The 115,343-nt window shown below is 72.3% G+C and carries 97 protein-coding genes, 2 pseudogenes and 1 riboswitch (2 of these 100 running past the window's edge); of the genes and pseudogenes, 31 read left to right on the top strand and 68 right to left on the bottom strand.

The window, feature by feature from the left end:
• Nucleotides 1-186: the 5' portion of a transcription termination factor NusA gene (gene nusA / locus AB0D49_RS19875; RefSeq protein WP_362758828.1), read on the bottom strand. The gene continues 825 nt to the left of window position 1, outside the view; the window shows 186 of its 1,011 coding nt (coding positions 1-186); it begins with the start codon at nt 184-186; its stop codon lies beyond the left edge, outside the window.
• 2 nt (nt 187-188) lie between these two features.
• Entirely contained in the window at nt 189-701 is a 513-nt protein-coding gene (gene rimP / locus AB0D49_RS19870) for a ribosome maturation factor RimP (protein ID WP_362758826.1), read from the bottom strand.
• 322 nt (nt 702-1,023) lie between these two features.
• On the opposite strand from rimP, the gene AB0D49_RS19865 reads away from it, so the two are divergent.
• From AB0D49_RS19865 to AB0D49_RS19855, 3 genes are read left to right on the top strand one after another with little or no spacing between them, the layout of a single operon-like run.
• The gene (locus tag AB0D49_RS19865) at nt 1,024-1,560 is read left to right on the top strand and encodes a hypothetical protein (RefSeq protein WP_362758824.1); all 537 of its coding nucleotides are present in this window, start codon (nt 1,024-1,026) and stop codon (nt 1,558-1,560) included.
• Nucleotides 1,557-2,036 carry a ferritin-like domain-containing protein gene (locus tag AB0D49_RS19860; RefSeq protein WP_362758823.1) on the top strand — a complete coding sequence of 160 codons (480 nt, stop codon included), beginning with the start codon at nt 1,557-1,559 and terminating at the stop codon, nt 2,034-2,036. Before AB0D49_RS19865 ends, AB0D49_RS19860 begins: the two co-directional genes overlap by 4 nt.
• A 27-nt stretch (nt 2,037-2,063) precedes the next feature.
• Nucleotides 2,064-2,963: an aminoglycoside phosphotransferase family protein gene (locus AB0D49_RS19855; RefSeq protein ID WP_362758821.1), complete on the top strand. Its 900-nt coding sequence runs from the start codon at nt 2,064-2,066 to the stop codon at nt 2,961-2,963.
• Nucleotides 2,964-3,004: 41 nt separating this feature from the next.
• Here AB0D49_RS19855 and AB0D49_RS19850 read toward each other — a convergent pair whose 3' ends face one another.
• The 6 genes from AB0D49_RS19850 to dxr all read right to left on the bottom strand — a co-directional run bounded on the left by AB0D49_RS19850 (nt 3,005) and on the right by dxr (nt 10,708).
• Nucleotides 3,005-4,705, bottom strand: a complete 1,701-nt coding sequence (locus AB0D49_RS19850; RefSeq protein WP_362758820.1) for a proline--tRNA ligase — start codon at nt 4,703-4,705, stop codon at nt 3,005-3,007.
• A gap of 73 nt (nt 4,706-4,778) precedes the next feature.
• Nucleotides 4,779-5,306 (bottom strand): GNAT family N-acetyltransferase, encoded by a 528-nt coding sequence (locus AB0D49_RS19845; protein ID WP_362758818.1) that lies wholly within the window; start codon nt 5,304-5,306, stop codon nt 4,779-4,781.
• Between the two features lie 100 nt (nt 5,307-5,406).
• Nucleotides 5,407-6,255, bottom strand: a complete 849-nt coding sequence (locus tag AB0D49_RS19840) for a GNAT family N-acetyltransferase (protein ID WP_362758816.1) — start codon at nt 6,253-6,255, stop codon at nt 5,407-5,409.
• A 532-nt stretch (nt 6,256-6,787) separates the two neighbouring features.
• Nucleotides 6,788-7,945, bottom strand: a complete 1,158-nt coding sequence (ispG, locus tag AB0D49_RS19835; RefSeq protein WP_362758814.1) for a flavodoxin-dependent (E)-4-hydroxy-3-methylbut-2-enyl-diphosphate synthase — start codon at nt 7,943-7,945, stop codon at nt 6,788-6,790.
• Nucleotides 7,946-8,141: 196 nt separating this feature from the next.
• Entirely contained in the window at nt 8,142-9,434 is a 1,293-nt protein-coding gene (locus AB0D49_RS19830) for a site-2 protease family protein (RefSeq protein ID WP_362758913.1), read from the bottom strand.
• 8 nt (nt 9,435-9,442) lie between these two features.
• Nucleotides 9,443-10,708, bottom strand: coding sequence for a 1-deoxy-D-xylulose-5-phosphate reductoisomerase (dxr, locus tag AB0D49_RS19825; protein WP_362758812.1), 1,266 nt, complete (start codon nt 10,706-10,708; stop codon nt 9,443-9,445).
• Nucleotides 10,709-10,928: 220 nt separating this feature from the next.
• Here dxr and AB0D49_RS19820 point away from each other — a divergent pair, with 220 nt between their 5' ends.
• Nucleotides 10,929-11,390 carry a lamin tail domain-containing protein gene (locus tag AB0D49_RS19820; RefSeq protein WP_362758810.1) on the top strand — a complete coding sequence of 154 codons (462 nt, stop codon included), beginning with the start codon at nt 10,929-10,931 and terminating at the stop codon, nt 11,388-11,390.
• Nucleotides 11,391-11,420: 30 nt separating this feature from the next.
• Here the strand turns inward: AB0D49_RS19820 and AB0D49_RS19815 are convergent, their stop codons facing one another.
• From AB0D49_RS19815 to AB0D49_RS19800, 4 genes are all read right to left on the bottom strand, one after another.
• On the bottom strand, nt 11,421-13,364 hold the full coding sequence (locus AB0D49_RS19815; RefSeq protein ID WP_362758808.1) for an acyl-CoA dehydrogenase family protein: 1,944 nt from the start codon (nt 13,362-13,364) through the stop codon (nt 11,421-11,423).
• 343 nt (nt 13,365-13,707) lie between these two features.
• Entirely contained in the window at nt 13,708-15,153 is a 1,446-nt protein-coding gene (locus AB0D49_RS19810; RefSeq protein ID WP_362758806.1) for an aldehyde dehydrogenase family protein, read from the bottom strand.
• Between the two features lie 570 nt (nt 15,154-15,723).
• A complete protein-coding gene (locus tag AB0D49_RS19805; protein WP_362758804.1) occupies nt 15,724-17,265 on the bottom strand; it encodes a PucR family transcriptional regulator ligand-binding domain-containing protein in 1,542 nt (513 codons plus the stop codon).
• Nucleotides 17,266-17,418: 153 nt separating this feature from the next.
• A complete protein-coding gene (locus AB0D49_RS19800) occupies nt 17,419-20,064 on the bottom strand; it encodes an ATP/GTP-binding protein (RefSeq protein WP_362758802.1) in 2,646 nt (881 codons plus the stop codon).
• A gap of 327 nt (nt 20,065-20,391) precedes the next feature.
• On the opposite strand from AB0D49_RS19800, the gene gabT reads away from it, so the two are divergent.
• The 3 genes from gabT (at nt 20,392) to AB0D49_RS19785 (ending at nt 24,102) form a co-directional block, all read left to right on the top strand.
• The gene (gabT, locus tag AB0D49_RS19795; protein WP_362758800.1) at nt 20,392-21,726 is read left to right on the top strand and encodes a 4-aminobutyrate--2-oxoglutarate transaminase; all 1,335 of its coding nucleotides are present in this window, start codon (nt 20,392-20,394) and stop codon (nt 21,724-21,726) included.
• Between the two features lie 684 nt (nt 21,727-22,410).
• Nucleotides 22,411-23,367: a hypothetical protein gene (locus tag AB0D49_RS19790; protein WP_362758799.1), complete on the top strand. Its 957-nt coding sequence runs from the start codon at nt 22,411-22,413 to the stop codon at nt 23,365-23,367.
• A 273-nt stretch (nt 23,368-23,640) separates the two neighbouring features.
• Nucleotides 23,641-24,102, top strand: a complete 462-nt coding sequence (locus tag AB0D49_RS19785) for a Fur family transcriptional regulator (protein ID WP_362758797.1) — start codon at nt 23,641-23,643, stop codon at nt 24,100-24,102.
• A 31-nt stretch (nt 24,103-24,133) separates the two neighbouring features.
• Here the strand turns inward: AB0D49_RS19785 and AB0D49_RS19780 are convergent, their stop codons facing one another.
• Entirely contained in the window at nt 24,134-24,343 is a 210-nt protein-coding gene (locus AB0D49_RS19780; protein WP_362758795.1) for a DUF2180 family protein, read from the bottom strand.
• A gap of 212 nt (nt 24,344-24,555) precedes the next feature.
• Here AB0D49_RS19780 and AB0D49_RS19775 point away from each other — a divergent pair, with 212 nt between their 5' ends.
• Nucleotides 24,556-25,221, top strand: a complete 666-nt coding sequence (locus tag AB0D49_RS19775) for a phosphatase PAP2 family protein (protein ID WP_362758793.1) — start codon at nt 24,556-24,558, stop codon at nt 25,219-25,221.
• On the opposite strand, the gene AB0D49_RS19770 is transcribed toward AB0D49_RS19775, so the two are convergent.
• From AB0D49_RS19770 to AB0D49_RS19735, 8 genes and pseudogenes are all read right to left on the bottom strand, one after another.
• Entirely contained in the window at nt 25,160-26,929 is a 1,770-nt protein-coding gene (locus AB0D49_RS19770) for a glycoside hydrolase family 18 protein (protein WP_362758912.1), read from the bottom strand. The two genes, AB0D49_RS19775 and AB0D49_RS19770, sit on opposite strands and share 62 nt — an antisense overlap.
• A 582-nt stretch (nt 26,930-27,511) precedes the next feature.
• Nucleotides 27,512-27,946: pseudogene (locus AB0D49_RS19765) on the bottom strand (hypothetical protein); the annotation flags it as partial.
• A gap of 148 nt (nt 27,947-28,094) precedes the next feature.
• Entirely contained in the window at nt 28,095-29,522 is a 1,428-nt protein-coding gene (locus AB0D49_RS19760) for an FAD-dependent oxidoreductase (RefSeq protein ID WP_362758791.1), read from the bottom strand.
• A 66-nt stretch (nt 29,523-29,588) separates the two neighbouring features.
• A complete protein-coding gene (locus AB0D49_RS19755) occupies nt 29,589-30,389 on the bottom strand; it encodes an ABC transporter permease (protein WP_362758789.1) in 801 nt (266 codons plus the stop codon).
• Entirely contained in the window at nt 30,390-31,319 is a 930-nt protein-coding gene (locus AB0D49_RS19750) for an ABC transporter permease (protein ID WP_362758787.1), read from the bottom strand. It lies immediately after the preceding gene.
• Nucleotides 31,319-32,470, bottom strand: coding sequence for an ABC transporter ATP-binding protein (locus tag AB0D49_RS19745; RefSeq protein ID WP_362758785.1), 1,152 nt, complete (start codon nt 32,468-32,470; stop codon nt 31,319-31,321). Before AB0D49_RS19745 ends, AB0D49_RS19750 begins: the two co-directional genes overlap by 1 nt.
• A gap of 7 nt (nt 32,471-32,477) precedes the next feature.
• Nucleotides 32,478-33,722, bottom strand: coding sequence for a spermidine/putrescine ABC transporter substrate-binding protein (locus tag AB0D49_RS19740; RefSeq protein ID WP_362758783.1), 1,245 nt, complete (start codon nt 33,720-33,722; stop codon nt 32,478-32,480).
• A 52-nt stretch (nt 33,723-33,774) separates the two neighbouring features.
• Nucleotides 33,775-35,310, bottom strand: coding sequence for a gamma-aminobutyraldehyde dehydrogenase (locus AB0D49_RS19735; RefSeq protein WP_362758781.1), 1,536 nt, complete (start codon nt 35,308-35,310; stop codon nt 33,775-33,777).
• A 211-nt stretch (nt 35,311-35,521) separates the two neighbouring features.
• Between AB0D49_RS19735 and AB0D49_RS19730 the strand changes: the two genes are divergently transcribed.
• A complete protein-coding gene (locus AB0D49_RS19730) occupies nt 35,522-36,091 on the top strand; it encodes an NADAR family protein (protein ID WP_362758779.1) in 570 nt (189 codons plus the stop codon).
• 173 nt (nt 36,092-36,264) lie between these two features.
• On the opposite strand, the gene AB0D49_RS19725 is transcribed toward AB0D49_RS19730, so the two are convergent.
• On the bottom strand, nt 36,265-36,732 hold the full coding sequence (locus AB0D49_RS19725) for a DUF4190 domain-containing protein (RefSeq protein ID WP_362758777.1): 468 nt from the start codon (nt 36,730-36,732) through the stop codon (nt 36,265-36,267).
• Between the two features lie 103 nt (nt 36,733-36,835).
• The gene (locus AB0D49_RS19720) at nt 36,836-37,540 is read right to left on the bottom strand and encodes a DUF4190 domain-containing protein (RefSeq protein WP_362758775.1); all 705 of its coding nucleotides are present in this window, start codon (nt 37,538-37,540) and stop codon (nt 36,836-36,838) included.
• 210 nt (nt 37,541-37,750) lie between these two features.
• Between AB0D49_RS19720 and AB0D49_RS19715 the strand changes: the two genes are divergently transcribed.
• The 3 genes from AB0D49_RS19715 to AB0D49_RS19705 all read left to right on the top strand — a co-directional run bounded on the left by AB0D49_RS19715 (nt 37,751) and on the right by AB0D49_RS19705 (nt 40,915).
• Nucleotides 37,751-38,827 (top strand): adenosine deaminase, encoded by a 1,077-nt coding sequence (locus tag AB0D49_RS19715; RefSeq protein ID WP_362758773.1) that lies wholly within the window; start codon nt 37,751-37,753, stop codon nt 38,825-38,827.
• 46 nt (nt 38,828-38,873) lie between these two features.
• Nucleotides 38,874-39,575 (top strand): glycerophosphodiester phosphodiesterase, encoded by a 702-nt coding sequence (locus AB0D49_RS19710; protein WP_362758771.1) that lies wholly within the window; start codon nt 38,874-38,876, stop codon nt 39,573-39,575.
• A 173-nt stretch (nt 39,576-39,748) separates the two neighbouring features.
• Entirely contained in the window at nt 39,749-40,915 is a 1,167-nt protein-coding gene (locus AB0D49_RS19705) for a serine hydrolase domain-containing protein (protein WP_362758769.1), read from the top strand.
• Nucleotides 40,916-41,034: 119 nt separating this feature from the next.
• Here AB0D49_RS19705 and AB0D49_RS19700 read toward each other — a convergent pair whose 3' ends face one another.
• Entirely contained in the window at nt 41,035-43,296 is a 2,262-nt protein-coding gene (locus AB0D49_RS19700) for a heavy metal translocating P-type ATPase (RefSeq protein WP_362758767.1), read from the bottom strand.
• Between the two features lie 130 nt (nt 43,297-43,426).
• Between AB0D49_RS19700 and AB0D49_RS19695 the strand changes: the two genes are divergently transcribed.
• The gene (locus AB0D49_RS19695) at nt 43,427-44,446 is read left to right on the top strand and encodes a hypothetical protein (RefSeq protein ID WP_362758765.1); all 1,020 of its coding nucleotides are present in this window, start codon (nt 43,427-43,429) and stop codon (nt 44,444-44,446) included.
• 197 nt (nt 44,447-44,643) lie between these two features.
• A complete protein-coding gene (locus AB0D49_RS19690) occupies nt 44,644-45,594 on the top strand; it encodes an NAD(P)-dependent oxidoreductase (protein WP_362758763.1) in 951 nt (316 codons plus the stop codon).
• A 14-nt stretch (nt 45,595-45,608) separates the two neighbouring features.
• On the opposite strand, the gene AB0D49_RS19685 is transcribed toward AB0D49_RS19690, so the two are convergent.
• The gene (locus tag AB0D49_RS19685; protein ID WP_362758761.1) at nt 45,609-47,906 is read right to left on the bottom strand and encodes a SpoIIE family protein phosphatase; all 2,298 of its coding nucleotides are present in this window, start codon (nt 47,904-47,906) and stop codon (nt 45,609-45,611) included.
• Nucleotides 47,907-48,058: 152 nt separating this feature from the next.
• Nucleotides 48,059-48,451, bottom strand: coding sequence for a dihydroxyacetone kinase phosphoryl donor subunit DhaM (gene dhaM / locus AB0D49_RS19680; protein ID WP_362758759.1), 393 nt, complete (start codon nt 48,449-48,451; stop codon nt 48,059-48,061).
• A 96-nt stretch (nt 48,452-48,547) separates the two neighbouring features.
• Between dhaM and AB0D49_RS19675 the strand changes: the two genes are divergently transcribed.
• From AB0D49_RS19675 to AB0D49_RS19635, 9 genes are all read left to right on the top strand, one after another.
• On the top strand, nt 48,548-49,354 hold the full coding sequence (locus tag AB0D49_RS19675) for an IclR family transcriptional regulator (RefSeq protein WP_362758757.1): 807 nt from the start codon (nt 48,548-48,550) through the stop codon (nt 49,352-49,354).
• A gap of 475 nt (nt 49,355-49,829) precedes the next feature.
• Nucleotides 49,830-50,456: a dihydroxyacetone kinase subunit DhaL gene (dhaL, locus tag AB0D49_RS19670; RefSeq protein ID WP_362758755.1), complete on the top strand. Its 627-nt coding sequence runs from the start codon at nt 49,830-49,832 to the stop codon at nt 50,454-50,456.
• A 184-nt stretch (nt 50,457-50,640) separates the two neighbouring features.
• Nucleotides 50,641-52,374 carry a dihydroxyacetone kinase family protein gene (locus AB0D49_RS19665; RefSeq protein WP_362758753.1) on the top strand — a complete coding sequence of 578 codons (1,734 nt, stop codon included), beginning with the start codon at nt 50,641-50,643 and terminating at the stop codon, nt 52,372-52,374.
• A complete protein-coding gene (locus AB0D49_RS19660; RefSeq protein ID WP_362758751.1) occupies nt 52,371-53,558 on the top strand; it encodes an alpha/beta fold hydrolase in 1,188 nt (395 codons plus the stop codon). Before AB0D49_RS19665 ends, AB0D49_RS19660 begins: the two co-directional genes overlap by 4 nt.
• The gene (locus AB0D49_RS19655) at nt 53,555-54,613 is read left to right on the top strand and encodes a phosphotransferase (RefSeq protein ID WP_362758749.1); all 1,059 of its coding nucleotides are present in this window, start codon (nt 53,555-53,557) and stop codon (nt 54,611-54,613) included. Before AB0D49_RS19660 ends, AB0D49_RS19655 begins: the two co-directional genes overlap by 4 nt.
• 60 nt (nt 54,614-54,673) lie before the next feature.
• Nucleotides 54,674-55,357, top strand: coding sequence for a rhomboid-like protein (locus AB0D49_RS19650; protein ID WP_362758747.1), 684 nt, complete (start codon nt 54,674-54,676; stop codon nt 55,355-55,357).
• Between the two features lie 27 nt (nt 55,358-55,384).
• Nucleotides 55,385-55,957 (top strand): TetR/AcrR family transcriptional regulator, encoded by a 573-nt coding sequence (locus AB0D49_RS19645; RefSeq protein ID WP_362758745.1) that lies wholly within the window; start codon nt 55,385-55,387, stop codon nt 55,955-55,957.
• 205 nt (nt 55,958-56,162) lie between these two features.
• Nucleotides 56,163-57,344, top strand: coding sequence for an acyl-CoA dehydrogenase family protein (locus AB0D49_RS19640; protein ID WP_362758743.1), 1,182 nt, complete (start codon nt 56,163-56,165; stop codon nt 57,342-57,344).
• A complete protein-coding gene (locus AB0D49_RS19635; protein ID WP_362758741.1) occupies nt 57,344-58,114 on the top strand; it encodes an SDR family NAD(P)-dependent oxidoreductase in 771 nt (256 codons plus the stop codon). The genes AB0D49_RS19640 and AB0D49_RS19635 overlap by 1 nt, the downstream gene beginning before the upstream one ends.
• A gap of 45 nt (nt 58,115-58,159) precedes the next feature.
• Here the strand turns inward: AB0D49_RS19635 and AB0D49_RS19630 are convergent, their stop codons facing one another.
• Entirely contained in the window at nt 58,160-59,350 is a 1,191-nt protein-coding gene (locus tag AB0D49_RS19630; RefSeq protein ID WP_362758739.1) for a spermidine/putrescine ABC transporter substrate-binding protein, read from the bottom strand.
• Between the two features lie 205 nt (nt 59,351-59,555).
• Complete coding sequence (locus tag AB0D49_RS19625; protein WP_362758737.1) at nt 59,556-60,992, bottom strand: gamma-aminobutyraldehyde dehydrogenase; 1,437 nt, start codon at nt 60,990-60,992, stop codon at nt 59,556-59,558.
• 223 nt (nt 60,993-61,215) lie between these two features.
• On the opposite strand from AB0D49_RS19625, the gene AB0D49_RS19620 reads away from it, so the two are divergent.
• From AB0D49_RS19620 to AB0D49_RS19595, 6 genes are all read left to right on the top strand, one after another.
• The gene (locus AB0D49_RS19620; protein ID WP_362758735.1) at nt 61,216-61,722 is read left to right on the top strand and encodes an Lrp/AsnC family transcriptional regulator; all 507 of its coding nucleotides are present in this window, start codon (nt 61,216-61,218) and stop codon (nt 61,720-61,722) included.
• A gap of 20 nt (nt 61,723-61,742) precedes the next feature.
• Complete coding sequence (locus tag AB0D49_RS19615; protein WP_362758733.1) at nt 61,743-63,107, top strand: aspartate aminotransferase family protein; 1,365 nt, start codon at nt 61,743-61,745, stop codon at nt 63,105-63,107.
• Nucleotides 63,108-63,336: 229 nt separating this feature from the next.
• Nucleotides 63,337-64,107, top strand: a complete 771-nt coding sequence (locus tag AB0D49_RS19610; protein WP_362758730.1) for an ATP-binding cassette domain-containing protein — start codon at nt 63,337-63,339, stop codon at nt 64,105-64,107.
• Nucleotides 64,089-65,663, top strand: a complete 1,575-nt coding sequence (locus AB0D49_RS19605; protein ID WP_362758728.1) for a hypothetical protein — start codon at nt 64,089-64,091, stop codon at nt 65,661-65,663. The genes AB0D49_RS19610 and AB0D49_RS19605 overlap by 19 nt, the downstream gene beginning before the upstream one ends.
• Before the next feature lie 162 nt (nt 65,664-65,825).
• Nucleotides 65,826-66,242, top strand: coding sequence for a VOC family protein (locus AB0D49_RS19600; protein ID WP_362758726.1), 417 nt, complete (start codon nt 65,826-65,828; stop codon nt 66,240-66,242).
• A gap of 184 nt (nt 66,243-66,426) precedes the next feature.
• On the top strand, nt 66,427-67,128 hold the full coding sequence (locus AB0D49_RS19595) for an LAETG motif-containing sortase-dependent surface protein (protein WP_362758724.1): 702 nt from the start codon (nt 66,427-66,429) through the stop codon (nt 67,126-67,128).
• A 68-nt stretch (nt 67,129-67,196) separates the two neighbouring features.
• Here the strand turns inward: AB0D49_RS19595 and AB0D49_RS19590 are convergent, their stop codons facing one another.
• The 12 genes from AB0D49_RS19590 to rpsB all read right to left on the bottom strand — a co-directional run bounded on the left by AB0D49_RS19590 (nt 67,197) and on the right by rpsB (nt 80,114).
• Complete coding sequence (locus AB0D49_RS19590) at nt 67,197-67,943, bottom strand: GNAT family N-acetyltransferase (protein WP_362758722.1); 747 nt, start codon at nt 67,941-67,943, stop codon at nt 67,197-67,199.
• Between the two features lie 330 nt (nt 67,944-68,273).
• Nucleotides 68,274-69,095, bottom strand: a complete 822-nt coding sequence (locus AB0D49_RS19585; protein ID WP_362758720.1) for a maleylpyruvate isomerase family mycothiol-dependent enzyme — start codon at nt 69,093-69,095, stop codon at nt 68,274-68,276.
• 24 nt (nt 69,096-69,119) lie between these two features.
• Complete coding sequence (locus AB0D49_RS19580; RefSeq protein ID WP_362758910.1) at nt 69,120-70,181, bottom strand: ABC transporter ATP-binding protein; 1,062 nt, start codon at nt 70,179-70,181, stop codon at nt 69,120-69,122.
• A gap of 14 nt (nt 70,182-70,195) precedes the next feature.
• Nucleotides 70,196-71,872: an iron ABC transporter permease gene (locus AB0D49_RS19575; RefSeq protein ID WP_362758718.1), complete on the bottom strand. Its 1,677-nt coding sequence runs from the start codon at nt 71,870-71,872 to the stop codon at nt 70,196-70,198.
• The gene (locus tag AB0D49_RS19570; protein WP_362758908.1) at nt 71,848-72,933 is read right to left on the bottom strand and encodes a thiamine ABC transporter substrate-binding protein; all 1,086 of its coding nucleotides are present in this window, start codon (nt 72,931-72,933) and stop codon (nt 71,848-71,850) included. The genes AB0D49_RS19575 and AB0D49_RS19570 overlap by 25 nt, the downstream gene beginning before the upstream one ends.
• Before the next feature lie 94 nt (nt 72,934-73,027).
• Nucleotides 73,028-73,146, bottom strand: a riboswitch (TPP riboswitch).
• 113 nt (nt 73,147-73,259) lie between these two features.
• Complete coding sequence (gene rlmN, locus AB0D49_RS19565; RefSeq protein WP_362758716.1) at nt 73,260-74,366, bottom strand: 23S rRNA (adenine(2503)-C(2))-methyltransferase RlmN; 1,107 nt, start codon at nt 74,364-74,366, stop codon at nt 73,260-73,262.
• 78 nt (nt 74,367-74,444) lie between these two features.
• Nucleotides 74,445-75,143 carry a hypothetical protein gene (locus AB0D49_RS19560; RefSeq protein WP_362758714.1) on the bottom strand — a complete coding sequence of 233 codons (699 nt, stop codon included), beginning with the start codon at nt 75,141-75,143 and terminating at the stop codon, nt 74,445-74,447.
• A 116-nt stretch (nt 75,144-75,259) separates the two neighbouring features.
• Entirely contained in the window at nt 75,260-76,408 is a 1,149-nt protein-coding gene (locus AB0D49_RS19555; RefSeq protein WP_362758712.1) for a phosphatidate cytidylyltransferase, read from the bottom strand.
• A complete protein-coding gene (gene frr / locus AB0D49_RS19550) occupies nt 76,408-76,965 on the bottom strand; it encodes a ribosome recycling factor (RefSeq protein WP_362758710.1) in 558 nt (185 codons plus the stop codon). The genes AB0D49_RS19555 and frr overlap by 1 nt, the downstream gene beginning before the upstream one ends.
• Before the next feature lie 149 nt (nt 76,966-77,114).
• Nucleotides 77,115-77,873 (bottom strand): UMP kinase, encoded by a 759-nt coding sequence (gene pyrH / locus AB0D49_RS19545; protein ID WP_362758708.1) that lies wholly within the window; start codon nt 77,871-77,873, stop codon nt 77,115-77,117.
• Between the two features lie 222 nt (nt 77,874-78,095).
• Nucleotides 78,096-78,932: a translation elongation factor Ts gene (gene tsf / locus AB0D49_RS19540; RefSeq protein WP_362758706.1), complete on the bottom strand. Its 837-nt coding sequence runs from the start codon at nt 78,930-78,932 to the stop codon at nt 78,096-78,098.
• 216 nt (nt 78,933-79,148) lie between these two features.
• Nucleotides 79,149-80,114 (bottom strand): 30S ribosomal protein S2, encoded by a 966-nt coding sequence (rpsB, locus tag AB0D49_RS19535; RefSeq protein ID WP_362758704.1) that lies wholly within the window; start codon nt 80,112-80,114, stop codon nt 79,149-79,151.
• 274 nt (nt 80,115-80,388) lie between these two features.
• On the opposite strand from rpsB, the pseudogene AB0D49_RS19530 reads away from it, so the two are divergent.
• A pseudogene (locus AB0D49_RS19530) lies at nt 80,389-80,802 on the top strand (M23 family metallopeptidase); the annotation flags it as partial.
• A 273-nt stretch (nt 80,803-81,075) separates the two neighbouring features.
• Here the strand turns inward: AB0D49_RS19530 and AB0D49_RS19525 are convergent.
• From AB0D49_RS19525 to AB0D49_RS19415, 23 genes are all read right to left on the bottom strand, one after another.
• Nucleotides 81,076-83,844 carry an alpha-mannosidase gene (locus tag AB0D49_RS19525; protein ID WP_362758702.1) on the bottom strand — a complete coding sequence of 923 codons (2,769 nt, stop codon included), beginning with the start codon at nt 83,842-83,844 and terminating at the stop codon, nt 81,076-81,078.
• A complete protein-coding gene (locus tag AB0D49_RS19520) occupies nt 83,841-86,759 on the bottom strand; it encodes a glycoside hydrolase family 2 TIM barrel-domain containing protein (RefSeq protein ID WP_362758906.1) in 2,919 nt (972 codons plus the stop codon). The genes AB0D49_RS19525 and AB0D49_RS19520 overlap by 4 nt, the downstream gene beginning before the upstream one ends.
• Nucleotides 86,760-86,970: 211 nt before the next feature.
• Nucleotides 86,971-87,792, bottom strand: coding sequence for a carbohydrate ABC transporter permease (locus AB0D49_RS19515; RefSeq protein ID WP_362758700.1), 822 nt, complete (start codon nt 87,790-87,792; stop codon nt 86,971-86,973).
• The gene (locus tag AB0D49_RS19510) at nt 87,789-88,766 is read right to left on the bottom strand and encodes a sugar ABC transporter permease (protein WP_362758698.1); all 978 of its coding nucleotides are present in this window, start codon (nt 88,764-88,766) and stop codon (nt 87,789-87,791) included. Before AB0D49_RS19510 ends, AB0D49_RS19515 begins: the two co-directional genes overlap by 4 nt.
• The gene (locus AB0D49_RS19505) at nt 88,763-90,052 is read right to left on the bottom strand and encodes an extracellular solute-binding protein (protein ID WP_362758696.1); all 1,290 of its coding nucleotides are present in this window, start codon (nt 90,050-90,052) and stop codon (nt 88,763-88,765) included. The genes AB0D49_RS19510 and AB0D49_RS19505 overlap by 4 nt, the downstream gene beginning before the upstream one ends.
• Nucleotides 90,053-90,508: 456 nt before the next feature.
• Nucleotides 90,509-91,510: a LacI family DNA-binding transcriptional regulator gene (locus AB0D49_RS19500; RefSeq protein WP_362758694.1), complete on the bottom strand. Its 1,002-nt coding sequence runs from the start codon at nt 91,508-91,510 to the stop codon at nt 90,509-90,511.
• 439 nt (nt 91,511-91,949) lie between these two features.
• A complete protein-coding gene (locus AB0D49_RS19495; protein ID WP_362758904.1) occupies nt 91,950-92,516 on the bottom strand; it encodes a helix-turn-helix domain-containing protein in 567 nt (188 codons plus the stop codon).
• 295 nt (nt 92,517-92,811) lie between these two features.
• A complete protein-coding gene (gene whiG, locus AB0D49_RS19490) occupies nt 92,812-93,657 on the bottom strand; it encodes an RNA polymerase sigma factor WhiG (protein WP_362758692.1) in 846 nt (281 codons plus the stop codon).
• Between the two features lie 271 nt (nt 93,658-93,928).
• Nucleotides 93,929-95,068 (bottom strand): DNA-processing protein DprA, encoded by a 1,140-nt coding sequence (gene dprA, locus AB0D49_RS19485; RefSeq protein WP_362758690.1) that lies wholly within the window; start codon nt 95,066-95,068, stop codon nt 93,929-93,931.
• Nucleotides 95,069-95,274: 206 nt separating this feature from the next.
• A complete protein-coding gene (locus AB0D49_RS19480; protein WP_362758688.1) occupies nt 95,275-96,900 on the bottom strand; it encodes a YifB family Mg chelatase-like AAA ATPase in 1,626 nt (541 codons plus the stop codon).
• 1 nt (nt 96,901) lies between these two features.
• The gene (locus AB0D49_RS19475) at nt 96,902-97,264 is read right to left on the bottom strand and encodes a YraN family protein (protein ID WP_362758686.1); all 363 of its coding nucleotides are present in this window, start codon (nt 97,262-97,264) and stop codon (nt 96,902-96,904) included.
• Between the two features lie 184 nt (nt 97,265-97,448).
• Nucleotides 97,449-97,757, bottom strand: coding sequence for a DUF2469 domain-containing protein (locus tag AB0D49_RS19470; RefSeq protein ID WP_003965949.1), 309 nt, complete (start codon nt 97,755-97,757; stop codon nt 97,449-97,451).
• A gap of 56 nt (nt 97,758-97,813) precedes the next feature.
• Nucleotides 97,814-98,344, bottom strand: a complete 531-nt coding sequence (locus AB0D49_RS19465; RefSeq protein ID WP_362758684.1) for an NUDIX hydrolase — start codon at nt 98,342-98,344, stop codon at nt 97,814-97,816.
• 67 nt (nt 98,345-98,411) lie between these two features.
• The gene (gene lepB, locus AB0D49_RS19460) at nt 98,412-99,155 is read right to left on the bottom strand and encodes a signal peptidase I (RefSeq protein ID WP_362758682.1); all 744 of its coding nucleotides are present in this window, start codon (nt 99,153-99,155) and stop codon (nt 98,412-98,414) included.
• Between the two features lie 120 nt (nt 99,156-99,275).
• Nucleotides 99,276-100,274, bottom strand: a complete 999-nt coding sequence (gene lepB, locus AB0D49_RS19455; RefSeq protein WP_362758680.1) for a signal peptidase I — start codon at nt 100,272-100,274, stop codon at nt 99,276-99,278.
• Complete coding sequence (gene lepB, locus AB0D49_RS19450; RefSeq protein WP_362758678.1) at nt 100,162-101,253, bottom strand: signal peptidase I; 1,092 nt, start codon at nt 101,251-101,253, stop codon at nt 100,162-100,164. The genes lepB (AB0D49_RS19455) and lepB (AB0D49_RS19450) overlap by 113 nt, the downstream gene beginning before the upstream one ends.
• Nucleotides 101,246-102,013, bottom strand: coding sequence for a signal peptidase I (lepB, locus tag AB0D49_RS19445; RefSeq protein ID WP_362758676.1), 768 nt, complete (start codon nt 102,011-102,013; stop codon nt 101,246-101,248). The genes lepB (AB0D49_RS19450) and lepB (AB0D49_RS19445) overlap by 8 nt, the downstream gene beginning before the upstream one ends.
• Before the next feature lie 45 nt (nt 102,014-102,058).
• Nucleotides 102,059-102,409, bottom strand: a complete 351-nt coding sequence (rplS, locus tag AB0D49_RS19440; RefSeq protein WP_121890862.1) for a 50S ribosomal protein L19 — start codon at nt 102,407-102,409, stop codon at nt 102,059-102,061.
• 134 nt (nt 102,410-102,543) lie between these two features.
• Entirely contained in the window at nt 102,544-103,377 is an 834-nt protein-coding gene (gene trmD / locus AB0D49_RS19435; RefSeq protein WP_362758673.1) for a tRNA (guanosine(37)-N1)-methyltransferase TrmD, read from the bottom strand.
• A complete protein-coding gene (rimM, locus tag AB0D49_RS19430; protein ID WP_362758671.1) occupies nt 103,377-103,952 on the bottom strand; it encodes a ribosome maturation factor RimM in 576 nt (191 codons plus the stop codon). The genes trmD and rimM overlap by 1 nt, the downstream gene beginning before the upstream one ends.
• A gap of 123 nt (nt 103,953-104,075) precedes the next feature.
• Nucleotides 104,076-104,315: an RNA-binding protein gene (locus tag AB0D49_RS19425; RefSeq protein WP_003973401.1), complete on the bottom strand. Its 240-nt coding sequence runs from the start codon at nt 104,313-104,315 to the stop codon at nt 104,076-104,078.
• 5 nt (nt 104,316-104,320) lie between these two features.
• Complete coding sequence (gene rpsP / locus AB0D49_RS19420) at nt 104,321-104,740, bottom strand: 30S ribosomal protein S16 (protein WP_362758669.1); 420 nt, start codon at nt 104,738-104,740, stop codon at nt 104,321-104,323.
• Nucleotides 104,741-105,100: 360 nt separating this feature from the next.
• Nucleotides 105,101-105,700 carry a hypothetical protein gene (locus tag AB0D49_RS19415; protein WP_362758667.1) on the bottom strand — a complete coding sequence of 200 codons (600 nt, stop codon included), beginning with the start codon at nt 105,698-105,700 and terminating at the stop codon, nt 105,101-105,103.
• Nucleotides 105,701-106,678: 978 nt separating this feature from the next.
• Between AB0D49_RS19415 and AB0D49_RS19410 the strand changes: the two genes are divergently transcribed.
• Nucleotides 106,679-107,521, top strand: coding sequence for an SAM-dependent methyltransferase (locus AB0D49_RS19410; RefSeq protein ID WP_362758665.1), 843 nt, complete (start codon nt 106,679-106,681; stop codon nt 107,519-107,521).
• Between the two features lie 109 nt (nt 107,522-107,630).
• Here AB0D49_RS19410 and ftsH read toward each other — a convergent pair whose 3' ends face one another.
• The 5 genes from ftsH to AB0D49_RS19385 all read right to left on the bottom strand — a co-directional run.
• Entirely contained in the window at nt 107,631-109,577 is a 1,947-nt protein-coding gene (gene ftsH, locus AB0D49_RS19405) for an ATP-dependent zinc metalloprotease FtsH (RefSeq protein ID WP_362758663.1), read from the bottom strand.
• Nucleotides 109,578-109,801: 224 nt separating this feature from the next.
• Complete coding sequence (gene ffh / locus AB0D49_RS19400; protein ID WP_362758661.1) at nt 109,802-111,355, bottom strand: signal recognition particle protein; 1,554 nt, start codon at nt 111,353-111,355, stop codon at nt 109,802-109,804.
• A 122-nt stretch (nt 111,356-111,477) separates the two neighbouring features.
• Nucleotides 111,478-113,931, bottom strand: a complete 2,454-nt coding sequence (locus AB0D49_RS19395) for a [protein-PII] uridylyltransferase (RefSeq protein ID WP_362758659.1) — start codon at nt 113,929-113,931, stop codon at nt 111,478-111,480.
• A gap of 38 nt (nt 113,932-113,969) precedes the next feature.
• Nucleotides 113,970-114,308 (bottom strand): P-II family nitrogen regulator, encoded by a 339-nt coding sequence (locus AB0D49_RS19390; RefSeq protein ID WP_030990174.1) that lies wholly within the window; start codon nt 114,306-114,308, stop codon nt 113,970-113,972.
• On the bottom strand, nt 114,305-115,343 hold the 3' portion of the coding sequence (locus AB0D49_RS19385) for an ammonium transporter (protein ID WP_362758657.1). The gene runs 278 nt beyond the window's last position; 1,039 of the gene's 1,317 nt are visible here — the last part of the coding sequence; its start codon lies off the right edge, out of view — the gene reads right to left on this strand; the stop codon is at nt 114,305-114,307. Before AB0D49_RS19385 ends, AB0D49_RS19390 begins: the two co-directional genes overlap by 4 nt.

Genomic DNA, 115,343 nt, shown 5'->3' with positions numbered 1-115,343 from the left:
GTCCTCCTTCGCCCACACGGTGACATGGCCGGTCTCCCGGTCCAGCACCACGCGGGCGTGGCGGCGGCTGCCGTCGGTGCGGTGGTAGGCGATGAGGAGGGCCGCCTCGATCGCCTCGACCAGCAGGTCGAAGGAGATCTCCTTCTCCCGTACCAAGCCCCGCAGGGCGCTCATGTCGATGTCCACGGCTACGCCTCCTCTTCCGTTTCCGTCATGTCCTTGGTGTCCTTGCGGCCGAACTCGACCTGGACGCGCGCCTTGTCGATCTCCGTGAAGCGGAGCCTGCGCGCACTGGGCTTGCGTCCCTTGACCCCGGGCACCTCGGTGTCGAGGCCGTCCTCGTCCACGGCGAGGACGCGCGCCACGACCTCTGTGTCCCCGGCGAGCTGGAATCTGACCAGCCGGCCGGTGGCGCGCACGTAGTGGCGCGGCTCGGAGAGGGGGCGCTCGGCGCCGGGGGTACCGACCTCCAGGGTGTACTCGCCGTCGCCCATGGCGTCGGTCTCGTCCAGCTTCGCCGAGAGCGCGCGGCTCACATCGGCGACCTGGTCGAGGTCCGCGCCGGTGTCGGAGTCGACGACGACCCGCAGCACACGCTTGCGGCCGACCGAGTCCACGGCGATCTCTTCGAGATCGAGTCCCTGGGAGGTGACGAGCGGCTCCAGCAGCTCTCGCAGCCGCTCGCTCTGGGTGGTGCTCATCCGGGTGACTCCTCGGCCGCGTGTGCTGTTGTGGGAAGGTCGCGTGTCTGGTCAAAGGGTATCCGGTCGGGGGACGTGTTGCCGTCCACCCGGGTGGGGGCGGACGGGGGCGCGCGGGGGCGGGCCGCGGTGGTGCCGCTGACGGCTCCGGAGCGCGGGCGCGGGTACGGTGATCACGGGCGGGCCGTCCGATCCGACCACCCGTTCGTTTCCCACCCCTTCCGGAACAGACCACTCCGTTTCCCTTTCTCACTCTTTCTCTCGCCTTCTCTCGCCTTCTCTCCCTTCTCTCCCTCCTACGAGATCGCCGAGGACGTCTGCCGTGTCGTTGTCCCTGTCGTCGCGGGCCCCCTCCGGGCCGCGCAGAAGAACCCTGCTCGTGTCGGCCGCGGGCACCCTGCTGCTGACGGGCTGCTCCGGCGACGGTGACGGCGACGGCGGCACCGGGGACGCCCCGGCCGCCGCCGACCGGGCTCGCGCGCGGGCGGCCCGGGAGAGCCTGGCCCTCGCCGGGCGCTACGACGCCGTCATCGCCGCGCATCCGCCGCTCGCCGGGCGGCTGGGTCCGCTGCGGGCGGAGGTCGTCCAGCACGCGCGGGCGTTCGGCGGCGCACCGGCGCCGAGCGGATCGCCCTCCACCGCCCCGGTCCCGGCCGACCAGAGGGCCGCGCTGACCGCGCTGGCGGCGGCGGAGCGGACACTGGCCGACCGGCGGACGCGGGAGCTGCTGGACCTGCCCGGCGAGCTGGCCCGGCTGCTGGCCTCGGTGGCGGCGGCCGGCGCGGCCCACGCGTTCGTACTGGGGGAAGGACTGGCGGAAGCGGTAGTAGAGGAAGTAGAGGAAGGGGACGGCGGATGAGTGACGACACGGCGAAGGCGGCCGAGGAGGGCGCGCTGACCGCCCTCCAGGCGGCTCTGTCGGCCGAACACGCGGCCGTGTACGGGTACGGGGTCGTCGGCGCCCGGATCGACGCGGCCAGGCGTACGGAGGCCAGGGCGGCCTACGACGCCCACCGTGCCCGGCGGGACGCGCTGGCCCGGGAGGTGCACGACCGGGGCGGCAAGCCGGTGGCCGCGGCGGCGGGGTACGCGCTGCCGTTCACGGTGCCGGACTCCCCGGCGGCGCTGCGGCTGGCGGCGGAGCTGGAGGACCGGGTGGCCGGGGTGTACTCCGACCTGGTGCGGGCCGCGGAGGGCGGTCTGCGGGCCACGGCGGCCGAGGGGCTGCGCGAGGCGGCGGTGCGGGCGGTGAGCTGGCGGGGCGGCAGCGTAGCCTTCCCTGGTCTCGCCGAGCGGGCCGAGGCCGCCTCGGCGTCACCCGCGCCCTCGGCGTGAGAGGTACGGGAAGGGAACGACTCACGTATGGCATTCGCACCGCCGGGGCGACTGATCAGGGCGCTGGGCGAGACGGCACCGCAGGGTGACGACTGGCTGGCGAAGCTGCCGGAGACCGCCCAGGAGGCCGTCGAGCTGCGCGAGTTGGGCGTGGAGCGGGTCCAGGTGCCGGGCGGGCGCAGCAGCCTGGTGGTGCTGGTGCGGTACGCCGACGGCTTCCCCGCCGTACTGAAGCTGGCCCCGCCGCGGGCCCGGCCGGAAGGCGAGCGGGCGGCGCTGGCGCACTGGGCCGGGCGGGGTGCCGTGCTGCCGCTGCCGGACTCGGTGCGGGACGGGGCGCTGCTGCTGGAGCGGCTGCATCAGGATGTCTCGCTGCGGTCGCTGCCGGAGGCGAAGGCGCTGCTGGAGGCGGCGGGTGTGCTGCGCAGGCTGTGGGTGGAGCCGCCGCCCGGGGTGACCTTCGAGACGGTCGGTGAGCGCACCGGGCGGCAGGCGGCGGCGATGCGGGCCAGCGCCGACGCGGACGCCGGGCTGGTGCCGTTGGTGGACGCGGCGCTGGACGCCCGGACCGGGCTGCTGGCGGAGCCGCCCGAGCGGCGGCTGCTGCACGGCACGTTCCGGCAGAGCAAGGTGCTGTCGGGCGAGCGGACGCCGTGGCTGGCGGTGGGTCCTGACCCGGTGGTCGGCGAGTGCGCGTTCGATCTGGCGCGGCTGGTGCGGGACCGGGTGGAGGATCTGATCGCCAGCCCGTCCGGGGCGGCGACGACCCGCCGCCGGATCAAGCGGCTCGCGGAGTCCCTGGAGGTCGACCAGGACCGGCTGCGCGGCTGGACCCTGTTCCGTACGGTGGAGTCGGGCGTACGGGCGCTGCGGGTGGGCCGTCCCGGGGACGCGGAACTGCTGCTGGAGTTCGCGGGCTGGCTGTAGCGGATCACCCCGCCCGGGGCTGCTCCCGGGCGGGGGGCCGGTCAGCGGGTCAGGAGCGCGACGGCTTCGGCGACCGGGAGTTCCTCGCGTTCGCCGGTGCGGCGGTCCTTGAGTTCGACGACGCCCTCGGCGGAGCGGCGGCCCGCGACCAGGATCTTGGGCACACCGATCAGTTCGGAGTCGGTGAACTTGACGCCCGGGGAGACGCCCGCGCGGTCGTCGACCAGGACCCGGACGCCCGCCTCGGCCAGCTTTCCGGCGATGTCCAGGGCCAGTTCGGTCTGGAGGGCCTTGCCCGCGGCGACCACGTGGACATCGGCCGGGGCGACCTCGGCGGGCCAGCACAGGCCCTTGTCGTCGGCGGTCTGCTCGGCGAGGGCGGCGACCGCGCGGGAGACGCCGATGCCGTAGGAGCCCATGGTCACGCGGACCGGCTTGCCGGTCTGGCCGAGGACGTCGAGCTTGAGGGCGTCGGCGTACTTGCGGCCGAGCTGGAAGATGTGGCCGATCTCGATGGCGCGGTCGAGGGTGAGGCCGGTGCCGCAGTTGGGGCACGGGTCGCCGTCCTGGACGACCACGACGTCGACGTACGTGTCGACCTCGAAGTCGCGGCCCGCGACGACGTTCTTGGCGTGGACGTGCTCCTGGTTGGCGCCGGTGATCCAGGCCGTGCCGGGGGCGATCCGGGGGTCGGCGAGGTACGTCACCTTCGCCAGGCCCTGCGGTCCGACATAGCCGCGGACCAGGTCGGGGCGGCCGGTGAAGTCCTCGGCGGTGACCAGTTCGACCTGGGCGGGGGCGAAGTGCGCCTCGACCTTGCCGAGGTCCACCTCGCGGTCGCCGGGCACGCCCACGGCGACGATCTCGCCGTCCACCTTGACCAGCAGGTTCTTCAGGGTGGCGGAGGCAGGGACGCCCAGGGAGGCGGCCAGGGTCTCGATGGTCGGGGTGTCGGGGGTGTCGATGTTCTCGGCGGGCGGGACGGCCGAGCCGTCCACCGGCTTCAGCTCGTAGGTGATCGCCTCGGTGTTCGCGGCGAAGGAGCAGTTCGGGCAGTCCGCGAAGGTGTCCTCGCCGGCCTCGGCGGGAGCGAGGAACTCCTCCGACTTCGAACCGCCCATCGCGCCCGCGGTCGCCGCGCAGATCCGGTAGTCGAGACCCAGCCGCTCGAACACCTTCTGGTAGGCGACCCGGTGCAGCCCGTAGGACTCCGTCAGTCCCTCGTCGGTGAGGTCGAAGGAGTACGAGTCCTTCATCAGGAACTCACGGCCGCGCAGGATGCCCGCCCGGGGACGGGCCTCGTCCCGGAACTTGGTCTGGATCTGGTACAGGATCACCGGCAGATCCTTGTACGAGGTCGCCTGGTCCTTCACCAGCAGGGTGAAGATCTCCTCATGGGTGGGGCCGAGGAGGTAGTCGCCGCCGCGGCGGTCCTTGAGGCGGAACAGTTCGGCGCCGTACTCGTCCCAGCGGCCCGTCGCCTCGTACGGCTCGCGCGGGAGGAGGGCGGGGAGCAGGACCTCCTGGGCGCCGATCGCGTCCATCTCCTCGCGGACGATCCGCTCGACGTTGGCCAGCACCTTCTTGCCGAGCGGCAGCCAGGACCAGACACCGGCGGCGGTGCGGCGGACGTATCCGGCGCGGACCAGGAGCTTGTGGCTGAGGACTTCGGCGTCCGCCGGGTCGTCGCGCAGCGTCTTCGCCAACAACTGGGACATGCGCTGGACCGGTGCGTTCGCCATGGTTCTCGTACTCCTGCCGGATAAGGGTGGTGGCATGGAGGTTAGCCGGGGGGTGCGGGGCGGTGGAAATCCGTCACCGCGGCAGGGGCAGCGGGGCGCCCATGACGGCGTAGGGCTTGGGGGCGCTGGGGAAGTGGACCCGGCGGGCCAGGTCGACATAGCCGAGGGAGTGGTACAGGCCGCGGGCCGGGCTGTCGGTGTCGATGGCGGAGAGGATCGACTGGGTCTCGGCGGCGGTGTCGGTGATGGTGGTGATCAGGGCGCGGCCGATGCCGTGGTTCTGGTGGGCCGGGTGGACGTGCAGCTCGGTGATCACGAAGGAGCCGTCCAGCCAGCCGGTGTTGTCCTGGGCGCGCAGATAGGGCTCGACGACGGTGGACCACCAGTGGGCGCGGTCGTTGGGCATCCCGTACACGAATCCGGCGAGGGCGCCGCCGACGGTGGCGCCGAAGGCGCGGGCGCCGGGGTAGGTCATGTGGCGCAGCACGATCTGGCGGCGGACCGCGACTTCCTCGGGGCTCAGTCCGAAGGCCAGGGCCTGGACGGCGAGCGCCTCGTCCACGTGGGCGGACATGTCCAAGGGGCCGATGACGGGGTCCATGGCGGGAGCGTACAGGGGGGCGTGTGGTGGGGGTGAGGCCCGGTTCGCGCGGTGGGGGCGGCCGGTGGGGGCGGGGTCCTCGGAACAGGACGCTCCTGGATCAGAACAGGACGCTCATGAACGCGCCGACTTCCCTGAAGCCGACCCGGGCGTAGGCGCGGCGGGCGGCGGTGTTGTAGTCGTTGACATAGAGGCTGACCACGGGGGCCACGTCCGACAGGGCGTACTGGAGGACCGCCGCCATGCCGGGGGCGGCGACTCCCCGGCCGCGGTACTCGGGGGCCACCCACACGCCCTGGATCTGGCAGGCGCGGTCGGTGGCGGCGCCGATCTCCGCCTTGAAGACGACCCGGCCGCTCTCGTCGATCCGGGCGAAGGAGCGGCCCGCGCCGACGAGTTCGGCGACCCGTGCCTGGTAGAGCAGCCCGCCGTCACCGGCCAGCGGGGAGACGCCGACCTCCTCGGTGAACATGGCCACGCAGGCCGGCATGATCGTCTCCATCTCGTCCTTGCGGACCCGGCGGACGTACGGGTCCGGGGCGATGTCGGCGGGCATGTGGTCGGTGACCATGAGGGGCTGGTGGGCGCGGACCTCGCGGGGCGGGCCCCAGTGGGGTTCGAGCAGCCGCCACAGGGCGGCGGTGGGTCCGGCGGGGCCGACGATCGAGGAGCAGCGGCGGCCCGCCCGGCGGGCCCGGTCGGCGAAGGCGCGGACTGCGCGGGGGGTGGCGCAGAGGGGGACGAGGTTGGCGCCCGCGTAGCACAGGGACGTCAGCATGCCGTCCTCGTACCAGCCCCACATCTCGCCGCCCAGGCGCCACGGGTCCAGACCGGCGATCTGGACCCGGGACGTGACGAAGGCGTTGGCGACGGGCTCGCGGTGCAGGATCGCGAGCGCGGCGTCCAGGTCGCTCGGTTCGAGGACCCGGGAGGTGGTCTGGGTCAACACGTGCGGGGCCTCACGGTGGGGTTTGCCGATCTCCGCACTGTACCTGCGGTGGCTGAGCAGTGCCGACCCTTGGTGGGGGTGGGGGGTTGTCGGCGGGTGCGGGTGCGTCGTGGTTGATCGCGCAGTTCCCCGCGCCCCTGGGGGGGGTGGGTATGGCCGGGGGTTTCAAGGGGTCCGGCAGGGTGCTGGGGAGTGGGTGCGGGTGCGTCGTGGCTGATCGCGCAGTTCCCCGCGCCCCTGGGGGGGGTGGGTATGGCCGGGGAATCCAGGGAGCCGGCAGGGTGCTGGGGGGTGGGTGCGGGTGCGTCGTGGCTGATCGCGCAGTTCCCCGCGCCCCTGGGGGGTGGGTATGGCCGGGGAATCCAGGGGGCCGGCAGGGTGCTGGGGGGTGGGTGCGGGTGTGTCGTGGTTGATCGCGCAGTTCCCCGCGCCCCCAGGCATGCCCGGACCTCCCGGGGTTTTCAGGGCTTCCCGGGGTTTTCAGGGGGAGGACCGGGGGGCGTGTCCGGGGGGTGGGGATCGTGGGTGGGGGTCAGCCTGCTACTGAGACTGTGGGCTCGCCGGATTCCGTGCCTGACTGCTCCATCTGTTCGGCCAGTTTCATGGCCTCCTCGATGAGGGTTTCCACGATCTTGGACTCCGGGACCGTCTTGATGACCTCGCCCTTGACGAAGATCTGGCCCTTGCCGTTGCCGGAGGCGACGCCGAGGTCGGCCTCGCGGGCCTCGCCGGGGCCGTTGACGACACAGCCCATGACGGCGACGCGGAGCGGGACGTCCATGCCGGTCAGACCGGCGGTGACCTCTTCGGCGAGCTTGTAGACGTCGACCTGGGCGCGTCCGCAGGACGGGCAGGAGACGATCTCCAGGCCGCGCTGCTTGAGGTTGAGGGACTCCAGGATCTGGTTGCCGACCTTGACCTCTTCCACCGGCGGGGCCGACAGGGAGACTCGGATGGTGTCGCCGATGCCCTGGGAGAGCAGGGCGCCGAAGGCGACGGCGGACTTGATGGTGCCCTGGAAGGCGGGTCCGGCTTCGGTGACGCCGAGGTGGAGGGGGTAGTCGCACTGGGCGGCGAGCTGCCGGTACGCCTCGACCATGACCACCGGGTCGTTGTGCTTGACCGAGATCTTGATGTCCCGGAAGTCGTGCTCCTCGAAGAGGGACGCCTCCCAGAGGGCGGATTCGACCAGGGCCTCGGGGGTGGCCTTGCCGTACTTCTGGAGGAGGCGGCGGTCCAGGGAGCCCGCGTTCACGCCGATGCGGATGGGCGTGCCGTGGTCGTTGGCGGCGCGCGCGATCTCGCGCACCTTGTCGTCGAACTGCTTGATGTTGCCCGGGTTGACCCGGACCGCCGCGCAGCCCGCCTCGATCGCGGCGAACACGTACTTCGGCTGGAAGTGGATGTCCGCGATCACCGGGATCTGCGACTTGCGGGCGATCGTGGCCAGCGCGTCCGCGTCGTCCTGGGTCGGACACGCGACCCGGACGATCTGGCAGCCGGACGCGGTCAGCTCGGCGATCTGCTGGAGCGTGGCACCGATGTCCGACGTACGGGTCGTCGTCATGGACTGCACGGAGACCGGGGCGTCGCCGCCGACGGGCACCGATCCGACCTGGATCTGGCGGCTCACGCGGCGCTCGGCGATCTTGAGCGGTACGGACGGCATGCCGAGAGAAATCGCAGTCATCTGCTGTGCAACCCCATGTCGTGGATCAAGGTGCGGCCCCGAGAAGCGGCGGGCTCCGGGCTTCGACATTACGGCACCGTGCCCTGCCCCAGCACATCCCGGCGCTAAACCCGCTCATGGGAGGGCAGCCGGACACCCGTACGCATCCGACCGCCCTCCCCCAAGGGGTTTGGCCACGAGATTCCGGTGGGTCCGGCTAGGAGATTCTGACCGGGTTGACCACGTCCGCGATGAGGACCAGGACCGTGAAGCAGATGAAGATCCCGGCCACCACATAGGCCACCGGCATCAGCTTCGCCACATCGAACGGACCGGGGTCCGGGCGGCGCAGCACCTTGGCCACATTGCGGCGCAGCGACTCCCACAGGGCGCCCGCGATGTGCCCGCCGTCGAGGGGGAGCAGCGGGAGCATGTTGAACAGGAACAGGGAGAGGTTGAAGCCCGCGACCAGCATCAGGGCCATGGCGAGCTGCTGGGTGGGCGGGATGTCCAGGGTGAAGATCTCGCCGCCGACGCGGGCCGCGCCGACCACGCCCATCGGGGAGTCCGGCTCGCGCGGGCCGTCGCCGAAGGCGGCGTCCCACAGGGCCGGGATCTTGGACGGGAGGGCGGCGAGGGAGTCGACGGCGTCCCCGACGCGGTCGCCCATCCAGGTCACCGACGAGCCGAGGTCCTGGCGCACGATGCCGGTGGCGGCGCTGAAGCCGAGGAATCCGGCGCTGACGTACTCGCCCGGGACGATCTGGCCGCCGGAGTCCTTCTTGGCGACCTGGTTGGTGGCGATGGTGGCGTGCAGCGTGACGTCCTGGCCGTCGCGGTCGACGACGATCGGGACCTCCTTGCCGGGGTTGGCGCGGATCAGGTCCGACAGCTCGTTCCAGTCGTCGGTGCGGACGCCGGCGAAGGAGACGATCTTGTCGCCCGCCTTCAGTCCGGCGGCGGCGGCCGGGGCGGTCGCGTCACCGCTGCGGCAGGTGTCGCGGTTCTCGCTCTGCGCGATGACGCACTGGGAGACCGTGGAGACGGTGGTGGTCTGCTGGGAGATGCCGAAGCCCATCAGGACGGTGAGGAACAGCGCCACCGCCAGGATCAGGTTCATGAAGGGGCCCGCGAACATCACGATGACCCGCTTCCACGGCTTGCGCGTGTAGAAGAGGCGGGTCTCGTCGCCCGGCTTCAGCTCCTCGAAGGCGGCCGAGCGGGCGTCCTCGATCATGCCGCGCCACGGGGAGGTGGAGCGGGCCTCGATCCGGCCGTCCGGACCGGGCGGGAACATGCCGATCATGCGGATGTAGCCGCCGAGCGGGATGGCCTTGATGCCGTACTCGGTCTCGCCCCGGTGGCGGGAGAAGATCGTCGGGCCGAAGCCGACCATGTACTGCGGCACCCGGATGCCGAAGAGCTTGGCCGTGGACAGATGCCCCAGCTCGTGCCAGGCGATCGAGATCAGCAGGCCGACCGCGAACACGACTATGCCGAGGATCATCATCAGGGTCGTCATGCACGGGCCTCCGCGGTGGCTTTCAGTGCCGTCAGTTCCCGGGCCCGAGCGCGTGCCCAGGTCTCCGCTTCGAGGACGTCCGACACGGTCAGCGAAGTTCCCGGCACCGGGGTGCCGTGTTCCTCGACGACCCGGGTGACGGTGTCCATGATGCCGTTGAAGGGCAGCGCGCCCTGGCGGAACGCCTCGACGCACTCCTCGTTGGCGGCATTGAACACCGCCGGGGCGGTGCCCGCGAGCGTACCGACGTGCCGGGCGAGGTCCACGGAGGGGAACGCCTCGGTGTCCAGCGGGTGGAACTCCCAGGTGGACGCCTTGCTCCAGTCGAAGGCGGGGGCCGCGTCCGGGACCCGTTCGGGCCAGCCGAGGCCGATGGCGATCGGGCCGCGCATGTCGGGGGGCGTCGCCTGGGCGAGGGTGGACCCGTCGGTGAACTCGACCATGGAGTGGACGTACGACTGCGGGTGCACGACCACCTCGATGCGGTCGAACGGGATGTCGTACAGCAGATGCGCCTCGATGACCTCCAGGCCCTTGTTGACCAGGGTCGCGGAGTTGATGGTGATCACCGGTCCCATGGCCCAGGTGGGGTGGGCGAGGGCGTCGGCGACGGTGACGTCGGCCAGCTCGGCGCGGGTCCGGCCGCGGAACGGGCCGCCGGAGGCGGTCACCACCAGCTTGCGGACGTCGGCGCGGGTGCCGGCGGCGAGCGCCTGGAAGAGGGCCGCGTGCTCGGAGTCCACCGGGATGATCTGGCCGGGCCGGGCCAGCGCCTTGACCAGCGGGCCGCCGACGATGAGCGACTCCTTGTTGGCGAGCGCGAGGGTACGGCCCGCCTTCAGGGCGGCGAGGGTCGGGGCGAGTCCGATGGAGCCGGTGATGCCGTTCAGTACGGTGTGGCAGTCGGAGGCGGCCAGCTCGGTGGCCGCGTCGGGCCCGGCGAGGATCTCGGGCTGCGGCTGGCCGGGGCCGTAGCGGGCGCTGAGCGCGGCGCGCAGCGCGGGTACGGCGTCCGGGAGGGCGACCGCGACGGTCCGGGCGCCGACCTGGTGGGCCTGCTCGGCGAGCAGGTCGGCGCGGGTGCCGTTGGCGGAGAGCGCGGTGACCTGGAAGCGGTCGGGGTTGCGCCGTACGAGATCGATGGCCTGGGTGCCGATCGAGCCGGTGGAGCCGAGGATCGCCACGTCCTTGGGGCCGGTTCCCGCGACGGGGTCGTAGACGAGGTGCGGGTCGGCGAGGGGGCGGGCTGGACTGTCGCTCATCCCCCCATTCTTGCCGCATCGGCGGCTCGCCCGGACAGGGTGTCCCCCAGGAGGGGACGCGCCGCGGGTGTCTGCCCGGAAATCACGCATTGTGAAGTACGAGTGAAGATCATGTGATACGACTGCTGTCCCGCGGGCCGGTGGAGCACCGGTCGCCGCGGATTCCTGGACGTCCATCCTCGACGTCCATCCTGGACGACATCCTTGGGGGGATCTCTCCATGCGCCTTCGCGCCGCCCTGACCCTGCCCGCGCTCTCCGTCGCGGGCGCGGTCGCCCTCACCGGCACCCTGCTCGTCACCCCGGCCCAGGCGGCCGGCGGGGTCGTGCTGCACCACGTCTGGTTCGACAGCCCCGGTTCCGACAACCGCTCCAACGCCAGCCTGAACGGCGAGTGGGTGGAGATCAAGAACACCAGCCGCTCGGCGATCTCGCTGAAGGGCTGGGTGCTCAAGGACACCTCGAACCACAAGTACGTCTTCCCCAACGTGAAGATCGCCGCGGGCAAGACCATGAAGATCCGGACCGGGTCCGGGAACGACACGACGACGAACAAGTACCAGGACCGCCGGGCGTACGTCTGGAACAACACCAGTGACACGGCGACGCTGACGAAGTCGAACGGTTCGCGGGTGGACACCTGCTCCTGGACCACGCGGGACCCCAGCGACAAGTGGTGCTAGCGCGCTGACGGGGGGACGGGGATACGGGGCTCAGGGGATCTTGCGGTGGACGTCCTGTGCGGCCGACGGGCCCGGGGTCGCGTCCGCGATCCAGGGGCCGTCCCCGGACGGGTCCACGATCCCCGCCTCCAGCCACTCGTACCGGCCGGCCAGGACCGCCTTCACCACCTTGCGGTCCTGGTCGTCGGTGTTGGTCCACAGGCGGCTGAAGAGTTCCTCGACCCGGATGCGGGACTGGCGGCAGAAGGTGTCGGCCAGTTGGTACGCCTCGGGGCCGTGGTCGCCCCGGGCGCGCAGGTGTTCGGCGCGTACACAGGCCGCGCTCATCGCGAAGAGTTCGGCGCCGATGTCCACGATCCGGCCCAGGAAGCCCTGCCGGGTCTCCAGCCTGCCCTGCCAGCGGGACATGGCGTAGAAGGTGGAGCGGGCCAGCTTGCGGGCGGTGCGCTCGACGAAGCGCAGATGCGTGGCGAGATCGATGCCGTGCTTGAACTCCCCGTACGACGTGGGGAGTTGGCCGGGTCCGGCGACGAGCTTCGGCAGCCACTTGGCGTAGAAGACGCCCGCGTGGGCGCCCGCCCTCGCCTTGTCCTGGAGGGACTTGTCGGGGTCGATGAGGTCGCCCGCGACGGAGAGATGGGCGTCGACCGCCTCCCGGGCGATGAGCAGATGCATGATCTCCGTCGAGCCCTCGAAGATGCGGTTGATCCGCAGATCGCGCAGGAGTTGTTCGGCGGGGACCGCGCGTTCGCCGCGGGCCTTCAGCGACTCGGCGGTCTCGAAGCCCCGGCCGCCGCGGATCTGGACCAGTTCGTCGGCCATCAGACAGGCCATCTCGGAGCCGTAGAGCTTGGCGAGGGCGGCCTCGATCCGGATGTCGTTGCGGTTCTCGTCGGCCAGCTGGGAGGAGAGGTCGAGGACGGCTTCGAGGGCGAAGGTGGTCGCCGCGATAAAGCTGACCTTGGCGCCGACGGCCTCGTGCAGGGCGACCGGCTTGCCCCACTGCTCCCGTACGCCGGACCATTCACGGGCGATTTTCAGACACCATTTGCCCGCGCCCACGCACATCGCCGGGAGCGAGAGGCGGCCGGTGTTGAGGGTGGTCAGGGCGATCTTGAGACCGGCGCCCTCGGGGCCGATGCGGTGGGCGGCGGGGACCTTGACCTGGTGGAAGCGGGTGACGCCGTTCTCGATGCCGCGCAGGCCCATGAAGGCGTTGCGGTGCTCGACGGTGATGCCGGGCGAGTCGGCCTCCACGACGAACGCCGTGATGCCGCCCTTGTGGCCCTCCGAGCGCGGGACGCGGGCCATGACCACGAGGAGGTCGGCGACGACGCCGTTGGTGGTCCAGAGCTTGACCCCGTCCAGGAGGTAGCCCCGCTCGTCACCTTCGCCGTAGGGGACGGCGGTGGTGGCCAGCCGGGCCGGGTCGGAGCCGACGTCGGGCTCGGTGAGCAGGAACGCCGAGAGGTCGGTACGGGCGCAGCGGGGCAGGAAGGTGTCCTTCTGCTGCTGGGTGCCGAAGAGCTTCAGCGGCTGCGGTACGCCGATCGACTGATGGGCGGAGAGCAGCGCGCCGAGCGCGGGGCTGACCGAGCCGACCAGGGCGAGGGCCTTGTTGTAGTACACCTGGGTGAGGCCCAGACCGCCGTACTCCGGGTCGATCTTCATGCCGAGGGCGCCGAGTTCCTTGAGGCCGGTGACGACCTCGTCGGGGATACGGGCCTCGCGTTCGATGCGGGCCGGGTCGATCCGGTGTTCGCAGAAGTCGCGCAGCTCGGCGAGGAAGCGCTCGCCCTTGGCGGTGTCCTCGGGGGCGGGGAGGGGATGGGGGTGGATCAGATCGAGGCGGAGACGGCCGAGGAAGAGTTCCTTGGCGAAGCTCGGCCGGTTCCAGTCCCGCTCACGAGCGGCCTCCGCCACTCGGCGGGCCTCGCGCTCGGAGACGGAGGGCTGGGTGGGGGGTGCGGACATGACGCTCACCTCGCCGCGGATCGGGATCTGAATGCCCTGCGGAATGTCCTGCGGAACGCGCTGTGGGGTGTGCGGGGGAGTGTGCTGGGGAACGCGCTGCGGACATGGCCTGCGGTTACCGACGGGTGCTACCCGTTCGTATGTACCGGAATCCTGGGGAGGCGACCACCCCACGCGCGGCGGTTCGGCCGTGTGGGGTGCGGCGGTAGGGGGTGTTGGGGGGGCGTGTGGGGCGCGTTGGCCACGGGGTGGCGGGGGTACGGGAGCGGCCGGAGCCCCCGCACAGTGGGCTCCGGCCGTGGTCGTGCTCCGACGTGCTCCGACGTGCTCCGACGTGCTTCGGTCAGAGGGCCAGGCCGGTGAGGACGAGGACCCGCTCGTAGGTGTAGTCGTCCATCGCGTAGCGGACGCCCTCGCGGCCGACGCCGGAGAGCTTGGCACCGCCGTACGGCATCTGGTCGGCGCGGTAGGACGGGACGTCGCCGACGATCACGCCGCCGACCTCCAGGGCGCGGTGGGCGCGGAACGCGGTCTGGAGGTCGTGGGTGAAGACGCCCGCCTGGAGGCCGTACTTGGAGGAGTTGACGGCCTCGAACGCCTCGGTCTCGCCGTTCACCTTCTGGACCGTGAGGACCGGGCCGAAGATCTCCTCGCAGGCGAGGGTGGCGTCCGCGGGGACGTCGGTGAGGACGGTCGGGGCGTAGGAGGCGCCGTCGCGCTTGCCGCCGGTCAGCAGGGCCGCGCCCTTCTGTACGGCCTCGTCGACCCAGGACTCGACGCGCTTCGCGGCGTCCTCGCTGACCAGCGGGCCGACGTCGGTGGTGGCGTCGGCGGGGTCGCCGGTGACCTGGGCCTCGACGGCGGCGACGATCCTCGGCAGCAGGCGGTCGTAGACGGCCGCGTCGGCGATCACGCGCTGTACGGAGATGCAGGACTGGCCGCCCTGGTAGTTGGAGAAGGTCGCGATGCGGGTGGCGGCCCAGTCGAGGTCGGCGTCGGAGGCGTAGTCGGCGAGGACGACGGCGGCGCCGTTGCCGCCCAGCTCCAGCGTGCAGTGCTTGCGGGGCACGCTGTCCATGATCGCGTAGCCGACCTTCTCGGAGCCGGTGAAGGAGATCACCGGGAGGCGCTCGTCCTGGACCAGGGCGGGCATCTGGTCGTTGGGGACCGGGAGGATGCTCCAGGAGCCGGCCGGGAGGTCGGTCTCGGCGAGGAGTTCGCCGAGGATCAGGCCGGACAGGGGGGTGGCCGGGGCGGGCTTGAGGATGATCGGGACGCCGGCCGCGATCGCCGGGGCGATCTTGTGGGCGCAGAGGTTGAGGGGGAAGTTGAAGGGCGCGATGCCGAGGACGACGCCCTTGGGGAAGCGGCGGGTCACGGCGAGGCGGCCCTGACCGCCGGGGTCGGTGTCCAGGCGCTGGGCGTCTCCGCCGTTGAAGCGGCGGGCCTCTTCGGCGGCGAAGCGGAAGACGGAGACGGCGCGGCCCACTTCGCCTCGGGCCCACTTGATGGGCTTGCCGTTCTCGGCGGAGATGAGCTGGGCGATCTCCTCCGTGCGGGCTGCCAGGCGGCGGCTCACGTGGTCGAGGGCCGTGGCGCGGAGGTGGGCGGGGGTGGCGGCGAAGTCCTCGCGGACGGCGTGCGCGGCTGTTACGGCCTCTTCGATCTGGGGGGCGGTGGGGATGCTGACGGTGGCGACCGTGCGGTTGTCCCACGGGGAGGTGACGGTGAAGGTGTCGTCGCCGGTGGCCTCGCGGCCGGCCAGCCAGAAGGTGGTGGTGGCGGTCATGGTGATCTGGCCCTTCCGTGGGTGTGCGGTCGGTTCCACGGTAGGGGTGGGGGCGGGGGTGGGGGGTTGGCCGATGTGTAGTGGTGGGGGGTGGGGGTTTGCCGGATTGTCGTACGGGGGGGTGGCCGGGGGGTGGGGGTGGGGGGCGGTGGTTGGGTGCGGGTGCGTCGTGGTTGGTCGCGCAGTTCCCCGCGCCCCTGGGGGGTGGGGTGGCCGTCGTGGGTGCGTGCGGGTGCGTGGTCGCTTTTCGCGCAGTTCCCCGCGCCCCTGGCATAGCCGTGGGCAGTCGTGCCGCTGGGGCGGCACGGGTGGGCACGGCGGCACCCCGTTAGCGCGGGTTCGCGTGATGCCGTGGGCTTGGGATAAATGCCAGGGGCTCGCCATGTGGGTGCCTGCGGGTGCGTCGTGGCTGGTCGCGCAGTTCCCCGCGCCCCTGGGGGGGTGGGGTGGCCGTCGTGGGTGGGTGCGGGTGCGTGGGCGCTTTTCGCGCAGTTCCCCGCGCCCCTGTCGAGGCGGGTGCGGGTGCGTTGTGGCTGGTCGCGCAGTTCCCCGCGTCCCTGACGGGGGGTCTCAGGGGTGTGGGGGTTCCGGTGGGGGGGATTTCAGGGCTAGCCAGAGTTCCATGCGGACGTCTGGGTCGTCCAAGGAGCGGGTGAGGATTTCTTCTACTCGGCGCATTCGGTAGCGGAGCGTGTGGCGGTGGACGCCCAGGTCGGCCGCGGCGGCGTCCCACTGGCCGTGGTGGGAGAGCCAGGCCCGCAGGGAGGCGACCAGGTCGCCGCGGCCGGTCGCGTCATGCTCGCGCAGGGCACGCAGCAGGCCGTCGGAGAAGGCGCGGACGGCGTCGTCGGCGAGGAGCGGGACGATCGAGCCGGCCGCGAGGTGGTCGTGCTCGACCAGGGGGCGGCCTCGGCGGCGGGCCACCGTCAGGGCCTGCTCGGCCTGTGTGTGGGCGGTCGGGACCGTGTTCGGGTCCGCCGGGGCCGAGACGCCGATCGCGGTCGGCGTGTCCTCGTCCGCGCGCGGCTCGCGGTCCGCGCACGCGGCCATCGCCGCCCCGCCCTCCGTGGCCAGGACGACCAGGCGGTCGCCGTCGGGCACCACCAGGATCGACTCGCCCGCGCGGGCCGCCGCCGACTCCAGCAGTTCGGGGAGGCTGTCGCGGGCCGCCGGGCCCTCCGCGAGGAGCAGCCGGAAGGGGGCGTCGAGCAGCGGGCCGTACAGGTCGCCCGCGACCGTGCGGGCGTGGTCCGGTTCGCCGGCCAGCAGCATCCGCAGCACCGCCGTCCCGATGCGCTGTTCCGCGGCGCGCAGCGAGCGGGAGCGTTCCGTGGTGAGGGTGAGCAGGGCGATCGCGGAGTGCACGGCGTAGCGTTCGGCGGTGCCGAGCGGGCCCGCCGTGCCCACGGCCAGGGCGGAGCGGGGGCGGCGGCCGGTGCCCAGGGAGTGGAGTTCGACCCGGTCCTCGTGCTCGGGTCCGCCGACGACCGCGCTGGCGGGCGGCGGGCGGTCGCGCAGCCGCCGTACGTCGGCGGTCAGGCGGGCGGCACGGCGGCCCGCCCACGGAGGGGCCACGGCGACGACCGCGCCGGAGGCGTCGTAGAGCGCCGCCCACCCGTCCAGCTGGGCGGCGAGCGCGCCGAGCAGGCCCTCGGGGCCGTCGGACAGGGTCTGCCGGGTCAGTTCGCGCTGGGCGGCGAAGCCCGCGGTGACCGCGCGGTACTGGTCGGCGGCGATGGCCGCGGAGACGGCCTTGGTGATCGCCAGGAAGGGGGTGCGGCGGGGCACCTCCAGCAGGGGCAGGCCCTCGCGCTCGGCCGCGTCGAGCAGGGCCCCGGGTATCTCGTCGTAGTTGACGCCGACCGCGAAGCCCAGGCCGACCACGCCCGCGCCGACCAGTCGCCGGACGTACCGGGTCATCGCCTCCGGGTCCTCCGCGTCCAGGGTGAGGGCGGTGATCAGCAGCAGTTCCCCGCCCTCCATGTACGGCACGGGGTCGGCCAGCTCGCTGACATGGGCCCAGCGCACCGGTGCCTCCAGCCGGTCCTGGCCCGCCCGCACGGTCAGCCGGAGCGCGGAGTGGTGGACGAGGGAGGCGAGTGTGGGCGGCATGGGGCGGGCCTTCGGTCGGGGCAGGAGGCGAGCCGGACCGCCCCGGGGGGGCGTCGGCTCCCGCCTGCTCATCGATTGGCCGTCTTGTATGAACGGTCGTTCTTAATTCTGCCGCATTGTCCGATCGGATGGAGAGGTGGCAAGGGGTCAGTCTCAGGTCGTCAGGTTCACCAGTGACGGTGGGGTGTGGTCGCCGTCCGTGTCCGTCAGGGACAGGACCGCGTGGCCGGGGGGGATGTCGTGGGCCAGTTGCGAGGCGGACCAGCGTTCGCGTTCGACCTGGCGGACGGTGACCGCGTCCGTGGTGACCGCCTTGCCGGTGACCAGCTTGCGCAGGGCGTGGATGGCCCGGGTCATGGGCTGGTCGGCGAAGACGGTGTGCTGCGCGACCTCCCGGGTCTCCACCCACTCGGTGCCCCACGCCTGCGCGAACCGGCCGCCGTCCCAGGTGCTCACCCCGCAGAACGCCATCCGGCAGCCGACGGCCGCGAACAGCGGGCCGTGCAGCGGTTCCGGTACGTCGCCGATGGTGCGGAGGGCGAGCACCACACCGGCGTTCTGGGAGCGCAGGCGCTGGACGCGGCGCAGTGACTCGGCGGTGATGGTGCCGGTGGCGTCGTCCAGGACCAGCGCGGCGAAGTGCGGGCGGCGTCCGCCGTCCCGGACGACGGTGCTGAACTGGGCCAGCAGGAGGCGGGTGAGCAGCCGGGACGCCTCCTCGTGGCCGTGCGCGGGGAGGTCGACGCGGACGCGGAGCGGGTGGTGGGCGATGGATCGGAGGGAGAACGGGCGGGGGCCCTTGGCGGTGCCGGTGAAGAAGTCGGCGAACGCCGGGCGGTCCAGCAGGGCGAGCCGGTCGGCGAGGGCGGGGCCCAGGTCGGCGGCGGTGCCGTGCTGGCGGAGCCGGGCCTCCAGTTCGCGCCGCATCACGGTGTGCCCCTCGCCGGTCAGGGCGTCCCGCAGGGCGGTCAGCGCGGCCGGGTCGCCCGCGAGCAGTTCGCGCAGTACCGGCAGCGGCGGGAAGCGGCCGTGCACCGCCCGGTAGGGGCCGAGGAGCTGGGCGAGGGCGGTGGCGGCGCTCTGGGTGCCGAGCGTGTCGACATCCCCGGCGAGCGCCTCGGCGAGCATCGCGGCGGCCTCGTCGGGGTCGTCGGCCTCGGCGTAGGGGTCGAGGTCGTGCACGGAGGCGGGGTCGCCGATCCGGACGACGACGTCGTAGGCGCCGTCCGGGCCAAGCGGGGTGCCCGCGGCGGCGACCGCGACGACCGAGGCGGCGCCGGTGAGGGCGGTCAGGGCGAGGGACTCGACGACCGGTTCGATCAGCCGCCGGGTCTTGCCCGCGCCCGACGGGCCGATCGCCAGCAGGGAGGTGGCCAGCACCTCGGGGCCGAGGGCGGCGCCCGCGCCCTGGTGGGCGGCCGGGACCCGGTCGCCGGTGCCCCAGCGGCCGATGCGGACCTGACCGGCGAGCGGATCGTGGCGGGCGGTGCGCACGGGCAGGTCGCGGGCGCCGGAGGGGTGGGCCCAGGCGGCGGCGCCGTGGCGCAGCACGGTGTCGGTGAAGGCAGCGAGCCGGGACCGGTCGTGCCCGGTGTCGCGCCAGACGCGGTCGACGCGGGCGCAGTCCACGTCGTTCATCCGGCCGGTGAGGGTCTCGGCGGTGAGCAGGTCGGCGGCCTCGGTGAGGCCCTCGGCGCGCGGCGCGGGCCACTGCGAGCGGGGCCGCTCGACGGGCGCGGCGACCGGGCGGCGGCGCCGTTCGCCGCGGGCGGCGAGCAGGGCGCGGGCGTAGGGCAGCCAGCCGCCGAGCCGGGCGAAGGGGATGACGACGAGCAGGGTGATCAGGCCGTACACGGTGTCGACGAAGAGCTGGGAGGCGAACAGGTCGTAGCCGCCGGAGACCAGCGCGATCAGCGAGAACAGGGGGGCGACGACGGGCAGCGGGTCCCAGCCGACGCCGGGGAAGGCGGCCGGGAAGACCAGGCTGAGCGCGGCGAGCGCGGCCAGCAGCGCGAGCAGGGCGCGGGCGGGCTGGGGGCGGCGGCCGAGGTAGTGGCGGACCACGTCGGGCCAGCTGCCGAGCCGGCTCATCGCGTAGGCGAGGGCGGCGAAGAAGACCCCGTCGTAGACCACCCTGGCCTCGGCGCCCTCCATGCCCTGCGGGGAGGCGAGGGTGCCGCCCCACCACCAGTCGTCCGGGGTGACCAGGCGCAGCGGGGCGAACTGGTAGGGGATGCCGCCCTGGCGCCACAGCGACCACAGGAGCAGTCCGACGACCAGCGGGACGAGCAGTCCGACGACGGTGATCGGCGCGAGCCGCGCGGGTGCCGTGTCCGGCTGCGGCGGCCGGTACCCGAACCGCCAGATGCCGGGCCGGGCGGTGGGCCGGGGGGTGTCCAGCCAGCCGACGACCGGTGCGGGACCGGCCGGGGTGCCGGGCCGGGGCGGGGTGCCGTGCGGGGCGGTCGGGGCGGCGGGCGGGAGCTGGTGGGAGGCGGCGGGCGGGAGCTGGTGGGAGGCGGCGGGCGGGAGCTGGTGGGAGGCGGCGGGCGGGAGCTGGTGGGAGGCGGCGGGCGGCCGGGGCGGCACGGCCGGTCCCGGGGGCCCGGGGGCCTGCTCCGGGCGGGGCGGCGGCGCCACGGCGCCCGGAGCGGAGGTCGCCGGACCGGGAGGCGCGGCGTACGGTCGGGGCGGAAGGCCAGGTCGGGGCGGTGGCCCCTGGGTGTCGGGGGGTGCCGCCGGGCGCGGTACGGGGTCGGCGTGAGTGCCCCGCGCGTCCTGCGTCCCGTCGCTGTCCATCGTCCTGCCCCCTGACCAGCCGTTCCGTCCACCGTCGGCGAGTCAATCTAACCCGCCCGCAAGGGGAGTTCAGCGCATACACGGCCGGGTCCGGCCACGCCGCCCGGACGGCTCCCGGCGGCGGGTATGTCCACGGCGGACAACGCGGGCCGCCGAAAACGCCCACATGGAGCATGCCCAGCCCCACTCCCCCGTCCTAGCCTGCGAGAAACAGCCGAGAAACAGCCGAGAAGCGTCCGAAACGCAGCGCCGTCGATCCGGCCCGGCGACCGACAGAACCCGGCCGTCCGCCGACCCGCCCGAAACGCACGATCACAGGGAGCCCCCATGACCGCACTTCCGCAGGAGCGCCGCGTCGTCACCGCCATTCCCGGCCCGAAGTCGCAGGAGCTTCAGGCCCGCCGTACCGCCGTGGTCGCCCAGGGTGTGGGCTCCGTACTGCCGGTGTTCACCGCGCGCGCGGGCGGCGGCATCATCGAGGACGTCGACGGCAACCGGCTGATCGACTTCGGTTCCGGTATCGCCGTGACCTCGGTCGGCGCCTCCGCCGAGGCCGTCGTACGCCGGGCCTCCGCGCAGCTCGCCGACTTCACCCACACCTGTTTCATGGTGACGCCGTACGAGGGCTATGTGGCGGTCGCCGAGGCGCTCGCCGAGCTGACCCCGGGCGACCACGCCAAGAAGAGCGCGCTGTTCAACTCGGGCGCCGAGGCCGTGGAGAACGCCGTCAAGATCGCGCGGGCGTACACCAAGCGGCAGGCGGTCGTGGTGTTCGACCACGGCTACCACGGCCGTACCAACCTGACCATGGCGCTGACCGCGAAGAACATGCCGTACAAGCATGGCTTCGGGCCGTTCGCGCCCGAGGTGTACCGGGTGCCGGTGGCCTACGGCTACCGCTGGCCGACCGGGGCCGAGAACGCCGGGGCCGAGGCCGCCGCGCAGGCCATCGACGAGATGTCCAAGCAGGTCGGCGCGGACAACATCGCGGCCATCATCATCGAGCCGGTGCTCGGCGAGGGCGGCTTCATCGAGCCGGCCAAGGGCTTCCTCCCGGCGATCGTGCGGTACGCCAACGACAACGGGATCGTGTTCGTCGCGGACGAGATCCAGTCCGGGTTCTGCCGTACCGGCCAGTGGTTCGCGTGCGAGGACGAGGGGATCGTCCCGGACCTGATCACCACCGCCAAGGGCATCGCGGGCGGGCTGCCGCTGGCGGCCGTCACCGGGCGCGCGGAGATCATGGACGCCGCCCACGCGGGCGGACTCGGCGGCACCTACGGCGGCAACCCGGTGGCGTGCGCGGGTGCGCTCGGCGCCATCGAGACGATGAAGGAGCTGGACCTCAACGCGCGGGCCAAGCACATCGAGTCGGTGATGAAGGGCCGGCTGTCCGCCATGGCGGAGAAGTTCGACATCATCGGTGACATCCGGGGCCGGGGCGCGATGATCGCGATCGAGCTGGTCACGGACCGTACGACCAAGGAGCCGAACCCGGCGGCGACCGCCGCGCTCGCCAAGGCGTGCCACGCCGAGGGACTGCTGGTCCTGACCTGTGGCACCTACGGCAATGTGCTGCGCTTCCTGCCGCCGCTGGTCATCGGGGACGAGCTGCTCACCGAGGGCCTCGACATCATCGAGCAGGCGTTCGCCGGGATCTGAGGCCCCCGGTGCGGCCGGGGAGCGCGGCAGAGCGTGTGAAGAAGGTGTGCGAGGTGGATGGCGGGACGCCGATCGGGCTGTCCTGGCCGGAGCCCCTGCCGTAGGTTCTTCCCGGATGAGAGATACACCCGCCCACAGGGGACTGTGGACGGTTTCAGGCCGGGGCTTCCCCAGCTTCGACCTGGTCGTGCCTCGCGCACACACCCGGGGCCCTCCGGCTCCGGAAGCTCCTCAGGATCGGACGGTCGCCCGCCCCAGACCCCCCGGGGCGCGCGACGATCCGGTCCGGACGTCCGCCGCGGAACCACCGTCGGCGCCCGTGGGAACGGGTGACCGGGGGTCTCCCGGACGGTACGCCCCTGAAGGGCCGACGCACACCCCCCCTTGCGTCGGCCCTTTCGCGTGTCCGGGCTCCTGGGACCTGTCGTCGGCGGGGCGACCGCTGATGTCACGGCGATTTTCAGCCGTCAGAGGTCTGGACCAAGACTGCCGTCCGCCACCCGGGTCATGTCCGGCTCATGCCCGGGTCATGCCCCGGTCCCACCCCCTGTGCGCCGCCCGTCCGCCCCTTCCCCGGCGGGTGCCGCGCGCTCGATCCTGTGCGGTGGTGACCCCTGCGGGGTGGTGACCCCGTCAGGTGGTGGCTTTGTCGGGTGGTGGCTCTGTCGGGAGGGAGACCCTTCGATGTCCGCGATGGCTGCGAGTGGCCGCGTCGTCCTGCGCGAACTGGCGCACCAGGTGGGCGGCAGCTTCGGTGAGGCCGCCGACGCGATGTACGCCCGGCTCACCGACGGACCGCCGGGCGGGATCGGCTGGGGTCCGGCGGACACGGTCGCGGCGACCCCGGACGAGCACCGGGCGTGGCGGCTGGCGACCCGGCGCTTCCAGGAGACGGTGGTGGCGGCGGAGCGCAGGCGGGCCGCCGCGCAGTTCAGTCTGCGCAACCGGTTCCTGCCGGGGGGCGCCCGGCGGCGGGCGCTGGCCTCGGCCCACTGCCGTGCGGTGCTGGGGAACGCGGTCCGGATGTACCGGCCGGTGATCACCGAGATCGAGCGCCGCCGGGCCGCCGAGCAGGCCGAGCGGCGGCGCAGACAGCAGGAGCTGAACCGGCGCTGGCGGGAGCGGGCGGAGCGGGACCAGGAGCGGCGGCGGGAGCAGTCGCGGCGCCATCTGTCGGTGGCCGCGCAGGCGGTGTGGGGATGGACCCTGACCGAGCGCGGCGGCACGCGCGAGGTATGGGTGTTCCGGTACGACGTCGGACCGGGCCGCCGGTCGGTGGAGGTGGTCGACCGGTCGGCGGAGCCGCTGACGGCGGTGGGTCTGGAACGGCGGCTGAAGGCGCTGGCCCGGGAGAGCCGGCCGGGGCGGCTGCGCTGCCGGTGGGACGAGCGGGCGACCATGCGGGTGGCCCGGGAGTGCACGGTGGGCGAGCTGGTCGGTGACTTCGAGATCTGGTGGGCGGCGGTGACCCACTCGTACTGGGAGTCGCCGTACGAGGTCCCGGAGCGGCGGCGGGAACGGTCGGGGTCGGGAGGCGATCCGGGCGGGGGCGATCCCGACCCGGTGATACCCGACCCGGTGATACCGGGGTCCATGGGGCCGGGGCCGGGGGCGGGGGTGTCGCCGCAGCCGGGTGGGTAGGGCGGCCCGGCTCACCGGCCCGGCTCACCGGCCCGCATCACCAGCCCCGGTCACTGGCCCTGGTCACCGGCCCGGGTCACCCGCCCTGGTCACCGGCCCGGGTCACCCGCCCTGATCGCCGGCCCCGGTCACCCGCCCTGATCGCCGGCCCCGGTCGCCGGCCCCGATGATCGGCCCGGATCATCCGCCCGCCACATTTGACACAATCAAATGCGCGGGCATCCTTGACCATGAGTCCGCGACGATGAGTCCGCGGGAGAAGTGGGGCACATCATGGACACGGAGCTGAGGGACACCGAGCGGCTGGCGGGCGAGTTGCTCAAGGGCAAGGGGCTGCGCAGTACGTCCCAGCGCCGTGCCGTGCTGACCGCGCTGGTCGGCAACCCGCACTCCACCGCCTCGGAGATCGAGGGACGGATCGGGGTGGGCCGCGGCGCCCCGGGCGGGCTGTCCCGGCAGGGTCTCTACAACGTGCTGGAGGACCTCACCCGGGCGGAGCTGATCCGCTGTATCGAGCCCGCGGGCTCCCCCGCCCGCTATGAGCTGCGGGTCGGTGACAACCACCACCATCTGGTGTGCCGTAGCTGCGGCCGGATCGAGGACGTCGACTGCGCGGTCGGCCGGGCGCCGTGCCTGGACCTGGTCGAGAGCAAGGGCTTCGCCGTGGACGAGGCGGAGATCACCTGGTGGGGCCTGTGCGGGGACTGCCGCCGGTTCACCGGGGCGGGGGCGTAGCCCCGTACCGCCTGAGTCCCGTCCGACGGTGTCAGTACGCGCGCTCGGCGGTGTCGCAGGGGTGGCAGACGAAGCGGCGGGCCGCGATCGGGGCGGTGGACGGGCCCAGGCCGTGGGACTGGGACACCTGGGCGACCAGCACACGGGCGTGGTCCTGGCAGGCGGCGAGGCCGCAGCGGGCGCAGACGCCGACGGCGGGGGTTCCGGTGCGGTCCTGCTGGGTGCAGTCGTAACAGGTCATGGTTCAACTCCGGTGCGGGGGGCGGCACTTGGCCGGGCGGGGAAGGGCGCCGGTCGACGGTGAGCGCGGCGGGGGATTCTGCTGCGGGACGGGCGGCGGCGACAGCGGGCGCACCTCGATCCTGCTTCCACGCTAACGGTCAGATTTGAGTGAGTCAATTTAAGCCGCGTCGGTGTGCGGGGCGCCGGGCAGGGGGCTGCGAAGCTGGGGGCGTGCCCTTCCTCCTGCTTCCTCTCGTCCTGGTCGCCGCCTTCCTGCTGTTCACCTGGCAGGTGACGGCGGGCGGTCCGCTGATCCCGCTCGACGAGCGGCTGAGCCGGGCGCTGATCCACCCGAACCGGTTCTCGGAGCTGCTCTCCGACCTGGGCAATGTCGGGGTCGCGGTCCCGGTGCTGGCGCTGGCGGCGGGCTGTGCGGCCTGGCGGGCACGGGCGGCGGGCCTGGCCCGCTGGTGGCTTCCGGCCGCCGCAGCCGCTGCCCTCATGGCGCTGGTGCCGCTGCTGGTCGTCCCGGTCAAGCTGCTCACCGACCGGCCGGGCACCCCGGCCGTACCGCCCGCCACCGGCTACTTCCCGTCCGGTCACACGGTGACCGCGCTGGTCGCCTACGGCGCCGCGGTGCTGCTTGTGCTGCCCTGGACGCGCACGGACACCGCGCGCCGCGCACTGCTGGTGCTGTGCGCGGCGGCGGTGCTCGGGGTGTCGTACGGGCTGGTGCGCCGGGGGTACCACTGGCCGCTGGACGTGGTGGCCGGGTGGTGTCTCGGCGCGGTCCTGCTGCTGGGCTACGCCCGTGCGCTCAGGACCTGGGCGCCGGTCACGGGAAGTAGCCGTCGAAGGTCCGCTGGAACTCCCAGTTCGCGAACCGGTCCCAGTTGATCGACCAGGTCATCAGGCCGCGCAGGGCGGGCCAGGTGCCATGGGTGGTGTACGAGCCGCAGTTGGTCTTCTTGGTCAGGCAGTCCAGCGCCTTGGTGACCTCGCCGGGGGAGACATAGCCGTTGCCCGCGTTGACCGAGGCGGGCATACCGATGGCGACCTGTTCGGGGCGCAGCGGCGGGAAGACGTTGTTCTGGTTGCCCGCCACCGGGAAGCCGGTGAGCAGCATGTCGGTCATGGCGATGTGGAAGTCGGCGCCGCCCATGGAGTGGTACTGGTTGTCCAGGCCCATGATCGGGCCCGAGTTGTAGTCCTGGACATGCAGCAGGGTGAGGTCGTCGCGCAGGGCGTGGATGACCGGGAGGTAGGCGCCCGCGCGCGGGTCCTGGCCGCCCCAGGGGCCGGTGCCGTAGTACTGGTAGCCGAGCTGGACGAAGAACGTCTCCGGGGCCATGGTCAAAATGAAGTCGGCGCCGTACTTGGCCTTGAGGGTCTTCACCGCCGAGATGAGGTTGACGACCACCGGGGTGGTGGGGTTCTTGAAGTCGGTGTCGTTGGCGTTCAGGGACAGCGAGTGGCCCTCGAAGTCGATGTCGAGGCCGTCGAGCCCGTACTCGTCGATGATCTTCGAGACGGAGCTGACGAACATGTCCCGGGCGGCGGTGGTGGTGAGCTGCACCTGGCCGTTCTGTCCGCCGATGGAGATCAGCACCTTCTTGCCCGCCGCCTGCTTGGCCTGGATGGCGGCCTTGAAGTCGGCGTCGCTCTCCACGTTCGGGCAGGCGGTCACCGGGCAGCGCTGGAAGCGGATGTCTCCGGAGGTGACCGAGGTGGGCTCGCCGAAGGCGAGGTCGATGACGTCCCAGCTGTCGGGGACGTCCGCGAGCCGGGTGTAGCCGGAGCCGTTGGCGAAGCTGGCGTGGAGATAGCCGACCAGGGCGTGCGGGGGCAGTTGGCCCGGGTTGGTGCCGCCCCCGGCGGTGGTGGTGGCCGCGACCGCCGTCGAACGGGCCGACTCCCCGGCGTCGTTGACCGCGGTGACCTGGAAGGAGTACGCCGTGGAGGCGGTCAGTCCGCTGATAGTGGCGGAGGTCCCGGTGGCCGTCTGGACGCGGACGCCGTCGCGGTAGACCGCGTAGCTGGTGGCGCCGGTCACCGCGGTCCAGGACAGGGCGACGCTGGACGAGGTGATCGTCCCGGCCCTCAGCCCGGTCGGCACGGCGGGCGGCTGGCCGGGGTCCACTCCCGGGCCGACCAGGGTGATGTCGTCGGCGTGGTAGGCGGGGGTGCCGTACCAGCCGTGGGTGTAGACGGTGACCCGGGTGGTGGAGGGGCCGGTGCGGAAGGTGGTGGAGAGCTGCTGCCAGCTCGGCGCGTTCTGGGTCCAGGTGGACACATCGGTGGTGCCGGTGCCGCTGGCGCCGAGATAGACGTACGAGCCCTGGACATGGCCGGTCAGCGTGTACTGGGAGTTGGGCTGCACGTTCACGGTCTGCGAGCAGCGGGCGTTGTCGCTGCCCGCCGGAGTGGCGCGCAGGGCCGAACTGCCGCTGCGCACGGGGCTGTTGACCGTGGTCCCGTTGGTGCAGGTCCAGTTGGCGAGGCCGGACTCGAAGCCGCCGTTGCGGGCCAGGTCCACATCGGCGGCGACGGCGGCCGAGGTGATCCCGGAGGCGGCGAGCGCGGCGGTGGTGAGCAGGGCGAGCAGGGCGCGGCGGACGAGGGATCTGGGGCGGGCAGGGCGGGAGCCGCGTGACGCATGTGGTGTGTGTGGCGTGCATGGCGTGTGTGCTGTGTGTGCTGTGCGATCCACGAGTGCCTCCGAACGAGGGGAGAGCGCGGGGAGAGCGAGGGAGAGCGCGGGAAAGAGGGCAGGGCGGAGCGGAGGACCGGCGTGTGCGGCGCGGTCGGCGCGGGTGTGGTGCGTGGAGGGAGCGCACACAATTTGGTCCAGACCAATTGGGTTGTCAAGACCCCGCGGCTCCACCGGCATCGCGCGGCGCCGCTTTCCCGCCCCCGCGGTGGCCGTCCGGGCGCGGAGAAGCCCGGCCCCCTCGCGGGGACCGGGCTCGTCCTCGGGTGTCCGGCCCCTGGACCTGGACGGGACACCGTGGTCGACGGGTCCGATGGACCCGGCTCGACCGGCTCGACCGGCTCGACTGGCCCCCGCTCAGCCGTCCCGGTCCCGGTCGCGATCCCGGTCACGATCCCATCCGTGTTCCCGGTCCCGGTCCCGGTCGCGGTCCCATCCGTGTTCCCGGTCGCGATCCCGGTCGCGATCACGTTCCACCGCAAGGCCCGCCGCCGCCTCGTGCATCGCCAGTTCCAGCAGCGCCGGGTCGGTGAGCGTGCCGGAGCCGTCCGGCGTCACCAGCCAGCGCACCCCGCCGGTGGCCCGGCCGGGGTACGGGACCACGATCCAGGTCCCGGCGCCCGCCGTGCGGACACCGGTGCCGATCCAGCGGGCCGCGGTGCCGGGCGGCACCAGGAAACCCATCCGGGCGTCGCCGAAGTCGGCCAGCACCGGACCGGGCCGGTCCAGGATGCGGGAGAGCACATCCAGGGTCGGATAGCCCAGCTCGCCCGGCAGGATCAGGACGTCCCAGGCCCGGCCCGCCGGAAGCAGCGCCACCCCCAGGGGGTTGCGCTCCCACTCCCAGCGGCAGGACTCAGGATCGGGTGCGACGGATGCCAGCCATTCGACCGCCGTCTTGGCACCTGTCATGACAAAGACCTCCCTCTTGTCGTACGACGCGCTCGCGTCAGGGATAAGAGGGAGGTCCTGGCCTGGCATTACGCCGATTGGGCCGACTCGTTGGAGTGAGCCGGATCACATCAGCAAACGATGTGGCGCCGGGGTCGGCCGGCTTCCGTCAGCTGTCGAAGCCCAGCCCCAGCCGGTCCATCGTCTTCAGCCACAGATTGCGCCGCCCGCCCCGCTCGTCCGCGCGGGCCAGCGACCACTTGGTGAGCGCGATCCCGGTCCAGGCGAACGGCTCCGGCGGGAACGGCAGCGGCTTCTTGCGGACCATCTCCAGCTCGGTCCGCTCGGTCCGCTCCCCCGCCAGCAGATCCAGCATCACATCGGCGCCGAACCGGGTGGCCCCGACCCCGAGGCCGGTGTAGCCCGCCGCGTACGCCACCTTGCCCTGGTGGGCGGTGCCGAAGAACGCCGAGAAGCGCGAGCAGGTGTCGATCGCGCCGCCCCAGGCGTGGGTGAAGCGCACCCCCTCCAGCTGCGGGAAGCAGGTGAAGAAGTGCCCGGCGAGCTTGGCGTAGGTCTCCGGCCGGTCGTCGTACTCGGCGCGCACCTGCCCGCCGTAGGGATAGATGGCGTCGTAGCCGCCCCACAGGATGCGGTTGTCGGCGGAGAGCCGGAAGTAGTGGAACTGGTTGGCGGAGTCGCCGAGGCCCTGCCGGTTCTTCCAGCCGATCGCGCCGAGCTGCTCGGCGGTGAGCGGCTCGGTCATCAGGGCGTAGTCGTAGACCGGGACCGTGTACGCCCGGACCCGCTTGACCAGGTTGGGGAAGATGTTGGTGCCCAGCGCCACGTTGCGGGCCCGGATCGAGCCGTACGGGGTGCGCACGGCCATCCCGGCGCCGTACGGCTTCAGGTCGAGGGCGGGGGTGTGCTCGTAGATCCGGACGCCGAGTCCGGCGCAGGCCCGCTTGAGGCCCCAGGCCAGCTTGGCCGGATGGACCATGGCGACGCCCCGGCGGTCGTACAGCCCCGCCTGGAAGGTCGGGGAGTCGACCTGGGCCCGGACCTGGTCCGCGTCCAGCAGGTCGAGGCCGTCGGCGAGGCCCTCGCGCTCCAGCTCCTGGTACCAGTCGCGCAGCTCCCACGCCTGGTAGGTCTCGGTGGCGACATCGATCTCACCGGTGCGCTCGAACTCGCAGTCCAGGGAGTAGCGGGCGACCGCCGCCTCGATCTCGTCGAGGTTGCGGGCGCCCAGCTCCTCCAGCCGGTGGATCTCGTCGGGCCACCGGGTCAGCCCGTTGGACAGCCCGTGGGTGAGGGAGGCGGCGCAGAAACCGCCGTTGCGGCCCGAGGCGGCCCAGCCGATCTCCCGGCCCTCGACCAGGACGACATCCCGGCCGGGGTCGCGCTCCTTGGCGATCAGCGCGGTCCACAGTCCGCTGTACCCACCGCCGACGACCAGCAGATCGCAGGTCTCGGCGCCGGTGAGGGCGGGCTCGGGGCGCGGGCGGCCGGGGTCGTCCAGCCAGTACGGGACCGGCTGGACGTCCGCGAGGGATTTCGTCCAGGTGCTGCCACGGCTCATGGCTCCAGCGGCCATGATTTCAACTCCCTACAGGGCTTACGAGACGTAAGGACGTGATTCAGGAAAGGCCGCCGAAGAAGGTCACGCCTTCTGCTTCTTGCGGCGGTTGCCGATGACCATGGAGGCCACGACCAACAGTACGGCGATCAGGAACATGGCCGTACCGATGACATTGATCTGAACGGGCGTACCGCGCTGTGCCGAGCCCCAGACGAACATGGGGAAGGTGACGGTCGAGCCCGCGTTGAAATTGGTGATGATGAAATCGTCGAAGGACAGCGCGAAGGCCAGCAGCGCGCCCGCCGCGATACCCGGCGCCGCGATCGGCAGGGTGACCCGCAGAAAGGTCTGGACGGGACCGGCGTAAAGATCCTGCGCGGCCTGCTCCAATCGGGGGTCCATCGACATCACGCGCGCCTTGACCGCCGTCACCACAAAGCTCAGGCAGAACATGATGTGGGCGATGAGAATGGTCCAGAAGCCGAGCTGGATGCCCATGTTCAGGAACAGGGTGAGCAGCGAGGCGGCCATGACCACCTCGGGCATCGCCATCGGCAGGAAGATCAGCGAGCTGACCGCGCCGCGCGCCCGGAACCGGTAGCGGACCAGCGCGAAGGCGATCATCGCGCCGAGCACGGTGGCGCCGATGGTGGCCCACAGGGCGATCTGGAGGCTGAGCGAGAGCGAGCCGCACATGTCGGCGACCCCGCACGGGTCCTTCCAGGCGTCCAGCGAGAATTCCTGCCACTCGTAGTTGAAGCGGCCCTTCGGTTTGTTGAAGGAGAAGACCGTGACGATCACGTTCGGAAGAAGGAGATATCCGAGGGTGATCAGTCCCGCGATGACGACGAAACGGCGCTTGAGCCAGTTGACGAAGGCCATTTAAACCAGATCCTCCGTGCCGGACCTACGGATGTACAGCGTCACCATGAGCAGGATCGCGAACATCAGGACGAACGACAGCGCGGCGGCCGTCGGGTAATCCAGGATCCGCAGGAACTGGGTCTGGATGACATTGCCGATCATGCGGGTGTCGGTCGAGCCGAGCAGATCGGCGTTGACATAGTCGCCGGTGGCCGGGATGAAGGTCAGCAGGGTGCCGGAGACCACACCGGGCATGGACAGCGGGAAGGTGACCTTGCGGAAGGTGGTGAAGGGACGGGCGTAGAGATCCCCGGCCGCCTCGTGCAGCCGTCCGTCGATCCGCTCCAGCGAGGTGTAGAGGGGAAGGATCATGAACGGCAGGAAGTTGTAGGTCAGACCGCAGATCACCGCGAGCGGGGTGGCGAGCACCCGGTCCCCGGCGGTCATCCCGAGCCAGCTCGTCACATCGAGGATGTGCAGCGAGTTCAGCGCGCTGACCACCGGTCCGGTGTCGGCGAGGATGGTCTTCCAGGCCAGGGTGCGGATCAGGAAGCTGGTGAAGAACGGGGCGATCACCAGGATCATGATCAGGTTCCGCCAGCGGCCCGCCCGGAAGGCGATCAGATACGCCAGCGGATAGCCGAGCAGCAGACAGAGCACGGTCGCGGACCCGGCGTAGAGCACCGAGCGCAGGAACTGCGGCCAGTACTCGGAGACCGCGTCCCAGTAGGTCGCGAAGTGCCAGGTGACCTGGTAGCCGTCCTCCAGGGAGCCGGTCTGCACCGAGGTCGACGCCTGGTACACCATCGGCAGCGCGAAGAAGACGACCAGCCACAGCAGTCCGGGCAGCAGCAGAAGGTACGGCGTCCAGCGGCCCCGCTTGCGGGGCGGCCTGGCCGGGGTCTCGGGCGCCGCCGGTGCGGGCGCCTCGGCGAGGGTCGTCGCCATCAGACCTCTTCCTCGACCTTCTCGACGCCCGCATCGATGTCCTGCGCGGCGTCGAGGCCGAAGGTGTGCGCCGGGTTCCAGTGCAGGACGACCTCGGCGCCGGGCACCAGCCGGGGGTCGCGGTCGACGTTCTGGACGTAGACGGCGAGTTCCGGGCAGGCGGGGCTGTCCACCACGTACTGGGTGGAGACGCCGATGAAGCTGGCGTCGGCGATGGTGCCGGTGAGGCGGTTGCGGCCGGCCGGGATGTCGTCCGCGTCGGCGGCGTGGGCGAGGGAGATCTTCTCCGGGCGGACCCCGAGCAGCACTGTGCCGCCGGTGGTGGCGGGGGCGGAGTTCCGGGCGCCGGGCAGGGTGAGCCTGCCGCCGCCCGCCTTGAGCACGATGTCGTCGCCGGAGCGGCCGTCCACCTCGGCCTCGATGAGGTTGGAGGTGCCGAGGAAGTTGGCGACGAACGTGGTGCGCGGGTTCTCGTAGAGGTCGGCGGGGGCGCCGAGCTGCTCCACGCGGCCCGCGTTCATCACGGCGACCGTGTCGGCCATGGTCATGGCCTCCTCCTGGTCGTGTGTGACATGCACGAAGGTGATGCCGACCTCGGTCTGGATGCGCTTCAGCTCCAGCTGCATCTGGCGGCGCAGCTTGAGGTCGAGGGCGCCGAGCGGCTCGTCCAGGAGCAGCACCTTGGGGTGGTTGATCAGGGCGCGGGCGACCGCCACGCGCTGCTGCTGGCCACCGGAGAGCTGGTGCGGCTTCTTGCGGGCCTGCTCGCCGAGCTGGACCAGGTCGAGCATCTCCTCGACCTGCTTCTTCACGCTCTTGATGCCGCGCCGGCGCAACCCGAAGGCCACGTTCTCGAAGATGTCCAGGTGCGGGAAGAGCGCGTAGGACTGGAAGACCGTGTTGACCGGCCGCTTGTAGGGCGGCAGCCGGGTCACGTCCTGGTCCCCGAGGTGGACGGTGCCGCCGCTGGGCTCCTCCAGACCGGCGATCATGCGCAGGGTGGTGGTCTTGCCGCAGCCCGAGGCACCGAGCAGGGCGAAGAAGGAGCCCTGCGGCACGGTCAGGTCGAGCGGATGCACGGCGGTGAAGGAGCCGTACGTCTTGCTGATACCGGTGAGGCGGACGTCGCCGCTGCTGTCTGTCGTCGTCATCGTCTCGTCACGCCCCTGTGAGCTTCGCGAACTTCTCTTCGTACGCCGTCTCCTCGTCCTCGCTGAGCGAGCGGAACGAGCGGGACTTGGCGGCCATCTCCTGATCGGGAATGATCAGCGGGTTGTTCGCCGCGTCCTCGTCGATCTTGGCGAGTTCCGCCTTGACGCCGTCCACCGGGCACACGAAGTTGATGTACGCGGCGAGCTGGGCGGCCGGGCCGGGCTCGTAGTAGTAGTCGATGAGTTTCTCGGCGTTGGTCTTGTGCCGGGCCTTGTTGGGGACCAGCAGGTTGTCCGACGACGTCATATAGCCGCTGTCGGGGATGACGAAGTCCACGTCCGGGTTGTCCGCCTTGAGCTGGACGACGTCCCCGGCCCAGGCGACACACGCGGCGAGGTCGCCCTTGGTCAGGTCGGAGGTGTAGTCGTTGCCGGTGAAGCGGCGGATCTGGCTGTTGTCGACGGCCTTCTGGAGCCTGGCGATCGCGGCGTCGAAGTCGTCGTCGGTGAACTTCCCGGGGTCCTTGCCCAGGTCGAGCAGGGCCAGGCCCATGGTGTCGCGCATCTCGGAGAGCAGTCCGACCCGGCCCTTGAGCTTGGGGTTGTCCAGCAGGTCGGACAGCGAGGCGACCTCGATGCCGTCGAGCGCCTTGCGGTTGAAGGCGATGACGGTGGAGATGCCCTGCCAGGGGTACGAGTAGGCGCGGCCGGGGTCCCAGTCGGGGTTGCGGAACTGGGCGGACAGGTTGGTGTACGCGTGCGGCAGGTTCGCCGGGTCCAGCTTCTGCACCCAGCCGAACCGGATCAGCCGGGCGGCCAGCCAGTCGGTCACGCAGATCAGATCGCGGCCGGTGTCCTGACCGGCCGCGAGCTGCGGCTTGATCTTCCCGAAGAACTCGACGTTGTCGTTGACGTCCTCGGTGTACTTGACCGAGATCCCGGTGCGCTTCTTGAACGCTTCGAGCGTGGGACGGCCCTTGCCGCTCTCGTCGACATCCATGTACTCGGTCCAGTTGGAGAAGTTGACGGTCTTCTCCTTAGCCGAGTGGTCCTCGGACGACACCCCGGCGGTCTTGGCGGCCGGGGGGATGCCGCACCCGCTCAGCGCTCCGAGGCCGCCGAGCGCCAGCGCGCCACCGGTGGAGGCGCGCAGCAGCGAACGGCGGCTGAGGGACGCCCGGCCGCGGCCGAGGCCGCGCCGCATGGCGGCCACCCGGGCCGGTGACAGGCGGTCGGGCTCGTACTGCTCCATGCGCGTATTGCCCTTTCGGGAGGTGGGCGGCCGTGGTCGCCGGCCGGATTCGCTATCGGTCCCCGAAGATCGTGCGGTGCCAGTCCTTGCGGGCCACCGCGGTGTTGTCGAACATCACATGCTTGATCTGGGTGTACTCCTCGAAGGAGTACGCGGACATGTCCTTGCCGAAGCCGGACGCCTTGTAGCCGCCGTGCGGCATCTCGCTGATGATCGGGATGTGGTCGTTGACCCAGACGCAGCCCGCCTTGATCTCACGGGTGGCGCGGTTGGCGCGGAACACATCGCGGCTCCAGGCGGAGGCGGCGAGGCCGTACGGGGTGTCGTTGGCGAGCTGGATGCCCTCGTCGTCGGTGTCGAAGGGCAGCACGACGAGGACGGGCCCGAAGATCTCGGACTGGACGATCTCACTGTCCTGGGCCGCGTCGGCGACGAGCGTGGGCCGATAGTACGCGCCGCGCTCCAGATCGCCCAGGGGAGCTTCACCGCCGGTGACGACCCGGGCGTAGGACCGGGCCCGGTCGACGAATCCGGCCACCCGGTCGCGCTGGACACGCGAGATCAGCGGGCCGAGGTCGGTACCGGCGGCGAACGGGTCGCCGAGCCGTACGGAGGCCATCAGCTCGGCGGTGCGGGCGACGAACGCCTCGTACAGCGGGCGCTGGACGTAGGCGCGGGTGGCGGCGGTGCAGTCCTGGCCGGTGTTGATCAGGGCTCCGGCGACGGCTCCGTTGGCGGCGGCCTCCAGGTCGGCGTCGTCGAAGACCACGAAGGGGGCCTTGCCGCCCAGCTCCAGGTGGAGGCGCTTGACGGTGGCGGTGGCGACCTCGGCGACCCGCTTGCCGACGGCGGTGGAGCCGGTGAAGGAGGTCATGGCCACATCGGGGTGGCCGACCAGGTGCTCACCGGCCTCCTTGCCGGTGCCGGTGACGATATTGATCACCCCGTCGGGGATCCCGGCGTCGGTGGCGGCCTGCGCGAACAGCAGCGAGGTCAGCGGGGTCAGCTCGGCGGGCTTGAGCACGATGGTGTTGCCCGCGGCGATGGCCGGGAGGATCTTCCAGGCGGCCATCTGGAGCGGATAGTTCCAGGGCGCGATGGAGCCGACCACCCCGATCGCCTCACGGCGGACGTAGGAGGTGTGGTCGCCGGAGTACTCACCGGCGGACTGCCCCTGGAGATGGCGGGCGGCACCGGCGAAGAACGCGGTGTTGTCGACGGTGCCCGGCACATCGAACTCGCGGGTCAGCTTGAGCGGCTTGCCGCACTGGAGGGACTCCGCGCGGGCGAAGTCCTCGGCGCGCTCGGCGAGGACGGCGGCGAAGCGGTGCAGCGCGTCCGAACGCTCGCCCGGGGTGGCGCCGGACCAGCCCGGGAAGGCGGCTCTGGCGGCGGCGACGGCCGCGTCCACGTCGTCGGGACCGGCCAGGTCGTAGCGGTACACCTCCTCGCCGCTCGCGGGGTCCACGACCGCGAAGGTGCGGCCTGAGGTGCCCTTCGTGAGGCGGCCCGCGATGAACTGCGCGCCGTCCGCGAAGCGCTCCTGGGCGGGGAACCGTTCCGGGGTGGTCTTGCCCGGGTTGTGCATGTCGCTCTCCTCCGCCTTCGCCCCGCTTCGCTGCGGGGTGGGTGGCGTAGCTCCAGCTCGATTTGAGTGCCGATCCTGACAGAGGGACGGGAGGCCAACAAGTGATTCCGTTGTTGCCTTTTGGTTACGCAACGGAATCTGTCGACCAGGTGTCGAGTCCACCAGGAAAAGGCAGGACGGAGTGTCCGTGGTGCGTGCCAGACTCGCGTGCATGACGAGGATCATGGGAACGGCAGACGGGCGGGACGCCCTGGTCAGCGCGGTCCGGGCGGGGGCGAGGCCGCGCTATCTGGCCTTCTGGGGGAACCAGCCGCTGCCGGACGGACGGCTCGGCGCGAGCTGTCTCAGCCAGTGGTGGCCGTCACCGTTCGTGGTGGACGAGGTGCGGTACGCGACCGCGGAGCACTGGATGATGGCGGCGAAGGCACGGCTGTTCGCGGATTCCGAGGGGGAGCGGCGGGTCCTGGCGGCCGGGCATCCGGCGGAGGCCAAGAAGGCGGGGCGGCTGGTGCGCGGCTTCGACGAGAGCGTGTGGCTGCGCGAGCGGCTGCGGATCGTGACCGAGGGCAGTGTCCACAAGTTCGCCTCGGACCCGGCGCTGCGCGCGTATCTGCTGGGCACCGGGGACCGGGTGCTGGTGGAGGCCAGTCCGGTGGACCTGGTGTGGGGCGTCGGGTGGACCGCGAAGGACCCGGAGGCGGAGGACCCGGAGCGCTGGCGGGGGCTGAACCTGCTGGGCTTCGCACTGATGGCGGCGCGGCAGCGGCTGCGGGCCGCCTAGCGGTACGGGAAGCGGTACAGGGAGCTGAGCGGCCACGGGCCGCTGGCCGGTGATAGCGGTACGGGAGCGGCTGCCGGCCGCTGGCCGGTAATAGCGGGACGGGAGCCGCGCCCGGCGGTCCTGGGAGAAGGACAGCGGGCCCCGCGCGTCCGGTCGGCGGGGCCCGGCAGATGTCAGATCACGCTCATGAAGCTCGCGAACACCACGAAGCCCAGCACCGGCAGGATCACCGTCGCCACGATGCCGCAGACCAGCCCCGCGGTCGCCGCGCCCTTGTTGGTGGCCTCGCCCCGGATCGCCTTGCCGCGCCCGACGGCGCCGAAGATGATCGCCAGGATGCCGAGGACGACCCCGATGAACCACATGAAGAAGGTCAGGCTGCACACCACGCCGATGATGCCGAGCACCAGACCGGTGGTGCCCATGCCGTTGCTCGGCTGGACCTGCATCACATAGCCGGCCGCCTGCGGATAGCCGACGGGCGGGGCGGGCGGATAGGCGGCCGGCGGGTACGCGGCCTGCGGGTAGCCGTAGACCGGGGGGTTCTGGGGCTGCCCGTACGCCGGGGGCGGTGGAGGCTGCTGCGGAGGCTGCGGAGGTCCGAACTCACCTGGATGGGAACCGGGATTGGTATCGGACATGGAATCGTCTCCCCTCGTCGACCGACAAGGCATCGTAGTGGCCGCGCGGACCACCCGGGGTGCGGATGCCGTGACGGTTTCCGGCCGGTTCGACGGACCGGGCTCAGTGACCCCGGGTGATGTCCAGAGGTGCGCTGTAGGCCCCGTAGTACGGGTCGTCGTAGTACGGGTCCTCCTCCTCGAACTCGCTGATCGCGGTGGCGAAACCGACGATCAGCAGGACGATCGTGGCAACCCCGAGGATCAGGCCGATGATGCCGGTGATCAGTCCCGCCTGTGCCTGGCCGCGGTTGTCGGCGATGCCCTGCTCGGCCCGCTTCTTGCCCTTGATGCCGAAGACGATCGCGAGGATGCCGAGGATCACCGAGACCACGCCGTACACACAGAACAGACAGCAGGCCAGGATGCCGAGCACCATCGCGGCGGTGCCCATGCCGTTCTGCGGGGGCATCAGGGCGCCGGGGTAGCCGTAGCCGCGCAGCGGGTAGTCGCCCTGCGGGTAACCGGCGCCGGGGTAGCCGTAGCCCCCGGCGGCACCGGGCCCGGCGGGCGGCGGCGGTACGGCACCGGCGCCGGTGGTGTCGTACGGGGCGTGGCCCGCGGTGTCGTACGGCGACGGGCCACCCGGGGCGGCGGGCGGCGGGAAGCCGGCCGCGGGCATCGCGGCCATGGTCGCCTGGTCGTGCACGGAGGGCGGCGGAGGGCCGCTCGGGCGGTCCGCGTCGCCGGGCTGCCGGTGCTCCGGCGGCGCCCAGGGGTCGTAGCCGCCGTTCCCGTCGGTCCCGCCCGGCGTCTTCGGGTCCGTCATGTCCCGCCCCCCTGAGTCGTTCGTCCCGGCCATGCTACGGCCTCGTCCGGCGCGCCCCGCGGCCGGTCCCGAACGCGTGATCGCTCGCCCGGAACGACGGCAGGGACCCCTCGCGCGGTTCCGTCCTACGATGTCCCTGCCACATGATCAGCCGATCACCCGCGCCGCACCCCCACCGGGGTGCCCGGCGCCCTTCCCGGGGAGGCCCCGATGACCCAGCAGCACTCCGCTTTCGGCGCCGGTGACGCGCGCGACCCGCGCGCCTTCATCGCCGGACTGCCCAAGGCCGAACTCCATGTCCACCACGTGGGCTCCGCCTCCCCCCGGATCGTCTCCGAACTGGCCGCCCGGCACCCCGACTCCGCCGTCCCCACCGATGTCGAGGCGCTCGCCCGCTACTTCACCTTCACGGACTTCGCGCACTTCATCGACGTGTATCTGTCCGTCGTGGACCTGATCCGCACCCCGGAGGACGTCCGGCTGCTGACCTTCGAGGTGGCCCGTGAACTGGCCCGCCAGCAGGTGCGGTACGCGGAGCTGACCATCACCCCGTTCTCCTCCACCCGGCGCGGCATCGACGAGCGGGCGTTCATGGACGCCATCGAGGACGCCCGCAAGGCGGCCGAGGCGGAGTTCGGGACGGTGCTGCGCTGGTGCTTCGACATCCCCGGCGAGGCGGGTCTGGAGGCCGCCGAGGAGACCGTGCGCCTCGCCACCGACGACCGGCTGCGCCCGGAGGGCCTGGTCTCCTTCGGGCTCGGCGGGCCCGAGATCGGCGTACCGCGCCCGCAGTTCAAGCCGTACTTCGACCGCGCCATCGCGGCCGGGCTGCGGTCGGTGCCGCACGCGGGCGAGACGACCGGGCCGGAGACGGTGTGGGACGCCCTGACCCATCTGCGCGCCGAGCGCATCGGACACGGCACCAGCTCCGCGCAGGACGAGAAGCTGCTCGCGCATCTCGCCGAGCACCGGATCGCGCTGGAGGTCTGCCCGACCTCCAACATCGCCACCCGCGCGGTGGCCACGCTGGACGAGCACCCGGTCAAGGAGTTCACCCGGGCCGGAGTGCTGGTGACGATCAACTCCGACGACCCGCCGATGTTCGGCACGGACCTGAACACCGAGTACGCGGTCGCCGCCCGGCTGCTCGACCTGGACGAGCGCGGTATCGGCGACCTCGCGAAGAACGCGGTCGAGGCGTCCTTCCTGGACCGCGCGGGCAAGGACCGGATCACGGCGGAGATCGACACGTACGTGGCGAGCTGGACGCCCCGGCCCGCCGTCTGACGGCACCGGCGGCCGGGAGGCGCGGCCGGTGGTCACAATGGGGGGTATGCAGAACGTGACCGCCGTGGCCCACCGCGGTGACCCCTACCGTGCCCGCGAGAACACCCTCGACTCCCTGCGTTCCGCGCTCCGCCGGGGCGCGGACGCCGTGGAGGTCGATGTCCGGCTGACCCGGGACGGCGTGCCCGTGCTGCTGCACGACGCGACGCTGTCCCGGCTGTGGGAGCACGACCGCCCGCTGGCCGAACTGACCGCCGACCAGGTCGCGGAGGTGACGGCGGGCGGTGTCCCCACGCTCGCCGAGGCGCTGGCCGCGACCGGTGACGCCCGGCTGATGCTGGATCTGCCGGGGCTGGCGGACGTCCGGGCGGCCCGCCGGATCGTCGGTGCGGTACGGGAGGCGGGAGCCGCCGACCGGGTGTACTACACGGCGGACGCCCAGGCGATGCTGGCGGTCCGCGCCGCCGACGCGGGCGCGGAGATCGCACTGACCCGGACGACCCTGGCGCCGCCGAGGGCGGGACTGCTGGCGGCGATCCGGCCGCGCTGGCTCAACTACCGCTTCACCCTGCTCGATCACGATCTGGTGGCCCGGCTCCACCATGACGGGGTGCTGGTCTCGACCTGGACCCCGGACACCCGCCGCTCGATGCGCCGCCTGATCCGGATGGGCGTGGACTCGATCACGACCAACCGGGTGGATGTGCTGTGCGCGGTGCGGGGCGAGGGTCTTCCTGGGGCGCCTTGATCCTCAGGGGGTTGTGATCCCTAGGGGTGTTCCCTGCGGGGTGCGGTGAGCGGGGCCCGGTGCGGGTCAGGGGACCGTCAGGGGCGCGAGCCCTTCCCGGTGACGATCCGGGCCGTGCCGTACGCCCGGAGGATGATCGCGTCCCCTCCACCGCGATCCTCCGGAGCCGTCCCATGTCGAAGTCGCCCGTGGCGCGCCGCCGTTCGTCCGTGCTCGCCGTCACCGCCGCCGCGCTCGCCCTCACGCTGGGGGCGGGCGCGGGCGCGGTCGCCGTACCCGCCACTGCCGTGCAGCGCTGTTCCGCCGAGGCCGGGACGGGGCCGGACATCGCCGGTCTCACCCGGGAACTGGCCGCGCTGCCGGACGCGATGGCGACCGCCGCGACCGTACGGGTGGGCGGGAACTGCGCGTGGCGCGGGTCGGGCGGGGTGCGCGAGGTCCGCACCGGGTCCCCCGCGCTGGCGGACGGGCGCTTCCGGGCCGGGTCGGTCACCAAGGTGGTGACGGCGGCGCTGGTGCTGCGGCTGGTGGCGGAGGGCCGGATCAGTCTGGACGGCACGGTCCAGCGGTATCTGCCGGGGCTGCTGTCCGCGGAGTTCGGGCCGGTCACCGTACGGCAGTTGCTGAACTACACCAGTGGGCTGCGGCCGGGGGCCGCGCAGCCGGGCGGGACGGTGGACGAGAGCTATCCGCACCGGTTCGAGACGGTGACCCCCGAGGAGGTGGTGGCCGCGTCGGTCGCCGCGGGCCCGGAGGCCGCCCCGGGGCAGGTCCAGCGGTACGGGAACATCTCGTACACCGTGCTGGGGATGCTGGTCGAGAAGGTCACCGGGGACGCGTACGCGCGGCAGGCGCGGAAGCTGGTGTTCCGGCCGCTGGGGATGCGGCACAGCTCCTTCCCGGCCGGGACCGATCCGCGGGTACGGGGACCGCACAACCGGGGGTACGACGTGATCGGCGGGACGCTGACCGATGTCACCGAGTGGAACATGGCGGACCGCTGGGCGGCCGGTGACCTGATCTCGACGACGGCCGATCTGGAGCGGCTGGTCCAGGGGCTGTTCGGCGGGCGGCTGCTGCCGGAGCGGCTGGTGGACGAGATGCTCACCGTGCCCCGGGTGGAGCGGGGCACGGCCCGGTACGGGATGGCCTTCGAGCGGTTCCCGGCCGGGGGCGTGGAGTACTGGGTGAAGTCCGGGTCCCGGCCGGGGTACGCGACGGCCGTCGCCGCGACCCGGGATCTGACCCGGACGTTCGTGTACTCGGTCAACGCGACGGACGCCAAGGAGGAGTCGGGCGCGGTGCCCCAGCGCTTCGGCCTCCCTGCGCTGCGGCCCTGAGGGGGACATGTGCGGGGCCGCGCAGGCGGCGGCGCCCCGGTCCGCAGGGGACCGGGGCGCCGGAGGGCCAGGGCGGGTGGCCCGCCGTCAGCCGGTAGGCCGGGGCGGGCGAGCCGTCGTCAGCTCGTGGGCCGGAAGCCTCGCAGCCTGAGCGAGTTGCCGACCACGAAGACCGACGAGAAGGCCATCGCCGCGCCCGCGATCATCGGGTTGAGCAGCCCCGCCGCGGCCAGCGGCAGCGCGCCCACGTTGTAGGCGAACGCCCAGAACAGGTTGGTCCGGATGGTGCCCAGGGTCTTGCGGGCCAGCCGGATGGCGTCGGCGGCGGCCCGCAGATCGCCGCGGACCAGGGTCAGGTCACCGGCCTCGATGGCGGCGTCCGTGCCCGTGCCCATCGCCAGGCCCAGGTCGGCCTGGGCGAGCGCGGCGGCGTCGTTGACCCCGTCCCCGACCATGGCCACCGAACGGCCCTCGGCCTGGAGCCGCTTGACCACGTCGACCTTGTCCTCCGGCATCACCTCGGCGATCACCTCGTCGATGCCGACCTCCTTCGCGACCGACTCGGCGACGGCCTTGTTGTCGCCGGTCAGCAGCACCGGGCGCAGGCCCAGGGCGCGCAGCCGGGTGATGGCCTCGGCGCTGGTGTCCTTCACCGCGTCGGCGACCTCCAGGACGGCCCGTGCCTCACCGTCCCAGGCGACCGCGACGGCCGTCCGTCCGGCGGCCTCCGCCTGCTGCTTGGCGAGCTTCAGTTCGGCGGGCAGTTCCATCGCCCACTCGGCCAGCAGCTTCTCCCGGCCGACCAGCACCGCGTGGCCGTCGACCACGCCCTGGACGCCGAGTCCGGGCACATTGGCGAAGTCCTCCGGGACGGGGAGGGTGCCGGTGCGCTCGGCGGCGCCGGTGGCGACGGCCTGGGCGATGGGGTGCTCGGAGGCGTGCTCCAGGGCGCCCGCGAGCCGCAGCACGTCCTTCTCGTCGGTGCCCTCGGCGGTGCGGACGGCGAGCAGGGTCATCTTGCCGGTGGTGACCGTGCCGGTCTTGTCCAGGACGACGGTGTCGACCTTGCGGGTGGTCTCCAGCACCTCCGGGCCCTTGATCAGGATGCCGAGCTGGGCGCCGCGCCCGGTGCCGACCATCAGCGCGGTCGGTGTGGCGAGGCCCAGGGCGCAGGGGCAGGCGATGATCAGGACGGCGACGGCGGCGGTGAAGGCCGCGGCGGCACCGGCCCCGTTGCCGATCCAGAAGCCGAGGGTGGCCAGGGACAGCGCGATCACGATCGGGACGAAGACGGCCGAGATCCGGTCGGCGAGGCGCTGCGCGGCGGCCTTGCCGTTCTGCGCGTCCTCCACCAGCTTCGCCATCCGGGCGAGCTGGGTGTCGGCGCCGATCCGGGTGGCCTCGACCAGCAGCCGTCCGCCCGCGTTGACGGTCGCGCCGGTCACCCCGTCGCCGGGGCCGACCTCGACCGGCACGGACTCGCCGGTGAGCATGGAGGCGTCGACGGCCGAGGTGCCTTCGACGACCGTGCCGTCGGTGGCGATCTTCTCGCCGGGACGGACCACGAACCGGTCGCCGACCGCCAGCTCGGACACCGGGATACGGGTCTCCTGGCCGTCGCGCAGCACGGTGACGTCCTTGGCGCCCAGCTCCATCAGGGCGCGCAGCGCGGCTCCGGCCTTGCGCTTGGAGCGGGCCTCGAAGTAGCGCCCGGCCAGGATGAACGCGGTGACACCGGCCGCCGCCTCCAGATAGATGTTCCCGGCGCCGTCGCTTCGGGCGATGGTCAGCTCGAAGGGGTGGGTCATGCCGGGTGTCCCGGCGGTGCCGAAGAACAGCGCCCACAGGGACCAGATCATCGCGGCCGACGTACCGACCGAGATCAGGGTGTCCATGGTGGCGGCGCCGTGCCGGGCGTTGGTCCAGGCGGCCTTGTGGAACGGCCAGGCCGCGTAGACCACGACGGGGGCGGCCAGGGTGAGGGACAGCCACTGCCAGTACTCGAACTGGAGGGCCGGGACCATCGCCATGGCGATCACCGGGACGGACAGCACGACGGCGGTGATCAGCCGCTGGCGCAGCGGCAGCAGCTCGTCGGGCTCGTCGGCGTCCCCCGCGTCCGCGCCGCCCGTGCCGCCGGTGCGCGGGGGCTCGGGCTTGCGCGCGGTGTAGCCGGTGGCCTCGACGGTGGCGATCAGGTCGGCGACCTCGGTCCCGTCGGCGTAGCTGACCTTGGCTTTCTCGGTGGCATAGTTGACGGTCGCGGTGACGCCGTCCATGCGGTTGAGCTTCTTCTCGATGCGCGCCGCGCAGGAGGCACAGGTCATCCCGCCTATCGCGAGTTCGACCTCGGTGGCACCGGGTGCTGTGGTGGGGCTCACGGCGACTTCACTCCTCTTCGCTGCTCCTGGGGCGCTCTCTCTTCACTTTATACCCCTAGGGGGTATAAGCTGTTCTCATGTATACCCCCCATGGGTATAAAAGGCAAGGCTACGACCCCAGGAGTCCACGATGAGTCCCCTCCAGAAGATCGGCACCTTCGGCGCGGCCCTCGCCGTCTGCTTCGCCGCCGCCTACGGAGTCGGCACCGCGGTCTCCCCGATCAACGCCGACCCGGAACCGGCCGCGCACACCGGCACCGGGCACGGCGGCGATCCGGAGAAGGAGACGGAGAAGGAGAAGGAGAGCGGCACCGGAGCCGGGGAGAGCGGTGGCGACACCACGCCCGGCGGCCTCCAGATCTCCCAGGACGGCTACACCCTCGATCTGACGACCCCGCGTGTCGCCGCCGACCGGCCCACCGAGCTGCGCCTGGTCATCCGGGACGAGCAGGGCCGTCCGGTCACCGGCTTCGCCGAGGAGCACGAGAAGGAACTCCATCTGATCGTCGCCTCCCGCGATCTGACCACGTTCCGCCACCTCCACCCGGACCGCGCGGCCGACGGCACCTGGAGCACCCGCACCACGCTCCCCGAGCCCGGCGGCTACCGCGTCTTCGCCGACTTCCGCCCGGCCGCCGAGCAGGAGGGCCTCACCCTGGGCGCCGACCTCGCGGTCTCGGGCGCCTACGCACCGGCCGGGCTGCCCCCGGCGAAGGCGAAGGCGACCGTCGACGGCTACGAGGTGACCCTCGGCGGCGACCTCACGGCGGGCGCCGCGAGCGACCTGACCTTCACCGTCACCCGGGACGGCGAGCCGGTCACCGATCTGCAGCCCTACCTCGGCGCCTACGGCCATCTTGTCGCCCTGCGCTCCGGTGACCTGGCGTATCTCCATGTCCACCCGCACACCGAGGCGACCGGCGACACCCCGTCCGGCACCCCGGAGGTCGCCTTCACGGCCACCGCCCCGAGCGGCGGCGCCTACCGTCTGTTCCTCGACTTCAAGGTCGACGGCGAGGTCCGGACGGCGGCGTTCACGGTGCACGCGGACGAGGCGGCGGCCTCCGGCGACACGGCGGACTCGGGCGGCTCGGAGGCCCCCGCCGGCTCGGGCGCCCCCAGCGAAGAGGCCGCGCCGCACGGCCACTGACCCGGCACGCCCCCGAGGGCCCTCGCCACCCGGCGGGGGCCCTCGGTCGTGCCGCCCGCCGGACAGGTCCCCCGCTCCCTACACTGCCGAGCACCCGGCCGCCCCGCTCCGGCCCCCGTGCCGTCCCGTCCCTCCCCGTCCCGCCCCGTCCCTCCAGGCGCCCCCACGCACCGCCCGCCCCACAGTGAGGAAAGACCATGACCTACGTCGCCACCGACCGTCCCCGCATCGGCTGGATCGGCACCGGACGGATGGGGTTCCAGCTGGCCTCGCGGCTGCTGGACGCGGGCCATGACGTGGCCGTCCAGAACCGGACCCGGGCCAAGGCGGAGCCCCTCGCCGCGCGCGGCGCCACGGTCGTCGACCGGCCCGATCAGCTGGCCGACCGGGACGTGGTGTTCGTGACGGTGTCCGCCTCCGCCGACCTCCAGGCCGTCACCACCGGACCCGGCGGTGTCCTCACCGCCGACCGCGCGCCCGGCGTGCTGATCGACAGCTCGACGGTCTCGGCGGAGGTCTCGACGCTGGTCCGGCGGGCCGCCGCCGACCGCGGCGCCGACTTCCTCGCCGCCCCGGTCAGCGGCAACCCGCAGGTGATCGCCGCCGGGAAGCTCACCGTCGCCGTCTCCGGCGACCGTCCCGTGTACGACGCCGTCGCCCCGCTGCTGGCGCTGCTGGGCCGGGGCGTCACCTATGTGGGCGAGGCCGAGACCGCCCGGCTGGTGAAGCTCGCGCACAACGTGTTCCTGGGCGTGGTGACCCAGTCCCTCGCCGAGATCACCGTCCTCGCCGAGCGGGGCGGGGTGTCCCGGGCCGCGTTCCTGGAGTTCCTGAACGACTCGGTGATGGGGTCCGTCTTCACCCGGTACAAGTCCCCGGCGCTGGTCGGCCTGGACTTCACGCCCACCTTCACCAATGTCCTGCTGCGCAAGGACTTCGACCTCGGTCTGGCCGCCGCCCGGGAGCTGGAGGTGCCGATGCCGCTCGCCGCGGCCACGGCCCAGCTGGTGCAGTCCGCGGTGGGCGCCGGACTCACCGACGACGACTTCGCCACCCTGCTGCTGGAACAGGCCCGCCGCTCCGGTCTCGCACTGGAGCCGGAGGACACCCCGGTGGACGACGGCCTCTCGTCGGCCACGGCCCCCTGAGGGCACACGCGGGCTCAGCCGCGCTGCGGGACGCCCAGTTCGAACCAGGTCGTCTTGCCCCGTCCGGCCGGTGAGCTGCCCCACGACTGGGCCAGCGCGTCCACGATGAGCATGCCCCGGCCCGACTCGGCCTGGGCGTCCCCGGTGTCGCCGGGGCCCAGGTCGGCGACCAGCAGCGGCGGCCGGGGGTCGCTGTCACGCACCTCGACCCGCAGATGGTCCGGATACTCCCGCAGCCGGACGTCGACATCGCTGTCGGCGTGCACCAGGGCGTTGGTGACCACCTCGGTGAGCAGCAGTTCCAGTTCGTCCTGGAGCCCGTCCAGCCCCCAGCCGGGCAGCAGATCCTGCATGTAGTGCCGCAGCCGCCCCACATGGCGCAGGTCGCGGCGTTGCACGAAGACCTGGGCGACCCGGCCGTACGGGCTCTCGCCGTGGCCGTCGTAGCGGACCAGCAGCAGGGCGAGGTCGTCGTCGCGCAGTGTGGCGGAGCCGGTCTCGCCGACCAGCCGGTCGGCGAGGATCTCCAGGTCCTCGTCCCGGCCGCCGACGAGGGTGGAGCGCAGCTCGGCGAGACCGCTGTCCACGTCCCGGTGGCTGAGGTCGAGCAGTCCGTCGGTGAACAGGGCGACGACGGAGCCGGGGGTGAGCGCGCACTCGGTCTGGAGGTACGTGGACTCCGGGTCCACGCCGAGCGGTGGGCCGACCCGCACCTCGCAGGTGAGGCCCAGGCCGTCGGCGTCGGTGAGGACCGGCGCGGGATGGCCGGCGGAGGCCAGGGTCGCGGTGCCGGTCTCCAGGTCGAGCCAGAGACAGCAGCAGGTGGCGAAGTGGTTGGTGTCGAGCGCGCACAGCAGCCGGTTGCTGCGGGCCAGCACCTCGGCCGGGTCGTGGCCCTCGGTCGCGTAGGCGCGGACCGCGCTGCGCAGCTGGCCCATGGTGCCGCCCGCCTCCAGGCTGTGGCCCTCGACATCGCCGATGACCAGGCCGACCCGGTCGCCGGGCAGCCGGATCATGTCGTACCAGTCGCCGCCGACCTCGGCGCCCGTGTCGGCGGGCAGATAGCGGGCGGTGGAGACGATCTCGGCGAGGTGCGGCAGGGTGCGCGGCAGCAGTCCGTGCTGCATGCTGCGGGCGATCAGGTGCTCCCGCTCATAGGCGCGGGCCCGCTGGAGGGACTGCCCGACCTGGCCCAGCATGATCATGAGGACCGAGAGATCGGCGTCGCCGAGGGTGCTGGGGCGTTCGGCGGCCAGCACACAGCAGCCGACCGCGTGGCCGTCGGCGATCAGTGGCAGGAACAGCCAGGCGCAGGAGTCGTCGTCGTAGCGGTCGAGTCCGGGGTAGGCGCGGTGCAGCGCGGTGGCGGACGGCTCGAACAGCAGCCGCAGTCCCACGGTGGCGTCGGCCTCCGGGGAGCGGCCGGTGAGGACCAGTCCGTCGAGGCCGCGCAGCTCGGTGCGGGCGAATCCGGCGGACCCGGCGATCCGCAGCCTGCCCCGCTCGGTCAGACACAGCGCCATGGCCCGGCCGCCGAACGGCCGGACCACCTCCGACAGGGTGGTGGCGAGGACGTCCCGGACGCCCTTGGCCGCGGTGAGACCGGTGGCCAGCCGCTGGAAGCGGTACAGGAACCCGGTGCTGGAGGCGGGCCCCCAGGGGGCGTCGGGGGCCGCGGGGATGAAGACGGGCGCGGGGGGCGGCTCCAGCCGGGCGCCCTGTCCGGCGAGCGCCTCCAGCTCCATCGCGAGCCGGTCGGCGGCGGCGGTCAGGAACTCCACCGTCTCGTCGGTCACTTCACGCGGCGGTGCCCAGCGCAGGGTGAGCGCGCCGAAGCGGCGCCGCTGGGTGCGCACCGGCACCGAGGCGACGACCATCGCGTACGGCACGAACTGGATCATCGCGGGCTCGCCCCGGACGAGGCCGCGGATACGTTCGTCGTCCCAGATCACGGTGTGTCCGGTGCGGTAGGCGACGGCGGACGAGTAGCGCTTGTCGTCGGCGGGCATGGCGGGGGTCAGGGTGAACCCGAGGGGGGTGTCGACGGCCATGGCGGGCAGCAGCATCGGGGTGATGGCGCTCTCGCCGTCGCCGTTCCGGTCGCTGCCGTTCTGGCCGCTGCCGTTCTGGCCGCCGCCGTTCGGGCCGTCGCCGTTCGCCCGGTCGCCCTGGCCGGTGGCGAGATAGACGGTGCTGGTGGCGGGCGCCAGCCGGGCATGGACCGAGCGCAGGGCCGTGGCCAGACAGTCGTCCCGCCGTGCGTCCAGCAGTGCCCCGCGCCGTTCGTCCCCCCTGGTGGCATCGGCCTCCATGCCCTCCATGCTATGCCCGCACGGCGGTCTCAACCCGCTGGCCGGGCGGCACGGCCCGTGCGGTGAGGTCCGTACGGCCACGGCGTCTTCCCCGTGTCCGCGGCGGGCGTCCGGCCGTGGACGGCCACCCCGGAACGCGTCCCGCCGCGCGGTCAGAGCTTGCGGACATGGCGGGCCTCCTCCGCCGAGCGGGCGGTCGCCCGCAGATCCGCGCCGGACGCGGCGGCGGCCACGGCAGCGACGGCGCCCTCCACGAACGGGGCGTCGACGATCACCACATCGGGACGCTGACGCTCCGCCAGCACCGAACGGGTCGTCAGCACCGCGCTGCCGAGGTCGGGCAGCACCAGCACACCGGCGCCCCGGTCGGCGGCCTGGATGGCGGCGCGGACCAGATCGCTGCTGGTGCCGATCCGGCCGTCGCCGGTCCCGGCCGCGATGAGAACGGGGACGGCGTCCGTCCCGATCTCCCGCACCAGCAGCCGCAGCCCGGCCGCGAGCTGCGGACTGTGGGACACGAGTACGATGCCGACGGATGCGCTCATGAACAGTCACAGTAAATCCCGGAACAACGTTCAGCAATACCGAACGGCGAGTACCGGCCTCTGAATAGCGAATCGGAGATCTCGATGGTCCAGTCCGTGCAGAGGGCAGTGCAGATCCTGCGGGAACTAGCCGCCGGCGGACCCCGGCTGGGCGTGACCGAGCTGGCCGAGCGGCTGGGCGTGGCCAAGCCGACCGTGCACGCGCTGCTGCGGACCCTGGAGATCGAGGGGCTGGTCACCCAGGACCGGGACAGCTCCAAGTACCAGCTGGGCCCCGACCTGGTGCAGCTGGGCAATGCCTATCTGGACACCCAGGAACTGAGGACCCGCTCGCTGACCTGGGCGGACGCCCTGGCGCACCGGACCGGCGAGGCGGTGTGGGTGGGGGTCCTCACCGGCGACCACGTGCTGGTCGTGCATCACGCGTTCCGCCCCGAGGGGGCCGTGCAGATCCTGGAGGTGGGCGCGAGCATCCCATGGAGCACCTGCGCCCTGGGCAAGGCCATCGCCGCGTCCCTGCCGGACGCCGGGCGGGACCGGCTGCTGGCCGGGGACCTCGCGGTGCTGACCGGCGCCAGCGTCACCGACCCGGAGCGGCTGCGGCGCGATCTGGCGGACGTGGCCCGCACCGGGTACGCGATCGAGGACCAGGAGTCGGCGATCGGGGACGCGGGCATCGCCTCGCCGGTCTTCGACCGGTCCGGCGAGGTCGCGGGGGCGATCGGGATCGTGGGCCCGGTGGAGCGGGTCCTCGACGGCCCGGCGTCCCGCCAGGACCTCGCCGTGGCGGTCCGGGAGACCGCGCGGAACCTGTCCCGTGACCTGGGCGCGTCACGTCGGGCGGCGGCGTCGGCGACGGCGACTCCGGTGGCGGCTGAACCGGCCCCGGTGCCGGGGCGGTGAAGGGGCGGGGAAGGGGCGGGGAAGGAGCGGGGAAGGCCGACGTAGGGGCGGACACGTGGGCGGAGACGAGGGGCGACGCGTGGACACGGGGGACGCACGGACGTGAGGGACCCGGCATCCCCCGTCCCGACCCTTGACAGCCGTGAAACCCGGCCTTAACTTCCGGAACAACGTTCGCCATTGATGAACGCCCGGAGCCGGACCCGACGCCCCGCCCCGGTGCCCCGGGTGTCCATGGCACCCGCTTGAGAAGGAGCCAGCGCCGTGCAGCAGCCCAGCGACACCGCCGACCGGGCGGTGCTCGAAGCCTCCTCGCGGTCCGGTGGGCAACTATGAGACGAGCCCGGACAGGGCGGGCGTCTCCCGCGCGGTGTGCCGGGCCGGGGGACGGGAGGGTCGGCCCGGGGGACGGGACGCCCCGCCCACCGCCCCGGCCGACGGCGCCCTACGCACCGAACCAGCGAACGGAGACCCCATGGACACCGACCTCGCCCGCGCCTGGGTACGGGCCATCGCCGCGGCCGTGGGCCGGCACAAGGACCACCTGACCCAGCTCGACTCCGCGATAGGCGACGCCGACCACGGGACCAACATGGACCGCGGCTTCACCGCCGCGGCCGTCGCGGTGGCCGCCGCCCCCGCCGGTACGACCGTGGGCGGGGTGCTCACCCTCACCGGCACCACCCTGATCGCCAGTATCGGCGGCGCGGCGGGTCCGCTGTACGGCGGGGCGTTCCGGGCGGTCGGCAAGGAGCTGGCCGGGCCGGTCGCCGCGCCGGAGGCGTTCGCGGCGGCGCTGGCGGCGGGGCTGGAGAGCATCCAGCGCCTTGGCACGGCCGCACCGGGCGACAAGACGATGATCGACGCCTACGCCCCCGCCGTGACCGCCTTCACCGGGGCGGCCCGCGCCGGAGCGGACTTCGCCACGTCGGCCGGGGCCGCCGCCGACGCCGCGGAGGCGGGTATGCGGGCCACGATCCCGTTGCAGGCCCGCAAGGGACGCGCCTCCTACCTGGGCGTCCGCAGCACCGGCCACCAGGACCCCGGCGCGACCTCGACGGCCCTGATCTTCCGCGCGCTGTCCGAGGTGACGACGGGCTGACCCGCCCGCCCCTTCCCGCCCGCCCCTTCCCGACCGCTGACCGCCCCTCCCTGACCGCCCCGCACGCCCACCCGACCCCTCCCCCTCCCTCCCCCTCCCTCCCCCTCCCTCCCCGTCCCTCACCCACCCGCCTCCCCCACGCGCTCGCCCGCCCTTACTCCCACTCACCCTGGAGCCACCCCATATGACCTACTTCCTCCAGAATTCGGATGCCGTACTGACCGCCGCGCGGGGCCTCGCGCTGGCGCATCCGGGGCTGATCGAGGTCCACGGCGACCCGCTCTTCCTGCGCTCCCGGGTCGCCCGGCCGGGCCGCAGCGTCGCCCTGGTCTCGGGCGGCGGCTCCGGGCACGAGCCGCTGCACACCGGGCTGCTCGGCCCCGGCGGGCTGGACGCCGTATGCCCCGGTGAGATCTTCGCGTCGCCGCACAACCGGCAGATCTACGCGGCCGGACGGTCCGTCGCACGGCCCGGCGGGGTGCTGTTCGTCGTGAAGAACTACACCGGCGACGTCATCAACTTCCAGATCGCGGCGGAGCGGCTGCGCCACGACGGCATCCCCGTGGCCACCGTCCTGGTGGACGACGACCTCGCCACGGACAAGGAGGACACCGCGACCGGCCGCCGGGGCACCGCCGCCACCGTCGTCCTGGAGAAGCTGCTCGGCGCGGCGGCGGACGAGGGCGCCGGGCTCGCCGAGCTGGCGGCGCTGGGCGAGCGGATCGTGGCCCGGTCCCGCAGTCTCGCCGTGGCGGCCCGCGCGCAGACGTCGCCCGCGACCGCCCGCCCGGCGTTCGAGCTGAGCCCCGGCACGCTGGAGTACGGCGTCGGCATCCACGGCGAGCGCGGCACCGGCACGATCGACCACCGCCCGGTGGACGCCTTGGTCCGGCGGCTGACCGACGATCTGCTGGACGCGCTGCCGCCCGGCCCGGACAAGGTGCTGGTGGTGGTGAACGGCCTGGGCGCGACGACCGGCCTCGAACTGCACGCGATCGGCGCCCAGGTGCACGATCTGCTGCTGGCCCGGGGGATCGAGCCGCTGGCCGTGGTCCCGGGCACCTTCACCGCGGCGCTGGACATGGCCGGTTTCTCGCTGACCCTGACCCGGATGGAGCCGGAGTGGACGGCGCTGTGGACGGCGCCGTCGGACACCCCGCTGGTCCTCCCGGCCCGCACCCTGACCGCCGAGACGGCGACGGCGGGCACGGTCGTGACCTCCGGCGCGGCGACGCCCCGCGCGCCACGCGGCGGCAGCCCCGTCTCCGGGCGCCCCGTCCTCGACCGCTTCGCGGCCCTGGTGCTGGCCACCCGGGACAACCTCACCGCCCTCGACCAGCTCGTCGGCGACGGCGACTTCGGTGACAACCTGCTCGGCGGGGTCCGCCGCGCGGTGAACCTCGCGGACAGCGGCACGGACGGCATGGCGGCCCTGTCGGGGGCGTTCCTCAACGACGTGGGCGGCACCAGCGGCCCGCTCTTCGGCCTCCTCTTCCAGGAGCTGGCCACCGTCACCTGGCCGGACGAGCGGGCGCCGGAGCCCGGGAAGGCGGGGTCCGCCGCCGACGCCGCCCGTACCGCGATCCACCGGGTGGGCGGCGCCGAACCGGGCGACTGCACCCTGATCGACGCCCTCGCCCCGGCGGCGAGCGCGCTGAACGCGCCGGACACCGCCCAGGACAACGCCCCGTTCACCACCGCCGCCGAGGCCGCCGTCCAGGGCGCCCGTGCCACCGCCGGTCTCACCCCGCGCCGCGGCCGGGCCAGCTACGTCGGCGACCGCGCCCTCGGCGTCCCCGACCCCGGGGCGCTCGGTGTGGCCCTGCTCTTCATGGCCCTGGCCCAGGTCTACGAGCCGGACTCGGCGGGCCGTCTCCCGGACGCCCGGGAGCTGACCGCGCAAGGTGGCGCGCAGTGATCGACAACCCCTACTACACCGCCCCCGAGTCCCAGGGCACCCACCACCTCCACGACCTCGGCGACCTCCTCTTGGAGGAGGGCGAGACCCTGCGCGGCGCCCGGCTCGCCTACCGCACCTTCGGCACGCTGAACGCCGCGAAGGACAACGCCGTCCTGGTCACGACCTGGTTCTCCGGCACCGGCAAGGTCATGGAGGACGTCTACATCGGCGCGGGCCACGCGCTCGACCCGGCGCGCTACTTCATCGTCGTCGCCGACCAACTCGGCAGCGGGGTCTCGTCCTCCCCGCACAACACCGCGCCACCGCAGTCCATGGCGAAGTTCCCGACGGTCCGTATCGCCGACGACGTCCGCGCCCAGCACCGGCTGCTGACCGAGGTCTTCGGGGTCGACCGGCTGGCGCTCGCGGTGGGCGGCTCGATGGGCGGCCAGCAGATCTACGAGTGGGCGGTGCGCCACCCCGCGATGGTGGAGCGGGCGGCGGTCCTCGCCGCCACCGCCCGGATCTCCCACCACCAGGTCGTCTTCACCGAGAGCCTGCGCGAGGCCCTCACCTGTGACCCGGCCTGGAACGGCGGCTGGTACCGGGACGGCGCCGATGTCCGCGACGGCCTGGACCGGATGGCCCGCGTGGTGGCCCTGCTCGGCTGGAGCCGCGACTTCTACCAGGAGGAACGCTGGCGGACGGTGCTCGGCATGTCCTCCCTCGACGACTTCCTCAACGGGGTGATGAAGGCGTACTTCGAGCCCATGGACCCCCACGCGCTGCTCACCCAGATCGGGAAGTGGCAGCGCGCCGACGTCTCGCGGCACACGGGCGGGGATCTCGCCGCCGCGCTCGGCCGGATCACCGCCCGGACCTTCGTCCTGCCGATCAGCCACGACATGTTCTTCCCACCCGAGGAGTGCGCGGCGGACGCGGCACTGATCCCCGGCGCCCGGTTCCAGGTGATCGAGTCCAAGGAGGGGCACTTCGGCCTCAACGGCTTCGAGCCCGGCTTCATGGCCCAGGTGGACGGGCTGCTGCGCGAACTCCTCGCCCTCGATCCCGTCCCCCTTGCCGACGGCAGCCCACCCCCCGAAGGCCCCCGCCCCGGCGCCCCCGCCCTCGCCCCGGTCCCCCGCCCCACCACGGAAACCGCTGGTCCACCGCTCGCGTCCACGACTACCGTGCGCCCATGACCCCCGAGCCCTCCCCCGAGCCCGCCCCCACGCCCGCCGCCATGTCCGCCGCTTCCGTCCCCTACCGCGTCGCCGAGGCGGTGCTGCGCGGGCGCGGCGCCGACATCCGTACGGCCGAGCCGGGCCGGGGCTGGACCAACGCCACCTGGCTGGCCGAGGACCTGGTGGTCCGGGTCGCGCGGCGGGCGGGCGCGGCCGATCTGCTCCGCGAGGAACGGCTGCTGCGGCTGCTGCCGCCCGGGACCGGCTGCCCGGCGGTGGTCGACTCGGGCGTCCTGGAGGGGCACGAGTGGGTGCTGACCCGGCGGGTCCCGGGCCGGAACCTGGAGGAGGTCTGGCCCACGCTGGACCCCGCCGCCCGGTCCCGCGCGGTGGCGCAGATGTGGGAACGCGCCCGGCATGTGCACCGCACCGACGTGACCGCCGTGGCGCCCTACGTCCGGGACCGGTCGCCGTTCTTCCCCGACGGCCCGGAGCAGGCGGCGGCCGGGCTGGCGCGGCTGGTGGCGGCGGGCGCGCTCGGCGCCTCCGTGGCGCGGGGGCTCGGCCCGGTGCTGGACCGCTGCTGGGCCGCCCTGCCGCAGGCGCCCCGGGTGCTGAACCACGGGGACTTCTGCCCGCCGAACACGCTGTGGCACGACGGCCGGGTCACCGCGCTGCTCGACTTCGAGTTCGCCGTCGTGGCCCCGCTCGCGGTCGACCTCAACGAGCTGGTGAAGCTGGCCTACGCGCCCGCTGCCCAGCCCACTGACCAGCCCACCGACCAGCCCGCTGCCCAGCCCACCGCCCAGCCCGGCGACGAACCGGCCGCCGAGGCGGAGCGCGCCGCCCTGCGCGCGGTGGTCGAGCCGATCGCCGCCGCCGAACTGGACGCGGCGGGCGGCCCCGACGTCCTCCTCGGCCACGCCGTACTGCTGGAGATGTGGATGCTGGAGAACGACCTCGCCTCGGACGACCCCGACCCGCAGGACCGGGCCACGGCGACCGCCCTGCTCACCGCGTTCGCCGAGGGCGACGGCGGTTTCTACGCCCCGCTCCTGGCGTCCCGGCGCTGACCTGCCCCCACCCGGGTGACGGTCCCCCCGCCGGACCGCGTCCCATGACTGAATCGGCCCATGCGAACGCAGCTCCGGCGCGCGGGCCGGTCCGTGGCCCGATATGTGCGCAGCGCCCCCGGCACCTATATCTGGCTCGCCGCGCTGCTGGTCACCACGGTGCTGCTGCACCACATGTCGCCGGACTTCGAGAGCGACTTCCTGCGGCAGCGGTCCACCAACATCCATGAGCTGACCACGAACCCGCTGCGGGTCCTGATCTCCAGCGCGTTCTGGATCGACGGCGGCGGCTGGCTGTCGTACGCCGTGCTGTACAGCGTGTTCCACGCGCAGGCGGAACGCTGGCTGGGGACCGCGCGCTGGCTGCTGGTGGCGTTCACCGCGCATGTGCTGGCCACCTATCTCAGCGAGGGCCTGCTGGCCTGGGGCATCCGGCAGGGCCTGGCACCGCAGTCGGCGGTGAACACCCTTGATGTGGGGGTGAGTTACGCGCTGGCCGGGGTGATCGCGGTCCTGACCTACCGGATCACGCCCCCATGGCGGTATGTGTATCTGGCCGGGGTGTTCGCGGTGTACACGCCTCCCCTGTTCATCTCCCGCACCTTCACCGACGTCGGGCACTTCACGGCGGTGCTGATCGGGCTGGCGTGCGTGCCGGTGACCTGGGGGCGGGGGCCCGCGTGGGACCCGGCGGAGACGGTCCGGAACGGGTGGTCGCGGTGGCGCGGAAAGCACCCTCGGTGACGCGAAAGCACCGGTTACGCTGAGCACATGCCGTCGACACGCCGTACCGCCCGCCAGACCGATCTGCTGGAACGACTGGTGGCGCTGCTGACGGCGGAGGGTTTCGCGTCGTTCACGCTGGACGAGCTGACCGAGCGGCTGCACTGCTCGAAGACCACGCTGTACCAGCTGGCGGGCAGCAAGCAGGAGCTGGTGCGCGAGGCGGTCAAGCACTACTTCCGTGCGGCGACGGAGGCCGTCGAGCAGCGCATCGCGGACGCGTCGGCGCCCTCCGAGCGTGTGGTGGTCTATCTCAACGCGGTGGCCGAGCAGCTCAAGCCGCTGTCCCGGCGGTTCCTGGACGACATGGCCGCGTTCGAACCGGCCCGTGAGGTCTACGAGGCCAACACCCGGATCGCGGCGGGCCGTATCCGGCAGCTGATCACCGAGGGCGTCGCGGAGGGCGCCTTCCGCGATGTGCACGCGGCCTTCGTGGCCGAGGTGGTCGCCGCGACGATGCAGGAGATCCAGCGCGGCGAGATCGCCACCCGGACCGGCCTGACCGACTCGGAGGCGTACGCGGAGCTGGCGTCCCTCATCGTCCACGCGGTCTCCCCCTGACCCCACCGCCCTGCCGCTCCGCCGCTCTGCCGCTCCGTGACCCCCGTCACCCCCATGACCTCGCCACATGGCCGTACCGTACGTGGAGCGATACTCTTGTATCGCTAGCCGTATCAATAATCACGACCCATGACCCCTGTGATCCCTGTGATCCCAGCGATCCCATGGATCCCAGTGAACCCAGTGCCAGGACCGGGGGAACCCCATGCCCGCTACCCGTACGCTCCCCACACCCGAAGCCGTCGCCCTGATCGAGCTGACCCGTGAGCTGGCCGAGAAGGAGCTGGCCCCGCGGGTCGCGCGGGCCGAGGCCGAGGAGCGGTTCCCGCGTGAGGTGTTCCGCACCCTCGGCCGCGCGGGACTGCTGAGCCTGCCCTACCCCGAGGAGTACGGCGGCGGGGACCAGCCCTACGAGATCTACCTCCAGGTGCTGGAGGAGATCGCGGCGGTGTGGTCCAGCGTCGCCGTCGGTGTGTCGGTGCACGCGCTGTCCTGCTATCCGCTGGTCGCCTTCGGCACCGAGGAGCAGAAGAAGGAGTGGCTGCCCGACCTGCTCGGCGGTGAGCTGCTCGGCGCGTACTGCCTGTCCGAGGCGCACGCCGGGTCCGACCCCGCGGCGATGCGCACCCGCGCGGTCCGGGACGGCGGCGACTATGTGCTCAACGGCGCGAAGGCATGGATCACCCACGGCGGCCACGCCGACTTCTACACGGTGATGGCCCGCACCTCCGACGACGGCTCGCACGGTGTGTCCTGCTTCCTGGTCCCGGCCGACACCCCCGGGCTGATCGCCGACCCGCCCGAGCGGAAAATGGGCCTCACCGGCTCCACCACCGCCACGATCCGGCTGGAGGACGTCCGGGTCCCGGCCGCCCGGCGGATCGGCGAGGAGGGCCAGGGCCTCAGGATCGCGTTCGCCGGACTGGACTGCGGACGGCTCGGCATCGCCTCGGTCGGGGTCGGTCTCGCCCAGGGCGCGCTGGACCACGCGGTGCGCTACGCCCGCGAGCGGGAGACCTTCGGCCAGGCCATCATCGACCACCAGGGCCTGGCGTTCGTCCTCGCGGACATGGCCGCCGCCGTCCAGTCGGCCCGCGCCACCACGCTGGCCGCCGCCCGGCTCAGGGACGAGGGCCTGCCCTTCGCGACCGAGGCGGCCGTCGCCAAGCTGGTCGCCACCGACAACGCCATGAAGGTGACCACCGACGCGGTCCAGGTGCTGGGCGGGTACGGATACACCCGTGACTTCCCGGTGGAGCGCTATATGCGCGAGGCCAAGGTCATGCAGATCTTCGAAGGCACCAACCAGATCCAGCGGCTGATCATCAGCCGCGGGCTCAAGCACGACGACCGAGGCGACCTGCGGGTCCGGACCCAGGAGAACTGATGCGCATCGACCACACCGCCGCGATCGTGACCGGCGGCGCGTCCGGCCTCGGCGCCGCCACGGCGGCGGCCCTCGCCAAGCAGGGCGCCCAGGTCTTCGTCCTCGACCTCGCGGCGGGCGAGGCGGCGGGCGAGACGGGCGACACCGGACCGGGCAGCATCACCTATCTGACGGCCGACATCACGGACGGCGAGGCGGTCGGGGAGGCGGTGGCGACGGCCGTCGCGAGCGGCGCCCCGCTGCGCACGGTGGTCAACTGCGCCGGGATCGCCCCCTCGATGCGCGTCCTCGGCAAGAAGGGCGTGCACGACCTGGCCCTGTACGCCAAGGTCGTCCAGGTCAATCTGATCGGCACGTTCACGGTCCTGGCGCTCGCCAGTGAGGCCATCGCGCGGACCGAGCCCGACGAGCACGGCCAGCGCGGGGTCATCGTCAACACCGCGTCCGTCGCCGCGTACGAGGGTCAGGTCGGCCAGGCCGCCTACGCCTCGTCCAAGGGCGGGGTCGTCGGACTGACCCTCCCGGCCGCCCGGGACCTCGCCCAGTACGGCATCCGGGTGTGCGCCATCGCGCCCGGCATCGTGGAGACCCCGATGCTGGCCACCATCTCGGAGGAGTTCCGCGCCGGCCTCGCCGCCGGAGTCCCGTTCCCGCAGCGCCTGGGCCGCCCCGACGAGTACGCCCAGCTCGCCCTGGCGATCATCGAGCACGACTACCTCAACGGCGAGACGATCCGCATGGACGGAGCCCTGCGCATGGCCCCGCGCTGACACCACCCCGGACCCCGGAAGCCCCCCACCCCGGGGGGCTTCCCCTCACAACCCCGCGATGGCGTTCCACCGCTTCCCGAACTCCACCCGCTCCTGCGAGGTGATGTCCCGCGCGATGGTGAGCCGCTCGCGCATGGCGTCGTCGGGGAAGATCAGCGGGTCCTCGGCGAGCGCGGCCAGCTCCTCGTCCCCGGAGTCGGCGAGGACGTCCCGCGCGGCGGGCACCGGGCACACATAGTTGACCCACGCGGCCAGCTCGGCGGCGACCTCGGGCCGGTAGTAGTAGTCGATCAGCTCTTCGGCGTTGGCCTTGTGGGCGGCGAGGTTGGGGATCATCAGCGACTCGGCCCACAGCTCGGCGCCCTCCTCGGGCACCACGAACTCGATGTCCGGGTCGTCGGCCTGGAGCTGGATCACATCGCCGGAGTACGCCTGACAGGCCAGGACGTCCCCGCTGGAGAGGTCCTTGATGTAGTCGTTGCCGGTGAAGCGGCGGATCTGCCCGCTGCGCACCTGCCGTTCGACCTGGTCGCAGATCTGGTCGAAGTCCCGTGCGGTCCACTGCGTGATGTCGACGCCGTTGCCCAGCAGCAGCAGCGCGAACGCCTCGTCGAGACCGGACAGCAGGGTGACCCGCCCCTTGAGGTCCTTCGCCCACAGATCCGACACCTGCCGGATCTCCCGGCCGAGCCGCCGCCGGTTGTAGGCGATACCGGTGATCCCGGACTGCCAGGGCACGGTGAACTTACGGCCGGGGTCGAAGCCGGGCGCCCGCAGCAGCGGGTCCAGGTACCGGGTGACGTGGGGCTGGCGGGCGCGGTCCATCTCCTGCACCCAGCCGAGCCGTACGAACCGGGCGCACATCCAGTCGCTGATGACGATCAGGTCCCGGTCGGTGGGCTGACGGTTCATCAGGGAGGGGCTGATCTTGCCGAAGAACTCGTCGTTGTCGTTGATCTCCTCGACATAGTCGACGGAGATCCCGGTCCGCTTCTCGAACGCGTCGAGGGTGGGCCGCTTGGTGCTGTCCTGGTCGTCGGTGTCGATGTAGAGCGGCCAGTTGGCGAACATCAGCCGCTTGTCCCGCGCGGAGCGATCGGCCCCGCCCCGGTCCCCGGGCGCCACATAGGCGGCGGGCACCCCACACCCGGCGAGCGCCCCAAGGGCGACCCCACCCCCGAGCGCCGTCAGCAGCCCCCGCCGGGACACCCCATTGCTTCTCATAGACAACGACATTCCCGCAGCATGTGCCCGGACCAGAACCGTGGGCAACAGACGCAACGTCAAGCGAACGGCACCGACCAAGACACCTTGTCCAGAACGCCCCTGTCAGGGGCGCTGGGGGTACCCCCTCTGGGGGAGGAACTGCGCGACCAGCCACAACCGGCCCGCAGCCCCCCACGAAACAACGACCACCCCGAACGACAGGGAACCGAACCCCTTATCCCAGGGACGTCATCACATGCTTGATCCGCGTGTAGTCATCGAACCCGTACGCGGAAAGGTCCTTGCCATACCCCGACTTCTTGAACCCCCCATGCGGCATCTCCGCCACGAGAGGAATATGCGTGTTGATCCACACGCACCCGAAGTCCAGCACCTTGGACATCCGCATGGCCCGAGCGTGGTCCTTGGTCCACACGGACGAGGCCAGCGCGTACTCGACCCCGTTCGCCCACTCGACGGCCTGCGCCTCGTCGGCGAACGACTGCACGGTGATGACCGGCCCGAACACCTCGTTCTGGATGATCTCGTCATCCTGCTTCAGCCCCGACACCACGGTCGGCGCGTAGAAGTACCCGGTCTCCCCGACCCGGTGCCCACCGGCCTGCACCTTGGCGTGCGCGGGCAGCCGCTCGACGAACCCGGCCACCTGGGCGAGCTGGTTCGGATTGTTCAGCGGCCCGTACAGCACGTCCTCGTCGTCCGGCTGCCCGGTCTTCGTCTCCGCGGCGGCAGCCGCCAGCGCGGCGACGAACTCGTCGTGGATGGACTCCTGGACCAGCACGCGGGTGGCCGCCGTGCAGTCCTGCCCGGCGTTGAAGAAGCCCGCGACGGAGATGTCCTCGACGGCCTTGGCGATGTCGGTGTCCTCGAAGACCACGACCGGCGCCTTGCCGCCCAGCTCCAGATGGACCCGCTTGACGTCCTTCGCGGCGGACTCGGCGACCGAGATACCGGCCCGTACCGAGCCGGTGATGGAGGCCATCGCCGGGGTCGGGTGCTCGACCATCAGCCGCCCGGTGTCGCGGTCGCCGCAGAGGACGTTGAAGACACCCTTGGGTACGACGGACCCGATGATCTCGGCGATCAGCACGGTGGAGGCGGGCGTGGTGTCCGACGGCTTCAGCACGACGGTGTTGCCCGCGGCGAGCGCCGGGGCGAACTTCCAGACGGCCATCATCATCGGGTAGTTCCAGGGCGCGACCTGCGCGCAGACACCGACCGGCTCACGGCGGATGATGGAGGTCAGGCCCTCCATGTACTCACCGGCCGAGCGACCCTCCAGCATCCGGGCCGCACCCGCGAAGAAGCGGATCTGGTCGACCATCGGAGGGATCTCCTCGGTGCGGGTCAGCCCGATGGGCTTGCCCGTGTTCTCCACCTCGGCGGCGATGAGTTCCTCGGCGCGCTCCTCGAAGAGGTCGGCGATCTTCAGCAGAGCCCTCTGGCGCTCCGCCGGGGTGCTGTCCCGCCACGCCGGGAAGGCCGCCGCGGCGGCGGCCATGGCGGCGTCGACGTCGGACTCCCCGGAGAGCGGGGCGGTCGCGTACGCCTCGCCGGTCGCCGGGTTGACCACCTCGGTGGTCCGTCCGTCGGCGGCGTCCCGGAACTCTCCGTCGATGTAGTTGCGCAGACGACGCAGCTCGGTGCTCACTGCCGGCCCTCCAAGTGTCGGTGTCCCATACGGCTCAGTGTCCTGTGTGGCCCTGTATGCAGGTGTCCACACACTGAGACACCCAGCGTAATCGGTAGCCCGACGGTTTCAACACCCCCCGCCGCGCCAAACCTGCGAAATCCGCACACTCAAGCCCCAAGAACAACGAAATTCATTGCTCAGCTCTTGCGAAACTGTCGAGACCTCGGGCACAGTGACTTTCGTGGCCAGTCGAAGCGCAGAGCCGAGGGGCTCCAGTCAGTCCAGGACCGGGAACGGAAGTCCCACCCTGGACGATGTCTCCCTCGCCATCATCGAGCAACTTCAGGAGGACGGCCGCCGGCCGTACGCCGCGATCGGCAAGGCCGTCGGCCTGTCCGAGGCGGCCGTGCGCCAGCGCGTCCAGAAGCTGCTCGACCAGGGCGTGATGCAGATCGTCGCCGTCACGGACCCGCTCACCGTGGGCTTCCGCCGGCAGGCGATGGTGGGCATCAACGTGGAGGGTGACGTGGAGGCCGCCGCCGAGGCGCTGACGGCCATGTCCGAGTGCGAGTACGTGGTGATGACCGCGGGCTCGTTCGATCTGATGGTGGAGATCGTCTGCGAGGACGACGACCATCTGCTCGATGTCATCAACCGACGCATCCGGGCCCTGCCCGGAGTGCGCTCCACCGAGAGTTTCGTCTATCTGAAGCTCAAGAAGCAGACCTATATGTGGGGAACCCGATAACCCGTGAGGACCCGATAACCGTGAGCACCAAGGACCTCAGCCAGAGCGCCTACGACCACCTGTGGATGCACTTCACCCGCATGTCGTCGTACGAGAACTCCCCCGTCCCCACGATCGTGCGGGGTGAGGGCACCTACATCTACGACGACCAGGGCAAGCGCTACCTCGACGGCCTCGCCGGTCTCTTCGTCGTCCAGGCCGGACACGGCCGGGTCGAGCTCGCCGAGGCCGCCGCCAAGCAGGCGCAGGAACTGGCGTTCTTCCCGGTGTGGTCCTACGCCCACCCGAAGGCCGTCGAGCTGGCCGAGCGGCTCGCGCACCACGCGCCGGGCGACCTCAACAAGGTCTTCTTCACCACCGGTGGCGGCGAGGCCGTCGAGACCGCCTGGAAGCTGGCCAAGCAGTACTTCAAGCTCAAGGGCCAGCACACCAAGTACAAGGTGATCTCCCGCGCGGTCGCCTACCACGGCACCCCGCAGGGCGCCCTGTCCATCACCGGCCTCCCGGCGCTGAAGGCGCCCTTCGAGCCGCTGGTGCCGGGCGCGCACAAGGTCCCGAACACCAACATCTACCGCGCCCCGATCCACGGCGACGACCCCGAGGCGTTCGGCCGCTGGGCCGCCGACCAGATCGAGCAGCAGATCCTGTTCGAGGGCCCGGAGACGGTCGCCGCGGTCTTCCTTGAGCCGGTGCAGAACGCGGGCGGCTGCTTCCCGCCCCCGCCCGGCTACTTCCAGCGGGTCCGCGAGATCTGCGACCAGTACGACGTGCTGCTGGTCTCGGACGAGGTCATCTGCGCCTTCGGCCGGCTCGGCACGATCTTCGCCTGCGACAAGTTCGGCTACGTACCGGACATGATCACCTGCGCCAAGGGCATGACCTCGGGCTACTCCCCGATCGGCGCGTGCATCGTCTCCGACAAGATCGCCGAGCCGTTCTACAAGGGCGACAACACCTTCCTGCACGGCTACACCTTCGGCGGCCACCCGGTCTCCGCGGCGGTGGGCCTCGCCAACCTCGACCTGTTCGAGCGCGAGAACCTCACCCAGCACGTGCTGGACAACGAGGGCGCCTTCCTCTCCACCCTTCAGAAGCTGCACGACCTGCCGATCGTCGGCGACGTCCGCGGCAACGGCTTCTTCTACGGCATCGAGCTGGTGAAGGACAAGGCCACCAAGGAGACCTTCAACGACGAGGAGACCGAGCGCGTCCTGTACGGCTTCCTCTCCAAGGCGCTGTACGACAACGGTCTGTACTGCCGGGCCGACGACCGCGGCGACCCGGTCGTCCAGCTCGCCCCGCCGCTGATCTCCGACCAGTCGACCTTCGACGAGATCGAGCAGATCCTGCGCGCCACGCTGACCGAGGCATGGACCAAGCTCTGATCCTCGTCCCCAGCGGTTTCTGATCTTCCGTCTGGATGATCATTCCCGGCCCCGGTGCCGTCCGTTCGAGTGAGAAACGGCGGCCCGGGGCCGCGTGCTGTCCGGCGCCGCCCCACCCGGTGCCTAGCGTGCCCAGTGACCGATCGGCCCGGCCTTCGTTCCCCCGCTCGGGGGAGACGCCACGGGGGAACCAGGGAATCACGGACGATCCGAACAGAGGTGTACGCCCATGGAGGCCCCGCCGGACAACGACGTGCTGTGGGCACGCGCCCTGCACTTCACCCACGACGACGGCTCCCCCGCGCTGAGCGGTGTCTCGCTCGGTGTCCGGGAGGGCGAGATCCTCGCCGTCGGCGGCCCGCGCGGCAGCGGCAAGACCTCGTTACTGCGCTGTCTGTCCGGACTGTCCCGGCCCCGGCAGGGCGAGGTCTGGTTCAACAGCGTCCCCGTGCACACCATGGGCCCGCTCGCCCGGGAACGGCTGCGCCGCGACCGGTTCGGCTGGATCGACCCGGCCCCCGTCCTCGTACCGGAGCTGACCGTCTGGGAGAACGCGGCGCTGCCGCTGATGCTGCGCGGCACCAGCAGGCGCCGGGCCAGGACCGCCGCGATGGAGTGGCTGGAGCGGCTCGACATCGGCGACCGGGCCCGCCGCCATCCGCACCAGCTCCAGCAGGCCGAGCGGCAGCGGGCGTGCATCGCCCGCGCGCTGGCGCCCGCGCCCTCGGTGCTGTTCGCCGACGAGCCGACCGCGCCGCTGCACCGCGCCGACCGCGCGCATGTGCTGCGCACGCTGACCACGGCCGCCCGCTCGCACGGCATCACCGTGCTCCTCGCCACCCACGACCCGGAGACCGCCGCGCTCGCCGACCGCACGGTCGCGCTGCTCGACGGGCGCCGGGTGCAGACGGTCCAGCTGCCGCCGGTCGCCGCCGAACCGGCGGACACGCCGACGGACGAACCCGAGGAGGGCCGCGCCGCGTGCTCGCTGTCCGTCTGAGCCGCGCGGGCCGCCCCGCCGTCCAGCTGCGCCGGCTGCTGGTCGCGGCAGCCGCCGGCGGCACCGGTTTCCTGCTGCTGTGCACCCTCGGCCACGCCATGAGCCACCCCGGCAACGCGGGCGGCTCGGCGCTGCGGCTGGCCTGGTGCCTGGTGCCGGTCGCCGCGACCGTGCAGTTCGCGGTGGCGGTGGCGCGTACGGACCCGGGGACGCTGCCGCGTCCGGGGCTGTCCGCGATCGGGCTCGGTCCGGCCCGGCTGATGGCGGTCTCGGCGACCACCACCGCGCTGGCGACGACCCTGGGCTCGATGCTGGCCCTGCTCTTCTTCCTGCATCTGCGCGGGGACCTCAGCGGGATGCCGTTCGACGGCGCCGCGGCGGAGGTGCTCGCCGCGGGGCTGCCCCTGCCGCTGCCCGCCGCGCTCACCCTGCTCACGGTCGTCCCGCTGACCGCGTCCCTCACCACAGCCCTGGTCCTGCGCCCCCGCGAACGCGGCGGGGCCCGCCGGACGGCCCGGGGGTGGTGGACGGAACGCCGGACGCCAGCGACGCCCAAGGCCCCCGGGGCGCGCGAGGTGCTTGCGGTGCCCGAGACACCGGGGACGGCTGAGTCGGCTGTGACGGCTGAGGTGGTTGTGACGGCTGAGGTGGTTGAGGCGGTGAAGTCGCCCGAGGCGGCCACCGCGCCGGACACCGGCACCGGCACGGACTCCGGTCCCGGCACGGGCACGGGCACCGGCACCGGCACCGGCACAGGCGCTGACTCCGGTCCCGGCAGGGACTCCGGTCCCGGCACAGGCACGAACTCCGGTCCCGGCACAGGCACGGGCACCGGCGCAGGCACGAGCCCTGGCTCCGCCACAGGTACCGGCGCTGACTCCGCTCCCGGCAGGGACACGAGCACGGGCACGGGCACGGCCGCCCTGCCGACCCCTGGTGCCGCCCCCGCCGGACTGCCCTGGGGCATCACCGTGCTGGCGGCCGGGCTCGCGGTGGAGGCGTACGCCACCCGGGTCGCCCCCGGCGCCGCCACGGCCACCCTGCCGGGCGGGCTCAGCGCGGGCCCGGCCGGGGTGCTGATCGGCTGGACGCTCACCGCGCTCGGCCTGGCGCTCGCCGGACCCGGCCTCACCCATCTGTGCGGCCGGCTCCTCCAGGCCGTACGGCCCGGCGCGCTGCGGCTGCTGGCGGGCCGGGTGCTGATGGCCGAGGCGGGCCGGATCGGACGTCCGCTGGGCGTGGTCTGCGCGGTGGCGTCGGCGGCGTTCGCGACGGCCGCGCTGCACGAACCCCGGGGCGCGGCCGAGGCGGTCTTCGGCCCGCTCAGCACGCTCGGGGCGCTGCTGGTGGCGGGCTGCACGCTGGCGACGCTGGCCACCGCCGCCGTCGAGGCCCGGCACGCGCGCGCCGACACCACCGCCGCGCTGCTGAGGCTCGGCGCCCCGGCGACCACGCTGCGCGGCGCGGCGGCCCTGCGCGCGGGCGCGCTACTGGCCCTGTTCGGCCCGCTGACCCTGCTGGTGGCGCAGTTGGCGGCCCAGCCCTTGCTGCGCTGACGCGGGGGCGGCTGGGGTATCTCGTACGGCCACCGGCCGGTGGAAGCTGGTCAGGCGTACTGCGATGAGTTTCCCGGCGCGTCCCGGTCTACCTCTCGAACAGCACGACACCGCCACCACGCCGCCAGGACGCGCACGTGGCCCGAGGGGAGAGAGACCCGTATGTACCAGCAGATGATCTTCGTGAACCTGCCCGTGAACGACGTCGCCGCCACGAAGACGTTCTTCACCGCCCTGGGTTACCCGATCAACGCCCAGTTCAGCGACGCGAACACGGCGTCCGTGGTGATCAGCGACACCATCGTCGCGATGATGCTGGACCGGGAGAAGTACGCGACCTTCACCAAGAAGGAGATCGCGGACGCCACGAAGACCAGCGAGGTGCTGATCGCGCTCAGCGCCGAGAGCCGCGAGAAGGTCGACGAGCTGGTGGACCGGGCGATCGCGGCGGGCGGCACGCCCAGCGGCGAGACCCAGGACCACGGTTTCATGTACGGCCGTGCCTTCGACGACCTCGACGGTCACACCTGGGAGGTCATGTGGATGGACGCGGCGGCCGTCGAGGGCACCAGTAACTAAAGGCGGGCATCCGGCACTCCCTCAAACCTCGCTGTCTGCAAAGACATCGAAAAGTGGCCGGATCAAACGGACACGGGGATTGACGCTTCTTACGGGGCGCTTATAAAGCTATGAGCCTGATGGGGTGCGGTCTTCACGACGGCTCCCTCAACCCCCCGCATTTACAGATCCCGTAAGGACAAACGTGTCCATATCCCGCCCCACCGTACGCCGTTCCGTGCGTGCCCTCGGTGTCGCCGCCGGCGCGGCAGCGCTCGCGCTCAGCGCCGCGGGCAACGCGCTCGCGTGTGACATCAGTGAGTTCTCCGCCGCCGCGATCTGCGACGGCACCAAGGGTGTCATCACGGTCACCGACAAGGACCCGACGGGCGTGCCCGCCACGGTCACCGTGTATCTGGAGAACAACGGCGCCGACGAGAAGCTGGTCGGCAGCCAGGAGGTGAAGGGCTCCCGCGAGGGCGTGACCATCACCTTCGAGGAGGACTGGAAGCCGAACGCGGAGTACCGCATCCACGTCAAGGCCGGCAACCAGGTCGACGAGGACATCAAGCCGAACCTGGTCACGCCGTCCACCGCGTGCAAGACGGAGCCGTCGACGCCGCCGCCGACCTCGTCCGAGCCGACGCCGCCCGAGTCCACTCCGCCGGCCGAGTCGGAGTCCCCGGAGCCGTCGCCCTCCTCGCCCGAGGAGAGCAACAGCGCGCCCGCGCCCGCCGAGTCGGTGAGCAACGCGCCGTCGCCCGCGGCCGGTGAGTCCAACCTCGCCGAGACGGGCGCGGACTCCAACACCGGGATGATCGCCGGTATCGCCGGGGCGCTGGTCGTCGTCGGCGGTGGCGCGGTCTTCTTCGGCTTCCGCCGCCGGGGCGCGAACAGCGGCAGCTGATCCACCATCAGGGCCCGGACAGGCGCGGCCCGTTCCCCAGAGCCACTGGGGAACGGCCGCGCCTGTTCTCATCCCCGGGCGAGGTCGTACACGACGAACTCGGCGATCGACTCATAACCGAGCCGCTGATAGAGCGCGTTGCTGGTCGGATTGGCCAGATTCGTGTACAGCACGACCTCTTGGGCGCCGGCGTCGAGCGCGGCCCGGCTGACGGCCACGGTCACGGCGGCCCCGTACCCCCGCCCTCTCAACTCCTCCGGCGTATACACGGGATCGATCCGGACCTGCCCCCCGACCAGCGGATTGGCCCCGGCCATGGCGACCGGCACGCCGTCCGGGTTCTCCCAGTACAGATACCGCTTCTCGCCGAAGCGGGTACGGGCCCAGGTCTCGGCGTTGATGGTGACGTCCTCACCGAAGTACGCGGCCAGCTCCCGGCACCACTGCATGACGTGCTCGTGGTCGGCGTCCCCGGCGGGCCGCGCGTGTCCCTCCGGGAAGGGGTCGGGGGGCGTGAGTGTGCCGAGCCGGTAGAGCCCCAGCTCGACCCGGAGCGACGCCGAGTCCCCGGTCCGCCGCCGCCACGCCGCCACGAACGCCTCGCCGGTACGCCGCTCTGCCACGACGGAGGGCAGCGCGGGCCCGCGCCCGGCGAGATGCCCGACGAGACTCTCGACATCCTCCCCACCGAGCGGCGTCAGGGTGACCCCCCGGTCAGGCGAGAGCCGGTAGTACACCCCACGTACGTCCCCACCGACCTCCAACCACCCCAGCTCGGCCCCTTGATCCCCCTCGACCCGCAACTTCTCCGTCACGGTCAGCACGGTGGTATGCACCCCAGGCCGCCCCCGCAAAAACCCCCCAACCCGCCCAAGAAACTCCCCAACCCCACCAGCAACACACCACACACCATTCCCCAATCAACCAACAACACCTACACAAGAACGGGCACACCGGCCCCCCATAGCTGCGGGCAATCGTGCCTCCCCCAGAGGGGGGACCCCCAGGGCGGCACGGGTGGGCGCAGCGGCACCCCGCCAGCGCGGGCAAGCAACACGCCCCGACCCGCACCCCCACCCCCCGAGCCCTGGCAACACCGCCCAGCGCAACGCCCCGACCCCCACCCCGGCGCCCACCAACCCCGCTCACCCAAACGAAGCCCGCTCCAACCAGAACTCCAGCACCCCCCGATCCCCCACCACCTCAACCCCGCCCCCCACCAACGGCACCCGCCGATAGAACGCCAACATCACCCCCGTAAGCGACCCCCGCAAAGCCACCGACGCCTTCTCATGCCCCCGCCGCCAGACAACCCCCTCCGCCCCCAGTTCGATCACCCACTCCGCGTCCAACCCCTCCGCATCCGTGGCATGCAGATGAATCGACCGCACGGAAGAAGCCCCCGCACCCCCCGACTCCCCCCGCAACTCCCGAGCCGCGTCATGAGGATCGTTCCGCTGCACGAACGTCACGATCTCCAGCCACTCGTCGATCGCGTCGACCGCCACCTCCCCGGCAACCCCGTACGGCTCCCCCACCGCCAACGCCAGATCAGCCCGATGCACCGTGATCTCATGCGTCATCCGCCGCGCCCAGAACGCCGCGGTATGCACCCCCGCCCACCCCCACACCCCCGCGTCCGGCCCCGCCTCCCGCAAGGTCCGGACGAGCATCTCCCCACCCGCGGCGAACCACTCCCCGAGGGCGACCGCGTCCCCCCGCCCCTCAGGCCCGCTCCCCTCCGGAACGTCCTCCGAGGCCACCTCCGCCCCGGCCCGGGTCCGCACGGTCACCTCGACCCATCGCAGCGCCTCCCCCATGTGCCGGACGAGGTCCTCCACGGTCCAGTCGGGACAGGTCGGCACGGTGGCCCCGAGATCCACCCCGGGCGCGGTCACCAGCTCCCGGAACTGCCCCACCTGGAGGGCGATCTCGTCGCAGTACCGGTCGAACGCAAGAAGAGTCATGCCCGAACCCTAGGTTCGAAGGCATCACCCCAGCACCACGATTTCCCCGGCGTCGAACTCCACCCCCACCACTTCCCCCAGGTCAGGAGCGTCCCGCAGCCCGCACGCGGCCTCCAGCACCGGCGCGCCACCCCCGTCGGGCCGCAGCCGCACAGCGACATGGGTGCCCTTGAAGGTCCGCGCGACAACAGCACACCGCAACCCAACGGCACCACCCGAGCCCGCACCCGCACCGGCCCCCCGAAACACCCGCACACCCCCGGCCCGCACCAACACCTCCACCTCCCCCTGAGCCGCCCCCGCCCCCACCGGCAGCTTCCCCCACACCGTGTCGGCGACCTCCCCGCTCACCGTCCCCGGCACCACGTTCTCGAACCCGAGAAACCGCGCCACAAAGGCATCCGCGGGCCGCTGCCACACCTCCAGCGGCGTCCCGGACTGCGCGATCCGCCCGTCCCGCATCACCACCACCCGGTCGGCCAGCGCGAACGCCTCCCCCTGGTCATGGGTGACGGCCAGCACCGTCGTCCCGAGCCGCCCGAACAGCTCCCGCAACTCCCCCACCAGCCGCTCCCGCAGCGACCGGTCGAGCTGCCCGAGCGGCTCGTCGAGCATCAGCAGCCGGGGTCCGGGCGCGAGCGCCCGCGCCAGCGCGACCCGCTGCTGCTCGCCCCCGGACAGCTCGGCCACCGCCCGCCCGGCGGCCCCGGGCAGCCCGACCAGCTCCAGCAGCCGCGCCACCCGCTCCCGCTGCTCATCGCGCGAGGCGCCCCGCATCCGCGGCCCGAAGGCCACATTGCCGCCCACGTCCCGCTGCGGGAACAGCTGATGGTCCTGGAACATCAGCCCGATCTCCCGCCGATGCGCGGGCACCCCCACCTGATCGCGCCCCGACAGCAGCACCCGCCCGGCGTCCGGCGCCTGAAGCCCGGCGACCACCCGCAGCAGCGTCGACTTCCCGCTGCCGCTGGGCCCGAGCACACACACCACCTCATGCTCGGCCACCGCCAGATCCACCCCGTCCAGCACGGCCCGCCCCCCGAGCCGTACCGTCACACCCTCGACCCCGAGCAACGGCAGCGGCAGCCTCGGCGTCGGCGTCACAGGAACTCCCCACTCCGGTCGGTCCGCAGCCGCTCCAGCACCACCAGCGCCACCGCGCACACCACCATCAGAATCGTCGAAAGGGCCATCGCCTGCCCGTAGTTCAGCTCCCCGGGCCGCGCCACCAGCTTGGCGACGGCGACCGGCAGCGTCGGATGATCGGGCCGGGCGATGAACACGGTCGCCCCGAACTCCCCGAGCGACACCGCGAACGCGAACCCGGCGGCGACCAGCAGCGCCCGCCGCACCAGCGGCAGATCCACCTCCCGCCACACCCGCCAGGGCGACGCCCCGAGCACGGCCGCCGCCTCCCGCAGCCGTCCGTCCACCGCCCGCAGCACCGGCAGCATCGTCCGCACCACGAAGGGGACCCCGACCAGGGCCTGGGCGAGCGGCACCAGAATCCAGGTGGCGCGCAGATCGAGCGGCGGTTCGTCCAGCGCGATCAGGAACCCGAAGCCGACGGTCACCGCGGACACCCCGAGCGGCAGCATCAGCAGCGCGTCGAACCCGCGTACGAACCGCCCGGCGTCCCGCCGCGCCAGCGCCGCCGCGGCGAGCCCGCCGACCAGCAGCGCGATGGCGGTGGCGACGACGGCGTAGGCCAGCGAGTTGCCGATCGCATGGATCGGCGGGACCAGGAACACCCCGGACTCCTCCGAGGCCAGCGCCCGGTAGTAGGAGAACCCGGCGCCCCCGAGCGAGCGCCGTACGAGTACCCCGAGCGGCAGCAGGATCAGTACGGCGACGGTGGCCAGCACCCCGGCGAGCAGCGCCCACTGCCCCGCCCCGCGCGGACGCCGGGCGGTCCCGGCCGGGTCGACCAGCCGGAGCGCGCTCTCCCGCCGCCGGACCGTCCAGGCGTGCACGGCGAGGATCGCGCCCACGGCGAGGAACTGCACGATCGTCAGCACGGCGGCGGCCGGCAGATCGAAGATCTGCGAGGTCTGCCGGTAGATCTCCACCTCAAGGGTGGCGAAGGTCGGCCCGCCGAGGATCTGCACCACACCGAAGGAGGTGAAGGTGAACAGGAAGACCATCAGCGCGGCGGCGGCCACCGCCGGACCGAGCGCGGGCAGGGTCACCCTCCGCCAGGCCGCGAACGGCGACGCGCCGAGCATCCGCGCCGCCTCCTCCTGCCGTGGGTCGAGCTGCGCCCACAGCCCGCCCACGGTCCGTACGACGACCGCGTAGTTGAAGAAGACATGCGCGAGCAGGATCGCCCACACGGTGGTGTCCAGCCGTACGCCCCACCAGGCGTCCAGCAGCCCGCCCCGGCCGAGCAGCGCGAGGAACGCCGTACCGACCACGACCGTCGGCAGCACGAACGGGACCGTCACCACGGCCCGCAGCAGTTGCTTGCCGGGGAAGTCGAGACGGGCGAAGACATAGGCGCCGGGCAGCGCGATCAGCAGGGTCAGCGCGGTGGAGGCGAGCGCCTGCCAGGTGGTGAACCACAGCACCTGCCGGATACCGGGGTCCGCGAGCACCTCCCCCAGCCGCCCCACCTGCCAGCCGCCGTCCCCCTTCAGCCCACGGGTCAGGATCGCGGCGACGGGATAGGCGAAGAACACGCCGAAGAACGCGGCGGGCAGGACCAGCAGCCCCAGCCGCACCGCGCTCCCCCGGACCCGCCGCGCGGGACGGGCTACTTCAGTACGAGCGAGGTCCATGCCTTGACCCAGTCGTCCCGGTGCTCGGCGATCTTCGCCGCGTCCATGGTCTCGGGCTGCTCGGCCCGCGGCCCGTACTGGCGGAACACCTCGGGCACCTCGGCGCCCTCGACCACCGGGTACACGAACATGTTCAGCGGCATGTCCTGCTGGAACTCGGTGCCGATCATGAAGTCCAGCAGCGCCTTGCCGCCCTCGGCGTTCTTCGCGTCGCTGAGCAGCCCGGCGTACTCGATCTGCCGGAAGCAGGTGCCGTCGGCGACCCCGGTGGGCGCGTCCTTCGGCTGCGGATCGGCGTAGACGACCTCGACGGGCGGCGAGGACGCGTACGACACCACCAGCGGCCGGTCGCCCCCGGCCTCCTTGCCGCCGGCCGACCCGGAGAACTCCTCGTTGTAGGCGGTCTCCCAGCTGTCGACCACCTTGACACCATTGGCCTTGAGCTTCTCCCAGTAGCCGGTCCAGCCGTCGTCGCCGTACCGCGCGGCGGTGCCGAGCAGGAAACCGAGACCGGGGGACGACGTGGAGGCGTTCTCGGCGACCAGCAGATCCTTGTACTGCGGCTTGATCAGATCGTCGAAGGTGCGGGGCGGCGCGAGATCGCGCTCGGCGAAGTACGCCTTGTCGTAGTTGACGCAGATGTCGCCGGTGTCGATGGGCGTGACCCGGTTCCCGGCGCCGTCGGCCCGGTAGGCGGGCGCGATGGTGTCGGCGCCCCGGGGCTCGTACGGCTGGAACAGCCCGTTGTCCAGGGCGCGGGAGAGCAGGGTGTTGTCGACGCCGAAGAAGACATCGCCCTGCGGGTTGTCCTTGGTGAGGATCGCCTTGTTGACGGCCGTCCCGGCGTCCCCGTCCTCCAGCACCTTGACGGTGTACCCGGACTGCTTCTGGAAGTCGGCGAGGACGTCCTTGGAGACGGCCCACGAGTCATGGCTGACCAGGGTGACCGTCTTGGAGTCCCCCGAGCCGCTCCCCGCCCCGGAGCCGGACGAGCCGCACGCGGACAGCGTGACGAGCCCGAGCCCGACGCCCACGACGGCGATCTTCTGGATACTGCGCACTGTGGTGGTGCCCACTGAATGTCCTCCTGGGTGACCAGGAAGAGACGCGGCCCTGCCCGGGACCGCCGAACGGTTCCCGGGCAGGGCGCAACAGCATGAGTGACGACCGATCTCCCTACCCAGAATGACCTGGGCGAGGTTCAGAGGGTCTGCGGCCCACCGTGTCGTCGGCTGCCGCACTCTCAGCGCTGTGGCGCTCCCCTGCCGGATATGAAGATGAGTATGAAGTTATGCCGACCGTGTAGGCGTACACGGATACGGCGAACGCACGAATATACGAACGTACGGCGTCAGACTACCGCCTGCTGTCCGGCCCGCCGTCCGCTCTACCGCTCGGTCGCCGCGAGCTGGCCGCACGCCCCGTCGATCTCCTGGCCCCGGGTGTCCCGGACCGTCACCGGCACCCCGTGCGCGGCGATGGCCTCCACGAACGCCTTCTCGTCCTCGGGCCGGGACGCGGTCCACTTCGACCCGGGCGTCGGGTTCAGCGGGATCAGGTTCACATGCACCGGCCGCCCCTTGAGCAGCCGCCCGAGCCGGTCGCCGCGCCACGCCTGGTCGTTGATGTCCCGGATCAGCGCGTACTCGATGGACAGCCGCCGCCCGGACCGCTCCGCGTACCCGAACCCGGCGTCCAGCACCTCACGCACCTTCCACCGGGTGTTGACCGGCACCAGCGTGTCGCGCAGCTCGTCGTCGGGGGCGTGCAGCGAGATGGCGAGACGGCACTTGAAGCCCTCGTCGGCGAACCGGTGGATGGCGGGCACCAGCCCCACCGTCGACACCGTGATCCCGCGCTGGGAGAGCCCCACTCCGTCGGGTGCCGGGTCGGTCAGCGCGCGGATGGCGCCGACGACCCGCTTGTAGTTGGCGAGCGGCTCGCCCATGCCCATGAACACGATGTTGGACAGCCGCGCGGGCCCGCCCGGCACGTCCCCGTCGCGCAGCGCCCGCATCCCGTCCACGATCTGGTGCACGATCTCTGCGGTCGACAAGTTCCGGTCGAGCCCGGCCTGTCCGGTGGCGCAGAACGGGCAGTTCATCCCGCATCCGGCCTGCGAGCTGATGCACATGGTGACCCGGTCCGGGTACCGCATGAGCACCGACTCGACGAGCGTCCCGTCGAACAGCCGCCACAGCGTCTTGCGGGTGGTCCCCTCATCCGTCGACAGATGCCGGACGACGGTCATCAGCTCCGGCAGCAGCGCCTCCCGCAGCCGGTCACGGGACCCGGCCGGGATGTCCGTCCACTGCTCGGGCTCGTGCGCGTACCGCGCGAAGTAGTGCTGCGAGAGCTGTTTGGCGCGGAAGGGCTTCTCCCCGATCTCCGCGACCGCCTCCTTGCGCTCCGCGGGCGAGAGATCGGCGAGATGCCGCGGCGGCTTCTTGGCTCCGCGCGGCGCGACAAAGGTGAGTTCTCCGGGCTTAGGCATGGCCCTACCAGTGTCGCAGACTCCGAGACCGCCCCCGGCGGCCTGTGGATAACTCCGACCGGGCGGCATCCGTGCAGGTCAGGACGGTGTCTGGGCGATCTCGTCGCGCAGGGTGGCCAGCTCGTGTTCGAGTTCCTGGTAGAGGTCGACGGTGGTCTTCTCGGGGGTGGGCCACACCCGGCCCTCCTCCAGTGCCGCCAGCCGGTCGCCGAGGGTGGCGAGGGCGACCTGCCGGACATGCCAGCCGGGGGCGCCGCGGGTCGCGGCCAGTTCGTCCTCGGCGGCGCGCAGGGCGGGCTGGAGGCGGGCCCGCAGCGGGGCGAGGTCCTTGCGGGCGTCCTGGAGGTTCACCCGCAGCTCGGTCGTGGCCTCGGCGGCACCGAACACGTTGTCCGCCAGCTCGCCCATGCCCTCCACGAAGCCGCCCAGGTCCTCCAGCAGGGGCACGAGCGTCTCGCGGTCGGCGGCCCCCTTGCCGATCACCTGGACCCGGACGGCGGTGAACTCGGCGGATATCCGGTCCATCTGGGCGAGGGCGTCGTCCCCGGGCTCCAGTTGGGCGCGCACCATCTCGACCGGCATCCCCCCGCCGGGCGCGAGCAGTCCGTTGATGTCGGCCAGTTCCCTGGCGAGCAGTTCCCGCAGCTCCAGCAGCGCCTGATGGGACTCGTCCGCAGTGGCCAGCATGGAGCTGACCCGGGCCTCGAACTCGGCGATGGCCTCGGCCGCCACCCGGTCCAGCCGCTCCTGCCGTGCGGCCCGCCGTCTGGCCCACATACGGCTCCACCCCTCCCGGTTCCCCCGACGCCGCCGCGTCGTGTCGCGGCGATCATAGGGAGGACCGGCAGGGGTGGAGCAAACGTTCACTCAGCGGCCCGGCACGGACCGCGCGGTCAGCCGGAGCCGACGAAGACCACCATCAGCAGCCACACCACGGGAGCCGTCGGCAGCAGGGAGTCCAGCCGGTCCATGATCCCGCCGTGCCCCGGCAGCAGCGTGCCCATGTCCTTGATCCCGAGGTCCCGCTTGATCATGGACTCGCCGAGGTCGCCCAGTGTGGCGCTGCCCGCCACCGCGAGCCCCAGCAGCAGACCCTGCCACCAGGTGCCGTCATGGATCAGCAGCTCCATGCACAGCGCGCCCGCCACCATCGCGAAGGCGACCGCCCCGAGCAGGCCCTCGCGGGTCTTGCCGGGGCTGATGCGCGGGGCGAGCTTGTGCTTGCCGAACCGCCAGCCGATCGCGTACGCCCCGGTGTCGCTGACGACGGTGAGCAGCAGGAACGTCAGGACGCGCTGCGGGCCGTCGTCGGCGGTCAGCATCATCGCCACGAAGGTGGCCAGGAACGGCACGTAGAACGCGGCGAAGACGCCCGCGGTGACGTCCTTGAGATAGCCCTCCGGCGGTTCGGTCATCCGCCAGACCAGTACCGCCAGCGCGGTCAGCGCCATGGCCACCCAGGCGCCCTCGGCGCCCCGGACATACCCGGCGACGACCATCGCGGCGCCGCCGACCGCGAGCGGCACCAGGGGCGCCTTGATGCCCTTGCGCTCGTCCAGGCGCCGGGTCAGCTCCCACAGCCCGACCACCACGGCGACCGCTATCACCCCGATGAACACGGCCTTGACGAAGAACAGCGAGGCGAGGATGACCGCGCCGAGCCCGATCCCGACCCCTATGGCCGCACCCAGGTCCCGGCCCGCGCTCTTCTTCTGCGGTGCGGGCGCCGGCTGCGGGGCGTCGGGCATGGGCTCCGGATTCTGCGGCACCGCCGCACGGGGCTGCGCCGACGGGGTCTCGTCGCGGAACGTCTGGTCACGGAACAGGGGGCCGCCCAGACGAGCGGTCCCCCGGTCCTCATCCTGGTCACCGCCGTACGCGGGCAGGTCGGGCACGATGGGCATGGGGCGAGTGTGCTGCGCCTGCTGCGCATCGTACGCGGGACCCGCCGGGGCAGCCCCCTGGACAGATCCGTGCTCGGTGGGCCCCCAGTACCCGGTGTGTCCGGTCCCGGTCGGCGCACCCCAGGAAGAGTCGTTCATCAGACTTCGAGCAGCTCCGCTTCCTTGTGCTTGAGAAGCTCGTCCACCTGGGCGACGTACTTGGCGGTGGTGTCGTCGAGTTCCTTCTCCGCGCGGCGGCCCTCGTCCTCGCCGACCTCGCCGTCCTTGATCAGCTTGTCGATGGCGTCCTTGGCCTTGCGACGCACCGCGCGGATGGAGACCTTGGCGTCCTCGGCCTTGGCCTTGGCGACCTTGATGTAGTCGCGGCGGCGCTCCTCGGTCAGCTCGGGGAACACCACCCGGATGATGTTGCCGTCGTTGCTGGGGTTGACGCCCAGGTCCGAGTCGCGGATCGCCTGCTCGATATTGCGCAGGGCGGTCTTGTCGAACGGGGTGACGACGGCCATCCGCGGCTCCGGGACGGAGAAGGAGGCCAGCTGGTTGATCGGGGTCGGCGCCCCGTAGTAGTCCGCGACGATCTTGTTGAACATCGCGGGGTGCGCTCGGCCGGTGCGGATCGCGGCGAAGTCCTCCTTGGCGACCACGACGGCCTTCTCCATCTTCTCCTCGGCTTCGAGGAGGGTCTCTTCGATCACCACTTGCTCCTGCGTGTTGTGAGTCGGCCCGGCCGCGTCCGCGAGTGGGCGGCCGGCTGCGTCGCGTCTTGTTCCTGCACGGTTCCCGACCGTCCGGTCATTGTCCATCCTCCGGTCGGGGGCCGTACGCGGTCGGGGGCGTCCCCCGGTCAGGCCCGGCTGTCCTCGTCGCCCACCAGCGTGCCGATCTTCTCACCCTTGACGGCGCGCGCGATATTGCCCTCCGTCAGCAGTTCGAAGACCAGGATCGGCAGCTTGTTGTCGCGGCACAGGGTGACGGCGGTGGCGTCGGCGACCTTGAGGTCGCGGGTGATGACCTCGCCGTAGCCGAGCGCGTCGAACTTCACCGCGTCCGGGTTGGTCTTCGGATCGGAGTCGTAGACCCCGTCCACCCCGTTCTTGCCCATGAGCAGCGCCTCGGCGTCGATCTCCAGGGCGCGCTGGGCGGCGGTGGTGTCGGTGGAGAAGTACGGCATGCCCATACCGGCGCCGAAGATCACGACCCGGCCCTTCTCCAGATGGCGCACGGCTCGCAGCGGGATGTAGGGCTCGGCGACCTGCCCCATGGTGATGGCGGTCTGCACCCGGGACTGGATGCCCTCCTTCTCCAGGAAGTCCTGGAGGGCGAGGCAGTTCATCACGGTGCCGAGCATGCCCATGTAGTCGGACCGGGCGCGGTCCATGCCGCGCTGCTGGAGTTCGGCGCCGCGGAAGAAGTTCCCGCCGCCGATGACGACGGCGATCTGGGCGCCGTCGCGGACGACGGCGGCGATCTCACGGGCGATGGCGTGCACCACGTCCGGGTCGACGCCCAGGCCCCCGCCGCCGGCGAATGCCTCTCCGGACAGCTTCAGCAGAAATCGGCCGCGTACTTTGCCGTCGTCGCTCTTCTGGGCCTTGGTGGTCATCGTCTATCCCGCCTCTTTCACGTGGTGCACATACCAAGAAGGCCATTGCCGGTGGGGGGTTGTGGCTCCCATGCGCGGCAATGGCCTCCTCGTCAGATCTGCCGTCGTCCGCCACGCGCGCGTGCGGGACGCAGTGCGCGTGCGGCGCGGACGACTGCGGTCGACCCTAGCGGGATTCCGCCGGGGATCGCGCGTCGATCGCGGTTACGGACGCGGACGGACTCAGATGCCGACCTTGATGCGCGAGAAGCGCTTCAGGGTGACACCGGCCTCGTCCAGGACCTTCTGGACCGACTTCTTGGGGTCGAGCGCGTACGCCTGGCCCAGCAGGGTGGCGTCCTTGAAGAAGCCGTTGACCCGGCCTTCGACGATCTTGGCGATCGCGGCCTCGGGCTTGCCCTCGGCGCGGGTGGTCTCCTCAGCGATGCGGCGCTCGTTCTCCACCACGTCGGCCGGGACGTCGTCCTTGGCGAGGTACTTCGGCGCGAAGGCGGCGATGTGCTGCGCGACGCCCTTGGCGACCTCGGCGTTCGGCTTGTCCAGCTCGACCAGGACACCGATCTGCGGGGGCAGGTCGGGCATGGTGCGGTGCATGTACGCGGCGACGAAGCCGTCGGAGAACTGCGCGAAGCGGTCCAGGACGATCTTCTCGCCGAGGTTGGCGTTGGCCTCGTCGACATACGCCTGGACGGTCTTGCCGGCCTCGATCTCGGAGCCGAGCAGCGCGGCCAGGTCGGCCGGGGAGGTCTTGGCGACGTGCTCGGCGATCGTCTGGGCGACGGCCTGGAACTTCTCGCCCTTGGCGACGAAGTCCGTCTCGCACTTCAGCTCGACCAGGACGCCGGAGGAGTTGTCGTCGGCGATGATCGAGACCACGGCGCCGTTCTCGGCGGAGCGGCCCTCGCGCTTGGCGACGCCCTTCTGGCCCTTGATGCGCAGCGCCTCTACGGCCTTGTCGACATCGCCGTCGGCCTCGTCGAGGGCCTTCTTGCAGTCCATCATGCCGGCGCCGGTCAGCTCACGGAGCTTCTTGACGTCGGCGGCGGTGTAGTTCGCCATGAGTCTGTGAGTCTTTCTCGAAGTCTGGGAGATCTTCTCGAACGTCTGGAAGATCGAAGGTCGGCGGGATGGCCGGTCCGCGGCGCACCCTCGGTGGACACCTGTGCGGCTCCACTTGTAGGGCTGGCGTACGGACCGCCCGCCGACCTACGGGTGAACGGTGGGGGCGGACTTCATGTCACCGCCCCCACCGTCGCGACCTGGCAGTCGGAAGGGTCAGGACTGCTCGGTGTCCGCGGCCGGGGCCTCGGCGGCGGCCGGGGCGGCCTCCTCCACGGGGGCGGCTTCCTCGGCGGGAGCGGCCTCCTCGGCGGCGGCTTCGGCGGGCGCCTCCTCGGCCGGGGCCTCGGCGGCGGGGGCCTCGGCGACGGGGGCCTCGGCGGCGGCCGGGGCGGCCTCCTCGGCCTTCTTCTCGCCCTCCAGCAGGTCGCGCTCCCAGGCGGCGAGCGGCTCACCGGCGGCCTTGTCGCCCTTGTCACCGGTGGCGACACCGGAGCGGGAGATGAGGCCCTCGGCGACGGCGTCGGCGATCACCCGGGTGAGCAGGGTGACGGAGCGGATCGCGTCGTCGTTGCCCGGGATCTTGTAGTCGACCTCGTCGGGGTCGCAGTTGGTGTCGAGGATGGCGACGACCGGGATGTTCAGCTTCCGGGCCTCGCCGACCGCGATGTGCTCCTTCTTGGTGTCCACGATCCAGACGGCGCTGGGCACCTTCTGCATCTCGCGGATACCACCGAGGGTCTTCTCCAGCTTGGCCTTCTCGCGCGAGAGCACGAGAAGCTCCTTCTTGGTCAGACCGGAGGAGGCGACGTCCTCGAAGTCGATCTGCTCCAGCTCCTTGAGCCGCTGGAGGCGCTTGTAGACGGTCGAGAAGTTGGTGAGCATGCCGCCCAGCCAGCGCTGGTTGACGAAGGGCATACCGACGCGGGTGGCCTGCTCCGCGATGGCCTCCTGCGCCTGCTTCTTCGTACCGACGAACATGACCGTGCCGCCATGGGCGACGGTCTCCTTGACGAACTCGTAGGCGCGGTCGATGTACGACAGCGACTGGAGCAGGTCGATGATGTAGATGCCGTTGCGCTCGGTGAAGATGAAGCGCTTCATCTTCGGGTTCCAGCGACGGGTCTGGTGACCGAAGTGGACGCCGCTCTCCAGCAGCTCCCGCATCGTGACGACGGCCATGGCCGTGTTCTCCTTGATTTCTCGGTTGTGCCGCGGATGCCGGACGGCTTCCGCGCCTGACGCCCACTGACGCGCCGTGCCACGAGGGACCGAGGGGCGCTGAACGGGACCGTTTCCGGTCGCCGTGCCGGGGCGTGCGAAGTCGACCCGGTGGCCCGGGTCGCCACCAGAAGTGTACGGGACCCGCGAGGCACCGGGTGACGCCGTTGTCCACAACCCCGCAGTTGTGCACAGGTCCCGGCCAAGATCGTGGCGGTGGGTCCACGGTGGACGCATGGAACGACCCCTGCGGCTGCTCACCGCCATCCTGCTGGCACTGGCCGTGACGGTGCTGCCCCGGGCGGCCCGCGCACAGCCACCGCCCCCGCCCGCGCCGCCGCCTCCGACCGCTCTCTGGCCGGTGGGCGACCCTCCACGGGTGCTCCGTGGCTGGAAACCACCCTTGACGCGGTACGGGTCCGGCCACCGCGGTGTCGACCTGGCGGCGGCCTCCGGCCAGACCGTACGGTCCCCGACGCCGGGCCGGGTCGCCTTCGCGGGCCGGGTGGGCGGCCGGGGCGTGATCACGGTCGCCCTGCCCGGCACGCCTCTGCGCCTGACCTACGAGCCCGTCCGCCCCTCGGTCCGCCGGGGCGACCGGGTGACCACGGGCACGCCGCTGGGCACGCTGGAGTCCGTGGTCCCGTCCCACTGCGCGTCCCGCTGCCTGCACTGGGGCCTGCGCCGCGCGGACACGTACCTGAACCCGCTGACGCTGTTCCACCCCCACCCGATCCTGCTCCCCCTGCACACTCCCGGCACCCCTCCAGCCCGGGGTCACCCCATCCCCCCAGGGGCGCGGGGAACCGCGCACAGGGCAGCAACACATGGCCCCCCTTCAGGGCGGGGAAGCCCAGTACGCCAGGGGCGCGAGGAACCGCGCACGTCACCTCACACCCCCGGCACCTCCCAGCGCCCCCGCTCACACCCGTACCGTCGCCACCCCCGTCAGGCGGACCGTCGCGATCTCCCAGGGCCGCAGCTCCAGTTCCAGTACGCCCGCCGCCACACAGCGCGCCGCTCCGAGATCACGGCCCAGGAGATCGACCCGGCGGCCCCCCTCGAAGGGCCCCCGCAGCACCACCCGCCCCGCCTCCGGACGCAGCGCGACAACCCGCACCTCGACGTCCGCCCCCCGCCGCCGCACCCCGGTGAGGACCGCGCCCTCGACGGAGACCCCCTCCGCGCGGGCGGGCGCCGCGGAGACGTCCCCGGCACCGAGGACCGCGTGCAGCGGATGCCGGAACCGCTCGGCGGCCCCCGGCAACCCGGCACCGCGCCAGTCCCCGGCGTACGGCAGCACCGCGAGGGACACGGTGGTCACGCCCGGCATCTGCGCCGCCGGGGTCGCGATCTGCGGCCCCGCGGGCTCCTCCCGGTAGGGGTGGACGTTCCGGCTGAGCCACCCCGTGGACCGCAGCACCGTGAGGGCCAGTTCCGCCCCGGTCAGCTCGTACTCGGACGCCTGGGTGAGCAGCAGCCCCGCGCCCCCCGCGGCCACGAACCCGTGGGCCGGGAAGGTGGGCACCGGACGCTCGCTGAAGCCCCCCTCGGCGGTCCGCCCGCGTTCCACGACCGCGAACTGCCCCTCCGCGCTGGAGCTGTCGGCATGCCTCCCCAGCGGCACATGGAACCGCACCCGGTGGTCGAGGGAGGCGTTGTCGAGGGTCAGGTCGAGCCGGACGAAGGGCTCCCCCGCGCGCAGTTCGACGTCCATGCGCACGGTGCCGGGCCGGGTCGGTGTCGTACGCCGGTCGGCGTCGCGGTCGACGGCGGCGGGCCAGTCGTACACGCGTTCGACGGTGAGGGTGGTGCGCAGGGGGCCCTCGACCGTGGGCGGGGTGACGCGGACCGCGCGGGGGGTGTCGATCACGGTGTCGGTGGCGGGCGGGGCGTAGTTGTAGGTGTCGCCGCGGTCGCCGCCGTCGGCGATGCGTCCGACGCCGTCCAGGACGGTGCCGTCGCGGGAGACCACCCGCAGGGTGCCGTCGTCCAGGACGGTGACGGTGACCAGGCCGTTGCTGAGGGTACGGCCGTCGTGCCGGACGGGAGCGGGGGCCGGGACGGCGCCGGGGACGACCCGCAGGGAGGTCCAGCCGAGCGCGGGGACCCGGGCGGCGCAGGTCAGGACGCGGTGGGCGGCGCGCAGGATGCGGACGGTCCACTCGCCGTCGGCGCCGGTGACGGCGGCGCGGACGGCGGCCACGTCGAAGGGGCGGTCGCCGCCGTGGCGGGCGACGGTGAATTCCAGGACCCGGCGGGCGGGGTCGCAGGTCCAGTGGGTGATCTCGCTGCCGAAGAGTTCCCGGCCGTGGATGCGCGGGAGGAAGGCGGGCAGCCGGTCGCCGGGGTGCCGTTCCTCCAGCAGGACGAGCGGGGCGCGGTGCTCGGTCTGGGCGGGCAGCCGGGTGCCGTCGGCGAGTTCCACGCCGATCTCGTCCCAGTCGTCGGGGACCTCGGCGTCGATCGTGATCTGGTCCTCGCGCGGGGCCGGGGTGGGGTTGAGGACGAGGACGGCCTCGCGGGAGACCTGGCGGGCGAGCCCCGCGGCGACCCGGTCGCGGACGGCCTGGCCGAGGTGCTCGGCCTCGCTGATCCGGGCGTGCACCTGGACGGCGGTCTCGTCCACCCCGCAGCCGGTGACGGAGTCGTGCCCGGCGGCGTCGACCAGCCGCCACCAGGCCAGGTCGAGGAAGCGCTCGGGCCACTCGCGCGACCAGAGCGCGGCGAACGGCTCGGCGTACCGCTCGACCAGGCGCTCGGCGCGTCCCATGGCCTGCTTGAGGTGCGGGCGGGCGGACAGCACGCCGGGGAGGATGTTGGCGTGGGCGTGGCTGCGCAGCTCGCCCGCGACGACCGGCAGCCCGGCGTCGTGCGGGTCGCGGTCGCGGACGTAGTCGTCCAGCGTGACGATCCGTACGCCGACGTCGGCGGGGTCGAGTCCGGCGACCAGGTCGACCAGCGAGCCGACGGGCGCGGAGTGGTCGGTGCCGTACATGGCGAGGACGGGATCGGTGCCGAAGGACGGCTCCAGGCGCCGGCCGAGGGCGGCCATCCGCTCGGCGAAGTGCCCGGGGTCGGAGAAGACATAGGCCGCGTTGCCGTAGCCCCCGGCGAGGTACTCGGTGCGGACGGAGCTGCCGTCGGGCGCCTGCCAGCGGAAGGCGTGTCCAGGCACCCCGTCGGGGACCCCGCGCCAGAGGCAGGCGTGGTCGAAGCCGGCGGCGGCGAGGATCTGCGGCATCTGGGCGCAGTGGCCGAACATGTCGGGGAGGTAGCCGACGGCCATGGAGCCGCCCAGCTCCTCGGCGCGGCGCAGGCCCAGTTCCAGGTTGCGGACGATGTTCTCGCCGGAGCAGAGGAATTCGTCGAGCAGGATCTGCCAGGGGCCGACGGCGAGGCGGCCCTCGCGGACCAGCCGGGCGATCCGCTCGCGGTGCTCGCCGCGGACCTCCAGATAGTCGTCCACGGCGGCCATCTGGCCGTCGAGGGTGAAGCGGAAGCGGTCGTCGGCCTCGGCGCGGTCGAGGACCTCGTCCAGCAGGTCGACCAGGCGCAGCCGGAACCGCTGGAACGGCTCGTACCACTCGCGGTCCCAGTGGGTGTGGGGGACGAGCCGGACCTGGGGGGCGGGCGCACGGGTGGTGTCGGGGGTCGCTTCGGGGGTGGTGGCGTCGGGGATGTGGGTCATCGCGCGGGTGCCTCGCTGTCGTGGTGGGGCCCGGGGAGCGGCTCGGGGAGCGGGGTGAGGGTCTCGGGGAGCGGCTCCGAGAGGGGAGTGACGGGCTCGGAGAGCGGCTCGGAGAGGGGGGTGAAGGTGAGGACGAGGCTCGCCCGGTGCGGGTGGAGCCGGTGGTGGGGCAGGACGCCGGGGCCGCAGGCGGCGGTGCCGAGGCCGTGCTGGGCGATGTCCAGATTGAGGTGGAGATGGTCGGAGGGGACCAGGTCGGTGGTGTGGCGGGCCGCGTCGAGGTGTTCGGAGGTCCAGCGGCGGGCGGTGAAGGCGAAGTGGGGTTCGCCGTCGATCCGCAGCCCGGCGCCGGTGCCGTCGGTGCCGGTGAGCCGGAGGTGGCGGACGTTGAGCCGGTTGCCGTTCTCCTGGGGATAGACGTTGGGCGTCTGGAGGGCGTCGACATCGGAGGTGAAGCGGCCGACGCGGGCGGCCTGCCGGAAGTCGGCGTACGCCTCGCCGGGCCCGCGGCCGTACCACTCGACGGTGTCGAGGGCGGCGGGCAGCGCCATGCGCAGTCCCAGCCGGGGCAGGGTGCAGGGCCACTCCCCCTCCGGTTCGACGTCGAGCCGCAGCCGCAGCCGGTGCGCGTCGGCGCTCCAGCGGTAGTCGGCGCGCATCCCGAAGCCGAGTCCGGCGGGGGCGACCCGGGTGCGGACGACCAGGACGCCGTCGCCCCGGTCGATGTCGAGGAGGTGGTGCTGGAGCCGGTGGAGTCCGGCGGCCCGCCAGGTCTGCTCCTCGGGCGCGTCGGCGGCCCGGTCGTTGTCGACGGGCGCCCGCCACAGGTCGAGCCGGGGGCTCTGGACGGGGAGGTGGCCGAGGGCGGTGAGGTGTCCGGTGCGGGCGTCGAAGCGGCCGGGGCCGAGCCGCAGCGCGGTGCCGTCGGCCCGGACCGGGGCGCCGGAGGCGGGGGCGGGCGGGGGCGGGGCGGGGGTGACGGGGAGCTGCCCCCAGGCGACGACATGTCCGGCCGCCGCCCAGGGGGTGTCCCCGGCGAGCCGGGCACGGACGGTGAGCCAGCTCTCGGCGGCGGTGGCCGGGAGCGGGGGCAGGGCGAGATCGGCGCTGCCGCCCGGTGGCAGGTCCGGGACGTCGAGGGCGCCCACGGCGATCTCGGTGCCCTGCGCCTCCAGGGTCCAGTCGAAGGAGAGGTGGTCCAGCGGGACGCAGTCGTACAGGTTGGTGATCCGCAGTCCGCCGCGGGTGCCGGCGATCCGGACCGGCTCGAACACCTTGGCGAACTCGATGAGCGCGGGGGACGGGGTGCGGTCGGGGTGCAGCATGCCGTCGATGACGAAGTTGCCGTCGTGCAGCGGCTCACCGAAGTCGCCGCCGTAGGCGAAGTAGGGGCGGCCCCGGTCGTCGTGGCGGGCGATGCCGTGGTCGAGCCACTCCCACACGAAGCCGCCCTGGCAGCGCTCGTGCCGTTCGAACAGCTCCCGGTACTCGACCAGACCACCGGGGCCGGTCCCCATGGCGTGGGCGAACTCGCAGAGGATGAAGGGCAGTTCGCGGCTGCGCGGCGGGCCCAGCTCACCGCGCCCGATCCGGTCGACGTCCTCGTGCGAGGCGTACATGCGGCTGTGCACGTCCACGTACGCGCAGTCGGCGTCGCCCTCGTAGTGCAGCGGGCGGCCGGGGTCGCGGCGGCGGGTCCAGGCTGCGGTGGCGGCGAGATTGCGCCCCGTGTGGGCCTCGTTGCCCAGCGACCACATGATCACCGAGGGGTGGTTCTTGTCGCGTTCGACGGTCCGGGCCATCCGGTCGAGGTAGGCGGCGGCCCAGCGCGGGTCGTCGCTGGGGTTGTCACGCCAGCCGAGTTCGGAGAAGCCGTGGGTCTCCAGGTCGCATTCGTCGATCACCCACAGCCCGTACCGGTCGCACAGGTCGAGGAAGCCGGGGTCGGGCGGGTAGTGGCTGGTGCGTACGGCGTTGACGTTGTGCCGCTTCATCAGCTCGATGTCGGCGACGGCCCACGCCTGGGGCAGCGCCCGGCCCAGCTCGGGGTGGAACTCGTGCCGGTTGACCCCCCGGAACACGATCCGCCGCCCGTTGACCTTGAGGACGCCGTCGTCGATGGAGACGGTACGGAAGCCGATACGCACCGGGACGCGTTCGGCGCCGGTGTGGACCTCGCCGTCATAGAGCCGGGGGCTCTCGGCGCTCCAGGGCTGTACGGGCACGTGGGCAGACTGCCCGGCGGGCAGCGCGTCGATGCCGAGGGCGGGGACGCTGACCCGGACGCCGGGGTCGGCGTCCAGGCGCAGGGTGCCATGGCCGGTGGTGTGGTCGTAGTCGGCGTGCAGGGTGTAGTCGCGGACGCCGCCCTCGGGGCGGGCCAGCAGGGTGACGTCCCGGAAGATCCCGGAGAGCCACCACATGTCCTGGTCCTCCAGATAGCTTCCGGCGGACCACTGGTGGACCCGGACGGCGAGCACATTGCCGGTCGGGCGCAGCAGCGGGCCGACGGCGAACTCGGACGGCAGCCGGCTGCCGGTGGTGATGCCGAGTTCGGTGCCGTTGAGCCAGATCCGGCCGCAGGAGTCGATGCCGTCGAAGCGCAGCACGGCGGGTCCGGCGGGCCAGTCGGCGGGCAGGTCGAAGGTGAGCCGGTGGTCGCCGGTGGGGTTGTCGGAGGGCGGGGCGGGCGGGGTGACGGGGAACGGGTAGCGGATGTTGGTGTAGGCGGGGCGGCCATGGCCGTTGAGCTGCCAGTGCCCGGGGACGGGCAGGGGGTGCCAGGCGGAGTCGTCGTAGGAGTCGCTCTCGATCCCGTCGGGCGCCTCGGCCGGGGACGGCGAGAGGTGGAAGCGCCAGGGCCCGTTGAGGCTGAGCGCGGCGGCGTCGGAGCGGAAGGCGGCCCGTGGCGGCAGCGCGCCGCGCCCGGGGGCGGGGTCGTGGAGGTAGGCGAGGGCGGGGTGCCCTTCGGGGGCACCGGGGACATCGGGGACATCGGGCGTATCGGAACCGTCGGAGACACCGGGCGCACCGGGCGCACCGGGCGCATCGGAACCGTCGTAACCGTTGGAACCGTCGGAGACACCGGACGACGACGGGGAGTACAGGGGCGGCACAGGATTCCCTTCAGCCCTTCAGGGCACCCGCGGCGATGTTCCGGACGAAGTGCCGGGCGCCGAAGAGGAAGACGATCAGCAGCGGCACGACGGCCACGAGGGTGCCCGCCATGACGACGCTGTAGTCGGTCACGTACAGGCCGTTGAGCTGCGCCAGCGCGAGCTGGAGCGTGATGTGCTGGGAGTCGATGAGCACGACCAGCGGCCACAGGAAGTCGTTCCAGGCGTTCACGAAGGTGAAGATGCCGAGGAAGGCGAGGGCAGGGCGGAGCATCGGCAGGGCGACGGACCAGTAGGTGCGGAAGAAGCCGCAGCCGTCGATCCGGGCGGCCTCCAGGATCTCGTCGGGCAGTGAGCCGCTGATGTACTGCCGCATCCAGAAGATGCCGAAGGCGTTGGCCGCGGCGGGCACGATGAGCGCCTTGAGGCTGCCCACCCAGCCCAGCTCGGCCATCAGCGAGAACTGCGGGATGGCGGCGAGCTGGGTCGGCACCACGAAGGTGGCGAGCAGCAGCCCGAAGAGCACCTTGCTGCCGGGGAAGGTGTACTTCGCGAAGGTGAACGCGGCGAGCGAGTCGAAGAACAGCACGGCGAGGGTGGTCGCGATGGCCACCACCAGCGTGTTGAGCAGCGACCCGAAGAAGTCGATCCGCGAGAACACCTCGCCCACGTTGTGGAAGAGCTGGTCGCCGAAGACCAGCCGGGGCGGCGAGGAGTAGATGTCCCCGGTGCTGTTGGAGGCCATCACGGCCATCCAGTAGTACGGGAAGAGGGTGATCAGCGCGCCGACGAGCAGCGCGGCATAGGTCAGGACTCGTCCGCGGGTGGTCATCGGCCGCCCTCCTTGAGGGTGGTCCGGGCCCGTTCGGGGCGGGCCACCAGTCGCCAGTTGAGGATGGAGAAGAGGACGACGACCACGAAGATGCCCCAGGCGATGGCGGCGCCGTAGCCGAAGTCGCTGTCCGCGAAGGCGGTGCCGTAGAAGTAGAGGACCATGGTCAGTCCGGCGGAGCCGGGGCCGCCCCGGTCGCCGAGCAGCACCTGTGCCTCGGCGAAGGTCTGCATCCCGCCGATGGCGGACATGACCAGCGAGAACAGCAGGACGGGCCGGAGCAGCGGCAGGGTGATGGCGAAGAAGGTCCGCACCGGTCCGGCGCCGTCGATGCGCGCGGCCTCGTACACATCGCCGGGCAGGGACTGGAGCCCGGCGAGGAAGATGATCGCGTTGTAGCCGGTCCAGCGCCAGACGATCATCAGGGCGATGGCGCAGCGGATCGCCCAGGGGTCGGTCAGCCAGGGCACCTCACCGGCGCCGAACAGCCCGAGGAACCAGTTCAGGACGCCGAACTGCCCGCTGAAGACCGACCCGAAGACCAGGGACATCGCCACGATCGAGGTGACGTTCGGCATGAAGTAGGCGATCCGCAGGGCGCCCTTGAAGCGGATGGACGAGTTCAGCCCGAGCGCGATCAGCAGGGCGAGGACGGTCATCGGGACCGTGGACATCACCCAGATGATCAAGGTGTTGCCGATCGACGTCCAGAACAGGTCGTCGGTGAGCAGAAAACGGAAGTTCTCCAGCCCGACGTACTCCATCGGCCCGACCCCGTCCCAGCGCTGGAAGGCGAGGAACAGCGAGTAGAGCACCGGGTAGAGCCCGAAGGCGGCGAAGAGCAGGAAGAACGGGGAGACGGCGACGTACTGCGGCAGATACCGCCAGCGCCGGCGGCGGCGGGCGGCTGCCGCGTCGGCGGCGGAGGCAGCCCGGCCCACGATGGTCGCGTCCGGCTCGGACAACGCTGTCATGACAGCACCCCCTGCCGCCTCAGCAGCCGTTCGATCCGGGTCCGGGCGTCGCTCCAGGCCCGCTCCGGGTCCTTGCCGCCCAGTTCCACATTGGTCAGCTCGTCGGTGTAGGTGTCGCTGATGGTGATGTCCCAGGGGCTGAAGTACGCGTACCGCACCTGGTCGGCGATGTCGGCGAACACCTGTACGGCCGACTGTCCGCCGAAGAACGGGTCGCCCGCGGTGATCCGCGGGTCCCGCACCGCCTCGGGGCTGGACGGGAACAGCCCGATGTCGAGGTAGTTGGTGGTCTGGTTGGCCGGATTCTGGAGCCAGCTCAGGATGGCGAACGCGGCCTGCGGATCGGGACAGGCGCTGGTGATCGCGAGGAACGATCCGCCCTGGTTGCCGGGTCCGCCCGGCGGCGGGCACACCCGCCACTTCCCGGCGGTGTCCGGCGCCGACTGCTTCAGCTCACCGGTGATCCAGGAGGCGTTGACGAACCCGGCCTCCTGCCCGCCGACCCAGGCCGCGTGCCGGTCCACCGACTGCCCGCTGACACTCTGCGACCCGGCGAACCCGGCGGTCAGCCGCCGCTGGTACGCCTCCACGGCCCGGTCCCACGCCGTCCGCACATGCGTCTGGTCGTCGAGATACCGGTTCTCCGGGTCGAAGTACTTCCGCGACTGCTGCGCCATCGCGTACGTGAACACCATCTTGGTGTCGGTGATCACATACCGCCCCGGCAGCCGCCGTTTCAGCTCGTCCGCGAGCGTGAAGTACGCCTCCCAGGTGCCCGTCGCCGCGGCCACGTCGTCCGGGGCGCTGGGCAGCCCGGCCGCCGCGAAGACATCCTCGCGGTAGTAGAGCGCGGCGGGCCCGATGTCGATGGGGAAGCCGAGCTGGAACCCGTCCGGGGTGGCGCCCGCCTGCCACTTCCAGGGCAGATACCGGTCCGCCAGCTCCCGCGCGCCGAGCCCGCCGAGATCGACGAAGCGGTCGCTGTCGGCGAAGTAGCGGGAGATGTTGTCGCCGATCATGGTGATGTCGGGCACATAGGCGTTGCCCGCGAGCGCGGCCAGCAGCCGCTGCGTGAGATCGCCGCTCACCTGCGAGACAACGAACCTGTCCGCCGCGAAGCGCTCCGCGGCGGCGGTCAGCACCTGGTCGGACAGACCGTTGTACGTGTACCAGAGCGTGAGGCTCCCCGGCTTGGCGGTGGCCGGGCTGGCACAGCCACTGGCCCCGAGCGCGACGGCGCCCAGGGCGCCCGCACCGGCCAGCAGCCTTCGTCGAGTCAGCGTCATCGGGACCCTTCCGAAAGCCGTGAGCGCTCCCGTGAGCGCTCACGAATTGCTCCGGAGTCTGTTTCCGGCCATGCCGTCATGTCAAGGGCGAGGACGACGGGCGTTCATGATTCGGGGGGCGGCGAGGACGCGTCCGGGGGCTGTTGCGCCGGAATGCGGCTGTTTGTGGGGGGGGAGGGTACGCCGGGAGGGGGTGGGGGGCTGTGATGTGGGACACGGGGGGAGGGAGAGGGGAGGGGTAGGGAGGGTGCGGATCGGACTGCGGTGGGGGAGGTACGGGTGTGGAGCGCGGGGGCGTTGAGGGCTCTGCGTCCGGTGTGGCCCTTGCCGTCCGCTGTGACGGGCACCACCCGGCGTGACGGGCACCACCCGGCGTGACGGGCACCACCCGGAATTGGTGGGCACGCCCGCCCGCCGCGACCGGTCTCGCATAGAACTGCCGCCCGAGGGACAGCCCTACGCCGACTCCCGCACGCACAACTCCGCCCGTACGACCTCCGACTCGGGCCCGACCGGTCCGGTCGCCGTCAGCAGCCGCGCGGCCTGCTCGACGGCGAGCGTGCCGAGGCGGTGGGCGTCGAGGGCGACGCTGGTGAGCGCGGGTTCGACCAGCGCGCCGAACTGGAGCCCGTCGAACCCGACCACCGCGAGGTCCTGCGGAATCCGCCGCCCCAGTCGCCGCCCCGCCCGGAGCGCGCCGATGGCGATGATGTCGTTGAAGGTGAACACTGCGGTGACATCCGGATGCGCGGCGAGCAGCTCGGCCAGCGCCCCTTCCCCGCCCTCCACGCTCTGCGCGGCCCGCCGTACCGGTCCCGCGGCCAGCCCGTGCGCGGCCAGCGCGGCCCGGTACCAGGTGTGCCGGATGCTCGGCTCGGTGCGTCCGGCGTGGTCGATCATGCCGATCCGCCGGTGTCCGGCGGCGACCAGATGTCCGATGGCCCGCTCGACGCCCTCGCTGCCGTCCACCACGATCGAGCTGAACCGCGCGGCGGGCCGCTCCCGCCCGATCAGCACCACCGGCACTCCGCGCACCAGCCGGTCGATCTCGTCCTCCGGATTGCTGAAGTACCCCACGACCGCGTCGACCTGCGACCCGATCACCTCCAGCGTCCCGCGCTCCTCGTCAGGGCTGTCGGCGGTGTCGTAGACCACGACATGCCAGCCCCGGGTGCGCGCCGCCTCCAGCGCGGCGGCGGCGACCTCGGTGAAGAACGGGTTGCGCAGATCCGGGATGACCAGCCCGATGCTGGTGGTGTCCTGCCGCACCAGTCCGCGCGCGAACCGGCTCGGCCGGTAGCCCAGCTCCTGCGCCGCGTCCAGCACCCGCTGCTTGGTCGAGAGCCCGATCTCGCCCTTGTCGTTCAACGCGCGCGACACCGTCTGCCGGGACACTCCGGCACGCCGGGCGACATCGTCGATCGTCACCCTGCGGGCTTCCGTCCCCGACCGTGCCATCACTCACCTCCGGACCAGCCGACGCCGATGCGCCCGCCGGGCATCGAGTATGCCTGTGCCGCCACCGATCCCAGCGACGGGGCATCCGCCGAGCCACGCAGACAACCATCGAACACCGTCCGGGTACGAGCGCCCCGACCGCCACCGATCGGGAACCGGGGACGGGACACCACCGACCGGGTACCGGGGATTGGGTACCGGGGATTGGGCTGTACGGATGCCCGCCCCGGGTGATCCGACCGCCCATCACCAGCACACACGCACTCCGGCACACACGCGCTCCGGCGCTCCGGCACCCCGGCACCCCGGCACCCCGGCACCCCGGCACCCCGGCACCCCGGCACCCCGGCACCCCGGCAGGAGCCTACGACCGCCCTCGCCCGGACGACCCGTCCGCCCCGCGCCGCTCACCCGCCCGGCGGGCACCCGGCCGAGCCGCTCAGTGCCCCGCGCGCCCGATGCCCCGCAGCACCATCCCCACCGCCGCCTCGGTGATCACGCCCGGTTCCTCCGCCGCGCCCAGTTCGATGCGGCGGACGGCCGCGTCCACCACGCCCTGGAGCAGCATCGCGGCGAGCCGGGGCTCGGTGTGCCCCAAGGCGGCCAGCGCCTCGACGATCATCGCGATCAGTCCGCCGTGGGCCGCCCGGATCTTCTCCCGCGCCCCGGCGTCCAGCTCGCTGGCCGAGATGGCGACCACCGCCCGGTGCCGCCGGTCGCCCACCAGCTCCAGCTGCTTGCGGACATACGCCTCGACCTTCGCCTCGGCACCCTCCGCCGCCGCCATCGTCGCCTCGACCTCCGCCGCCCAGACGGGGAAGTCGACCGCGCACAGCTCCTCGACCACGGCCGCCCGCGACCGGAAGTACTCATACACGGACGAACGCGCCAAACCCGTACGCTCGGCGAGGGCAGGGAAGGTCAGCGCTTCCGTACCGCCCTCGGACAGCAGGGAGCGGGCCGCGTCCAGCAGGGCGGCTCGTTGCATCGACCGGTGCTCGGCCACGGAGGCCGCTCGAATCCTTGGCACGTCATCCACTTTACGGACGGACCCCCCGGTTCGGGAGTGGCTCACCCCACCCCGACGGGTGTCCAACCGGCGCACTAGGGGGTGTCTGACGGATCTCCGTGGCGTCGCGACGCCCGGCACGCACGCTCGCCGCACCGGACAAAAGCCCTAGTAGCTCCGCTACGAGGGCTTCCGCCCGGCACACCGAGAGCACGCACCGAACGCCGCTCCTTCTCCCACGGAGATCCATCAGACACCCCCTGGGCCCACGCCGGCCCGCGTCCAACGGCGCTCAGCGTCCGAATCCGGCCAGCTTCGCCCGTAGCTGCAACACGGACTTGGTGTGGATCTGGCTGACCCGGCTCTCGGTGACGCCCAGCACATTGCCGATCTCGGCGAGGGTCAGTCCCTCGTAGTAGTAGAGCATCACGACGGTCTTCTCCCGCTCGGGCAGCGTGTTGATCGCCCGCGCCAGGAACCGGCGCAGCTCCCGGTCCTCGGCGACCTCCACCGGGTTGTCCGCGGCGGTGTCCTCCAGGGTGTCCATCAGGCTCAGCCGGTCGCCGCCGCCCTCGCCGCCGACATGCAGCAGTTCCTCCAGCGCCACCACGTTGGCCAGCGACAACTGGCTGAACACCGCGTGCAGTTCATCGACCCCGATACCCAGCTCCGCCGCGACCTCCGCCTCGCTGGGGGTGCGTCGCAGCCGCGCCTCCAGCGTGGCGTACGCGCGCTCCACATTGCGCGCCTTCTGCCGCACGGACCTCGGAATCCAGTCCAGCGCCCGCAGCTCGTCGATCATCGCGCCCCGAATCCGGGTGATCGCGTACGTCTCGAACTTGATCTCCCGGTCGATGTCGAACTTCTCGATCGCGTCGATCAGCCCGAACACGCCGGACGACACGAAGTCCGCCTGTTCCACATTGGGCGGCAGCCCCACGCTCACCCGTCCCGCCACGTACTTCACCAGCGGCGAGTAGTGCAGGATCAGCTGCTCCCGCAGCCGTTCGTCGCCGGTGGTCTTGTACGAGCGCCACAGTTCGTCGAGCGTCGAGGGCGCGGGCGGTCGCGTACCGCCACCCTCACGGGCGGCTGGGGGGATCGCCGCCCGGTCGGACCCGGAGGTGTGCTGGGGCATTCGTCGCCTTGTGCCGTTCTGCCGTGAAGCTCGTGCGGAAGGTGCCTGGTGGATGGTGTCGGTCGGGTGGCCGGTACATACCGGATGCTTGTGAGCGTAGCGTGACTGGAGTGTCGCGGTGCGCGAAGGGTGCGGGCCGGGCGGTGCGCAGATACGTTCCGTTCGACGCTCCACCGGCTCATGACGATCACTCACCGCGATCATGCAATCCGGTCAACTGCGCCATTTCCCAAGGAATTCCACCTTCCCCCGGACGGCCGAACGCCCTCCGTCATCCGTGCTGTGAACCGGTGCGGACAGACATCACCGCCTGGCGTGTCAACTTCCAGCCGTCGCCGTGTCGTTCGACAAAGCCCAGCGCGGTGAGTTCGTACAGTCTCGCGATCGTGTCGTCCGGCGTGGTCTGCGCGCCGCGCGCGATCTCGTCCGCCGCGGCGGCCCGGCGGCCGGGCAGCGCCGCCAGGACCCGGCGGGTGGCCGGGGCCAGCAGATCGCGCGGCAGCACCGGTCCGCGCCGGACGGGCGCCAGCTCGCCCATGTCGCCGACCAGTTCGATCACCTCCGCGGCGTCCGTCACCAGCTCCGCCCCGCCGCGCAGCAGCTCGTGTACCCCGGCGGACAGCGCGCTGGTGGCCGGGCCGGGCACCCCCATCGTGTACCGCCCCAGCCGGTCCGCGGCCCGCGCGGTGACCAGCGACCCGCTCCGGTAGGCCGCCTCCACGACCACCGTGCCCCGGGTGAGCGCGGCGATCACCCGGTTGCGCAGGACGAACCGGCTCGGCGTCGGATGGTCCCCCGGCGGCAACTCCCCCACCACCAGCCCCTGTTCCGCGATCCGCGCGATCAACTCGGTGTGCCCGCGCGGATAGGGCCGGTCGACCCCACAGGCCAGTACGGCGACGGTGGCCCCGCCCGCGCCGAGCGCCCCCCGGTGGGCGGAGCCGTCGACGCCGTAGGCGCCGCCGGACACCACCACCCAGCCGCGCTCGGCGAGCCCGGCGGCCAGGGTGACGGCCATGTGCGCCCCGTACTCGGTGCAGGCGCGGGCCCCGACCACCGCGACGGACCTCAGCGCCCACATCCGCAGATCCGGCCGCCCACGGACCCACAGCCCCAGCGGCCGGGCGTCCGCGAGGTCGTCCAGCTGCCCCGGCCACTCACTCCCGCCCGGAGTCACGAACCGCACCCCGGCCGCACGCGCCTCCGCGAGATCCCGCTCCGGCTCGGCCCGCGCGGCCCGCGCCCGCAGCCCGCTCCACCGCCGCGCGCTCACCCCGGGCAGCGCCCGCCCGCCCCGCACCCGCCGGACCACCTCGGATACCCCGAACTCCCGCACCCACCGCCCGGCCAACTCGTCCCCGGGTTCCACGACCCGGGTGAGAAACACCCGGTCGAGCACCTCACCGTCCACCGGGCCGTCGGCTCCACAGTCCCGACCGCTGAAGCGGCCCCCGCCGCCAGGGTGCCCACCCCCGGGCTCGCCCGAGCGCTCACTTCCACAGCCGGTACCGCCCCCGGCCTCCTCCGGGCGCTCACCACCACGTCCGGTCCCGACAACCTCGCTCCCCACCGGACCCTCACCTCCACCACAGCCGCCCCCGTCATCGGCCACCCCCCTCACCTCAGCGCCCCGATCGCCATGGGCACCCCCCGTGGGACCCCCGTCCGCAGTTGGAGCGCGAGGGCGACGTCCACCGCGCCGGGCCGGTCGTGGCCGACCAGGTCGGCGACGGTCCACGCGACCCGCAGTACCCGGTCCAGCCCCCGCGCGGTCAGCGCCCCGCGCTCCAGATTGCGCTCGGCCTCGTCCATGGCGCCGGGCGCCGCGTGCCAGCGGGTGCGCAGCTCACGGCCGGGCACCTCGCTGTTGGTCCGCCAGGGAGTGCCGTCCAGTCGGGCCGTGGCCCGCTCCCGGGCCTCCCGGACCCGGTCGGCGACGGTCGCCGTGGACTCGCCCCGGGCGTACCGGTCGACCAGCTCCGCGCGGGTGACCCGGTCGACCTCGACCCGCAGGTCGACCCGGTCGAGCAGCGGCCCGGAGAGCCGGGACTGGTAGCGCCGGATCACGGAAGGCGGGCATTCGCACAGGTCACCGGTCACGGAGAAGCGTCCGCACGGACAGGGGTTGGCGGCCAGCACCATCTGGAACCGGGCCGGGAAGCGCACCACCCCGGCGCTGCGCGCGATCACCACATGTCCGGCCTCCAGGGGCTGGCGCAGCGCGTCCAACGCCTGCCCGCTGAACTCGGGAGCCTCGTCCAGGAAGAGCACGCCCCGGTGGGAGAGGGACACCGCGCCGGGCCGGGCGCCCCCCTGGCCGCCGCCGACGAGCGCCTGCATGGTCGCCGAGTGGTGCGGGGCACAGTACGGGGCGGTGTCGATCAGCGGCTTTCCGGTGGGCAGCAGTCCCGCCACCGAGTGCACCGCCGTGACCTCCAGGGACGCCTGCCGGTCGAGGCGGGGCAGGATCGCGGGCAGCCGTTCGGCGAGCATGGTCTTGCCCGCTCCGGGCGGCCCCTCCAGGAAGAGGTGGTGGCCACCGGCGGCGGCCACCTCCACCGCCGTGCGCGCCGAGGTCTGGCCCACCACGTCGGACAGGTCGTGCCCCATGTCGTGCTGGGCGGCGCCTACCGTGTGCATCCCGGTCGCCGCGCCGGTGCCCGGCATCCGCAGCCCGGCGAGCAGCGGATCGGGGCGGCCCGGCGGGTCGGGGTCCTCGTCGGGTACGGGCTCGTCGGCGAGCACCGCGATCAGTTGCCGCAGGCTGCGCACCCCGAGGACGGACACCCCGGGCACGAGGGACGCCTCGGCGGCGGCGCACTCGGGCACCACGACCTGTTCGTATCCGGCGTCGGCGGCGGCGAGCACGGCGGGCAGGATGCCCCGCACCGGCCGGACCCGTCCGTCGAGGCCGAGTTCGCCGATCATCACGATGTCGGCGAGCACCCGGGGGTCGATCCGCTCGGCGGCGCCGAGCACCGCGCAGGCCACGGCCAGGTCGAAGCCGGACCCGGCCTTGGGCACCGACGCCGGGCTCAGCCCCACGGTGAGCTTCTTCTGCGGCCATTCACCGCCCGAGTTCACCACCGCCGCGCGTACCCGGTCGCGGCTCTCCGTCAGGCTCTTGTCGGGCAGACCCACCAGCGTGAAGGCCGCGACGCCGGGTTCCAGGTCCGCCTGGACCTCGACGACGACTCCCTCCACGCCCACCAGGGCGACCGAGCACGTCCGCGCGAACCCCATCTCAGGCCACCCCCCGCGCGTGCTCGACCTGGGCCGCGCCCCGCTCCGGCAGGGTCACCCCGACAAGGTCGATACGGACCCCGCCGGGCGGCGCTCCCCCGTGTTCCTGGGTCCACCGCTCCGCGAGCCCCCGCAGCCGCCGCGCCTTGACCGGGGTGACCGCCGCCATCGGATGCTCGAAGGGACCCGCCCTGCGGGTCTTGACCTCGCAGATCACCAGGACGTCCCCGTCCCGCGCCACGATGTCGATCTCCCCGGTCCTGCCACAGCGCCAGTTGCGCCCCAGGACCGTCATACCGGCCTCGGTCAGCCGCCGGGCGGCCAGTTCCTCGCCGTACCTGCCGAGTGCGTCTCGTGCGTTCATGTCGGCACCTCCTGGCGCCAACGATCACGCACTGCAACCCCGGAAGTGGATCTTGGTGAGTTACCGACGGGTTGTGGATATCTCCGTCACCCACACGAGTGACGCGGACCCAGGCCTCGGCCCTCGCCTCGTCCACACCACCACCCGACCACCACCCGAGGTACCCCCGGGGGCGCACCCCGCCTCACCCGCCCGGCAGCTCCAGATCGCTCTTGTTCAGCTCCTCAATGTTCACGTCCTTGAACGTGAGCACCCGGACCTGCTTCACGAACCGGGCCGGCCGGTACATGTCCCACACCCACGCGTCCGCCATCGAGACCTCGAAGAAGACCTCACCCTGCACCGAGTGCACCTGCATCTCGTAGTCATTGGTGAGGTAGAAGCGCCGCTCGGTCTCGATCACGTATTTGAACAGTCCGACGACATCGCGGTACTCCCGGTAGAGCTTCAGCTCCATCTCGGTCTCGTACTTTTCGAGGTCCTCGGCGCTCATGGCATGTTCCCCTTCAGCCGTGCGATCCCACCATTGTGCGCCAGTCCCGTGAGCCTCTAGACGATTTCCGTGTCAAGGATCTCGGGGCCGGGCGGGGGACCTTCGTCGAGCAGTCTGCGCAGCAGCTCGGCGAGTCTGGTCGGGTACACCGTCTCATGCGCCCGAGCCAGTTCCTGACACGTCCACCACCTCGCCCCGGCGACGCTGCGCCGCTCCAGTTCGGTGAGGGCGAGCCGCTCCCGTCCGGCCGGTGCCACCGCCCGCCCGGTGCGCGCCAGGTAGTACCACTCGTCCTGGTCCCAGCGCCGCCCCGCGAACGGGAACGAGCACCGCCGCCGCCACAGCACCGGCCCCAGCTCGACCCCGGTGATCCCGGTCTCCTCGGCCAGCTCCCGCAGCGCGGCCCGCTCCCGGGTCTCGTCGCCCTCCACGCCGCCGCCCGGGGTGAACCACCAGTCGTCCGAGGGATCGTCCGGTTCATGCCCGTGCAGCAGCAGAATCCGGTCCTCCGGGTCCAGCAGCACCACCCGCGCGACCTCCCGAAGACCGCCCTGATAGCTGTCCTCGACCGCCCCGTCACCGGACACGCCCGACCTCCCGAAGACCACCCCGCCAGCCGTCCCCGACCACCCCGTCACCGGACACGCCGCCGACTCACCCGACACGCGCGCCCCCCGCTCCGCCCCGCGCCCCCAGCCGCTTGGCCACCGGCCCGTACGCCGCGCCCCCCAGCACCAGCACCGCCCCGCCCACCGCCAGGAACACGATCATGCGGAACGGCCCGGGGTCCGACAGCGGGCCGAGCGCCGCGAACCCGTCCGCCCGCTCCAGCGTCCCGTCCATGGGCCATACGACGGCGTCCACCCGCCCGGTGACCGCGTCCCGGGCCACCGTGCCGCTCGCCGCGTCCGTCAGATGGGCGGTGGAGTCCAGCGAGCCGTGCCGCTCGTCACCGAGCAGGAACAGCCGTCCCTCGGGCACCGTCACCTCGGGGAAGTCCGCCGCCTCCGCCGCCTCGCCGGGCGGCAGATACGGTTCGTCGATCTGCTTCCCGTTGACCGTGAGCCGCCCGTCCGTGCAGCAGGCCACCGTGTCCCCGCCGACCGCCACGACCCGCTTGAGCACGGGCGCGTCCGCCCAGGTGGCGTCCTTGAAGACCACCACGTCCCCGCGCCGCACGTCCCCGCCGTCGACCCGCTCGGCCAGTACCCGGTCCCCGACCCCGATGGTGGGCGCCATGGAACTCGTGGGCACGGTGTAGGGCCGGTACACGACCGCGGCCCAGCCGAACCCGCCGAGGAACAGCACCAGCCCCAGCGCCACCGCCACCCCGGACAGGACCTGCCCGGTCCGTCCGCCCGCGTCCGGGGCCGTACGTGTCGTGCTCTCGCCACCCATGGACCCGCACCCTACCGGGCGGTACCGACACCGGTCAGCCCTTCCCCGACACGCCGACGGGGCCCTCGTACACCTACGAGGGCCCCGTCGGTCGGGCTCAGCCGCGCGCCGCGGCGGCGGTCAGCGGGTCTTCTCGATCACGCTCCTGCGGCGCTGCCACCACACCACGGGCACCGCCCCGGCCAGCGCCAGCGCGTTCGGCGCGGCCGTGAGGCCCGCCGCCGCGCTCGGGACCTGGTCGCCGAGGCCCGGCTGGTCGAACGTGTCCGGAACCGGCAGGGTGCCCCAGCGGTTGATGGGCCACGCCTTGACGACGGCCCGGCCGACGACCTCGTCCACCGGGACCATGCCCTTGTGCTTGTCGGCGGTGTTGTAGCGCGAGTCGCGGGAATTCTGGCGGTGGTCGCCCATCACCCAGACGAACCCCTCGGGCACCTTCACCGAGAACTGGCCGCCCTGGTCGTCCACACTGCACGGAGTGTTGCCCGGGTACACATAGGGCTCGTTGAGCGCCTTGCCGTTGACCTTCACCGGACCGGTGCCCTGGCACTCGACCGTGTCGCCGCCGACGCCGATGACCCGCTTGATCAGGTCCTTCTCCTCCGCGGACGGCATGAGGCCGATCCAGCTGAGGAACGTCTGGAACGCGTTGGGATTGACCGTGGGCTCACCGGCCAGCCAGTTGTCCGGGTCGTGGAAGACGACGACCTCGCCGCGCTCCGGCTCGGAGCCGAACCAGGGGGTGAGCTTGTCCACCAGGACCCGGTCACCGCGCTGGAGGGTGTTCTGCATCGAGTCGGAGGGGATCGAGAACGCCTGCACCAGGAACGTCTTGATCAGCAGCGCCAGCACCAGCGCGATACCGATCAGGATGGGCAGCTCCTTCCAGAAGGAGCGGGGCTTCTTGGGCCTCGGGGGCATCTCGTCCGTCTCCCGGTCGCCCGCCGCGGGTCCGGACGGGCCGGCCGGACCCGTCGGACCGGGCGCGCCGGCTGCCGTACCGTCCTCATTCCCGGAGGTCACGGCGCCGCTGTCGGCCGGGGCTGAGGCTTCCGCGGGCTGTCCGCGGTGCTCCTCGCCGTCGTGTCCGGACCGTGCGCCAACCGCCACATCCCCCACGCCAACTCCTCACTCTGTGCCGCCGCCTGCCCCATGCGCGGCGCAGGCCCACCACTCCCATAACGAGCGGGAGTTCCGCAGGGGTCGGGAGCTGGGTTGCATTCGGATCGTAGGGAGCAACCCTATGCGACAGCGGTGGACCGGCGGTCGCCCCGGGCACCGAGTTGGTCAAGGATGCGTACGTTTTCGGTTCGTCCAGCGCGGACCAGTGGTTGAACGGCCAGGCGATGACCATGGCGCGGCCCACCACCTCGTCCTCGGAGACCGTGCCGCCGTAGTCGGTGTCCTGGTGGGCGCGGGAGTCGGCGGAGTTGGAGCGGTGGTCGCCCATCACCCACAGCCGCCCCTGCGGAACGGTGATGTCGAACTGGGTTTCGGAGGGTGCGTTCCCCGGAAACAGGTAGTCGCCCTCGGTGAGCGGTACGCCGTTGACCGTCACCCGGCCCTGCGCGTCGCAGCACCGCACCCGGTCGCCGCCGACCCCGACGACCCGTTTGATGAGGTCCTTCTCGTCGTCGGAGGGCAGCAGACCGATGAAGGTGAGGGCGTCCTTGACCTGTTTGACGACGATCGGGTCGTCCTTCTGCTGGGCGGACGGCTCGCTCTGGAGCCAGCCGCCGGGGTCCTTGAAGACGACGACGTCCCCGCGCTCGGGCCGGGAGCCGAACCAGGGGGTGAGTTTGTCGACCAGCACCCGGTCGCCGACCTGGATGGTCTGCTCCATGGAGCCGGACGGGATCACGAACGCCTGCACCAGGAACGTCTTCAGCACCAGCGCTATGAGGACGGCCACGCCCGCGAGCAGCGGGATCTCCTTGATGGCGGACCGCCTGCGGCGCCGCTTGACCTTGCGCTGGAGCTTACGGCGCTCCGCGCGGGTGCGTCCCGAGCCGGGGACGGCGGTGCGGCGACTGCCGGTGGGCAGCAGTTCTTCGGCGGGACTGCTCGGCGTCCCGCGCGGCTTGCCGCGATTACCCATGGGCACCGTCCGGTGCGGGCACCCGGGCGTAGGCGTCGGGGCGGGTCAGCCGGGTCCAGCGGTCGGCGGGCCAGACGATCCAGTCGGCCCGGCCGACGACTCGCTCCACGGGGACCATGCCGCCGCCGGGCGAGCCCAGATGGTCCCGTGAGTCGCTGGAGGCGCCGCGGTGGTCGCCGAGGAGGAACAGCCTGCCGTCGGGCACCACGACGTCGAAGGGCACCGTGGAGGGGCTGTCTCCGGGGTAAAGGAACCCGGACTCGTCGACCGGCCGGCCGTTCACCTCGATCCTCCCCTCCCTGTCGCAGCAGACCACGCGGTCTCCCCCCACGCCCACGACCCGTTTGATGTAGTCCGCGTCGCCGAAGTACTCGGTGCCGTCGAACACGACGACATCACCGCGCTGCGGCCCGGCACCGAAACGGTACGCCACCTTATTTACGAGAACGCGGTCACCGATTTTCAATCCCTGGGCCATCGATCCACTGGGGATTTCGAACGGCCGTGCCACACAGGTGTTCAGGAACAGCAGGAACACCAGACAGATCAGCAGGGTGAGGCTGATCCGGCCGCCGGGGAGCCAGGAGGAGAGCCCGGCGGAGGCGTCACCGCGCGGCGCGCCGGACGGGGTCCGGGGCGCCCGGCGCAGCAACGCGAAACGCGACCGGTCCTCCGGTCCCCCGGTGTCCGGGACGGGAGTCCCGGAGTCGGAGGGGCGGGAGGAGCGGTCGCGCTCCATGGGCTGTGCTTCGGTGTCCATCGGAGCCAGATGCTATCCGGCTCCGCCATGAACCCCTCGGCGCGCTCAGTTCTCGCGCTTCTCCTTGATCTTGGCGGCCTTGCCGCGCAGATCCCGCAGGTAGTACAGCTTGGCGCGGCGGACGTCACCCTTGGTGACCAGCTCGATCTTCTCCACGATCGGGGTGTGCACCGGGAAGGTGCGCTCGACGCCGACGGAGAAGGAGACCTTGCGGACCGTGAAGGTCTCGCGCACGCCCGAACCCTGGCGGCGGATCACGACGCCCTTGAACTGCTGCACACGGGAACGGTTGCCCTCGATGACGCGGACGTGCACGTTGACCGTGTCGCCCGGACGGAAGGCGGGAACGTCGCTGCGCAGCGACGCGGAGTCGACGGAGTCGAGCAGGTGAGACATGTGCGTCTGCTTTCCTCGCTGATGCCACAGGTCATCAACGGAAACTAGGTTTTCGTGAGGAGCCGTGCGGGTCGGGGCGGGCGTCGTGTCCCCCTGTGGCAGGGGCGCACGCCGGACGGGCGCACAACAGCCACCTATTCTTCCACGCCCTCGGTCCTGCGCCAAAATCGGCCGTGGGGGGCGCCCTCCTGGTCCGGGGACCAGCCCAGGATGGAGAGCATCTCCCGGTCCTTCTTGTCGAAGGCGGCGGGGTCGCAGCGCTCGATCAGATCGGGCCGGTGAGTGGTGGTGCGGCGCAGCGCCTCGTCCCGGCGCCAGCGGGCGATCTTCCCGTGGTGCCCGCTGAGCAGCACCTCGGGGATGTCCCGGCCGCGCCACGCGGGCGGCTTGGTGTAGACGGGCCCCTCCAGGAGGTTCGCCATGGCTCCGGGCGCGAAGGAGTCGTCCCGGTGCGACTCGGCGTTGCCGAGCACCCCGGGCAGCAGCCGCGCCACGGCCTCGGTGACGACGAGTACGGCGGCCTCCCCGCCCGCGAGGACGTAGTCCCCGATGGACACCTCGTAGACCGGCATCCGGGTCGCGTACTCGTCCACGACCCGCCGGTCGATGCCCTCGTAGCGGGCCGGGGTGAAGATCAGCCAGGGCCGTTCGGAGAGTTCGACGGCGAGTTCCTGGGTGAAGGGGCGGCCACTGGGGGTGGGCACGATCAGAGCGGGCGCATGTGCGCCCGTTTCGTAGCCGTCGGCGAGGACCGTGTCGAGGGCGTCGCCCCAGGGTTCGGTCTTCATGACCATGCCGGGCCCGCCGCCGTAGGGCGTGTCGTCGACGGTGTTGTGCCGGTCGTATGTCCAGGCCCGCAGATCGTGCACCTGGACGTCGAGCCGGCCGCGGGCGCGGGCCTTGCCGACCAGGGAGACGTTCAGCGGGTCGAGGTACTCGGGGAAGATCGTGACGACGTCGAGCCGCATCAGGCCCCGCCGTCCCGCTCGGCGTCCCCGGTGGACTCGGCGTCCCGGCTGGAGGCGGTCTCCGCGCGGTCGTCGATCAGGCCCGGCGGCGGGTCGATCACCGCCCGCTGCTCCTCCAGGTCGATCTCGGTGACGATCTCCGAGACGAACGGGATCATCACCTCCGTGCCGTCCGGGCGCTCCACGATGAACAGGTCCTGCGAGGGCAGATGGGAGATCTCGGTGATCCGGCCGACCTCGGTGCCGTCGGCGGTGACCACGTCGAGGTCCATCAGCTGGTGGTCGTAGTACTCGTCCTCGTCCTCGGGGAGTTCCGCGGGGTCGATCTCGGCGATCAGCAGGGTGTTGCGCAGGGCCTCGGCGCCGGTGCGGTCGCGGACGCCCTCGAAGCGCAGCAGCAGCCGGCCGCTGTGCACCCGGCCGGTCTCGATGGTCAGTGGCCCGGTGGCGGCCGGGTCGGTGGCCAGGACGGCACCGGGCGCGAGCCGCAGCTCCGGTTCGTCGGTGCGTACCTCCACGGTGACCTCACCCTTGATGCCATGGGCGCGGCCGATCCGGGCGACTACGAGCTGCACGGTGCTGGATCTCCTGTCACGTTCGCGGACTCCCTGTCCGTCCTACGACGACGGGCCGGGGACGGCCGCACGGCCCTCCCCGGCCCGAGCCGGTGTATCTCATTCAGCGTCAGCGGAATGACGTCAGCGGACGTGGTCCACGTCGACGAGGTCGACCCGGACACCGCGCCCGCCGATGGCGCCCACGACGGTACGCAGAGCGCGCGCGGTGCGGCCGTTGCGGCCGATCACCTTGCCGAGGTCGTCGGGGTGGACCCGGACCTCCAGCACGCGCCCGCGGCGCAGGTTGCGCGAGGCGACCTGCACATCGTCAGGGTTGTCGACGATGCCCTTCACGAGGTGCTCAAGCGCCTCTTCGAGCATGCTGCTCAGGCCCCGGCCGACTCGGACTCGGCGGCGGCCTCGTCCTTCTTCTCCGCCTTCTTCTTCTGGGTGATCGCCTCACCCTTGCCCTCGTCCTCGCCGCCGAGAGCCTCGAACGACGGGCGCGTGGACTTGGGCTCGGCGACGAGCAGCGGCGCCGGGGCGGGCTCGCCCTTGAACTTCTGCCAGTCGCCGGTCTTCTTCAGGATGGCGAGCACGGGCTCGGTCGGCTGGGCGCCGACACCGAGCCAGTAGGCCACGCGATCGGCGTCGACCTCCATGACCGACGGGTTGTACGTCGGGTGGTACTTGCCGATCTCCTCGATCGCACGGCCGTCACGGCGGGTGCGGGAGTCGGCGACGACGATGCGGTAGTGAGGCGAACGGATCTTGCCCAGACGCTTCAGCTTGATCTTGACTGCCACGGGAGTGGGTTCTCCTGGATTTGACGTGGGTGGGCACGGCGGAAGAGCCGCGTGGGGTTGCGGTACCCGAGTGCCCGATGGACGCGTCAGCCGGAGGAGAGAGGGGTCCTGTGCGACTGTCGAGTACAGCTTGCCATTGTGCCACACGGCACCGGCCGCCCCGACCGGTGGTGGGCCGGGACATGCCTGACCGGCGCCGGGCCTGAAGGCCACCCGGCGCCCCGCCCCGCCGCAACGGGGCGACAGGGCCGACCGGACCCCGGTCGGGGCCGAGGGAGCGCCGCCTACGACGGCTCCCTCGCGCCCCGTGGGGGCGTGATCCGCGGCGGTGGGCGCCCGGCATCCACGAAATGCCGGGAGCTAGCCCGCCGCGCCCGCGCCCACCACCTCGGGAATCCGGAACGGCTTGCCGCAGCCGCCGCACATGATCGGCGCCTGGGCCAGGACGGACGGGACCACGCGCACATTGCGCCCGCAGTCGCACACCGCCTTGACCCGGACACCGCCGCCGGACGAGCCATGGCGGGCGGCCGGGCCGCGGAAGGAACGGGTGGTGTCGGACGCCGTCGCCGCCGTGTGCGCCTTCAGGGCGCGCTGGAGGCGCTCGATCGTCGGCCGGTACCGCCGCTTGGCCTCGGGGTTCAGCGTGACCAGCGAGAAACCACTGCTGGGATGCGGCTCCTCGGGATGGTCAAGGCCCATTTCCTCGGCGATCGCGAGGAATCTGCGGTTGTGGTACCGACCGGCTCGGGATGTGTCGCGGACGCCGCGCGCGGCGGCGATGCCATGGACTGCCTCATGGAGCAGTCGCTCGAAGGAGAGCTCATGCCCGCAGGCGGACGAGGACTCTCCGATCAGGGACTCGGGCGCGGCAAGATCCGGCAGCTCGGGGTGGTACCGCTGAATGTCGGCCCACGCCTGCGCCAGCTCTGCGGCGAGAACAGGTGGTGTCGTGCTCACGTAATGACAACGAGCCTGGGTTGCGCTGTGTTCCTATTCCGGGGCATCCCAAATAATTTGCACGTACCCGTCAGTTTGCCGCTGATGCGTCGGGACGAGCACGGGTGCGCTGATCTGCGGAGAAGCCTCGCAGTCCGTACCAAGCCGGTGCGTAGTCCGCGCTACGGAGCGGCATGTAGGCGGGGGCATCCTCGGGGGGTCGTTGTGGCCGCGCGCCGCGCAAGGGGCGTTTCGGCCCGCCTCTCCGGCGCGCGGGACCCGTCCCGGTCGGCACGCCCGACGCCCCGACGTTACCGCGCCCCGCATCCGCCCACGACACCCCCCACCCGTACCGGACGGACGCCCGACGGCCGCCCCGCGCGGTCGGCGGCACGCCCCGCCGACCTTGGCCGGAACGGACTCTCCGCCTCCGTACCGCGGGCCGTCCCCGAGGCCCGCCGCCCGGCCGCGTTCCGGTCGGCCGCCCCCTGTATGACGCGCCGATGGCGCTCCAGGTTTCCGGGACGTGAAATCTCGCCAAGTGGCCGGGTCCCGGGCAAACCGGGGCCCGCGACCCCTGGACGCCGCCGCGCGCCCGGAGTTACCTGGCTTACGGGAGCGGTGCGGAGCGCACGCCCCGCGGCCCCGGGCCCCGGCGACCCATGGGCCCGGGACACACCCCGCACGACACCACCGGCACGGCCCGCGCGACGGCACGCATACGTCCAGCCCGACGGACGAGCGAACGGCCCGCACATGTCAGGCCCGCCGGCACACGTACGACCCGCACAGGTACGACCGCACAGGTGCGACCCGCCTACGACCGACCCACACATGTCAGGCCCACCACCCGGCCGGCACGACCGACCCGTACAGCCGACCCCCATCCCACCGGCGAACAGCGCATCGGCACCGACCAAGCCACCGAGCCCGCGGCTCACCGGCTCACCGGATCTCCGGCTCAGCGAATCGACGCAATGGCGAAATGGGGCGCAGTAGATGACTTCCACGCTCGTGCGACAGCACCCGCCTCTCACCGGCCCGGCCCCGCGCGTGGACCTCGGCGCACGCGCGCGTGACTGGTCGGAGATCCAGGAGCGGATGCTGATCCCGCTCTATGAGGCCGTCTACGCGCGACTGGACGTGGGTCCGGGCACCCGCCTGCTCGGCCTCGGCTGCGGCAGCGGGCTGGCCCTGCTGGTGGCGGCCTCGCGGGGCGCCGCCGTCACCGGCGTCGAACCGTCCTCCCCCGAACGGCTGGCCCTCGCCCGGGAGCGCCTGCTGCCCCGGCCGGGCGGCCCCCGCGCCCGGACCGTGCCCCGCCTCTCGGACACCCTGACGCCCGGCGCGGAGCCGTACACCCTGGTGACCGCGTTCGAGCCGGTCGGGTGTGTCATCGGGGACGTCGAGCGGCTCGCGGAGACGCTCCGGGCGGTGACGGGGGCCGCACCGCGCGGGACGCCCGTGGTGCTGACCGGCTGGGGACCGCCCGAGCGGTGTGCGACGGCCGGGGTGCTGCGGATCGCCGGGAAGCTCGCGGACCCGCGGCACGGCACCGGCGGCTGGCGTCCCGCACACCGTGACGATCTGGAGGAGGCCGCCGCGCGGGCGGGTCTGCGCCCCGACGGTTCCGGCCGGGTGGCCTGTCCGTTCGGCTACGCCGGTCTCCGCAGCGCCCGGCGCGGGCTGCGCTCCACCGGCTTCCTGGACGCCGCCCTGGCCGCGACCGACGGGGAACGGGTCGACAAGGAGCTGACCGAGGCGCTCCATCCGTACCGCCGTGCGGACGGCACGGTGTGGATGCCGAACATCTTCCGCTATCTGATCGCCCGGGTGCCCTGACCCCGCCCCTGATCCCGCCCCTGACCGACACGCCCGGCACGCCGCACGGCGCGCACAGTGCCCCGGCGACACGCCGCCCCCGTACCGGACACCGGCACGGCATCGTCCGCTAGTCGTCCGTCTCCTTCCGCAGCCGTGTGACCCCCGCGATCCGGTACGCGTCCGGCTCCTCCAGCGTCTCCCGTTCCAGGAGGGCCGCGGCGAGGGCGTCGAGCTGGCCGCGGTGGTCGGTGAGTTTGCGGCACGCCTCGTCGTAGCACTCGTCGACGATGCGGCGCATCTCCGTGTCGATGGCATCGAGGGTCTGGGGCGCGGCGGCCAGCCCGTACGCCTGCTGGGTGTCGTTGGGGAGGGCGGAGAGGCGGCCCACCTCGGGGCTCATGCCCCAGCGGGCGACCATGCCGCGGGCGATGTTCGTGACCTGTTCGAGGTCGCTCTCCGACCCCGTGGTGACCACCCCGTACACCACCTGTTCGGCCGCCATGCCGCCGAGGGCGCCGATGATCCGGCCGCGCAGGTACTCCTCGGTGTAGGCGTACTTGTCGGCCTCCGGGGTGGACAGGGTGACGCCGAGGGCGCGTCCGCGCGGGACGATGGTGATCTTGCGGACCGGGTCGGCGCCCGGCTGGAGCATCCCGAGCAGAGCGTGTCCGCTCTCGTGGTAGGCGGTGCGCCTGCGCTCCTCCTCGGGCATCACCAGGGGCCGTTCCGCGCCGAGCTGGACCTTCTCCAGGGCTTCGGACAGATCGCTCTGGGTGACCTGGGACTGGCCGCGCTTCACGGCGAGCAGGGCGGCCTCGTTGGCGAGGTTGGCCAGTTCGGCGCCGGTCATGCCGGGGGTGGTGCGGGCGGCCTGGGCGAGGTTCACGTCGGGGGCGAGGGGGATCTGCCGGGTGTGGATGCGCAGGATCGCCTCCCGCCCGGCGCGGTCCGGCGGGGAGACCTGGACGACCCGGTCGAAGCGGCCGGGGCGGGTCAGCGCGGGGTCGAGGACGTCCGCGCGGTTGGTCGCGGCGATCACGATCACGCCTTCGGAGCCGGAGAAGCCGTCCATCTCGGTCAGGATCTGGTTCAGCGTCTGCTCGCGCTCGTCATGGCCGCCCATCCCGGCGCCGCCGCCGCGGGCCCGTCCGATGGTGTCGATCTCGTCGATGAAGATGATCGACGGGGCCACCTTGCGCGCCTCGGCGAACAGCTCACGCACCCGGGAGGCGCCCACGCCCACGATCATCTCGATGAACTCGGACGCGGACGCGGAGAAGAACGGCACCCCGGCCTCCCCGGCGACCGCCCGCGCGAGCAGCGTCTTGCCGGTGCCGGGCGGCCCGGAGAGCAGTACCCCGCGCGGCATCTTCGCGCCCATCCGCCGGTACGCGTCCGGGTTCTTCAGGAAGTCGACGACATCGTTCAGCTCGCCCTCGACCTCGTCGATCCCGGCCACGTCGGCGAACGTGGTGCGCTTCTGCCCCGGGATCAGCTCCACCGGCTTGGGCGGCTCCTTGCGCCCGAACATGCCGCCCGCGCCGCCCATCCCCTGCCGTACCCGCCGGGCGATGAAGATCCACAGGGCCACCAGCAGCAGCATCGGGGCGAGCGAGATCAGCAGGTTGGACAGGAGGCTGCGCTGCTGGACCACGGGTTCGGCCGTGACGGTGACGCCGTGCTTGGTCAGCTCGGCCCACAGCGGATCGTCGGCGAACTCCGGCCGCTGTGTCTTGAACTTGGTGTACGTCCCGCCGCCGCCCGGTTTCTCCTGGGCCTTCTTCAGCTGCCCCTCGATCGAGTCGCCCTTGGAGTAGATCTTGTCGACGTTCCCGGCGCCGACCTGCTTGCTGAACTCGGTGTAGGAGATCGTCGGCTCATTGCCGCCGCCGAACAGCGACAGCACCAGGTTGGCGAGGACGAACACCAGCAGCGCGGTGAGGATCAGCCCCCACCAGCCGCCGCGTGGCCGCCACCCGCCGGGCCGCGGCTTGGGCGGCTCGTCCCGCTCCGGCGCGCCCTCGGTGCGCCAGGGCTGCTCGGGCGACGTGCGCGGCGGCGCGGGGTTGCTCATATCGGGACGTTACGACAGGAAGCCGACACCAGCATGTGTGGGACGGTCACGCCAGCCTGCCCAGGTCACACCGACATGCCTGGGACGGTCACGCCGACATGCCTCCGACGGTCCCCTCAGGGCGCCCCGCGCGGCCGTACAGCGACAGCGCCCCGCGCGCCGTACGACACCGGGGGCGCCCCTCCTGCGAAGGACGCCCCCGGGGCACGTACCGGCGCTGGACCTCAGCCCATGAACTTCTTGAACTCGTCCGGCAGCTCGAAGTCCTGCCCCGCCTGCTGCCCCGGCAGCCCGAACGCGCCCCCGGCCTGCGCGGCGGCCTCCCGCCGGGCCGCGGCCTCCTGCTCCTGCTGCTTGCGCTTCATCGGGTTCCCGGAGCGCTGCTTGCCCTTGGCCTGCTTCTGCTTCTTCTTGGCCCGGCCCGGACCGCCGCCCATGCCCGGCACGCCCGGCATCCCGGGCATCCCGCCGCCCTGCGCCATCCGGCTCATCATCTTGCGGGCCTCGAAGAACCGCTCCACCAGGTTCTTCACCGCGCTGACCTCGACACCGGAGCCCTTGGCGATACGGGCGCGGCGCGAGCCGTTGATGATCGTCGGCTCCTGGCGCTCGGCCGGGGTCATCGACTTGATGATGGCCGCCGTACGGTCGACGTCCCGCTCGTCCAGGTTGTTGATCTGGTCCTTGATCTGGCCCATGCCGGGGAGCATGCCGAGCAGCTTGGAGATGGAGCCCATCTTCCTGACCTGCTCCATCTGGGCCAGGAAGTCGTCGAGGGTGAAGTCCTGGCCCTTCTTGGAGGCCAGCTTCTCGGCCATCTTCTGGGCTTCGGCCTGGTCGAACGTCTTCTCGGCCTGCTCGATCAGGGTGAGCAGGTCACCCATGTCGAGGATGCGCGACGCCATCCGGTCCGGGTGGAAGGCGTCGAAGTCGTCCAGCTTCTCGCCGTTCGACGCGAACATGATCGGCTTGCCGGTGATCTGCCGGATGGACAGCGCCGCGCCGCCGCGGGCGTCGCCGTCGAGCTTGGAGAGCACCACACCGTCGAAGCCGACGCCGTCGCGGAACGCCTCTGCGGTGTTGACCGCGTCCTGGCCGATCATCGCGTCGACGACGAAGAGGATCTCGTCCGGCGAGACGGCGTCACGGATGTCGGCGGCCTGCGCCATCATCTCCTGGTCGATGCCGAGACGGCCCGCGGTGTCCACCACCACGATGTCGTGGACCCGGGACTTGGCGAACTCGATGGAGTCCCTGGCGACCTTCACCGGGTCGCCCACCCCGTTGCCCGGCTCGGGGGCGTAGACCGCGACGCCCGCGCGCTCGGCGACCACGCTGAGCTGGTTCACCGCGTTGGGCCGCTGGAGGTCGCAGGCGACCAGCAGCGGGGAGTGCCCCTGGTCCTTGAGCCACTTGCCGAGCTTGCCCGCGAGGGTGGTCTTACCGGCGCCCTGGAGACCGGCCAGCATGATGACCGTGGGCGGCTGCTTGGCGAACCGCAGCCGCCGGGTCTCGCCGCCGAGGATCTGCACCAGCTCGTCGTTGACGATCTTGAGGACCTGCTGGGCGGGGTTCAGCGCCTTGGAGACATCCGCGCCGAGCGCCCGCTCCTTGACGTTCTTGATGAACGTCCGGACGACCGGCAGGGCCACGTCCGCTTCGAGCAGCGCGATCCGGATCTCCCGCGCCGTGGCGTCGATGTCCGCCTCGCTGAGGCGCCCCTTGCCCCGCAGGGACTTGAAGGTTGCGGAGAGGCGATCGGAGAGAGTATCGAACACGGCGGCGTCGGTCCTCGCGGTCGGGGGCTGGCGGTGGAATCGCCCTCCAGGGTATCCCGGGAGGGCGACAAGGCGGCACGGCCGCCCGTACGGCGGCCCGCTCAGGCCCGCTCAGGCCCGGCTCAGGCCCGCAGGGTCTCCTCCAGCGCCCTGGCCACCGAGGTGGCCTCCTCCGCCAGCAGCGGCAGCCCGGTCCCCGAGGTGACGTAGAAGGCGTCCACCGCGTTCGAGCCCAGCGTGGAGACATGGGCGCTCCGCACCCGCACGCCCGCCTTCTCCAGGGCCGCGCCGATCCGGAACAGCAGACCGGGGGCGTCCTGGGCGCGGACCTCGATGACCGTGGCGTGCCGGGAGGCGGCCGGGGCGACGGTCACCCGGGGCGGCGGCGCGAGCACCCCCCGGCGGCGCGGATAGGCGGCGTCCCGCTCGGCGAGGCGCCCGGCGATGTCCAGGGTGCCGTCCAGCGCGCGGACCAGGTCGGCGCGGAGCCGGGCGGCCTGCGGCAGCGAGCCGTACTGGGCGGCGACCCGCCAGTTCAGCAGCAGCACCGCGCCGTCGACCCCGGCCGGGAGGTCCAGGGTGCGCAGCTCGGCGGTGCGGACGGTGAGCCGGTGCAGGGCGAGCACCCCGGCGACGGCGGGCAGCACCCCGGGCTGGTCCGGTACGGCGATGACCAGCTCCACGCCCAGCGGCTCCGGGTCGCCGGGCGGCTCGTCCCCGGCCACGGTCTCGGTCTGGGCGCGCAGCGCGAGCACGGGTCCACCGGTGGCCACCGACTCGATCGCCAGCCGCTCCTGCTCGGCCGTGGGGGCGCCGGTCTCGGGGTCGGCCTCGGACGCCTCCCCGGAGAGCACCGCGGACACCCGTCTCACCAGGTCGGCGACCAGTGAGCCACGCCAGGCGGACCAGGCGGCGGGCCCGGTGGCGAGCGCGTCGGCCTCGGTGAGGGCGTGCAGCAGCTCCAGCGTGCCCTGCGCGCCGACCGCCTCGGCGACGGCCCGTACGGTGGCCGGGTCGTCCAGGTCGCGCCGGGTCGCGGTCTCGACGAGCAGCAGATGGTGCCGGACGAGGGCGGCCACGACGGCGACGTCGTCGCGGTCGAAGCCGATCCGGGCGGCGACGTCCTTGGCGATGATCTCCCCGGCCACCGAGTGGTCACCGGGCCAGCCCTTGCCGATGTCGTGCAGCAGGGCGGCGATGAGCAGCAGGTCGGGGCGGCTGACCCGGCGGGTGAACTCGGCGGCGCGGACGGCGGTCTCGATGAGATGCCGGTCCACGGTCCAGAGGTGCACGGCGTTGCGCTGGGGGCGGCAGCGGACCCGCTCCCAGTCGGGCAGCAGCCGGGTGATCAGCCCCTCGGCCTCCAGCGCCTCCCACACCTCGACGGTGGGGCGGCCGGAGCCGAGCAGGGTGACGAGCTGTTCGCGGGCCTCGGCGGGCCAGGGCGTGGGCAGCGGGCGCGCGGTGCCCGCCATGCGCCGCACGGCGTGCAGGGAGAGCGGCAGTCCGGCCTGGGCGGCTGCCGCGGCGGCGCGCAGCGGCAGTACGGCGTCGCGTTCGGGGCGGGCGGCGCGGGCGAGGACGACCTCGCCGTCCTGCTCGACGACACCCTCGGCGAGCGGGGAGCGTTCGGCGACGGGCTTGGGGCCGCCGCCCAGCAGGGCCCGCAGCCGGGGCCGTCCGGCCCGGGAGCGCAGCACCCGCCCGACCTCGCGCCAGGTGACGTCGCCGGCGTAGGCGATGACCCGGGCGGCCTCGTAGACCTGGCGCAGCAGGGTGTCGGCGTCGAGGAGGCCGAGTCCGGCGGCGACCTGGTCCTGTTCCTGGAGGGCGAGCCGGTCGGTGGCACGCCCGGTGGCCAGGTGCAGGGCGTCCCGGACGTCGAGGAGTCTGCGCCGGGCGTCGTCGAGGCCCTCGCGGGGGGCGTCGGCGAGCCAGGAGGCGGCGACCGCGCGCAGGGCGGTGGCGTCGCGCAGCCCGCCGCGGGCCTCCTTGAGGTCGGGCTCCAGGAGGTACTGGAGTTCGCCCTGGCGTTCGGCGCGCTCGGCGCACAGCGCCTGGAGTTCCGGGAGGCGCTTGGGTGCCTGGTTGCGCCAGTCGGCGAGGACGGCGGTGCGCAGGGCGGCGGTGAGGCCGAGGTCTCCGGCGAGGTGGCGGGCGTCGAGCAGGCCGAGCTGGACCTTGAGGTCGTCGGCGGCGGTCCTGCGGGCCTCGGCGGGGGTGCGCACGGAGTGGTCGAGGGCGATGCCGAGGTCCCAGACGGGGTACCAGATCCGGTCGGCGAGCGCGGCGACGGCGGCCGGGTCGGCGCCGTCGTGCAGCAGCAGCAGATCGAGGTCGGATCTCGGGGACAGCTCACCGCGGCCGTAGCCGCCGACGGCGATCAGGGACACCCCGCGCAGGGATCCGGCGGCGGGGCCGAAGAGCCCGGCGAGCCAGCCGTCCGTCAGCGCGGAGAGGGCGGAACGGCGCGGCGGCCCGGACCGCGCCCCCTCGGTGAGAAGGCGCAGCCGGGCCGCCGCGTAGCCGCCGGGTCCCGAGTCCTCCGCTTCCTGCCGTACGTCCGTACTCGTCACCCGGCGACTCCTGTTCTTTCCGTCGGTCCCGGCCCCGGTCAGAGGGCGTCGGGCCCGCGCTCTCCGGTGCGGACCCGGACGGCCGTCTCCACCGGGAGCGACCAGACCTTGCCGTCTCCGATCTTGCCGGTGCGGGCGGCCTTGACGATGACCTCGATGAGCTGTTCGGCGTCATCGTCCTCGGCGAGCACCTCGATGCGGATCTTCGGCACCAGGTCGACGGTGTACTCGGCGCCCCGGTAGACCTCGGTGTGGCCGCGCTGGCGGCCGTAGCCGCTGGCCTCGGTGACGGTCAGACCGTGCACCCCGAACGCCTGGAGGGCTTCCTTGATCTCGTCCAGCCGGTGCGGCTTGACGACGGCCGTGATGAGCTTCATGCGTCCACCTTCTTGGATGCGGCCTGGGCAGCCGGGGCGGCGGGAACGGAGGTGGTACGGGCGGCTCCGCCGCCGGCGCCGCTGAAGTCGTAGGCGGTCTCGGCGTGTTCGGCCTGGTCGATGCCCGCGATCTCGTCATCCTCGCTCACCCGCATACCGATGGTCTTGTCCAGGACGAACGCGAGGATCGCGGAGACCACCAGGGAGTAGGCGAGCACCGCGAAGACTCCGGCGCACTGCTTCCAGAACTGGTCGAGGCCACCGCCGTAGAACAGCCCGGCCACGTCGGACTGGCCCTCGCCGCTGGCGAAGAACCCGATGAGCAGCGACCCGGCGATACCGCCGACGAGGTGGACACCGACGACGTCGAGGGAGTCGTCGTAGCCGAACTTGTACTTCAGGCCGACGGCCATGGCGCACAGGAGTCCGGCGATGGCGCCGACCGCGATGGCGCCGAGCGGGTCGACCGCTCCGCCGGCCGGGGTGATGGCGACCAGACCGGCGACCGCGCCGGAGGCGGCGCCGAGGGTGGTGCAGGCGCCGTGCCGGATCTTCTCGTAGACCAGCCAGGCGAGCATGGCGGCGGCGGTGGCGATCTGGGTGTTGATGAACATCAGCGCGCCCACGCCGTCGTCGTTGCCGAGCCAGGAGCCGGCGTTGAAGCCGAACCAGCCGAACCACAGCAGACCGGCGCCGAGCATGACCAGCGGGAGGCTGTGCGGGCGCATCGGGTCCTTCTTGAAGCCGATGCGCTTGCCGATGACGAGGATCACGCCGAGGGCGGCGGCACCGGCGTTGATGTGCACGGCCGTACCACCGGCGAAGTCGATCACGCCGAGTTCGAAGGCCCAGCCGCCCGCGCCCCAGACCCAGTGGGCGACCGGGAAGTACACGATCGTGGCCCACAGGGTGATGAACAGCGCCCAGGCGCTGAACTTCACCCGGTCGGCGAGAGCGCCGCTGATCAGGGCGGGGGTGATGATCGCGAACATCAGCTGGAAGACGGCGAAGACATAGACCGGGATGGTGTAGCCG

Origin of the sequence: Streptomyces sp. NPDC048290 (assembly GCF_040652095.1) — a bacterium.
Lineage (GTDB): Bacteria > Actinomycetota > Actinomycetes > Streptomycetales > Streptomycetaceae > Streptomyces.
The sequence above is the reverse complement of the archived record's forward strand: the minus strand, read 5'-3'. Positions and strand labels throughout refer to the sequence as shown.

Excerpts from the sequence above, each read along its gene's own strand:
- rpsB (WP_362758704.1), bottom strand. The coding sequence starts at position 80,114 with ATGGCCGTCGTCACGATGCGGGAGCTGCTGGAGAGCGGCGTCCACTTC.
- AB0D49_RS19665 (WP_362758753.1), top strand. The coding sequence starts at position 50,641 with ATGACCTACTTCCTCCAGAATTCGGATGCCGTACTGACCGCCGCGCGG.
- AB0D49_RS19390 (WP_030990174.1), bottom strand. The coding sequence starts at position 114,308 with ATGAAGCTCATCACGGCCGTCGTCAAGCCGCACCGGCTGGACGAGATC.
- AB0D49_RS19425 (WP_003973401.1), bottom strand. The coding sequence starts at position 104,315 with ATGCTCGAAGAGGCGCTTGAGCACCTCGTGAAGGGCATCGTCGACAAC.
- AB0D49_RS19820 (WP_362758810.1), top strand. The coding sequence starts at position 10,929 with ATGCGCCTTCGCGCCGCCCTGACCCTGCCCGCGCTCTCCGTCGCGGGC.
- whiG (WP_362758692.1), bottom strand. The coding sequence starts at position 93,657 with ATGCCCCAGCACACCTCCGGGTCCGACCGGGCGGCGATCCCCCCAGCC.
- AB0D49_RS19810 (WP_362758806.1), bottom strand. The coding sequence starts at position 15,153 with ATGACCGCCACCACCACCTTCTGGCTGGCCGGCCGCGAGGCCACCGGC.
- trmD (WP_362758673.1), bottom strand. The coding sequence starts at position 103,377 with ATGCGGCTCGACGTCGTCACGATCTTCCCCGAGTACCTCGACCCGCTG.
- AB0D49_RS19860 (WP_362758823.1), top strand. The coding sequence starts at position 1,557 with ATGAGTGACGACACGGCGAAGGCGGCCGAGGAGGGCGCGCTGACCGCC.
- AB0D49_RS19655 (WP_362758749.1), top strand. The coding sequence starts at position 53,555 with ATGACCCCCGAGCCCTCCCCCGAGCCCGCCCCCACGCCCGCCGCCATG.
- tsf (WP_362758706.1), bottom strand. The coding sequence starts at position 78,932 with ATGGCGAACTACACCGCCGCCGACGTCAAGAAGCTCCGTGAGCTGACC.
- AB0D49_RS19760 (WP_362758791.1), bottom strand. The coding sequence starts at position 29,522 with ATGGCCGCTGGAGCCATGAGCCGTGGCAGCACCTGGACGAAATCCCTC.
- AB0D49_RS19505 (WP_362758696.1), bottom strand. The coding sequence starts at position 90,052 with ATGACGCTGACTCGACGAAGGCTGCTGGCCGGTGCGGGCGCCCTGGGC.
- AB0D49_RS19800 (WP_362758802.1), bottom strand. The coding sequence starts at position 20,064 with ATGGACAGCGACGGGACGCAGGACGCGCGGGGCACTCACGCCGACCCC.
- AB0D49_RS19695 (WP_362758765.1), top strand. The coding sequence starts at position 43,427 with ATGAGTCCCCTCCAGAAGATCGGCACCTTCGGCGCGGCCCTCGCCGTC.
- AB0D49_RS19735 (WP_362758781.1), bottom strand. The coding sequence starts at position 35,310 with ATGCACAACCCGGGCAAGACCACCCCGGAACGGTTCCCCGCCCAGGAG.
- AB0D49_RS19575 (WP_362758718.1), bottom strand. The coding sequence starts at position 71,872 with ATGGACCTCGCTCGTACTGAAGTAGCCCGTCCCGCGCGGCGGGTCCGG.
- AB0D49_RS19845 (WP_362758818.1), bottom strand. The coding sequence starts at position 5,306 with ATGGACCCCGTCATCGGCCCCTTGGACATGTCCGCCCACGTGGACGAG.
- AB0D49_RS19720 (WP_362758775.1), bottom strand. The coding sequence starts at position 37,540 with ATGACGGACCCGAAGACGCCGGGCGGGACCGACGGGAACGGCGGCTAC.
- AB0D49_RS19610 (WP_362758730.1), top strand. The coding sequence starts at position 63,337 with ATGGAGGCCCCGCCGGACAACGACGTGCTGTGGGCACGCGCCCTGCAC.
- AB0D49_RS19410 (WP_362758665.1), top strand. The coding sequence starts at position 106,679 with ATGACTTCCACGCTCGTGCGACAGCACCCGCCTCTCACCGGCCCGGCC.
- AB0D49_RS19555 (WP_362758712.1), bottom strand. The coding sequence starts at position 76,408 with ATGAACGACTCTTCCTGGGGTGCGCCGACCGGGACCGGACACACCGGG.
- AB0D49_RS19645 (WP_362758745.1), top strand. The coding sequence starts at position 55,385 with ATGCCGTCGACACGCCGTACCGCCCGCCAGACCGATCTGCTGGAACGA.
- AB0D49_RS19790 (WP_362758799.1), top strand. The coding sequence starts at position 22,411 with ATGTCCGCGATGGCTGCGAGTGGCCGCGTCGTCCTGCGCGAACTGGCG.
- AB0D49_RS19750 (WP_362758787.1), bottom strand. The coding sequence starts at position 31,319 with ATGGCGACGACCCTCGCCGAGGCGCCCGCACCGGCGGCGCCCGAGACC.
- AB0D49_RS19480 (WP_362758688.1), bottom strand. The coding sequence starts at position 96,900 with ATGGGGTTCGCGCGGACGTGCTCGGTCGCCCTGGTGGGCGTGGAGGGA.
- AB0D49_RS19510 (WP_362758698.1), bottom strand. The coding sequence starts at position 88,766 with ATGACAGCGTTGTCCGAGCCGGACGCGACCATCGTGGGCCGGGCTGCC.
- ftsH (WP_362758663.1), bottom strand. The coding sequence starts at position 109,577 with ATGAGCAACCCCGCGCCGCCGCGCACGTCGCCCGAGCAGCCCTGGCGC.
- AB0D49_RS19805 (WP_362758804.1), bottom strand. The coding sequence starts at position 17,265 with ATGCCGCCCACACTCGCCTCCCTCGTCCACCACTCCGCGCTCCGGCTG.
- AB0D49_RS19640 (WP_362758743.1), top strand. The coding sequence starts at position 56,163 with ATGCCCGCTACCCGTACGCTCCCCACACCCGAAGCCGTCGCCCTGATC.
- AB0D49_RS19710 (WP_362758771.1), top strand. The coding sequence starts at position 38,874 with ATGCAGAACGTGACCGCCGTGGCCCACCGCGGTGACCCCTACCGTGCC.
- AB0D49_RS19475 (WP_362758686.1), bottom strand. The coding sequence starts at position 97,264 with ATGAACGCACGAGACGCACTCGGCAGGTACGGCGAGGAACTGGCCGCC.
- dxr (WP_362758812.1), bottom strand. The coding sequence starts at position 10,708 with ATGAGCGACAGTCCAGCCCGCCCCCTCGCCGACCCGCACCTCGTCTAC.
- AB0D49_RS19745 (WP_362758785.1), bottom strand. The coding sequence starts at position 32,470 with ATGACGACGACAGACAGCAGCGGCGACGTCCGCCTCACCGGTATCAGC.
- AB0D49_RS19630 (WP_362758739.1), bottom strand. The coding sequence starts at position 59,350 with ATGTCGTTGTCTATGAGAAGCAATGGGGTGTCCCGGCGGGGGCTGCTG.
- AB0D49_RS19690 (WP_362758763.1), top strand. The coding sequence starts at position 44,644 with ATGACCTACGTCGCCACCGACCGTCCCCGCATCGGCTGGATCGGCACC.
- AB0D49_RS19815 (WP_362758808.1), bottom strand. The coding sequence starts at position 13,364 with ATGTCCGCACCCCCCACCCAGCCCTCCGTCTCCGAGCGCGAGGCCCGC.
- AB0D49_RS19755 (WP_362758789.1), bottom strand. The coding sequence starts at position 30,389 with ATGGCCTTCGTCAACTGGCTCAAGCGCCGTTTCGTCGTCATCGCGGGA.
- rplS (WP_121890862.1), bottom strand. The coding sequence starts at position 102,409 with ATGTCTCACCTGCTCGACTCCGTCGACTCCGCGTCGCTGCGCAGCGAC.
- AB0D49_RS19685 (WP_362758761.1), bottom strand. The coding sequence starts at position 47,906 with ATGGAGGCCGATGCCACCAGGGGGGACGAACGGCGCGGGGCACTGCTG.
- AB0D49_RS19635 (WP_362758741.1), top strand. The coding sequence starts at position 57,344 with ATGCGCATCGACCACACCGCCGCGATCGTGACCGGCGGCGCGTCCGGC.
- lepB (WP_362758682.1), bottom strand. The coding sequence starts at position 99,155 with ATGGGTGGCGAGAGCACGACACGTACGGCCCCGGACGCGGGCGGACGG.
- AB0D49_RS19470 (WP_003965949.1), bottom strand. The coding sequence starts at position 97,757 with ATGAGCGCCGAGGACCTCGAAAAGTACGAGACCGAGATGGAGCTGAAG.
- AB0D49_RS19715 (WP_362758773.1), top strand. The coding sequence starts at position 37,751 with ATGACCCAGCAGCACTCCGCTTTCGGCGCCGGTGACGCGCGCGACCCG.
- pyrH (WP_362758708.1), bottom strand. The coding sequence starts at position 77,873 with ATGACCACCAAGGCCCAGAAGAGCGACGACGGCAAAGTACGCGGCCGA.
- lepB (WP_362758678.1), bottom strand. The coding sequence starts at position 101,253 with ATGGGTAATCGCGGCAAGCCGCGCGGGACGCCGAGCAGTCCCGCCGAA.
- AB0D49_RS19850 (WP_362758820.1), bottom strand. The coding sequence starts at position 4,705 with ATGGCGAACGCACCGGTCCAGCGCATGTCCCAGTTGTTGGCGAAGACG.
- AB0D49_RS19740 (WP_362758783.1), bottom strand. The coding sequence starts at position 33,722 with ATGGAGCAGTACGAGCCCGACCGCCTGTCACCGGCCCGGGTGGCCGCC.
- gabT (WP_362758800.1), top strand. The coding sequence starts at position 20,392 with ATGACCGCACTTCCGCAGGAGCGCCGCGTCGTCACCGCCATTCCCGGC.
- AB0D49_RS19500 (WP_362758694.1), bottom strand. The coding sequence starts at position 91,510 with ATGGCACGGTCGGGGACGGAAGCCCGCAGGGTGACGATCGACGATGTC.
- AB0D49_RS19785 (WP_362758797.1), top strand. The coding sequence starts at position 23,641 with ATGGACACGGAGCTGAGGGACACCGAGCGGCTGGCGGGCGAGTTGCTC.
- AB0D49_RS19650 (WP_362758747.1), top strand. The coding sequence starts at position 54,674 with ATGCGAACGCAGCTCCGGCGCGCGGGCCGGTCCGTGGCCCGATATGTG.
- dhaM (WP_362758759.1), bottom strand. The coding sequence starts at position 48,451 with ATGAGCGCATCCGTCGGCATCGTACTCGTGTCCCACAGTCCGCAGCTC.
- ispG (WP_362758814.1), bottom strand. The coding sequence starts at position 7,945 with ATGACTGCGATTTCTCTCGGCATGCCGTCCGTACCGCTCAAGATCGCC.
- lepB (WP_362758676.1), bottom strand. The coding sequence starts at position 102,013 with ATGGACACCGAAGCACAGCCCATGGAGCGCGACCGCTCCTCCCGCCCC.
- AB0D49_RS19585 (WP_362758720.1), bottom strand. The coding sequence starts at position 69,095 with ATGACTCTTCTTGCGTTCGACCGGTACTGCGACGAGATCGCCCTCCAG.
- AB0D49_RS19600 (WP_362758726.1), top strand. The coding sequence starts at position 65,826 with ATGTACCAGCAGATGATCTTCGTGAACCTGCCCGTGAACGACGTCGCC.
- rimP (WP_362758826.1), bottom strand. The coding sequence starts at position 701 with ATGAGCACCACCCAGAGCGAGCGGCTGCGAGAGCTGCTGGAGCCGCTC.
- AB0D49_RS19725 (WP_362758777.1), bottom strand. The coding sequence starts at position 36,732 with ATGTCCGATACCAATCCCGGTTCCCATCCAGGTGAGTTCGGACCTCCG.
- dhaL (WP_362758755.1), top strand. The coding sequence starts at position 49,830 with ATGGACACCGACCTCGCCCGCGCCTGGGTACGGGCCATCGCCGCGGCC.
- AB0D49_RS19780 (WP_362758795.1), bottom strand. The coding sequence starts at position 24,343 with ATGACCTGTTACGACTGCACCCAGCAGGACCGCACCGGAACCCCCGCC.
- AB0D49_RS19855 (WP_362758821.1), top strand. The coding sequence starts at position 2,064 with ATGGCATTCGCACCGCCGGGGCGACTGATCAGGGCGCTGGGCGAGACG.
- AB0D49_RS19830 (WP_362758913.1), bottom strand. The coding sequence starts at position 9,434 with ATGATGATCCTCGGCATAGTCGTGTTCGCGGTCGGCCTGCTGATCTCG.
- rlmN (WP_362758716.1), bottom strand. The coding sequence starts at position 74,366 with ATGCCTAAGCCCGGAGAACTCACCTTTGTCGCGCCGCGCGGAGCCAAG.
- AB0D49_RS19705 (WP_362758769.1), top strand. The coding sequence starts at position 39,749 with ATGTCGAAGTCGCCCGTGGCGCGCCGCCGTTCGTCCGTGCTCGCCGTC.
- AB0D49_RS19730 (WP_362758779.1), top strand. The coding sequence starts at position 35,522 with ATGACGAGGATCATGGGAACGGCAGACGGGCGGGACGCCCTGGTCAGC.
- AB0D49_RS19525 (WP_362758702.1), bottom strand. The coding sequence starts at position 83,844 with ATGACCCACATCCCCGACGCCACCACCCCCGAAGCGACCCCCGACACC.
- AB0D49_RS19560 (WP_362758714.1), bottom strand. The coding sequence starts at position 75,143 with ATGTGGGCCAGACGGCGGGCCGCACGGCAGGAGCGGCTGGACCGGGTG.
- AB0D49_RS19515 (WP_362758700.1), bottom strand. The coding sequence starts at position 87,792 with ATGACCACCCGCGGACGAGTCCTGACCTATGCCGCGCTGCTCGTCGGC.